The sequence below is a fragment of the Streptomyces europaeiscabiei genome (genome assembly GCF_036346855.1).
GTDB classification, from domain to species: Bacteria; Actinomycetota; Actinomycetes; order Streptomycetales; family Streptomycetaceae; genus Streptomyces; species Streptomyces europaeiscabiei.
Map to the genome: position 1 here is coordinate 10,280,162 of NZ_CP107841.1, position 115,343 is coordinate 10,395,504.

Genomic DNA, 115,343 nt, shown 5'->3' on the forward strand with positions numbered 1-115,343 from the left:
GTGCTGAAGTCAGGAGCGGACCCACAGGAGGCGGCCGTACTCGTCGAGGCGGCGGGCGGCAGGGCGGCGGCGCTGGCCGAGGCACGCAATCACATCGCGGCGGCGGAGGCCGCGCTGGCGGACGTCTCGCTGCAGGGCACGGCAGGCGACGAGCTGCGGGCGCTGGCGGCGTTCCTCGTGCGTCGCGACCTCTGAGGGAGTTGTCGGCCGCGTTCCGGGGCCTTCCACCGGGCCTCGGGACAGCCGGGCGCATCCTCTCCCGACGGGCGCACCGATCCCCGAGTCGGCCTTCGTCGCCTCCGCGGGGCAGGGCGCGTACGGTGCCCGCCCGTCTCCGGGGGAGGCTTTCGGCGATGGCGATGGCGATGGCGATGGCGATGGCGGCGACGATCAGGTCGGCGATGCGGCCCGCGCTGACGACGGCAGCGCTGACGACGGCAGCGCAGACCTGGCCGTAGATGCGGGAGGCTTCCGCATCGAAGGGGATGGTGGGGCCTGCGGAGAGTTCCGCCACGGTGATGGCGGTGACGGCCATCTCGGCGGGCAGTTGCTCCGGGTTGATCCACGTGCGACGGATCATGATGTCGGTGTCGAGGTGTCCCTGCTGGTGCTCGCCGGGTACAGGGGGCGTCCGGCTCCTGGGTCGGCGGGGGCGTCCTGGTCGGCGCGGAAGGCGTTCGGGGAAACGGCCGGGGCGGTGCGGGACATGGCGGCGAACTCGCCGCGCGGGACGAAGCGCCGGCGTCGGCGCAGAGGGATCAGCTCGCCGATGCGGTGGCCGTCGCGGGTGACGGTGAAGGACTGGCCGCTCTGGGGGGCGTCCATGATCTCTTTGGACTGGTGCGCAGATCACGTTGGGTGATCCCGGGTTGCGCGGTCGTGGGTCCAGGACGGCCACCGGGTGCTACCAGGTGCCACGCGTCTCGTGCCCGCGGGCCTCGTCCGGGCTTCGGGCGTGACTTGTGGCAACGACCGTACGGCTTGTGCCAACGGTCGTACGGCATGGAGGCGACTCCTCGGCGCCGAGAACAGGCAGTGTGTTTCCGCGCGCCGAAGCGACGGCGGAGGAGGTCGCGGCGGACGGACGGCGATGGCACATACGTACATGGAATACGTACTCCTACTGATGTGTCCCTGACGCCTGTGCCGTTTCCTTGCGTTCATGACGACAGCGGGCGTGAAAGCGCAGATGCCGAAGAGTGTCAGGCTTGCGCTGGTGGGGGTATGGGTCCAGGCCGTGCTGAACCTGGCGGCCGGCGCCCTGTTGCTGGCCGTGGTGAACGACGCGGCGGACCACGGTCAGGACGAGGGGGCCGGGCTGCTCCGGTTCGTGGCGGTGTTGTCGCTGCTGATCGCGGGGGCGCTCCTGCTGTGCGGCGTTCTCGCGGGCAAGCGGTCGAACGGGATACGTGTCACGGTCATCGTCATCGAGGCGCTGAGCCTGCTGAGTGGTCTGCTGGGCCTGCTTCAGGGGGGCGGCGTCTCGGTTCTCCCGGGCATCGCCTTCGCCCTCGCCGTGCTGCGGGGCTTCAGTTCCGCGGAAGCCAGGAGCTGGTTCGACCGGTGAGGTGCGTATCGAAGCGCGTACCCGGGCCGAACCACTCCGTCGCGCATGTCGTCGGGGCCCTCGCCGTGGCCGTTCTGTTCACCGGGGGTGTTCGAGCACCCAGGGCGCCTCCCTTTCCGGGGATCCGCCCGAGAGCGCGACGGGGATGTCCGAGTCACCAAGTCCTTCGGAACTGCCCAAGGATGACGAGATCGTCGGCGGCGAGGACCTCTGGAGTCGCGCCACGGTGGACTTCCGGTCGCAGCGGGTCACCGACCACGAACTGTCCGAGCCCTCGGCACCGCAGGTCTTCCGCTCTCCCACGCCCTGAGCCTCTTCCGCGGGGTCCGGGCGTGCACCGATGTCTTCACCACCTGAACAGGCCCTGCCACAAGGACAGTCCGGCAGGGCCGCCCGACCTCATCATGGGGGAATCACATGCGTATACGCACTGCGGCCACCGTCCTTTCCGGCGCCGTCGTACTCTCGACGCTCGTTCTTCCGGGTGCCGCACAGGCAGCGGAGCACTCCGGGGCGGCGACGGATCTCAGAGCCTTCGCCTCGGAGCGCGTCCGGCCGCAGGACGCGCTCGGCGGCACCACCTTCAAGAACGGGGTCGTCAACAAGGGTAAGGACATCGTTCTCGGCGTAACGGGCAAGAAGGCCGTTCCCGTCACGTTCACCGCCTTCGACGAGGAGGGCGTAGCCATCACCCAGGCCTTCCTGTGGCAGGGCACCGACAGTTCGAACACGGACACCATCACCGGAGCCCTGGAGTCGGACGCCTACCCCACCTGCACGGAGACGCCGGTCCAGGGCGGTTACAGCTACAGCTGCAAAACGGTCTTCACCATCGACCCCGCGGTCGCCTTCAAGGACGGCAACGGCACCGCGGGGACCTGGAAAGTCTTCCTGGGCGCCTACGACCTCTACGCGAACGCCAGTTACGACGACGACGTCGCCAGGACCAAGATCAAGCGTGCCGCCGAGCTGACCGCCAACGCCTCCCCGGAGCCGGTGCGGGAGGGCAGGACCATCACGGTCACCGGCAAGCTGAGTCGCGCCAACTGGACCACGGGCAAGTACGCGGGATACGCGACCCAGCCGGTGCAGTTGCAGTTCCGCAAGAGGGGCAGCAGCACCTACACCACCCTCAAGACGGTCAAGACCAGCAGCACCGGCGCCTTGAGCACCACCACCAGGGCCGGCTCCGACGGCTACTACCGCTTCGTCTTCGCCGGCACCAGCACCACCGGCTCCGCGAAGGCGACCGGCGACTTCGTCGACGTCAGGTAGGCAGCTTCCCGGCCGAGACCGCGGTGGCCGGTTCGCAGAGGCTCGCTGATCACCGCCGAGGGCACCTGAGCCACGCTCAGTCCTGCTCCACGCGGGCGTCCCCGAAACGGCTCCCGGTGCGGCGGCGGGCCATCAGCGCGGCCAGGGCGGTACGCGAGGAGACCCCGGTCTTGCGGAAGATGCGGGAGACATGGGTCTCGACGGTGCGCCGGCTGACGTAGAGCCGGTCCGCGATGGCCTGGCTGGTGAGCCCCTGCGCCACCAGTTCGGCTATCTCCAGCTCCCTGGCGGTCAGGGTGGCCAGCCGTTCGGTGAGTTCGGTGCGGTCCGGGGAAACGTACGGAGCCTCGGAGCCGCCACCGGGCGGACGGGTGGCGTCGGCGAGGCCGACCAGCAATCCGCTGCCACCCGCCTCGGCGAGCCGGCGCCCCCTGAGCCAGGCGTGCGTGCCGCCCCGGCTGCGGCCCGCAGCCGCTTCCAGCGGGGCGCCGAGCAGCAGGGATTGGGCCTCCCAGAAGACCGCGCCGCAGCGGGCGCTCTCCGCCGCGGCCTCCGCGAACAGGTCCGCCGCCGCTGCCGTGTCCCCCTGCGCAAGCGGCAGATGGGCGGCGCTGCGCAGCGCGGAGGCCCGCTGCATCGGCAGCCCCAGTTGTTCCGCCTCCTTACGGGCCCGCTCGGCCCAGCCACGGGCCTCCTCCGACATACCCGTCACCAGTGCGGACGTGACCAGGATCTCCAGGTAGAGCGGTCGCATCGAGGGCTGGATCCGCTGCAGTTCGGGGCCGCCCGCCCGGAGCATCGCGTCCCGGGCCCGGACCGGATCGCCGGCCATGAGCGCGGCCCAGCCGAAGATGCACCAGGCCGTGGAGGCCCACCAGTCGACCCCGTTACCGGCCGCGGCCACCGCCTCCTCGGCTACGGCGAGGGGGCGCGGATCGCCCGGCGGGCAGCCGGCGACGAGCGCCGCGGCCTTGCTCGCCAACACGAACGCGAGCAACTGGTCGCTGCCGATCCCGCGGGCGATGTCCTCGGCCTGGTCGGCTAGTTCCAGCGCCGAGGAGATCCGGCAGGTCTGGACCCGGACATGGGACAGGCACAGCAGCAGATGGGGCACGACATAGAGCTGACCGCTGCGGCGGGCGATGTCGAGGCCGCGCTCGGCGTGCCGCTCCGCGTCCGGGTAGTGCTCCAGGAACGCCTCCGCCCAGCCGAGCCGGGCCAGGGGTTCGCACAGCGCGGTGAGGTCGTTGTCGGGCAAGGAGTCGACCAGGGCGGCGGCCTGCCGGGCGAGCCGGTGCGCCGCGGTCATGTTGCCCTCGTACGCCTCTCCCAGGGCGGCGACGGCGAGGACGCCCGCCTCCCCGACCTCGTCCCCCGTGGATCGGGCCGCCGCGAGGGCCGCCTCGACCTCGGTGCGCACCTGGGCGTACGAGGTGTCGCTGTCCAGGGGCGCGGCCGAGCCGAGCTCCAGGCCGAGCCGGACGACGTGGCCCGGTGCGGGGCCGCGGGACAGCTCGCGGCGCAACAGCGCGACGGCCTCGGTGGAGCGCCCCAGATGACGTTCCACCAGCGCGCACAGGACGACCGCGCGCACTCTGAGGCCTTGGTCCTCGCCGGTGGTCGGGCCACCGGGTGACCGCTGCGGGGTGGCGATCAGCTCCTGGAGCAGGTCGCGGCTCTCGCGCAGGCCACCGCACGCGGCCAGTGCGCGGGCCCGCCTCAGGACCAACTCGCGTCGCCGGGACGCATGTTCGGGAGTGGCCGGCAGGTGGCGGAGTGCCACATCGAGCCAGTGGGCGCAGCTCGCCGGGGCCGTTCGGGCGGTTCGCGCGGCGGCCTCGTCGAGCACGGCCACCGCTGCCGGGTCCCAGGCGGTCAGCGACTGTTCCACGTGGTGGGCTCGCTCGGCCGCCGAGGCGCCGACGCGGGCCAGTTCCTGCGCGGCAAGTCGGTGAATCTCGACGCGCCTCAAGAAGGGCGTGCTTTCGTGGACGAGGGTTCGCACGACCGGATGCCGCAGGGTCAACAGGCCTTGCGGGGCGGAGCGCAGCAGGTCGCGGCGGGTGAGAGCGTGGACGTCGTCGGCGAACGCAGTGCCGGAGCGGCCGGTCACCCGGCTCACCATCGCCGGGGTGGCGTGCTCGCCCAGTACCGCCACGGCCTCGACGATGCCGCGCCGCGAGGGGGCGAGCACGGCGAGCTCGTCCAGCAGCAGGGTGCCGAGCCCGGGCGGCGCCGAGGACTCCGGCGCCGTACCCTCGCGGTGGGCCTGAAGGAGGGTCAGGAAGTAGAACGGGTTGCCCTCGCTCGCGGCGTACAGCGCGGCGGTCTCGGCGGGCGGCAGTGAGGGGCCGGCCAGTTCGGCGCAGTCGCGTGCGCTCAGCGGTCTCAGGCCGAGTCTGACGACCGTGCCGGTGTCGAGGCCTCGGGTGAGCCTGGCGGCGAGGGACTCGGGACTCTGGCGGTCACGGCGTGTCACGGCCAGGACGACGGGGCCGTGCACAGGATGGCGTACGAGATGGTCCAGCAGCTCCAGTGACGCCGGGTCCGCCCAGTGCAGGTCGTCGAGGGCCAGCAGCAGCCCGGACGGGGCGGCGAGCCGGGCGAGCAGGACGGCCGTGGACCGGTGCAGTCCGAAACGGTCGACCGCGCCGCTCCGCTGAAGGAGGGGCGCCACCGCTTCGGTCTCCTGGAAACAGTCCAGGGCAAGCGGGTCGAGGTGGGCGAGCGCGTCGGTGAACACCTGGAACGGCACCCGCCGCTCGTACTCCGTGGCTCGGCCGCGCAGTACCGTCATTCCGCGTCGGCGTGCCCGTGCGCAGACCTCGCCGAGCAGCCGACTCTTGCCGATGCCGGCCTCACCGGTGACGTCGACGAGCCGGGAACGGCTGCTGTCACGGAACTCCTCGCCCCTCGCTGTGCCGCGTGCGTCGCCTGCCGCACGGTCGAGCAGCGCGTCGAACCGGGCCAGTTCGACGGAGCGGCCCAGCAACGGAGCTCCGTTCCCGCCGTCCCCAACTACCCCGTCCGCTCCCACAGTTGCCCCCCTTTTCTTTACACTCCCCCCACAAAATCATTCTCTCCTGCTGATCGTCGTAACCGCCGCGTCGGCGAACCGGAACGGACGGATCTCACAGGGCGAGCCGCCGGTACCGTCGGGGACGGGTGGCTCGCCCTTCAGAGGGCGCCTTCCGGTTGGCCGTCCTGGGCCATCAGCCGCACGACATGCCCCGTGGCTCGGGCAGCTTGGGTTCTAGAGGGGGTTGCGGCACCCGACCCTGCGGGGTGTTGCGACGGCCAAGCCGTGTCGAACATCGAAGAAGCGCGGACCTGCTCCGTTGGCGAACGCGGAGGCGGCGATGATCGGCCAGGTCCACAGGTCCACAGGTCCACAGGTCCACAGGTCCACAGGTCTACAGGTCGGCCGTGTGTGGGTCGCGGACCTCGGGGACGGTGCAGCCCAGGGGCTGCTTGACGAACCCAGAAGGTATGTTCGAGAGCGAATCTGTGGAGGATCGCCTGCAGGCGCAGGTCGATGTCCCACGCCGGGTCAACGAGGTCTTGGAGGACCACGGTCAGACCGGTGTCGCGTCGTGGCCGCCGGGCAGTTGGTCGACCCTCAACCGGATCAACGCGCCGTGAATCACGGAGAGTTCGCCGCAGTGCTCGGGTCAGAGACCGTGCGCCGTCAGGCGCGGGTGCATCCGGTGCTGGGACACGGCGTCCATGGACAGTCCCGTATCCGAGACCTATTCGTCCGTGACCACGACGATGTCGAGCGTTCGCGGTCCGTGCACGCCCTCCACACGGTCCAGTTCGATGTCGCTGGTCGCTGAGGGGCCGGAGATCAGGGTCAGCGGCCGGTACGGGTGGAGCAGGCTCAACGCCTCGGGCACATCAGCGGCGATCCGGCTCGTCCTGACCACGCAGACATGCTGGTCCGGCAGCAGGGTCAGCGCACGGCGTCCCTGTCCGGGCCCGCTGTCGAGGACGACCGTGCCGGTGAGGGCGATCGCTGCGGCGACGGTGGTGAGCACGGCGTCCGCCGCGTCGAGCTGTCGGACCGTCAGTGGCGGGACGTCCTCCAGCCGGGACCAGGGGCCTTCGGGTACCAGTTGTTCGGGGAAACCTGGCGGCACCACAAGGGATTTCGCTCCGGTGCGCGCCAGTGCACGGCCCACGGTGGCGACGGCGTCGGACGGCCGAACGCAGACGACGGTGGCGCGGTAGTCGGCGGCACGTTCGATGAACAGCTCGACGACGTCCAGCCCTGCCCGGTGGGAGCGCACTTCATGTGGGACGGAGTCGCCGTCGGCGGCCTCGGCACCTGGTACGTCGGCCAGCGCGCTCCGGATGTCGCGCAGTACGGTGTCGCGGCCGCTCATCGGCCCTTCCCTTCCGTCGTCATACGGTCTTCGCCTCTCGTCCGTCTCCACCAGGCGCTCAGGGACTCGCGGGCCGGCGCGGGGGTGTCCCGGGTGGCGGACCAGCGGGCGAACGGGCCGGGCAGGGCACCGATCAGGCCGTCGCGGGCCACCAGCCGGGCGCCGAGGGCGGCGAGTCGCTGCACCGCCGCCAGTTGCCTCGGGGAGGACAGCACCGCGCCCGCGGCCTTCATGGCGAGCGCCTCGGGGGTGGGCAGCAGCCGGTCCCGGCGTTTGGCCTCCACGGCCTTCGCCCGCAGGTGGACCAGCACCTCCGGAATGTCGATCTTGACCGGGCAGGCGTCATAGCACGCTCCGCACAGGGTGGAGGCGAAGGGCAGCGAGGCCGCGTTCTCGATGCCGACGAGCTGCGGGGTGAGCACGGCGCCGATGGGGCCGGGGTAGACCGACCCGTAGGCGTGGCCGCCGGTGCGCTCGTACACCGGGCACACGTTCAGGCACGCCGAGCAGCGGATGCAGGACAGCGCCTGGCGGCCCACCTCGTCGGCGAGAGTGGCGGTGCGGCCGTTGTCGAGGAGGACCAGATGGAAGTCCTGCGGCCCGTCGCCCTCGGTGACGCCGGTCCACAGAGAGGTGTACGGGTTCATCCGCTCGCCGGTCGACGAGCGGGGCAGGAGCTGGAGGAAGACGTCCAGGTCGGCGAAGGAGGGCAGGACCTTCTCGATGCCCATGACGGTGATCAGGGTCTCCGGCAGGGTCAGGCACATCCGGCCGTTGCCCTCGGACTCCACGACCACCACCGTTCCGGTGTCGGCGGCCGCGAAGTTGGCCCCGGAGACGGCCACCTTGGCCCGCAGGAACTTCTCCCGCAGATGGAGCCGGGCCGCTTCCGCCAGGTCGTGTGGGTCGTCGGTGAGCCCCTCGGGAGCGGGCCGGCCCCACTTCCTCATCTGGTGCCGGAAGATCTCCCGGATCTCGGAGCGGCCCCGGTGGATGGCCGGCACCAGGATGTGCGAGGGCCTGTCGCCGCCCAACTGCACGATGAGTTCGGCGAGATCGGTCTCGTAGGCGCGGATGCCCGCTTCGCCGAGCGCCTCGTTGAGGCCGATCTCCTGGGTCGCCATCGACTTGACCTTGACGACCTCGCTCTCGCCGGTCGCCCGCACCAGCCGTGTGACGATGGCGTTCGCCTCGGCCGCGTCCGACGCCCAGTGGACCGTGCCGCCGGCGGAGGTCACCGACTCCTCAAGGCGCAGGAGATGGCGGTCGAGGTGGCGCAGAGTGCGGCGCTTGAGGGCCGCCGCCGTCTCCCGCAGGTCCTCCCAGTCGTCGAGCTCGGCGGTGACCGCCAGCCGCCTGTCCCGGATGGTGCCGGTGGCCCGGCGCAGGTTCGCGCGCAGCCGGGTGTCGGCGAGCGCGGCGCGTGCCGCCTCGGGGAAGGCCGGGGAGCCCAGCCATACGACGTTGTCGGCACCACTCACCGCAGGTCCCCTTCCGTTGAGGCCAGGATCTCGGCCAGGTGCATCGTCCCGACGCCGGTGCGCAGCCGGGACAGGCCGCCGCCGATGTGTGTGAGGCAGGAGTTGTCGCCCGCGCACAGGATCTCGGCGCCGGTGTCCTGCACATGGCGCATCTTGTCGGCCAGCATCGCGTTGGAGACCTCCGCGTTCTTCAGGGCGAAGGTGCCGCCGAAGCCGCAGCACGACTCCGCGTCGGGCAGTTCGACGAGGTCGATGTCCTTCACCGCGCGCAGCAGCCTGAGCGGCCGGTCGCCGACGCGCAGCATGCGCAGCGAGTGGCACGTCGGGTGGTAGGTGACGCGGTGCGGGAAATACGCACCGACATCGGTGACGCCGAGAACGTCGACGAGGAGTTCCGACAGCTCGTACACCGTCGGCACCACCCGCTCGACCGCCTCGGCGAGGGCGGAGTCGCCGTACTGGTCCGCCACCACCCGGTGGTGGTCGCGCACCATGCCCGCACAGGAGCCGGAAGGGGTGACCACGGCGTCGTAGCCCGCGAAGACCTCCGCGAAGCGGCGCACCATGGGCAGGGTCTCCGGGCGGTAGCCGGTGTTGAAGTGCATCTGGCCGCAGCAGGTCTGGCCCTGCGGGAACTCCACGGTGTGGCCGAGGCGCTCCAGCAGTTCGGTCACCGCGCGGCCGGTGCGGGGGAACATCATGTCGTTGAAACAGGTGATGAAGAGGGCTATGCGCATGGTGCTTCCTGGGCGGCATGAGCGGCCTGGGAGCCGGTGGCGGTGCCGGTGACGGTCAGGCCGTAGGTCCGCAGAGCGGTTCCGGTGAAGACCTCGTGGCGTTCGGCGGGATGGAGGGCGGCCGTCAACTCCCTTGCTGTGGAAATGACGTCGGCGTAGGTGGCGCCCAGTCGGCAGACGGGCCAGTCGGAGCCGAACATCAGCCGCCGCGGGCCGAAAACGTCCAGCACGGTGTCCGCGTACGGCCGTAGATCCTCGACACTCCACGCGTCCCGGTCGGCCTCGGTCACCAGGCCGGAGAGCTTGCAGACGGTGTTGGGCAGCGAGGCCAGCAGATGCACTGCTTCCGCCCAAGGCCGCAACTCGCCCGAGGCGATGGGGGGCTTGCCCGCGTGATCGAGTACGAAGGTGAGACCGGGAAGCAGTTGGGCGGTCTCATGGGCCGCCGCGAGCTGGTGGGGCCTGACGACCAGGTCGTACACGAGCCCCGCCTCGGCCACCGCGGCGAGCCCACGCAGCACGTCCGGCCGCACCAGCCAGCGAGGATCGGATTCGCCCTGCACCTGATGGCGGATGCCCACCAGGTGCTCGCCACCCGGCCCCTCGCGCAGCGCCGCGAGCGAGCGGGTGACATCCGGGGAGGTCAGGTCGGTCCAGCCCACGACGCCGGCCACCAGGTCGCTGTCCTGGGCCAAGGCCAGGAACTCGGGCGTCTCCTCCGGAACGTCGATCGTCTGGACCAGGACCGTCGCGGTGACGCCGACCGCCCGGGCCTCGGGCTCCAGGTCGGCGAGCAGGAAGTCGCGGCGCAGCGGGGCGAGTTCCGGACCGGTGATCCATTCCTGGTCGCGGACGGAGAGGTCCCACACGTGGTGGTGTGCGTCGATGACGCCCTCAGCGGCGTTCCCCTCCACGGCGGTCACCCCCACGACTGCTCCTTCGGCCGATCGGCTTCTTCGACCGGTGTGGCGGCGGGGACGGGGACGTGAGGGGGCAGCAAGCCCTCGGCGCGCAGTCCGTCCCAGACCGCGGTCGGTACCGTTCGCCGCAGCTGGTCCACCGTGTCGCGGACCTCCTCGTCGGAACGCGCGCCGGACAGTACGCTCGCGACCGCCGGATGGCCGAGCGGGAAGCGCAGAGCGACCGCGCGCAGGGGTACGCCGTGGCGTTCGGTGACCGCCTTCATGCGCAGGGCCCGGTCGAGCACCCGCGGTGGGGTGGGCGCGTAGTCGTACATGGCCCCGGGCTTGGGGTCGGTGAGCAGACCCGAGTTGAACACCCCGCCGACGATGACACTCCTGCCGCGGGCGGCGGCCTCCGGCAGTACCTCCGCGAGCCCCTCCTGCTCCAGCAGGGTGTAGCGGCCGGCGAGGAGCACCACGTCGATGTCGGTCTCGCGCAGGAAGCGGGCGGGGAGCGCGCACTGGTTCACTCCGATGCCGATCGCCTTGACGACGCCTTCGGCGCGCAGCCGTTCCAGTGCCGGGTAGGCCTCGGTGAGGGCCTGCTCGGCGTGGTGGTCCGGGTCGTGCAGCAGGGCGATGTCCACATGGTCCAGGCCGAGGCGGTCCAGGCTGGCTTCCAGTGAGCGCAGGACGCCGTCCGAGCTGAAGTCCCAGACCCGGCGGTGGGTGCCGGGCACGGCGAAGCCGTGGGCGAGATCGTCGCCGCCGCCGCCCTCCGGGTGGGGTTCGAGCAGTCGCCCGACCTTGGTGGAGACGGTGTACGTGTCACGGGCGCGGTCGCGCAGTGCGGCGCCCAGGCGGTGCTCGGACAGCCCGAGCCCGTAGTGCGGAGCGGTGTCGAAGGTGCGTACGCCCGCGTCCCAGGCCGCCTCCACCGCGGCGGACGCGGCCTCGTCGGTGACCGGGCGGAAGAGGTTGCCGATGGCGGCGGCCCCGAACGACAGCTCGGTGACCCTGACACCGGTGGCGCCCAGCGCGGTCGCTCTCATGCGCCGACCGCCGGGCGCAGCCGGAGCCCCTGCATGCCACCGTCGACGGCGAGGGCGATGCCGGTGACGGAGGCAGCGGCGGGGCTCGCCAGGTAGACCACGGCCGCCGCCACCTCGTCCGCGGTGACCAGGCGGCCCAGGGGCTGGCGTGCGTCGAGGGCGGCGCTCTCCGCCTCCGGGTCGTCCGCGGCGTCCAGGAGCCGGGTCACCCAGGGGGTATCGGCGGTGCCGGGGTTGACGCAGTTGACGCGAATGCCCTCACGGACGTGGTCCGCGGCCATGGCCAGGGTCAGCGACAGCACCGCACCCTTGCTGGCGGAGTACAGGGCGCGCTGGGGGAGGCCCGCGGTGGCCGCGATCGAGCACGTATTGACGATCGCTGCGTGCGACGAGTGCCGCAGATACGGCAGGGCGGCGCGGGTGGCGCGTACCGTCCCGAGGACGTTGACGTCGAGGACGCGGTGCCACTCCTCGTCCGGGTTGTCCTCGACGCTGCCGACGGCGCCGACGCCCGCGTTGTTGACCAGGATGTCCAGGCCACCGAGCTGTCCGGCAGCGGCCTCCACGGCGACACCTACCGAGGCGTCGTCGCCGAGATCCGCCTTGATGGCGATCAGCGGCTCGGGGACGCCGGAGGGGGCGAGGTCGAGGACGGCCACCGTGGCGCCGTGCTCGGCCAGCATCCGGGACGTGGCCAGCCCGATGCCGGACGCGCCGCCGGTGACGAGGGCCCTCAGCCCTGACAGGCCGCTCAAGCTGCTCAACCGACTCGACTTGCTCAAGGGGGCGCCTTTCACGCTTGGCCGAAGGTCTGGCGCTGGGCGCCGAGCCCGTCGACGGACAGCTCGACGGTGTCGCCGGGACGGAGGTAGGGGGAGCCGGGAAGGCCGAGGGCCACACCCGCCGGAGTACCGGTGTTGATCACGTCGCCCGGCTCCAGGACCATGTACTGACTCAGGTACGACACGATGTGGCCGACCGGGAAGATCATGTCGCCGGTGTGGCCGTCCTGCCGCTTCACGCCGTTGACGCTCAGGTGCAGCCCGAGGTCCTGCGGATCGCCGACCTCGTCGGCGGTCACCAGCCACGGTCCGAGCGGGTTGAACGTCTCGCAGGACTTGCCCAGGTCCCACTGCGAGGAGTACTCCAGCTGGAACTCGCGCTCGGAGACGTCGTGGCTGATCGCGTACCCCGCGATCACGGCCCGCGCGGCGTCCGGCCCGTCGAGGTAGCGGGCCCGCCGTCCGATGACGACCGCCAGCTCGACCTCCCAGTCGGTCTTCACGGAGCCGCGGGGGATCAGCACCTCGTCGTACGGGCCGACGACCGTACCCGGGTCCTTCATGAAGACCACCGGCCGCGCCGGGATCGCCGCGCCGGTCTCGGCGGCGTGGTCACGGTAGTTCAGACCGACGCAGACGATCTTGCTGGGACGGGCCACGGGTGCTCCGATCCGTACACCGTCCGCGTCCAGTTCGGGCAGTGCTCCCGCCGCAACCGCCGCCCGGGCCCGGTCGACGCCGTTCGCCCAGAGGAATGCGCCGTCGATGTCGGAGGTCACGGAGGACAGATCGAGCAGTCGGCCCTCCTCGGTGCGGACGGCGGGCCGCTCCTCGCCGGGCGCGCCGACTCGTAGAAGTCTCACTGGGGGTTTCCTTGCCATGAGTGGTTGTCGGGTGGCTCGGGCGGGGGACGGCGGATGACCGTCACGGTGTGCCGGGATCGCTCAGATGCCAGATCTCGGTCAGGTCCGACCAGCTGCCCCCGGTGCCGGTATCGGCCCAGGGCTCCTGGCAGGGGTCGGTGAGCTTCCACCATGCCTGGGTGGCCGCGTCGGCGCCGATCGCGGCCATGTCGGCCTCGAAGTCGTCGCCGTGGTACTCGAAGTAGCCGAACAGCGTGTCCTCGCGCAGAAAGATGCTGTAGTTGCGGATGTTCGCGGCCCGCAGCGCGGCCTCGACGCCCGGCCAGACCGCGGAGTGCAGGCGCAGATACAGCTCACGGTGCTCGGGCCGCAGGCGGACCGTCTGGGCAACGCGTTTCATCGGGGGTCCTTCCGCTGGGTGTGGGCGGCGTTGTCGGCAAGCCCGCCTCGGGCGTGCCTGGTAACGGACTGGCGTGGCCGTCCGCAGGGCGTGGGGCTCGGCACGGCACCGACGTCAGGGGGAGCGCCGGTTGGATACGGCGGCGCCAGGGGTGTGGCTGCCGCCTCACCTCACTCCTTGGTCGCACCGGCGAGCATGCCGGCCACGAGGGCGCGTTGGGAGAAGAGGAACACGATCAGGACGGGGACGATGGTCACCAGGGTGGCCAGGGCCAGTTCGGGCCGCATGATCTGGTTTCCGGTGCCGCTGGAGGTGTTGAACAGCGGTGAGGCGGCGAGCAGGTTGTTCAGCCCCACCTGCGCCGGATACTGGGAGCTGTCGGGCAGCATCACGAACGGCAGGAAGAAGTTGTTCCAGTTGCCGACGAAGTTGAAGAAGCCGACCAGCGCGATCACGGGCTTGGCCAGCGGCATCGCGATGAGCCGGAAGACCTGCCACTCCGAACACCCGTCTATCCGCGCGGCGGACAGCAGGTCGGAGGGGACGTTGGAGGAGAAATAGATGTAGGTGAGGTAGACCCCGAACGGGAAGAACGAGAAGGGCAGGATCACCGACCAGATCGTGCCGTCCAGGTGCACGGCGTTCATCCCCAGGTACAGGGGCAGCACCATCGCGGCCGTCGGCATGAGCATCACGAGCATGGTGATGGTCAGCAGCATCCGTCGCCCGATGAACTGGGTGAGAGCCAGCGCGTACCCGGCGGGGATCGACGTCACGAGGGTCACGACCAGGGCGCCGAAGGTGTAGAGCGCCGAGTTCAGCAACCAGGTGAGGATGGCGCCGTCCTGGAACGCGTAGAGGTGGTGCCAGGCGTCCGCGACCGCGCCGAGAGAGCCGAAGGAGAACGGGGCGTCCCGCACGATCTGGCTGTCGGTCTTGGTCGGGGCCAGCAGGAGCCACACCACCGGCACACAGAAGAACAGCGCGGACAGGCCCATGACGATGAGCCAGGCCAGCCGGGCGGCCAGTGAGCTTGGGCGGCGCTTGCGGCGCATGGGCTTCCTCGGGCTGGTGCGAGCGCCGGCCTTACGGGGCGGCGGAGTTCGGCGGGCTGTGGTCGTGGGCCCTGTGGTCGTGGGAGCTGCGGTCATCCTTCGTCCCTGTCGAACAGGCCGGTACGGAAGACGACGAGCGCCGCGCAGGCGAGGCCCAGGACGAGGAGGTCGATGGAGAGCGCCGCCGCGCCGTTGAAGTCGCCTGCCTGGAAGGCGTACTGGTAGGAGAGCTGGTTCGGTGACCAGCTGTCGGGGATCATGCCCCAGCTGGCGAGGGAGACCAGCTGTGGCTCGACGAAGAGCTGGGTGCCGGCCGCGAAGGCCAGGATCAGCATGTACGCGATCCACTTGGTGATCATCGGGATCTGGATACGAAGGGCGATCTGGAGCGTACTGGCGCCGTCGATGCGGGCGGCCTCCAGGATCTCGTCCGGGATGCTGTTGAGCGCGCCGTACATGACCACGATCCAGCCGCCGGCCCCGGTCCAGAAGGCGATGACGGTGAACAGCACCGGCAGGTGGCCGGGGGCGTTGACCTGGGCGAGGGTGTTCCAGCCGAAGCCCTTCAGTAGCCAGCCGACGGGGCTGGCGGCCGGGTCGAGGAGGATCAGGAAGAGCAGGACGCTCGCCACCCCGGCGAGGGCACCCGGCAGGTAGAACAGGAACCGCAGGCTGGTGGAGGTCCTGCGCATGCGGCCGTGCAGCATCAGGGAGAGCAGCACCACCAGGATCATCAGGCTGGCCATCCAGATCAGCAGGTACAGGCCGATGTGGAGGAAGGCCGGTCCGAAGCGGTAGTCGGTGAACGTCCGGGTGAAGTTGCCGAGCCCGACGAGCTGGTTGCGGGAGTTGGACAGCGCCAGCCACACCGCGTAACCGGTGGGCAGGACGCCGAAGGCGAGCAGGAGGAGGACGTAGCCGGAGACGAAGACGTAACCGGCGCGTCCGACCGGGTTGCGGGCCGAGCGGCCGCCGAGGCGGCCGCTCCGCTCCGTTGCGAGGTGGGTGGTCATCGTTCCGCTTCGCTAGTTGACGGTGTATCCGAGGGACTTGGCCTTGTCGGTGATGGCCGTCTGCCAGGTGCCCAGGGTGTCGGTGAGGGTCTTGCCCGAGTTCAGGGCCGGGATCACGGTGGAGGAGTAGATCGCTTCCTGGCTGTACTGGGTGGCGGACCAGCCGGGCCAGACGAGTTCCGCCGCCTCCTGGAAGGCCGGGCTGACGTCCTCGGCGAAGTAACCGGTCTTCTGCTGGCCGCCGAGCCAGGCGACGGCTGCCTGCTTGTACGCGGGGTACGTGCCCGCGGTGGCCTGGTAGGCGTCGGAGGTCGCCATCCAGGTCACCAGGTCGGAGGACGCCTTGAGGTTCTTGCTGTGGGAGGAGACGAACCACAGACCACCGCCGACGTTGCCGGTGTAGTTCTTGGCGTCGCCCTCGAACTTCAGCGGTGAGGCGGCGGCGATCTGCCCCTCGGGGATCTTGAAGGTGGAGTTGAAGAGCACCTGGCCGTACCAGGAGGGGCCGGGGAGCATGAGGACCTTGCTCGCCTTGTTCTTGATGAAGCCGGCGCTGAAGACGGTGTCCTTGGAGACCGAACCCTTGGCGATCAGGCTGTCGAGCAGCTTGGCCATCCGGGTGCACTTGGCATCCTGCAGGTCGACCTTGACCTTCTTGGCGTCGGTCACCGTGCTGGCAGGGCACTGGCTCGCCCAGAAGTACACCTCGGGGCTCCAGGCGTCCCCGGCGGTTCCGACCAGGTAGCCGGGGTGCTCCTTGGCGACCTTCTTGCCGAGTGCCTCGTACTCCTCCCAGGTGGTCGGGACGGAGTACCCGAACCTGTCCATGAGTTTCTTGTTGTACCAGAGCACGTTCTGCGCCAGGTCGTTGCGCAGGCAGTAGGTGTTGCCGTCGAACGTGCAGGGGCCCAGCGCGCCGTCGGCGAAGCCCTTGAGTTTGGACTGGGGGATCAGGTCCTGGTTGAGAGGCGCGGCATAGGGGGTCTTTCCCTGGGATGCCCAGCTGGCGTCGTTGACATTGGCGCTGAAGGCGACGTCGGGCCACCCGCTGCCGGTGCGGTCGAACAGCTGGACCTTGGTCTGCAGGTCGTTGGCGCCGTTGGCATCCCCGCTGTACGTGACGATCTTGATCTTCACGTTCGGGTGCGACTTCTGGTACGCCTGCACGCCGGGCACACGGGTGGCGTCCGCCCAGACCGTGATCTCGCTGCCTTCCTTCTGCGCGACAGGCTTGAAGGCGCCGGGGGAGGAGGTCGTCGTGGGTGTGGGGTCGGCGCTGCCGCAGGCGGCGAGCCCGAGCAGGGATACGGCGCTCAGGACGGCGACAGCGGCGTGTCTGAGCTGACGGCGGGAGGAAACCGGAACGTCGTCGTGCATGACTGACCTCAGATCTTGGTGAATGGCGCACAGCAGTGAATGGCGCTGGGTTCGGGGTGTTCGGGACAGGCGGTCGGGCCTGGGGCTCCGGTCATCAGGCCCGGGGCGGGGTGACGGTCTCCTTGTCGACAAATGCCTGAAGGGCGGGAGGGTAGTCCAGGCCCGCCGGGAGGGCGACACCCGGTCCGGTGGGGGCGTGGACGAGGCCGTGGGCGTCGATGCCACTCTCGCGGCTGATGGGGTTGCCCATGACCAGGGACTCGTAGTAGGTGGTGTTCGAGATGGCCATGCACAGATGCCGGTTGGGGATCTCCGGCCCGTGCACCTCCGCGCGCAGCCGGTAGGCGTCGGCGAGGTGGGCGGTGCGCATCGCGCCGGTGAAGCCGCCGCGCAGTTGGGTGGAGGCGCGGACGCCGAAGGTGGCGGCGCCGGCCTGGATGAAGTCGGCCGAGTTCATGTGTGCCCCGTCGGAGGTCTCGGCCACGAGGAGGGGAACGGCCACCGCGTCGGCGAGACGTTTGTACGCGGTGACGCTGAACTCCCTCATCGGCTCCTCGTACCAGAGGTAGTCGGCGTCCGAGAGGGCGCGCCCGAGGTAGATCGCGTCGGGGAGGTCGAAGCCCGCCGACCCGTCGAACATCAGTGGGATGTCGTCCCCCACATGTTCGCGCAGAGCCACCGACAGGCGGGCGTCGCGGCGGGCGTCGCCCCAGGCGTGGAGCTTGATGGCGGGGTAGCCGAGCTCCAGTGCCTGGTCGGCGATATCCAGGTACTCCTCGATGGAGGAGTAGGTGACGGTGGAGGCGTACGCGGGTATTGAGGTGCGGTAACCGCCGAGCATCTGCCAGGTGGGCCGGTCGGCGAGTCGTCCGGCCAGGTCCCACAGCGCGGTGTCGACCAGACCCAGCAGATAGAGCGGCAGTTCCTCGGTGCGGTCCAGCTCCCACATGCGGTGCCAGAGCCATTCCCGCTGCAGGGGGTCCTGCCCCACCAGCTCCGTGCGCAGTACGCGGTCGAGCAGGTCCGCCAGGATGACCCCGCTGCCCCGCCGGGGGGCCATCGCCACCCCTTCGACTCCTTCGTCGGTGCGGATGCGCAGTACCGAGGCCTCGCCCTCGGACGGGCTGCCCAGGAGTCCGTCCCGCCAGACGAAGGGCGGACTGGCTCCCGGCACCCGGACCGGATGGCACTCGACTTCGGTAATGCGCACGGCTTGCACCCCTTGTGGCGGGAAGTACTGCTGCGAAATTTTCGTGTAACGTAAGTCGTCATACGAATGCTGTCAAGAAGTCCCACGCAGTAGACTCGCCGCAATCCGCATCAGCAAGGGGGGCCCACATGGCCAAGGACAGCAACGGTCGAGCAGGAGAGTCTCCCGTTCTCAAGCCCTGGCCCAAACGTCCGGCCAGACTGGCACAGGCCGTCATGGAGAGCCTGACCGACTCGATCGTGTCGGGCGCCATCCCCTCGGGAGCGACCCTGCCGGTGGAACCCGAGCTCTGCGAGACCTTCGGCGTCAGCCGCATCACCATCCGTGAGGCGGTCAAGTCCCTGGAGGCCAAGGGGCTGGTCCTCGCCCGGCAGGGCTACGGCACCACCGTCACCGCGCCCGAGGAGTGGAACCTCCTCGACCCCGTCGTGCTCGCCGCGACCGTCCAGCATGACGACCAGCTCATCGTCCTCGACCAGCTGGTCGAGATCCGCTCGACGCTGGAAGCCAAGATGACGGCCCAGGCGGCGGAGCTGGCCACCGACGACGACCTGCGGGCCATCGAGCGGCTGCTCGCCCGGCTCGACGAGGAGACCGCCGTACCGGCACGCTTCCTCGAGACCGATGTGGCCTTCCATGATCGGATCCTGCAGGCGTCCCACAACAGGCTCGGCCGTTCCATCATCCGGATCCTCCACGCCCAGGCGCGCACGACCTATCTGTACAACGGCACACCGGACGCGATCGCGTGCGAGCGGGCCAACGAGGAGCACCGCGCGGTTGCCGAGCGACTGCTGGCCCGGGATGCAGACGGGGCCGCGCAGGCCATGGCGGCACACATCCAGACCGCCTGGAGCCGCCGTCGCCTGCCGAACGTCGGCTCGCCCGCCTCCTGAGAGCAGCCGCACCGACCCGCCCCCGACCCGCCCCCGAGCCGAACAGGCCGGGGGCGTTCGCATGTCCGGGTCCGGTCGAACCGGCGGCGCACAACCTATTGACGAAATTCATATGACGTCTAATGTTACATCGCTATTACCCCTTCCCCTCTTGCCGCTGGGCTCCCCCCTGCCCGCCAAGAGCACCACGGGCCCTCTGAACCTCCCGGAAGGTGTCACATGCGAACAACCCGCATCCGCCCCGCGGCTCCCGACCGTCTCAGATCATGGCTGGCCACAGCCGCCGTCCTCACCGCGTCGAGCGCGGCGGTCCTCACCCAGGCCGGCCCCGCCTTCGCGGCCGGCACGACGCTCTACGCCGCACCGAACGGCTCCGGCACCGCCTGCTCCACGAGCCAGCCGTGCTCCCTCACCCAGGCCAAGACCCAGGTGCGGGCGAGCAACGACGCCATGACGGGTGACATCACCGTCGAACTCGCCGACGGCACCTACCGGCTCTCCTCGCCCCTCGCCTTCACCTCGGCGGACTCCGGCACAGGCGGCTACACGGTGAACTGGAAGGCCGCGCTGGGCGCCCGTCCCGTCATCACCGGAGCGCAGAAGGCCACCGGCTGGACCGTGCAGGACTCGGCCAAGAACATCTGGAAGGCCGACGTCGGCACCGGCTTCGACACGCGCCACCTGTCCGTCGACGGCGTCCTGGCCACCAGGGCCCGCTCCTCGATCACGCGCTCCCAGCTGACCGAGACCACCAGCGGCTACACGTTCACCAACAGCTCGCTGAGCTACCTCAACAGCCTCGCGCAGCCCGGCCGGACCGAGATCCACGGCATCGGATCCTTCACCGACCGCTACGCCCCGGTGACCAACATCAGCAGCGGCACCATCACCATGGCCCAGCCCTCGTGGAACAACAACACGTTCGGCTACGACACCCTGACGAGCCCCTTCCACGACGGCCCCCTCTACATCGAGAACGCCTACGAGTTCCTCGACGCGGCCGGCGAGTGGTACCTCGACACCGCCACCGGCACCCTGTACTACAAGCCGCTCACCGGGCAGGACATGAGCGAGGCCGACGTCGAGGTGCCGAAGCTGGAGTCGCTCATCGGCGTCGGAGGGACGTACGCCTCCCCCGCCACCCACATCGCCTTCTCAGGGCTTCAGTTCTCGGGCACCAGCTGGCTGGACCCCACCACCCACGGCTACGCCAGCCAGCAGACCGGCGCGTACCTCACCGGCACCTGGGACCGCCCGTCGGACGCGCTGACCTCCTGCCAGAGCGGCTGCCAGCTCTTCGAGGCGACACGCCCCCACTGGGACCAGATGCCCTCCGCCGTCCAGGTCTCGGCCGCCGACCACATCACGTTCACCGGCAACCGGTTCACCCAGCTCGGACAGAACGGCCTCGGCATCGGCAACGACGCCAACGCCCACACCACCGGCGTGGGACTGGGCGCCGACACCATCACCGCGACCGGCAACGTCTTCACCCAGGACGCGGGCGGCGGCATCCTCGTCGGCGGCCTCCAGGAGGACGCGCACCACCCCAGTGACAGCCGGATGACCAACCAGAACATCACACTGAGCAACAACCTCATCCACGACGTGGCGCTGGAGTACCGCGACATGTCGGCCATCCTCGTCACCTACGTGAACGGCGCGACCGTCTCGCACAACGAGGTGTACAACCTGCCCTACTCCGGCATCACCATCGGCTACGGCTGGGGCGTCAACGACATCGGCGGCAGCCAGGACTACGTCAACCGGGGCCTGTACAACTACCAGCCCACCTACACGACCGCGACCACCGCCGCGAACAACCACGTCACCGACAACTACATCCACGACCTCATGCAGCAGATGACCGACGGCGGCTGCATGTACACCCTGTCGGCGTCACCGGGCAGCACCTTCGAACGCAACTACTGCCACGACAACAACGGTTGGTTCGGCTTCTACCACGACGAGGGCTCCCGGAACTTCACGGACACCAACAACGTCTTCCGCAACACCGGCCGCTGGGCCCAACAGAACAGCACTTCGGTCAACAACACCGGCGCCCTGACCCTGACCAGCAACTGGACGAGCAACAGTTCCTCGATCATCAGCAACACCGACGGCCGCGGTAACACGGTGAGCGGCACCGTCGTCGTCAGCAACGGCAACTGGCCGTCAGGCGCCAAGACGGTCATGAACAACGCCGGCATCCAGCCCCTGTACCGTCCGCTGACCACCGACCCCGTCAGCTCCCCCTACAGCACCCACTCCTCCACCCCCGCCAACACAGGCCAGAGCGGCGGCCACTTCACCATCACCGACGCGGGCGAGGACATCTGGGGCGCCGGCGGACAGCACGAAGACGAGTACGGCACCGTCTTCCGCAACGGAGCGGCCGTCGACGGTACCTCGGTGACCGCCCGGGTCGACAACCTGGACAACACCAGCGGCTGGGCCAAGGCCGGCGTCGTCCTGCGCAACGACCTCACGGACGACGGCTCCTCCCCCGGATACGCGGCCGTGGTGGTGACCCCGAGCAACGGTGTCAGCTTCCAGCGGGACTCCAACGCCGACGGCTACCTCGACCAGCTCACGAACACCGCCTCCACCGTCAAGGCACCGGTCTGGGTGCGGCTCACCCGCACCGCCACCCAGGTGTCCGCCTACTACTCCACCGACGGATCCACCTTCACCCAGGTCGGCTCGACGGTGACCCTGCCGTCCATGGCTGCGACCCAGGACGCCGGTGTCATCCACACCGCCCACGCCACCACCGCCGGCAGCGCGACCTTCAGCAACCTGCGTATCGTCACCTCTCCCTACAAGGCATACAGTTCGATCCCGGCCGCCGTCAGCCAGAGCGGCGGAGCAACCTCCCTGACCAACGCGGGCATCGACGTATGGCGCTCCGGCACGATGTACGACGACGACTATTCCGCCGCCTACCAGACGGGGGTCGCGGGAACCTCCTCGACCGTCACCGTCCGCGTCACCAGTCAGGACAAGACCAGCAGCTGGGCCAAGGCCGGCCTGATGCTGCGCAACAACATCGCCTCCGCCGGCTCGTCCAACGGGTACCTCGTCCTCGCCACCACCCCCGGCAACGGTGTCGCGCTGTCGTACGACTCCAACAGTGACGGCTTCCTCGACACCAATATCCTCAAGACCGGAAGCGCCACCGTCGCCCCGGTCTGGCTCCGCCTGGTCCGAAGCGGCACGTCGGTCACCGGCTCCTACTCCGCCGACGGCACCACCTGGACCACGGTCGGCACCGCGACACTGACCGGGGCGAACAGCACCCTGGACGCGGGCATGTTCTCCACGGCCCACGCCGGAAGTATCGGCACCGCGAGCTTCAGCCAGTTCTCCGTCAGCTGACGCGGCGGTTCGGGCACGATCTGCGACATCAGCTCCGCGTGGTGGTGCGGTCTCTCCCCGCCACCACGCGGAGCGCCGTCATGTCCGTGCCGAACTCCGCGCGGTGTATCGGCGCTGGTCCACAGTCACACCAACCATCCGCCGAACGCGGCGAGCAGAACGGCCACGACCGTGCCAAGCGTGACCAGAACCCGCGTGAGAGTATGGCGCCCATTCTTCTTCCCGGCCTTCTTCCTGGCCGCATTCCCCCGCCGCTCCCGCCCACCGTCCCTGCCGCTTCTGTCGTCCTCGTCCCCGATTTCGTCATGTCTCGATGATCTCGGTCCGAGGACGCCCCGGACCTCCGGGCACCGCCCTGATCCGACCCCGACCTTCCCCCTACGGGCCACCCGGACTCACAACCCGCACATGACGAGGGGCGGCGGACGGAGACCCCGTCCGCCGCCTCGCTCACCGGGTCAACTCACCCCGTCAGCGCCCCCTGAAGACAGGCGCCCTCTTCTCCATGAACGCGCTCATCCCCTCCCTCTGGTCCTCCGTCGCGAACAGTGCATGGAACACGCGCCGTTCGAAAAGTAGCCCGTCGCGCAGACCGGTCTCCAGGGCCCGGTCGACCGACTCGCGGGCGGCCGTGACGGCCGGGCGGCCGTAAGAGGCGATCGTCGCGGCGGCTTCCGTGCCCTCGGCGAGGACGCGGTCGTCCGGGACCACCCGCGACACCAGGCCCGAGGCCTCCGCCTCGCGGGCGTTCATCGTGCGGCCCGTGAGGATCAGGTCCATGGCCTTGGCACGGCCGACCAGGCGGGTGAGCCGCTGGGTGCCGCCGATGCCGGGGATCACGCCGAGCTTGATCTCCGGCTGACCGAAGACCGCCGACTCGCCCGCGATGACCAGGTCACACATCATCGCGAGTTCGCAACCGCCGCCCAGTGCATAGCCGTTGACCGCCGCGATCTTCGGCGTTCGGAATCCGGCGAACTCCTCCCAGCCCGCGAAGTAGTCCTCCGCGGCCATGTCCACGGCCGACTTCCCGGCCATCTCCTTGATGTCGGCACCGGCCGCGAAGACCTTCTCCGAACCGGTGATGACGAAGCAGCCGACGTCCGGGTCGCGGTCCAACGGACGCAGTACGTCCAGGAGTTCGGCCAGCAGCTCGCTGCTCAGTGCGTTCAGGACGTGCGGTCGGTGGAGTCGTACCGTGACGACGCGGTCATGACGTTCGATCTTGAGGGTGTTCATCGACTCTCCCTCTCTCCTTTCTCCTGACAGTCTGTTACGAGTCCCAGATCGCGCCGTACGCGGGAATGCCGCGCCGCTCCAGACCGTGAACGACCTGCCAGGTCAGCTTCTTGTTGGAGATGCAGATGACAGCTTCGGCACCGAAGTCGCGGTACGCGGTGTACGCGAGCCGCACCATGTCAGGTTTGCCGTGCTGCGAGGTGTCCCAGACCAGCGCGTTCGGCTGGACGGCGAGGATCTCGTCGACCAGGCCGTCGCCGTAGGTCCTGCGGGGATCACGCGTCGCCCACACGAGCCGTGAGGGCACCTCGGAGGCCAGCAGATGCGGCAGGCAGGGACCGATTCCGCTGCCGGTGGCGACGTAGATCACCTTGCTGAACAGGGTCTCGATATTGGCGACCCCGGCCGTGGTGATGCCCTTGACCCAGACCTTCCGGGGCGCGTCGTCGATGAACGAGCCCGTCCAGTCGCCCGCACGGGAGATGGTCAGCCGGAAGCCGGGTTCGCCGGGTGAGGGCACGTTGGCGAAGGAGTGCCACTCGGTGAGCGGGCTGCGGCTGATGGCGGTGGAGGACCCCGCGAAGGGGGTCACGCCATGGTCGAAACGGGCCAACGCGACGTGTGTGGAGGGTCGTTCGATCCGTACGTCCACTTTGCGCAGCCGCAGCCAGGGCAGGGCGACGCTGAAGGTGACCACGGCCAGCACCCCGAGGGCGACCGGCCCCTGCGCGCCCAGCAGCGAATGCGTCCAGAACAGTGCGAGGGCGCCCCAGCCGCCGACGCGGTGGATCTTCTCGAAGTGGTCGTGGAAGCGGGACCGGAAGGGAGGCAGGGCGGTGACGACGATGACGACGAGCAGGGCGACGAGTATCCAATTCACCGTGATGAGCGACAGGTTGGCGCCGTCGGCGGTCACCACGACCGCTCCTGCGAGGAACCACACCGCTCCGGCCAGTGCCCCGCCCACGTGCAGTCCGCCGAAGTGGTACACCTTCCCGAGCGTCCACCGCGCCTTCAGCGGCCAGCTCGTCGGAGCCCAAGTCGCCAGCCGGAAGAAGAGGTTGATGACGTACTGCTGCCGTACGACCACTGCGAGCGCGAGGTTCACGAGGGACGCGTAGCCGATGGTTCGTGCGTTCGGCTCCCAACTAATGGCCAGGAAGCCGATGTTGGCGAGTAACACCAGGGCCGCAAGGCGGTTGTAGTGCATCAGGCGGGGGTGCTTGAGGAGACGACGGGGCGCGGACGTGAGCGGAGGGAGTTCGGCGAGAGGCGTGGGAGGGGCGGAAGGCGCTGCGTGCGTGGCGCCTCCCCCCTCGGCGGACGGGTTCTCGACGGACGAGGCCTCAGCCGACGGGGTCCCAACGGACGGGGTCTCAACGGACGACGTCATCAGGCCGCCCCCTCTCGCAGCGCCGACACCGGCAGCAGGGGTGCTCCCTCGCCATGAACCGTCACCGCCCGCGCGGAGTGCCGCGCGGCCTCCTCCCGCTCCACCGCCAGCCGCAGCAGTGCCGCCCGGTCGACCTTGCCCCGGTCCGTCTCCGGCAGCGCGGCCACCGGGAGGACCGTGGCCGGCACGCAGTAGTACGGCAGTACGGCGGCCACAGCGCGCCGGGCCGTGTCCGGGTCGACGTCGGCCGGGCAGACGAAGGAGATCAGGCTGCGGGCGTCCCGCTTGAGGGTGACGGCGCGGGAGCAGCCCGCCACCGACTCCAGCACCGAGGAGACGGAGTCGAGTTCCACACGGAAGCCGCGGACCTTGACCTGGTCGTCGGTACGGCCCAGATGCTCGAGTTCGCCGTCCGGCGTCCAGCGGCCGAGGTCGCGGGTACGGAACATGCGGTGTCCGCCGCCGAGGAAGGGGTCGGGGGCGTACCGCTCGGCGTTCAGCGCCTCGTTGTTCAAGTAGCCCGCCGATACGCAGTCGCCCCCGGCCCACATCTCGCCGACCTCCCCGATGGGCAGCGCACGCCGGTGCTCATCGAGGACGTACACCGTGTTGTTGGGGGTGGGGCGGCCGATCGTGAGCAGTGCGTCGTCCACGCGGTGATGGCGCATCGTGTTGACGATCGTCGTCTCCGTGGGCCCGCAGGAGTTGTGGAAGGCGGACCGTCGGGCCCAGGTGTCCGCGAGAGGGCGCGGGCACGGCTCGCCCGCGACCGCCACCGTCCGCACTCGGGGGCAGTCCGCCGGGTCGATCCCGGACAGCACCGTCGGCGTCGCGATCAGCACGTCCGCCGTACGGGCCGCCGCCGCGACGTCCTTGCCGCGGATGACGAGCGTGCCGCCGTGGGCGAGACAGCCGAGGATCTCCCAGGCGGCCATGTCGAAGGCGATGTTGAGGAGCTGGGCGACCCGGTCACCGGGGCGGATGCCCAGGTCACCGGGCTCGGTGAGAAGGAGGTTCGCGACGTTGTGGTGGGTGACCTTCACCCCGTTGGGCTTGCCGGTCGTGCCGGAGGTGAACAGGACGTAGCACCCGTCGTCGGGGCGTACGGGCCGCTCGAGACGGACCGGCCCTTCCGTGGAGAGGCCGGTGAGATCGTCGTCGTCGAGCGTGATCAGCCGGTGTCCGGTGTCAGCCGGAGGCACCCGCAGTGTGTGCTCCGACTGGGTGAGGACGACCCGGGTTCCGGCGGTGCGGATGACGTGCCGCAGCTGGGCGGCGGGGGTGAGGCCGATGTCCTGCGGGACGTAAGCGGCGCCGGCCTTCAGCGTGCCGAGCAGTCCGACGAGCATCGGGATGGAGCGGCGTACGAAGAGGCCGACGTGATCGCCGGGCCGTACGCCCTCCCGTACGAGTCCGGCCGCGAGCCGGTCGGCACGACGGTTCAGCTCGCCGTACGTGATCGTCGTGCCCTGGTGCTCGGCGGCGACCGTGTGCGGCGCGGCGTTGGCCCGCCGTTCGACGGCGTGGTGGACGAGGGGGTCGGGGACGGGGACTTCAGGACCTTGGCCGAACTGCCAGAACAGGGCCCTGTCTTGGAGGGACAGATGGCTCAGGGGCATGCTTCACAGACCTCCTGGCTGTGTGGGGAGAAGATGCCTCGGGCGACTGAACGCTGACGTGCGTCGATATGTCGAGCATCGTGCGGAGGTGCAGGGCGACAACACCGGAGTGCGGTGGCGGCTCCCATAGCTTCAACGTTCAATGTGGTCTGCGTCACTGTGAAAACAAGTCACATGACTGGACTGGCAGCACATCGACAGCTTCCGTACGGGCAGACGACAGAATCCTCACGCGCAGCGCGTGTAACGGGACGCGTTGATCGAGTGGGATGCTGCCCACTCGATTCCTGATGTTCGTCGCCACTGGGTGGTGAGCGGATTGCCCGCGTCGCGCGGGAGTTGGGGGAGGACGCCGAACTGCCCCGACCGCTTCTCGCCGTCACCGACTGCGAGTGGGATCTCGGGCTCGCTGAGTGACGGAATCGGCGCACTGGTATCCACCCAGGCCTGCGTTCTGATCCGCTGTCATGGCCGGAAGCGCAGCGACGGTCTGGGGAACTCTCATCGGTGCCCTGGGAGGTCTGAGCGGCGGGTGACTCACAGTGCTGGGGCAAGGCCGCCGGCAACGCGCCGAGCACGCACGTTGGTGGGAGGAGGTCCGGCGCAACGCCTACACCACCTGCATCAGCGCATCCAACCGGCTCCCGGCGGCATGGTGGAAGATGGCCGACCTTCACGCTGACGACAGCAGCACCTCGGGACAGCGGCAGGCTGGGTTCGTCCGAGCGCATGATGCCTGGACCAGGTTCAGCGGTGCTGTGGCTGCGGTGGCAGTTGTTGAGCCCCGGTCTGTTGCCGACGCTGCGGACTCGTTCCGGCGAGCCCTCTACGAGACGGACATGATCGGCCCTCGCTCGGTGCGAGGCCGCCCGTTCGCGTGCGAGCGGTTGACGGCCTGCTGACCAGCGGACAGCGTCTCCCACTGTTCCCAGCAGGGAACTCGCACGGTGCCGTCGGCACCTCGGTAGGCCTTGTCAGCCCCGCACTCCATCCCGACCCCTCCAGGGCGTCGATGGTGCCGTGGGTTCGCGCGGCCTCGATGTCGTGGATTGCTTCGAGGCCAGGACGTCGACGGCCTCGGCGACGTACCGGTGGGCGGTGGAGGTGCCTACGCCGAACTCGGCAGTGAGGGGCGTAGGTGTGACCGCAGTGCAGATGGGCCCGGCACCGGCGGTGCCTGTCGTCCGGCGGGCAGGCGGCGCCGACGCGTGCCTTGTTCACGGCGACGTGCCGCCAGTGCAGTGGCGACGAAGCACAGGGCTGAGGTGGACAGATCGGCGCCGGCTGGGTGGACGAGCGCGCGGAAGCTCCTGGCAGGACGGCTTGGGTCGGCTGGATGGCACCGCGCGGCATCGTCGCGGCCGCAATGGCTTCGACGTTCTCGGCCGGCCTGGTGGGCCAAAGGATCGGTGGCGCCTCGAAGATCCTTCCGGCGACATTCGTGGTGATCGTCGCGACCGTGACGCTCTACGGACTGACCGCCTCGCCCATGGCCCGGGGCCTGGGCGTCGTGCGCCCCTCCCGCTCGCGTCCGCTGCTGGTCGGCGGCGACCCCTGGGTGGTCGACCCGGGGGTGGCCCTGAAGTCGGCCGGGCTGGAGGTGCTGATGTGGGCAGGGGAGGAGGAGCAGCGCGAACGCATCCGACAGGCCGGGGTCGAGCTCGCGCCCGGTGAGCTGCTGGCCGCAGCCGCCGCTGGGGCCGCCGAACTGGAGGGCATCACGGCGGTGTACTTCCTCACCGACGAGGACGACTTCAACGCCCTGGCAGTGGTGATGCTGCGCGGCAGAGTGGAGGAGGCGGTGCACCGCCTCAACGCACCGGTCGACACAGCCACGGCGTGGTGGCGCCGTTCATCGGCGGCGAAGTCCTGTTCGGCGCGGATCTGACCTGGCAGACGTTCTCCCGCAAGTACGAGGACGGGGCAGCCGTCCTGGCGCAGCCCTCCGGCGATGCCCTGCCCTCCGGCTGCGCTCTGCTGTTCCTGGTACGGCCGGACGGCCGCCTCGATGTACGGCCGGACGGCCGCCTCGATCCGGTCACGCAAGGCAGCGGACAGCTCCCCGGGCCCGGGGACACGGTCGTCCTGCCGGTCCCGGGCGGACCGGGTGCCGAGGGTCCACCGGAGTAGACCGGCCCTCGGCTGTCGGCCGCCCGAAGCCCGGCCGTTCCCAGCGGGCCGCACCCGGGACCCCGAATCACCCGGCCTTACTCGCCCGACTCACTGGTGGTCCGCGCACGTCACCCGCATGGACAGTCCCAGTGGCACATCGACGTACGGCGGTGCTTGCTGGTCTTGGTCGCCACCCGGGCCTTCGCGCGAGGTCGCAGCGCACCCTCCGACCCGCGACGCGTCGGGCGGAACTCGCGCCCTCGGATGCTGTCCACCGACACCGCCACCGGACGGGGGAAACCGCTGTCACCGCACGGGGAGCAGAACCGGCCGGGAGAGGGAGCGAAAGACCGCCCATGGAGACGAAGCTTCAGGCGCTGCGCACTCCACGAGCCGCGGGACTGGTGGGGATCATCTTCGCCCTGCTGCTCGCCGCGGCCATCATCATGGTCCGCGTGGCGATACCGGACGAGCCCGACTACGTGGGCAACAGCTGGGTCACCGACCCCTCGCGTCGGCGTACGGTACATACGGCGCTCAACCTCATTCCCTTCGCGGGCATCTTCTTCCTGTGGTTCATGGGCGCTGTGCGCGCCCGCATCGGAGCGGCCGAGGACCAGTTCTTCGCCATGGTCTTCCTGGGCAGCGGTCTGCTGTTCGTGGCGACTCTCTTCGGGGCCGCGGCGGCGGCCGGCGGCCTACTGGTCACGGCCGATGCATCCGGGGCCGGCTCCAAGCCGCCAGGGTGGTCATTCGGCAGTCATGTCACCTACAGCCTCCTGACCACCTACGCGATGCGCATGGCCGCGGTATTCACCTTCACGACCTCCACCATCGGGCATCGGCTCGGAGTCCTTCCGCGCTGGCTTGCCCTCCTCGGCTATCTCGTAGCTCTGACGCTGCTCGTCGTCTCGCGCAGCATCGCCTGGGCCGAGCTGGTCTTCCCCGTGTGGGCTCTTGTCGTCAGCCTGCACATTCTTGTGGCGAGTTTCCGCCCGAGGCCCGCACCTGTCGTGACGTCCTGATCGGTCCTTCCCCCGACGGTTCGAGCGAATCACCGTCCACAGGAGCTCTGCCCCGAGTTCCGGGGCGGTGCCTCTGCGCGTGGGGCGCCCTTCCGATCGCCGAGGGCCTCGGCATGCTTGCCTGTGCCCTCACCGTGCGTCGACGCTCCAGCAGCCGACACGGTCGACGACAGACGTGAGCTCCTGGCATCACGGGCGGTGGACGTGGTGCCGTTCTCGCCGCCCGTGGTCGACCGCCCGCGCACGCCGGCACGATCCGCGCGCGCAGGGCCAGCGCCTGAGCCGACGACGGCCGACGCGTCCACCGTTCCAACACCGCCCGCTCGTCATCGGACAGCAGCAACGGTTCCAGCTTCGGGCCCCGACGAGGAACTGACGCACCAGCAGCAGAAGTCACACAACTACTAACGATCAACTACTGGCGCAGGACGCTAGCGGGGTGCGGACCTCCAGCCAGCGGCTGACCTTGTCGTCCGCGGTGGTCACGGTCATGCCGACCTCCGCCCGGGGCAGCCTGGTGAGCAGATCGATGTCACGGGTGACGACGGGCGACTTGGTCAGGATGCGGACCAGACCCGGGTACTCGACCGCCTCCAGCTCGCGCAGGATGCCCCGGGTGAGCCGGTAGCGCGTTTCGTGCCCCTGGTAGGGGTCGGTGACCGAGCTGAGCAGCATCGTGCCGTGGCGTTTGTGCTCGGGCATCCTGGCCAGCTCCTTGCGGGCCGGGTCGACGGCGTTCTTCTTCACGTACAGGTACTCGCCCCACTCCTTCGCCGACCGGCCGAACTGCCGTCCGGCGAAAGAGGCGAAGCAGTACGCGCAGCCCAGAACGCAGCCGGTGTACGGGTTGATCACGTAGTCGTTCGACGGGGTCCTCGACTGCTGGATCAGGGTCTTCGCCTCGATCTCGACCGGTTCCACGAGGGTTCCTCTCTGCCGGGCCGCCCGTGCCACGGTCGTGCCCGCGTTCCTGGGCCGCCCGCGGGGCGACGCGACCGGACGTCCAAACTTGCATCACAAGAAACAATAATCCCTGGAAGTTGATTCCATGGAATCTAAATGGTTTGCTGGGCGGGCGGCCGATCCGGCGCCTTGGTTGCCCGCCCCAGCAGGTGTGCGCCGTGAGGCCGTTCCGGCGGAGTGTGGTCGTCACCCTCCGGATCGAGCCCGCCCTGGAGGGTTACCTTTGTCCCTAAATGGGGCTGTGAGGAGTGAATGTCATGACCGTTCCCGCCTTCAACTCGGTCGCCTGGTTCGAGTTCGGCACCGACCAGCCGGAGAAGGTCAAGGAGTTCTACGGAGAGCTCTTCGGCTGGAACTACGTCCTCAACACCAACACCCCGGGCGTCACCTATCACTCGGTGATGACGCCCGGTGCACAGCAGCCGGCGGGCGGCGTGTGGCAGTCGGAAGGCGAGTTCCCCAACTACGCGATCTTCTACGTACTCGTCCAGGACGTCGCCGCGACCGTCGAGCGCGCCGGCGCACTGGGCGCCGAGGTGCTCATGAAACCGGTCTCCGACTCCGCGGGCTTCACCTTCGCCCGGCTGGGGGACACGGCCGGCAACCATTTCGGCGTCTTCTCCGCACCCGCAAACTGACCGACCGCACAGGCCACCGCACGGCACTCGCACGATGGCCCGTCCCGCAGCATCACGGCTGACGGCCTTCTCGTTCCGCCCCTGCCGGAGCCAACCGCAGGGCCCGCGTCCTCACCGTCCCCGACCGGAAGGTCCCCGTTGTCCGGCGCCAGCACCAGCGAAAAGATCCCCGTCCACGTCTACGGCGGCCCGACCACCCTGATCGAGTACGGCGGGCTCAGGTTAGTCACCGACCCCACCTTCGACCCGCCCGGCGAGTACCCCATGCCTCTCCCCGGCGACCACAGGCTCGTCAAGACCGACCCGTCGCCCGTCATCGCCGCCGAACTGGGCGGCATCGACGCCGTCCTGCTCTCCCACGACACGCACGACGACAACCTGGACAACGCCGGCCGCGCCTTCCTGCCCGGCGTTCCGGTCGTGTTCACAACTGTCGGCGGCGCGGGTCGTCTGGGCGGCAACGCACGGGGGCTGGCCTTCTGGGAGACCGCCGAACTCTCGCGGCCCGACGGCGGCACCGTGACCGTCACGGGTGTGCCCGCCCGGCACGGCCCCGTCGGCTGTGAACCGGTCACCGGCGACGTCGTCGGCTTCATCCTCACCTCCGACGACCTGCCCCCGGTCTACGTCAGCGGCGACAACGCCGCTCTGGAGCACGTCAAGGAGATCGCCGAGAAGTTCGCTCCCGTCGACACCGCGGTCCTCTTCCTCGGCGGCGCCCGCATGACCTTCGCCTTCGACAACGCCCTGCTCACCCTGGACAGCGCGCAGGGCGCCCAGGCCGCGCAGATACTCGGCGCCCGCCGGGTCGTCCCCGCCCACTTCGACAGCTGGGCCCACTTCAAGGAAGGCCGAAACGAGATCGAGGCCGCGTTCACCGAGGTCGGCCTCGCCGACCGCCTCGACTTCGCCCGATAACCACCCCCCCGCACAAGAACCCAGGAGCAAACGACATGACCAGCGCGAACATCGACACCGCCCGCACCTACTTCCAGGCCGTCCAGACCGGAGACATGGCCGCTCTCGGAGAACTTCTCGACGCCGACATCGTCTGGCACCAGCCCGGCGCCAATCAGTTCTCCGGCGAACACAAGGGCCAGGCCGCCGTCTTCCAGATGCTCGGCAGCATGATGGAGACCAGCCAGGGCACCTTCGCCATCGACAAGCTCCACACCCTCATGGGCAACGGCGACCTGGTCGCCGCCACCATCCACTTCACCGGCCGCCACGGCGACACGTCGATGAGCATGGACGGCGTCGACGTCCTGCGCATCGAGAACGGCAAGATCACCGAGATGTGGCTCTTCTCCGCCGACCCGGCCGCCGAAGACGCCTTCTGGGGCTAGAACCCGCGGTGCCCGAGGCCGAACTCGGCCTCGGGCACCCACCAGTTGATCCATACGCACACGGAAGGCACCCGCATGCGGAAGATGACCGAGCGGCAGTGGCGGGCGTTCGTCACGCACGGCACCCGTACCGGCAAGCTGTCCACCGTCCGCGCCGACGGCAGCCCCCACGTGACACCGGTCTGGTTCCTCCTCGACGGCGACGACATCGTGCTCACCACCGAGAAGAACGGGGTCAAGGGCCGCAACCTCGCCCGCGACGGACGGTTCGCCCTCTGCGTCGACGAGGACCGGCCCCCGTACGCGTTCGTCCTCCTCCAGGGCCGCGCGACGATCTCCGAGGACCCGGAGGACATGGTGCGCTGGGGCGGCCTCCTCGGTGCCCGATACATGGGCGACGATCGCACGGAGGAGTACGGCGCACGCAACGGCGGTCCCGGGAACCTCCTCGTCCAGGGCCGCATCGACAAAGTCATCGCCTTCGGCGGCATCGCCGACTGAAGCGTCGGGCTGATGGGCCGGGGGCTGCGTTCCTCCGGCCCGGTCCATCAGCCCATGGGCGCTGCGGAGGCGTCGCCGCTCACGATCTCGGTCGGCCGGGCTGCTTCGGAGTCCGCACAGTCGGCATCGGCGTCCGAGCGGCGGCCTTCCGCTCCGCGTCCAGGGCGCGTCCGGCGGTCCGCAGCGTGCTGAGGACCGCCGTCACCTCGCGTACGGACTGCTCGGGAATCACCGACCCGATCCGCAGTTCCAGCTCTTCCTCGAAGATCTTCAGCGCCCCGTCCACCAGCTTCCGCCCTTCAGCCGTCAGCTCGACGATCGAGGAGCGGCGGTCGTTCGGATTGGCCCGCCGTCCACACAGGCCCGCCGACTCCAGACGGTCGACGACTTTGCTCGTGCCGCCCACCGTGATCGAGAACTCCTCGGCGATGTCCTGGATCCGCCGCTCGGGCCGGCGCAGCAGCAGGTGCAGCACCTCGAACGAGGTCAGCGCCAAGTCGTACTCGGCCCGCAACCGCCCCTCGATGCCGTCCCACAACTCGATCTCCAGCGAGACCAGCTCCCGGTACAACAGCTTCAGGTCAGCGTCAGCCATCACTCATCTTCCGAAATATTGTCTTCCGCAGCTGGAAACTGTACCTGTCGCTGCTCCGGGCAATCCGCGCTTGCGCACGAGCACGCCCGGTGGGAGGGCGCACGCGAGGCAGGCGACTTGTCCATCCGGTTGTCCATCCGGGACGTGGGCCCGGATCGCCGAGTGCACAGCGAGCCCGGCAGCCGACCGACCCGCTGACAGGTCCGTCCGGCCGGGGTTGGTGATGACGACGCCGATCACGCAGGCCCCGTACGACGGGGGCTCGTTCCCGGCCTTCACCGGGGCGGAGTTGCGGGTGATGGCGTAGCCGCCGCTGCACGGCGGTCAGCCGCGGTGAACTCCCCGTCATGGTCGGCCGGGGAACTCGCCATGACCTCATCCGGCCGGGTCTGACCCCCGCATGCGTGTGCGTCGTCGCCGTAGCGTCATGCCCAGGAGCGAAGGACGTCCTTCGTGCAGGTCCGGTGCGTCACGTTGGGAGGAGGCCGCCGATGCTGTTGCCCAACTCCTTCTGGATACACCCCGATTGCGGGATGTTTCCGGGACGCGTCTCAAGCCGGCCTCTCTCGTCGGACAGCTGCGTGCTCAGGAGTTCGGGGTCCGGTGGTCCCGGCGCACAGCCCCCGGCGGCTCGCTCGAGTCCTCCGCTCGGCGAGCCGCTGAGGAGCCCCTCGAAGGCGGTGCCGGCAGACATGGCGTCTCCCTGCTCCGCTCAGTCGGCGCCCGCGGCCTGTGCGGCGACCAGTGCCCCGACCCGGCTGCGGTACGCCTCGACCAGGTTTCCGCCGTTCGAACTGGGAAGTCCCTCCGCGCCGGCTCCGATCGACTGCAGGACCGTGTCCGCCCGGGCCTGAAGCTCCGCCACCTCTTCCGCGGTGTGCGGGTACAGCAGGTTGAGCCCGCGCCTGTCGCCGTCCGACAGGTTCTGCCCGTTGCCGGTCGGCGCGCAGCTGCTCGGGGCGGACTTGTAGAAGAACGACGGGAACCGGTACAGCATCACGGACTGTGGGTCGAAAGGCCCGGCGACCACATCCGGGTCGTCCTCGGTGCGAAGGTTGTGATCCACCTTCGCGCGCGGCCATCGGTTCGGCTCTCCCGCGAGGTACGTGTAGATGCCGGGGCGCCGACCTTGGGCGTCCGCCACGAAGACGCCGTCCGCATCTTGTATGGGAACATACCCGGCGTCGTCATCCCAACGGAACTCGACCTCGCAGGTACCGCGCATGTTCTGGTGGGAGTGGTGGAACGCCAGTGCGTGCAGGAACTCGTGACGCACGGTGCCCTCCCACTGAGCGGGCCTGTTCACCGCGTAGCGCCCGAGGTTCAGGCTGCGCTGGCCGGGATTGCCCCCGACCTGGCCGCCGCCCGCGCCGATGGTGCGATCCGTGCTGTCGGTGCCGACCAGGGAGAAGTAGCCCTGCAGGTCGAAGCTGACCCGGATCTCGGCGGCGAAGGCGGTGTCGGCCGTGCTCCATCGTCGGAACGTTCCGGTCGCCTCGTCGTGGCCGAAGTCGAGTTTCAGGTTGCAGGCGTCGGTGATCTGCGCAGTCGCTCCTGCGATGTCCGCGTGCAGTTGTTCGTCCCCGTCGAGGAACGCGACCCGCACGGTCGAACCGGGTGTCCACCGTGCGATGTCGGTGACAAGGAACTCCAGGCCACCGCCGGCCGATGCGCGCCTCCAACGATCCCGCACTTCGATCGCCGCGACGACGTCATCCGGGAGAGATTCGAGTTCCATGACGCATCCTTTCGGATCACATTCGAAACGGTTCCCCCGACCGCTCTGACAATGGATGGGCTGCTCGGCTCGACGCGCGAGAGTCGCACTCATGGCCGGCCGGCCGCCGTATGGAGACAGCGGCCCCCGGGCGGCCACCAGGTGTGTGACGGCTACCTGACCCGGCTGACCGGTCCAGGGGCGGAGAGGCGGAGGGTGGTCACGAGCGCTGGACCACCGCTCCATCGCTGACCGACCGTCAAGCCCGGCGGTCGTCCCAGCCGAATGAGGGGCAACGTGATCATGTTCCGTCACCGGTCGGGACCGGTGACGGAACGTCAGACTCAGCCGCCGAGGTGGCTCCCGATCGACCGGGCGACGTCGGGGTGGGCGAGGTACTCGACGATGTTGTGCGCACGGTCGCGGGCGTTGACGACGGCGAGGTCGGACAGCCCGTCCGCCCAGTCGTCGCCCAGAGGGCATCCAATGGCCACGGCGTCGGTCGGGCACCAGACGTTGAGCCAGTCCGCCACGACGTCCGGACGCTTCGGCCCGCCGACGAGCAGCTTGCTGTACACGCTGTCCAAGCCGAGGGGACTGCCCGCCGTGGTGAGATGGACGAGGTCCACCCCGGGGGACAGTCGTGTGGCGAGATCCAGGCCGACGACCGTGCCGAGGCTGTGACTGACGAGCACCACTTCCCCCGCGTCCGGCATCGTCTCCAGTACGCAGCCCAGGACCTCGTCCCGGATGCGCTGGTCGTCGAGGTACGCGGCCACGTCACGGAAGACCAGGGCGATCGCCCACGCATCGAGGTCGCTCCTGGCGGCCAGCCAGCTCAGCCGCTTCTGCAGGGCCCCGACCACATCACCCATGCCGATCCGTTCGGTGGCCAGCCGGCTCTCGTGCGGCATGTCCCACTTCGTGGCCGCCTCGCCGATGATCTCCTCGTACACCGCGCGGGCGGTGGGGGCGGTCGGTGCGACCGCCTCCGCCGCCCTGGCGGTCGGCGCCTCGACGAGGTGGGGGACGGCCTCATGCGCGGTCAGGGCCTGCACCAGCCTGTCGCCGTAGTACGGGAACCAGACGTCCGCCGGGTCGACCGGAGGCAGACCGGCGCGGACGAGCCCCTGGTTGAGTCCGGCCGTCCAGTCGCGGCGCAGATCCCCGGGCACCAGGCCTTCCTGGGAGCGACCGTGCAGGAAGACCAGATGCCGTCTGCCGCCGAACGCGCCCTCCCGGGCGCGCAGGCCCGCCCGCGCGGTGACCTTCTCGACGGCCGGGGGCGACGCCGCGACGGCGGGAGCCGGAGCCGCCACCGGGCCCTCGGCGGCCTCCGTGACGCCCAGCCCCGACTCCGGGCCCATCTCGGCCAGCAGCGCCTGCTGCCGGGAGGAGAGGGGCAGGGTGGCGAGGTGCTTCAGAATGGAGCTGATGCGTACGCCCTCGTTGGACACCCAGTCGATCGCGTCGTCGCCGTCACCGGGCTCCCAGACCTGTCCGTCACGGCGCAGGACGCGTCCCTGTCCGTCGGTCCTGGGGACACCGCTGTGGTGGAGCGCGACGACCTCCCACTGGTCGTTGAAGACGGGAGAGCCGGAATTGCCGGGCTCGGTGTCCGTCTTGTAGTGGAGGAAGTCGTCGAGGCGAACCTGGAGCGTGTTGTCGCGTACCGCGATCTCCTTCAACCGCCCCATCGGATGGCCGATGACGTTGACCGGCTCACCGACGACCAGTTTTCCCTTCTGGGCGCTGAGCCGGTTCCAGCCGAACGTCTCCCCCGCGGGCCGCAGGTCCGGGCCGGGGGCGACCCGCACCAGGGCGAAGTCGAGGCGTTGGTCCGCCGCGAAGAACCCGTCCGGGTCGAGCTCCAGCCGCGTCGCGGACTGGGGTGTGTTGTCGACGGTGACCTGGGCGTCGAACTCCACGAAGCTCTGCCGGGCGGCCTCCGCGTCGGGGAGCACGTGATGGTTGGTCAGCAGCAGGTTCGGCGACACCAGGAAGCCGGTGCCGACGGGCAGCTCACGGCCGTTCTCCCGCGCCGAGATCCGGGCGACGGTGCGGGCCGCCCGGGTGCCGCGCGGCAGGAAGCTCCAGGCCTGCAGGTCCCTGGACACCCCGAGGATGCGCTCGTAGGCGGCGGTCGCCTCCAGCGGTTCCGCCCGGACGGCCTCCACCGCCATGGAGGCGGGCACCGCCTGCCGGTCGAGCAGCCGGGCCGCGCGCGCCGCGAGTGCCTCTTCCGAGTCCGGGAAGGCGACCCCGGCGTCCTGCTGCCGCTCGGCGGTCCGCCGCTCGTCGCCGGTCTCTCCGTACCGTGCGGCGGCCGCCGCGACCTGGCGCTCCCGTTCGTCGTGGGACCTGTCCGTCGTTGCCATGTCAAGTCACCGTCCTTCCGGCTGTGTTCCACGGCACGAAGGCGTTCGTCAGCCCCGCCAGAGCCGTACGCAGCTCCGGGTGGTGGCGCAGCAGCACCGTGATCATGGAGTTGTCGTCGATCCAGGCCATACCGGCCTTGGAGTACACCTCGGGGGTGTAGTACTCGGTGAAGAAGCGGTCGCTGTTCAGCCGGCGTGAGGCCATCAGGATGAAGATGCGGAACGCCGTGTCGCTGAAGGCGAATCCGGTGGGCAGTTTCTCCGCGTACAGCCCGACCATCAGGTCGACCTTCTCGATGTCGCCGTCGTAGAGCCACTGGATCTGCTCGGCCCACGCCCGGTTCTCGGTCAGTTCCAGGAAGTCGGCGGCGGGCTTCAGCCGCAGCAGTCGGCGGAACTCGTTGTAGCGGGGGACGCCCAGCTCCCGGGAGCGCAGGATGTCGGTGGCGGCGAGGTCCTGCAGCTGTCCGTCGGGGCGCTCGAACTCCTGAAGGAACTTGGGGAAGTTGTGCAGGGTGACCAGTCCGGGGTGGAGCGTGCCGAAGCTGTAGAGCAGGTCGGGCATCCCGGTGGTCTCCAGGACCTTCAGCGCCCCGGGGCCCGAGATGTCGCGGAGGGTGCAGTGGCGCAGGCTCGCGTCGTCGGCGGCGGAGCGCAGATGCCACTCGTCGCGGATGAGCGGGTGCATGCGGTAGACAGCCACGAACTCCTCGGTGAGGGAGTACGGGACGCCGTAGTGGTCCGTTTCGGCGCCGGGGATGCCGCTGACGACCTCGCTGTCGCTGATCCGGCCGAAGAGGTTGTGGACACGCTCGCCCGCGACGCCCCACCAGTTGGCGCGCAGTGCCTTGACGGTGGTGGGGTGGCTGATCACGGCCGGTGTCCACTCCACGGTGTGGATCTTGGCGAGGAGCGCGGCGTTGACGAGCCGGGCCCGCTGGAAGAGTTCCTCGTCGTTCCAGGACGGGTACGCGCCGTGCAGGTGGTCGCAGATCGCGTTGTGCTCACGGGCGAACAGGTCGTGCATCATGGCCAGGCCCAGCCAGAAGCCGGGGATGTGCGAGGGGTCCCGGGAGGGGTCCGAGGGGATCGGGGACTGCTCGTCGTCCCACAGATGCAGCTTGCCCAGCTCACCGGTGCGCATCAGACGCTGCTCGGTCTCGTTCGTCCCGTAGATCTGCGAGGCGTCCCACCAGTGGGAGGACACGTTGACGCGGGTGTCGGGCGTTCCGGGGGGTGCCTGCGGGTCGCGGGTCGGGTCGTCCGGTGTCCGCATGATCCGCATGGGGTGTTCCGGCCATGGGTCGTCGTCCATGAGGGGGACTTCCCAGGGCCGTTCCGTGGGGCTGGTCCCGTGGCTGAACCAGTCGCGGACCATGAACTGAAGCCAGGCGGCGACCAGGGAGTTGACCGATTCGGCGGGGGTGAGCTCGTCGCGGCCGAGCAGGGCGCGGCTGACCTCGCGCGGGCTCGGCGCGGACAGGACGTCCTCGGGTGTGGTCGGGGCGATCCGGTCCAGCGGGATGTTCCGGCCGAAGCGGGTGCCCGCCATGCCCATGCGCGGCTCGTCGAGGTCGTTGTGGCTGCCGTCGGCGGTCCGGTTGACCTTGTGGGTCTCGGAGGGGGGCGCGGGATCGGGCAGGTCGACCGAGGGCAGTTGGCCGGTGTCATGGAGGTTCTTCTGTCGGAGTTTGACGCGCAGTCCGAGGAGCGTCAGCAGGCCCGGTATGACGGGCAGTCTGTCCCAGCCGATGCGCCGGTCCACGTATTCGGCGCCGGCGGTGATGACCCGCCAGGGCAGTGACGTACGGTATCCGGCCGCGGAACGTCGTGTGTCGCGTGGTTGCTTGCTCATCGCGGTACTCCTTGAACGGTTGCGAGGATGACGTCGCTCGCCTTCTCGCTGATCATGTAGATGGGGGTGGCGACGAAGAATCCGGGAATGCGGGGGAAGACCGAGGCGTCGACGATCCGCAGGCGGTCCACTCCGCGCACCCGGAACTCGCTGTCGACGACGGCCGAGGGGTCGTCCGCTCGTCCCATCCGGCAGGTGCAGGACGCGTGGTGGCCCCACGCCTCGTCCTGGACGAATCGGCGGATGTCGTCGCGGCCGACGATCTCCTTGCCGGGCCACAGCTCCTCGCGGATCACGGAGCCGGCCCTGCGGTTCATCCCGCGTACGAACTCGACGGCACCGGCCATGGCTTCGAGATCCACGGCGTCCTTGTCCGTGCCCTCGCCGAAGTAGTGGAAGTTCACCAGTGGGGTGTCACGGGGGTCGGTGGAGCGCAGCCGTACCCGACCTCCGGTGTTGTGGGTGCGGCTCTTGAGGATCGCCCAGGTGAAGCGGTCCCGATGGCGTGTCAGGTCCAGCGAGTAGCCGGGGCGGTAGCCCCGGAAGTCGAAGGGGCCGCCGAAGATGAACAGGTCGGGTGCCTCCAGATCCGGACGGGACTTGCGGGTGACACCGACGACGGCGCCGTTGGTCGTGTACAGACCCTCGCCGCGCAGCCAGGCCCGGTAACAGCGGTCCGGTTCGGTCCCGGACCGCGGAGCGTGGAAGTCGCAGTCCTTGAGCACCGGGAACTCGCGGTCCATCCGGCTGACCACGCCGACCTCGTACCGGTCCTGCAGATTCGCGCCCACGCCCTGGAGGTCGACCCGTACGGGGATGCCGTGGCGCCGCAGTTCCTCACGCGGTCCGATGCCCGAAAGCATCAGCAGTTGGGGCGTGTTGAAGGCACCAGCGGCCAGGATCACCTCACGGGAGGCGAGGACCCTGCGCAGGACCGGTGGCCCGGTGTCCGGCCGGCTCGCGGGGTCGGCCCGGTAGGCGTGCTCCCCGTCCAGATAGTCGACGCCGGCCGCGGTGCCGTTCGCGTCCAGCACGACTTGGGCCGCCAGGGCGTTCGTACGGACCACCAGGTTGCCCGGATGGCTTCGCTGTACGGCCTGGACCCGCTCGCGTACGGCGCTGCGCCGTCCGTTCGCCGTGGAGAGGGGGATCTGCCACAACCCCTGCAGGGCACGCGTCTGCGCCCGCCAGTCGTTGGGGTCGACGAAGGAGCCGAACCCCTCCAGTGGGGACAGCGGCCGGTCGAGGAGGTCGGCCAGCGAGTCCTCCGCGGCCGAGAGGATGACTTTCAGCAACTGCTTGTCCTCGACCACCAGTTCGGGGTCGGCGAGGGCGGTCGGCAGCCAGCCGTCGAATCCGTGGCGTGCGGCGTTGCGATACCGGGCGCCCGCGAAGGGCAGCACCTTCAGCAGCGTGGCGAGCAGCGTGGCCAGCAGCGGGTTGGTGGGCGGCTCCTTGGGCCTCGGCCGGTAGGTGCAGCGTTCCAGCCGCTGGAAGTACCGGCGCATGGCCGTGCTGTGCCACGTCGCGTCGCCGGTCTCCTCCGCGATAGCGTCCCAGTCGCGGTTGTACGGATAGACGGTGATCAGCGCATGGTGCGCGGTGCAGCCGCCGACCGTCCCGGCACGCGGGTAGAGGATGCCCCGGTCCGGGACGAGTTTGCTGTCACGCTGTTGCTGCCGCTCGTCGGCGTAGTGCTCCACGAAGTAGTTCCAGCACTGGACGGGGTCCTCGGAGGCGTCCGCGTGGAAGGCGGGCACCACGTAGTTGTCGTTCTCCGGGGCACCACCTGCGTCGAGCAGCAGGGTACGCATGCCCGCGGCGGCGAGGTTGGCCGCCAACGGTCCGCCTCCCGCCCCGGCGCCGACGACGACGTAGTCGAAGCCCGTCTCGGCCGGGGCAACGGCACCGGGCCCTCCGGTCACTTCCGCTTCCCCTTCACCGAGTTGGCGAGCGAGGCGGCGGCCAGGACCGTGTTGGCGGCCGAGATGAGCGTGGTCAGCGTCGCGGTACGCGGTGGAAGCCGACCGCTCAGGCCCAGCGTGGCCGCTGTCGCGGTGTCACTGCCGTGGATCAGGACGCCGTCGCGCAGGTACTCCCGCAACCGCTCGTCGCGGGGGGTCAGCAGATCGAGGCCGAGCAGGATCGTACGGATCCCGAAGAGCCGGAAGGCGTACACGGCCGCCGCACTGGGCGGCTCACGATCGGGGTCGAGGCGCCGGATGAGCAGTTCGGGTGCGAGCAGTCCGGCGGCCCCGTTGAAGAGCCGGATTCCGGCGAGTGCGTAGACCGAGACAGCGCGAGGAGCGGCTTTCCGGGTGGCCATCATGTCTCCTGACGGTGCGGTGACGGGAACTACCGCCGAACCCCCGACGAGGGAGAAGAACTCTAGGGAGGGGAACTCTAGGGAGGGGAACTATCTGAAAACACTCCAATCAGCAGATTATGGGATCCGCTGCTCCCCTGCACCTTGGGCCCGGGGGCTCACCGGTGTCTCCGACGCGCATGCGCGCGCCCCTGACGGCTTCGGAGGTGGGGCTTCGGCCGTGAAGGTTGCGCCGCTCACCATGTTGTGCAGGGCCGGCCGTCCCGGCTCCGGACGGCGAGACAGTGCGTCCGCTGCCCTGGGCCGCAACGGTGGACTCGGGCATCGTGGTCGCGGGAGCAGGTCGGCCATGCGTCGCGGCCGCCGGACCTCTCCCCGAGCCCGGTCACGACCGTCGAGGCGGGCGGGGCGATGCGGTGCGGTTGAGCCCTCGGTAGGTGGGGCGAGGTTGCTTCGACCGACCGGCTGCGTGACGAGGCCGTCGGGGCATGGTGACCCCGGCAGCGGCGGGAAATGAGGAGCCCGGCCGGTCCGCAGCGCCAGCGGCGCCGTACGGTCATCGGTCGGCCGGCCCTCGCCCGCGCCGGCGGCCCGGGAATGATCGACGGGTGTGTCCTGCCCCGGTCAGCGCTGAGCAGGGCGGCACCAACCGCTCACCAGCCCGTCAGCAGCAGATGGTTGAGGAGCAGGCTCAGGGCCGCCTGAGCCGTCAGCCAGACGCGGGGGCGGTCGAGGAAGGCGCCTGCCGCGAGCAGCCACATCGCGAACGGCAGCCAGATTCGTTCCGTCTCCGCCTTGCTCATCCCGGACAGGTCGGCGATGAGCAGCATGAGCAGGGCCGCGCACAGCAACACCCCCATGCGGCGCTCGGCGACGGGGGACGCGCGCCACTGGACGAGGCGGGTGCCCGTGCGGCGAAGGCCCGCCACCGTGGCGGGGCCCACGACGAGGACCGTGCAGGCGAGGTTGGCCCACACCCAGTAGCCGTACGGGCGGAAGCCGCCGGCACCCTGGTAGTAGCGCTCGACCAGCAGGTGGTACGCCTCCCACCAGTTGAAGCCCGCCATGGTGAACGCCAGCGGGACGACGGCGAGTCCGGCGATCACGTAGGGGAGGACCGGCAGCCGCCGGGAGCCGAGCAGCAGGACGATGGCGGCCATCACGGCGAAGAGGGTGAGGCCGTACGACAGGTAGACGGTCAGGCCGAAGAGGAGCCCGGCCGCGAAGGCGGTCACCCGTGGTCGGTGGTCCGTCACCGCCAGGGCGAGGAAGGCCACGGCCCAGGCGGCGACCGCCGCGAAGTATCCGTCCGCCGACGTGCCCGCCCATACCGCCGCGGGGGCCAGGACGAGGAACGGGGCGGCGCGGCGTGCGAGGGCCTCGCTGTTGAGCGTTCGGACGGTGACGAGGACCGCGGCCGCTGTGCTCGCCCCGATGGCGATGACGAAGGCGCCCGCCCATGCTCCGCCGCCCAGTCCGATCCGGTCGAGGAGGACGAAGGTGAGGGTGGCCCCCGGCGGGTGGCCGGCGACGTGCGGGGGCCATTGGTCGGGGGAGCCGAGCAGGATATGGCGGGTGAAGTCCCGCAGGGTGTGAGGGATGTCGTCGAAGCGGTCGATGACCTGGAGGTACTCGTAACTGGTCGTCAGCCGTCGGGCGATCCCGCGGTGCCAGCCGTCGACGAGGGCGAGGGAGAAGGTCCAGGCCGTGGCGGTGGCCCACGCGGTCCACAGCAGAGTCCGCCAGGGCAGCCGGGCGGCCAGTGCGGGGCCGTACGCCACGACGGCCACGGCGACGGCGATCGCGGCGGGGGTGCCGGGGCCGGCGTGGGGCAGCCAGTTGGCGTACAGGGGTGGCCAGCCGACGTGCAGGACGTCCTTGGCGCGCTTGACGGCGATGCCGACCAGCGCGGCCGTCACGACGAGCAGCGTGGCGGCGGCGACGGCGTACAGGTCGCGGCGGAGATCGCGGTTCACGCTCGGAGACGTTAGGCCGGAGGAGGGCCGGTGGACTCTCGACAGGCGCGGACGTCAGCCTTTCGTCATGAGTCGCGCACCCTCTCACCGGGTGTTCCGGGCCTAGCGTCGGGGCATGGCACGGACTCCTTCCTCACCCGCCTTCTGGCGCAGCCCGCTGCGCGGCCCCTGGTTCACCTCCGTCCTCGGCGTGGCGCTGCTCGCCGGGATCACGGCGCTGTTCGTGACGGGGCTGCTGTCGTACGCCGCCTACAACCCGGGTCTGTCCCCGGTGAACGACAAGACCCCGGACAAGGGGATCCTCGGCTTCTATCTGTTCCCCTGGCCGACGAATCCGCACTGGCTGTACCGGTTCACGCAGGGCCTTCACGTCACGCTCGGGATCGCGCTGGTCCCCGTCCTGCTGGCCAAGCTGTGGTCGGTGGTGCCGAGGCTGTTCCAGCTGCCTCCGGTGCGGTCCCTCGCCCACGCCCTGGAGCGGATCTCGCTGCTCCTGCTGGTCGGCGGCGTGCTGTTCGAGTTCGTGACCGGCGTGCTCAACATCCAGCTCGACTACGTCTTCCCGGGCTCCTTCTACCCGCTGCACTTCTACGGGGCGTGGGTGTTCTTCGCGGCGTTCGTGGTCCATGTGGTGCTGAGGGCGCCGACGGCCGTGCGCAACCTGCGTGAGCTGCGGGGGAGCGAGAGGGAAGGCGCTTCGCCGCCGGTTTCGTCGGAGGAGCCCTCGTTGGTGTCCCCGGACCCGGCCGAGCCCACCGTGTCGCGGCGCGGTGCCGTGTGGCTGGTCGGGGGCGGCTCGCTGCTGCTGTTCGGGACGACCGTGGGCCAGAACTTCGACGGCCCGCTGCGGCGGACGGCCCTCCTCGCCCCGCACGGTGGTGCCGAGCCGGGCAGCGGGCCGGGCGGCTTCCAGATCAACAAGACGGCCGTGTCGAGGGGGATCAGCGCGGTGGAGACGAGCGAGGAGGCATGGCGGCTGGTCGTCACCGGGCCTTCGGGGACCGTCCGGCTGAGCCGCGCCGAGCTGCTGGAACTGCCCCCGCACAGCGCGGAGCTGCCCATCGCCTGTGTCGAGGGCTGGTCCACCTCCGACCAGTGGTGGCGCGGCGTGAGGCTGCGGGACCTGGCCGGCCTCGTCGGGTACGAGCCCGAGGCGGCCCCCGACGTCCTGGTGGAGTCCCTCCAACGACGCGGCGCCTTCCGCCGGGCAGCCCTGCGCGCCAACCAGGTCCGCGATGCGCGCTCCCTGCTCGCCCTGGAGGTCAACGGCGAGCAACTGTCCCCCGACCACGGCTACCCGGCGCGGATCATCGTGCCCGCCGCGCCCGGTGTGCTCAACACCAAATGGGTGGCCCGGATGACGTTCGGAGAGCTGTGATGGCAACGTCCCGGCTGCCGTTGGGCAGCCCGTTCCAACTGCTGCTCCTGGCATGCTCGTTCGCGCTCGCCGGATACGCGGGGGTGCGGCTGCTCGCGGACGACTGGTTCGAGGTCGCGCTGTGGTTCGTGGGCGCGGCGATGGTGCACGATCTCGTGCTGCTGCCGCTGTACGCGACGGTGGACCGTGCGCTGGTCCGGGCGGCGGGTGCGGCCGGTCACCGGGAGGGGGCACCGCCCACGCCCTCAAGACGGTGGGGGAGGGCCATGTACGTGCGGGTGCCCGCCGCCTTGTCCGGGTTGCTCCTGCTGGTGTGGTTCCCGCTGATCAGCGGTCGGGTGGCGGACCGCTACGAGTCCGCCACCGCGCTGTCGGCGAGTGGCTTCCTCGCCCGGTGGCTGCTGATCACGGCTTTGTTGTTCGGCGGTTCGGCACTCCTGCTGGTGGTGCGGCTGCGCAGGGAGACGAAGGACCGGCCGCCCGTCGTCCACTGATCGGCGTCGCGCCAGCCGAGCGGGCCGGCGTGGCGCAGCAGGGCCGGGGTACCGAGCCGGGCCCAGGGGAACGCGACCTCGGCTCCGTCGTCGGCCTCGGCCCCGCTCACGAGGCGGACCTCGACATGCTCGTCCACATCCACGGGGACCGTCTCGGCGATCAACAGGCCTCCAGGGCGCAGCAGTTCCGCCAGCCGACGCAGGAGCGCGGACGGGGCGCCGCCGATGCCGACGTTGCCGTCGAGGAGCAGGGCTGTGTCCCACCGGCCCTCACCGGGCAGTGGGTCGAACACCGAGCGGGTGAGGGCTTGACCGCCGAGCCGGAGGGTGTGGGCGACGGCGGCCTGGCTGACGTCGATACCGAGCACGGGCCGGCCCGAGGTGGCGAGTTCGGCGACCAGCCGTCCCGGTCCGCACCCCACGTCGAGGACGGCTCCCTCGCAACGCCCCAGGACCTGAAGGTCCACCGCGTCGGCGCGGGCGCACCATCGCTCCACCTCCAGGGGCAGCAACCAGCCGTCACGACGGCGCAGGAAGAGCGGTCCCCGGCCGGTGCGCAGGGCGTCGGCGTACGGGTCCGTGGACCAGGGCTGTCCGACGGCCTCTTGGCGTGTGGTCTGCCGTCCGACGGTTTCCCCGTACGGGTCCGTGGCCCAAGGCTGTCCGACGGCCTCCTGACGTGTGGTCTGCCGTCCGACGGTTTCCCGCCGAGCGGTTTCCTGCTCGACGGTTCTCCGCCGCGCGGCCTCACGCTCGACGGTTTCCCGCCCCACCGCCCCAGGCCCCACCGCCCCAGGCTCCACGGCCTCCCGCCCCACGGTCTCCTGCCGCGCGTCGCTCATCGGGTGCCGACCGCCCGCAGCCGGGCCAGTTCCGCCGCGAACCGGCTGCGCGGCGCGATCGCTGCGACGGCTTCGGCGTCGGCGGCCGTGTCGACGTCCCTGAGGGGCGGCAGGTCGCGGACCCGTAGCCCGGCGGCGACGAGCCGGTCGCGTTGCACGGCTCCGGTGGCGGGCGTCGACATGGGCACCCCGCGCAGGAGTGCCGGGTCCGGTTCGGCCAGGCCCAGGGCCCAGAAGCCGCCGTCCTCGGCCGCACCGAAGTACGCGTCGTACTCGGTGAAGTCCACGGCCAGCAGGTCCGGGGTGACTTGTGGGGTGTCCATGCCGATGAGCAGCGCCGGGCCGTCGCAGCCGGCGAAGGCCGCGGCGAGCCGTTCGTCCAGTCCGCCCGCGCACTGCGGTACGACGTCGAAGCCGGGCGGCAGCCAGGGGCCGGGCTCCCCGGCGAGCACCAGGACGCGGCGGCGCGCGGGCGTCGCGGCCACCGCGCGCAGGGTGTCCACGAGGGCGGCCTCGGCGAGAACCGCCGCCGACTCGGGGTCGAAGGGCGGTGTGAGCCGGGTCTTCACCCGCCCCGGCCTGGGCTCTTTGGCGATGACGAGGAGAGTGGTCATCGGCGTACTCCGTCCGGCGCCGTGGGTGTGGCCGGTTCGCGCAGGACGCGGCTCATGTCCCGTACCGCCTGCCAGGTGCCCCGCCAGGTGCCGGTCACCTTGGAGACGCCGCTGCGCGGCAGATACGGCACGTCGTGCTCGGTGACGCGCCAGCCCGAGTCCGCGGCGCGCACCACCATCTGCAGCGGGTAGCCGCTGCGCCGGTCGGTGAGATCGAGGGCGAGCAGCGGCTCCCGGCGGGCGGCGCGCAGCGGGCCGAGGTCGCGCAGGCGCAGTCCGGTGCGGCGGCGCAGCATCCGGGCGAGCGCGAGGTTGCCGGCCCGGGCGTGCGCCGGCCAGACGCCCCGGCTCTGCGGTCGGCGTCTGCCGAGTACCAAGTCGGCGCGCCCCTGCGCCACTTCGCGTACGAAGGGAGCGAGGAGCGACGGGTCGAGAGAGGCGTCGCAGTCGCAGAAGCACACGATGTCGGCCGTGGCGGCGGTCAGCCCGGCATGGCAGGCGGCGCCGAAGCCGCGGCGCGGCTCGTGGATCACGGTCGCCCCGAGCTCGCGGGCGAGATCCGCCGAACCGTCGGTCGAGCCGTTGTCCACGACGAGTGCACGCCAGCCGGGTGGGATCCGGGCCAGCACCCAGGGCAGGGCCTCGGCCTCGTCCAGGCAGGGGAGCACGACGTCGACGTCCGGAGGTGTGGGAGAGGTCGTCACGGCTTTCACCCTACGAGGACGAACTTCATATACCGGACTTCGTGTCCTTACGAAACGAGGACGTCAGGGGTTCCCCACGCAGTGCGGACGGCCGGGCCGCCGGATGTGGTGCGAGGCTGACGGCATGCAACAGCAATCGAGTGGACCGGCAGCGGCGCGCGTCCTGGTGGTGGACGACGATCCCACGGTCGCCGAGGTCGTCGCGGGATACCTCGACCGGGCCGGATACACCGTGGACCGCGCCGGAGACGGACCGACCGCGCTGGTCCGCGCCGCCGAGCGCCGGCCCGACCTGGTCGTGCTGGACCTGATGCTGCCCGGCATGGACGGCCTGGAAGTGTGCCGCCTGCTGCGGACGCGCGGCCCGGTGCCGGTCATCATGCTCACCGCGCGAGGCGACGAGGACGACCGGGTCCTGGGGCTGGAAGTGGGCGCCGACGACTATGTGACCAAGCCGTTCAGCCCGCGCGAACTGGTTCTGCGCGTCGAGTCCGTGCTGCGCCGCTCGCGCCCCGCCTCGGACACCCGCCTGTTGAGCTCGGCCGGCCTCAGCCTGGACCCGGCCGCCCGCCGCGCCACCCGATACGGCGTCGAACTCGCCCTGACCCTGCGCGAGTTCGATCTCCTCGCCTTCTTCCTGCGCAACCCTGGCCGCGCCCACAGCCGTGAGGACCTGATGCGCGAGGTGTGGGGCTGGGACTTCGGCGACCTGTCCACGGTCACCGTCCACGTGCGCCGACTGCGCGGCAAGGTCGAGGACGATCCGGCGAGGCCGCAGCTGATCCAGACGGTGTGGGGCGTCGGCTACCGCTTCGATCCCACGCGCACCCCGGCCGACGGCGACGAACGGCCCGCCGGGTCCGAAGGCAGGAAGGACTGACGATGCGAGACACCCTGCTCATCGCTCTGTACGCGTTCCTCGGCGCCGGCGCGGCCGGGTTGCTGGGCGCGGTCGCGCTGTGGCCGCTGCGCCGCCGCTCGCTCACCGCGTCGCTCACCGTGGTGGCGGCCGTGGCGGTGACCGCGATGCTCGCCGGCACCCTCGCCGTGGCCTGGGCGATGTTCCTCTCCCCGCACGACCTGAGCGTCGTCACCACGGTCGTCGCTATGGCCGCCGTCGTCTCGCTGGCCACCGCGCTGCTGCTCGGCCGCTGGGTCGTCGCCCGCAGCCACGCCCTCCGGCTTGCCGCACGTTCCTTCGGGGACGGCGGCTCCTTCACGGCCCCCGACGGCCCGGCCACCGCCGAACTCGCGGCACTCAGCACGGAGTTGGCCATCACGAGCACCAAGCTCGCCGCATCCAGGGAACGCGAACGCGCCCTGGAGACCTCCCGGCGCGAACTCGTCGCCTGGATCTCCCACGACCTGCGCACCCCACTGGCCGGCCTGCGTGCGATGGCCGAGGCGCTGGAGGACGGGGTCGCCGCGGACCCAGACCGCTACCTGAGGCAGATCCGCACCGAGGTCGAAGGCCTCGACGCCATGGTCGGTGACCTCTTCGAGCTCTCCCGCATCCACGCGGGCAGCCTGACCCTCTCCTTCTCGCGGATGTCCCTGTACGACCTCGTCGGCGACGCCCTGGCGGGCGCCGACCCGCTCGCCCGCGAACACGGGGTGCGGCTCGTCGGCGCCCGCGTCGAACCCGTGCCGGTCGAGGTCGACGGCAAGGAGATGAGCCGTGTCCTCGGCAACCTGCTGGTCAACGCGATCCGTCGGACCCCGGCCGACGGCACGGTGGCGGTGGCCGCCGAGCGGTCCCCGGACGGCGTGCTGCTGTCCGTGACGGACGGCTGCGGCGGCATCCCCGAGGAGGATCTGCCGCGTGTCTTCGACACCGGCTGGCGCGGCACCCACGCCCGCACTCCACCGGCCGGCGCGGGCCTGGGCCTCGCCATCGTCCGGGGGATCGTGGAGGCCCACCGGGGGCAGGCCACCGTACGCAACATCCCCGGAGGCTGCCGTTTCGAGGTGGTGCTGCCCGCGGCCGCTTCATGAACGCGGGCAACACCACCGGTCCATGGGTCCTATGAGCCCCGCATTCCGGAACGCGCGAACTCCCCCATCCCTTCCGCGAAGCCGACCTCCGTCTTCCAGCCCAGCTCCGCCCGCAGCCGGGACGAGTCTGCGGTGATGTGCCGGACGTCCCCCAGCCGGTACTGCCCGGTCACGACCGGATCGGGCCCGCCGTACGCGGCGGCCAGTGCGCGGGCCATCTCCCCGACGGTGTGCGGCTCACCGCTGCCGGTGTTGTACGCGGTCAGCGCGCCCTGCGCCGAACCCGCCTCCAGTACCGCCACATTGGCCGCCGCCACATCGCGGACATGCACGAAGTCCCGCCGCTGCCGACCGTCCTCGAACACCCGAGGCGCCTGCCCGCGCGCGAGCGCCGAACGGAAGAAGGAGGCCACCCCGGCGTAGGGGGTGTCCTGCGGCATCCGGGGCCCGTACACGTTGTGGTAGCGCAGCGACACCGCCGTCCCGTCCGTCGCCCGCGCCCACGCCGCCGCCAGATGCTCCTGGGCGAGCTTGGTCGTCGCGTACACATTGCGCGGGTCGGTCGGCGCGTCCTCGCCCACGAGCCCCGGCGACAAGTCGGCCCCGCACCGCGGGCACAGTGGCTCGAAGCGCCCGGCCGCGAGATCGGCCACGTCCCTCGGACCCGGCCGCACCACCCCGTGCCTCCCGCACTCGTACCGCCCCTCCCCGTACACCACCATCGACCCCGCCAGCACCAGCCGCCGCACACCCGCCTCCGCCATCGCCGCGAGCAGTACGGCCGTCCCCAGGTCGTTGCGGGAGACGTACTCCGGGGCGTCGGCGAACCCCGTGCCGAGACCGACCATGGCCGCCTGATGGCACACGGCGTCCACGCCGTCCAGCGCGCGGGCGACCGCCTCCCGGTCCCTCACGTCCGCGCCGACGTCCGCCGCCACGTCGAACACGACGGGCTCGTGCCCGTGCTCCGCCAGCACGTCGACAACATGGGACCCGATGAACCCGGCACCGCCGGTGACCAGTACACGCATACGGCTCACGCTAGGACCGCACCACCGCGGAGCCCCAGGGCCACGCCCGGCACGTCACGCTTCCGTAAGACGACGGCCCGGCAGCCGACCCATCGGACCGCTTCTTCGCCCGGGCGGGTACGCCGGCGCCGGGACGTAAGCATTTCGTCATCACCCAACCCGGGCCGGGGAGACCGTCCTTTGCGTTGAATGGGAGGTGGCGACACGTACCGACGGAGCGAGAAGAGGGACGGAATGGGGCGCACACGGAGGGGACAGCTGACCGTCGCCCTGCTGGTGTCGCTGGTCGTGGGAGTGGGGGCCGGGCTGTACTGGTTCCAGCCGTGGAAGCTCTGGCAGGACGAGACGGTGACGGAATCCCTGCCCGGCGCCGTCGTGGAAGCCTCCCGGCCCCCGGGAACGAACCCCGGGACGCCTTCCTCGCCGTCGGCGCCGACCGGACCCGTGACCCTGGCCACCGGTGAGCTGATCAGCCACGAACACACGACGTCGGGCACGGTGACACTCGTACGGCTCGCCGACGGCACCCACGTGATCCGGCTGGAGCGGCTCGACACCAGCAACGGCCCGGACCTGCGCGTGTGGCTGACCGATGCCCCGGTGAAGGAGGGCCGGGCCGGCTGGCACGTCTTCGACGACGGCGAGTACGTCAGCCTCGGCAGGCTCAAGGGCAACAGGGGAAGCCAGAACTACCCCCTGCCCGAGGACATCGACCCCTACCGGTACACGAGCGTCACCATCTGGTGCGACCGCTTCGACGTCTCCTTCGGGGCCGCCGAACTTCTTGTGCATGGAGGTCAGCGGAGGTTCCGTCCCCCGGGAAGGTAGCGGGACGCTCGGGCCGGCCACTTTGAGCACCATGTCCGGCCGCAGGAGCGCCGTATGCCAGGCGACCGGCGCGCCCCTCATGCCCGACGACGAACGCCTGCTCCTCGCCCAGCGCCCGGATCAGACCGACGACACGGAAACCCGCGTCGACCAGAGGACCCAAGTGCCTGCTTGTGAGCCTGGCATGTCAGACCGAGGGGACGTTTGGCTGATCAGTCACCAGGAAACGTGGCAGCCCCGTCACCTGCACCGCCAGCCGGACAGCACGCAGATGCTGCGGCTGTGCAAGGTATCCCCATCTCAGCGTGCTGCCGGGCCGCGAATAGAGCCCTGATAGAGCTAATATGATCGCTTTATCACCCTTTCGGGTGGTTTCTAGTTGTGTCGCGATCCCTGTGCGTGTTCACCCGTCCGGGTGGACACGCTCCGGAGTGAAGCGGATACATAGAGTATCCGTCGATGGGAGGAGCGTACATGGCCGTCTCAACCACTCCGGGCACCAACTGGGGCACCTGGATCAATCTCGAAGGCAGCATCTTCGCCGAGCCCGCCCCCGTCCTCACCGCCGACAACCGGGTGCGGGTCTTCGTCCAGGGCGGCGGCAACACCCTCTACAGCAGGGGCGAGAACCGCGACCGCACCTGGGCGGCCTGGCTCCACCACGAGGGATCGAGTATCGCCGGCGTCCCCAGCGCCGTCCGGGGCAAGGACGGCAAGATCCGGGTGTTCTACCGCACCCCGGACAACCACCTCGACGTCATCACCCAGACCGCCATCAACAGCTCCTACAGCGCACCCGCGCGCATCGTGACCAACATCGGAGGGGACCCCGCAGCGGCGCTGAACGCCGACGGCCGCATCCAGGTGTTCTTCCGGGGAACGGACGGCGCCCTGTGGCACGTCCGTAACCAGGGCCTGCTCTACGAGGCGTACACGGGCCCCGTCTCCCTGGGCGGCGGCATCTACGCGACCCCCTCCCCGGTCCTCGACGGCTCCGGCCGCATCGTGGTGGCCGTCAGGGGAGGCGGCGACACCCTCTACACCATCCAGCAGGTGGCCGCGAACTCCCCGGACTCCTGGGAGTCCTTCCGGCAGGAGACCACCGGGGTGACCAGCCGGCCCACGGCCGTCCTGGATGCCGCCGCCCGGGTCCAGATCCTCTACCGGGGCTCGGACGGCTCCGCCTGGCGCGTGGGGCAGACCGACAACTACGACTCCTTCCACACCTCCGCGTCCCTGGGCGGCGGCATCATCGACCGGCCCACCGCCGCCCTCGGCCAGGACGGCCGTCTCAACGTCCTGGCCAAAGGCACCGACAACGCTCTGTGGGTCGCCGTCCAGAACGCGGAGAACGACACCGCCTACAGTGCCTGGCAATCCCTGGCCGGCGTCATCGGCGACGCCCACGTCAGCCCCGTCATCGCCAACCACGAACACCTCCTCTACGGTTTCACCCAGGGCTCCGGCACGGCCAGGCAACTCTGGCTCCAGCGCCAGACCTGGGCCTGACATCTGAGGTGACGGCTCCGATGCCGGCCGGATGTTGGCTCCTCTTGAGGACAGGCTGAGCTGGATGTATGCCAGATCGGTCATGGGTGCGCGGGTACACGATCGCCCATTGAGTTGTCGCAGGCCGGGCGCCCACAGGCCCGCCGAAGAGGCGGGCGGACCAAACGGTGGCCGCGAAGCCGTGTGTCCGCGCACCGAGCTGCTGAGTGACCAGGATGTCGACCGTGCCATGGAGGAGGCCGGGACGGGCCTGACCTTGGTGGCCATCAATTCGATCCATGGCATGTCGGCCGGCGTCGCCCGGCCTGCGGCCCGCCTCGCCCTGGAGGACGGCTCCAGACGACCCGACCGGCTGGTCACCGTCTTCGCCGAGCAGGACCTGGAAGCCATCGCCCGGATGCGCTCCTACTTTGGGGACACCCCGGCCTCCGAGCCGTCGTTCGCTCTGTTCAAGGACGGCGAACTCGTCCACTTCGTTCCGCGCCACCGCATCGAAGGACGCGATGCCGGGAGTGTGGCCGCCGACCTCAAGGCCGCTTTCGACGAGTTCGGCTCGCCGTGAGGCAAGAGTGCGGGGAGCCCCCGGTGGGGGCTCCCCGCAGCCAGTTCTGCTTTCTGCGGTGGCCGCATGGGAAAGAACGGTGTGCCCCGGCTGCGGCTGGTCGTGGTCGAGGAGAGCCGGCGGGTGGCAGTTCGACGCCGATGCGGCCGTCGTGCGCGGACGTGATGGCGGTGACGACATCGTGCGCCCCTACGGCGACGGCGAGGGCACGGACGCGACCGGCTCCGTGCCGTCCCCGCCGTGGCTCTGGCGGGCAGGGTGCCGTTCACATCCGCGGCCGGGGTGGCGAGGGCGGAGTCCCGCGTTCGGGGGTGCTGTCGGCGCGGCCGATGGGAGCGGGCCACCAGGTTGCTACAGGGGCCTGGAGGCCAGGCTCCCCTGCCGCACAGCCAGGGAGCTGTGCGGCAGGGGAGCGACGCCGGTGACAGCGACTCCTGTTCCGGCCGGCAATCGCGACCGGGTCGTGAGTCGGCGGCCATTCATCGGCGGGAAGTCGCGGTCGTGGAGTGGCGTTCACGGCGTGGTGGCCACCAGAGCACGCAAGACATGCCGTCGGCGTGTCCGGAGCGTTGAGGCTGCCATCAGGTCATGTCACGGGGTTACCCGGTGGCCTCCTTGGCGTCGCCGAGGCCGGTGCGGACGCCGAAGCGGTAGGAGCCCGACCCGACCTCGAACACGGCAGCCCCGCCCTCCATCCGGAGGAACCGGACGCCCTTGGCGGCCTTGGCCGGTCGGCCTCCCTCGGTGACCGCCCCAAGGGTCTTCGCCGGCACGTGAACTTCGGCGACGGTGTTGACCGGCACGGTCACCTTCAGGTCGAGCGCCCGGTTGTTCGTGCTCCACTTCGAGGAGAGAAGGCCGTAGACGGTCTTGAGGCTTCCGGAGCCCTTGGTCAGGTTCCCGCCGGGCACCGGCGCGATCCGGGAGCGCTTGTAGCCGGGTTCGATCGAGGAGATGCCGCCTATGTTCTGGAACATCCAGTCACCCACGGCCCCATAGGCGTAGTGGTTGAAGGAGTTCATGTCGACCGGGCCGAAGTCGCCGTTGGGCATGATCGAGTTCCAGCGTTCCCACATGGTGGTGGCGCCGTTGGCGACCTCGTAGCCCCAGGACGGGTAGTCCTTGTGCAGCAGCATCTTGTAGGCGAGGTCGTCCCTGCCTATCTTGCTCAGCGCGGGCAGCAGCAGCGGTGTGCCGATGAAGCCGGTCCGCAGGTGGTTGTCGGTGAGCGCCAGTTTGGCCACGAACTTCTCGCCGACCTTCTCGACCAGCGCGGGGTCGGAGACGAGGTTCATGCCGAGGGCCATCGCGTACCCGGTCTGCGAGTTGCGCTTGACGGTGCCGTCGGTTGCGACGTACGCCTTGGTGAAGGCGTCGCGGATGTCGGCGGAGAGCTTGCTGTAGTCGGACGCCGCCGCGTCATCACCCAGGGCCTTGGCCACCTCCGCCATCATGCGGGCGTTCTCGGCGTAGTAGGCCGTGCCCAGGATGCCCTGCTCGGTCGGGTCGTCCAGGTGCAGCCAGTCGTTGGTGAAGAAGGTGGTGCGGCCGGGTTCGAGAAGGTCCGGTCCGGCGCTGTCGCGCACGAACTGGAAGAACTTCTGCATGGCGGGGTAGTTCTCCCGCAGGATGCGGGTGTCGTCGTAGGAGCGCCACACGGAGTACGGGACGGTGATCATCACGTCGGACCAGCCGACACCGCTGTCGCCGAACTGGCCCTGTGGGGTCGGTACGACCGCGGGCAGGTCACCGTTGGCGTACTGGGAGTTGCGGACGTCCGCCATCCAGTGGGACAGGAACGCGCGGGTGTCGACCAGGTAGTTGGCCGTGGGCGCGAACAGGCTGATGTCTCCCGTCCATCCCAGGCGTTCGTCGCGGGCGGGGGTGTCGGTGGGGATGGAGAGGAAGTTGCCCCGCTGGCTCCAGGAGATGTTGCTCACCAGCTGGTTCAGCATATTGTCCGAGGTCTTCAGCTTGCCGGTGGACGGGAGGTCGGACCCCCACACGACGCCCTTGACGGCGGAGAGCGCGGGAGGCTCGCTCACCCCGGTGATCTCGATGTAGCGGAACCCGTGCTGGGTGAAGGTGGGCTCGTAGGTCACCGTCCCGGTCTTGGCGAAGACGTAGCGGTCGGTGACCCGCGCGCTGCGGAAGTTGTCGGTGTAGAGGGTGCCGTTCTTGTTGAGCACCTCCGCGTAGCGGATCTTGACCGTCTGTCCGGCGGAGCCGGTGAGGGTCAGCCGGGACACGCCGACCATGTTCTGCCCGAGGTCGTAGACATAGGCGCCGGAGGTGGGCTCGGTCATCTTCCGGGACTTGAGCACCTGGGTCCGGCGCACCGGCTCGTCGCTCTGCGGGACCAGGAGGGCGGTCCGGGACTTCAGGCTCGTGGCGGGTTCCCACTTCGCGTCGTCGAATCCGGGCCGGCTCCAGCCCGAGGGCTTCAGGCCGGCGTCGTAGGTCTCGCCGTCCTGCAGGTCGGCCTTGATGTAGGGGCCGTCCGCCGCCTTCCACGATCCGTCCGTGGCGATCCACTGGACCGAACCGTCGGTGTAGGTGATGCGGACCTTCGCCACAAGAGCGGGGGCGTCCCCGTACTGACCGCTCCAGCCGAGTCCGACCTTGCCGGCCCACCAGCCGTTCGCCAGGGATGCGCCGATCGCGTTGTGTCCGCGGGTGAGCAGCTTCGTCACGTCGTAGGTCTGGGACTGGATGCGCTTGTGGTAGTTCGTCCAGCCCGGGGCGAGCACCTGGTCGCCGACCGCCTTGCCGTTGATCTCCAGCTCGTAGACGCCGAGCGCCGACGCGTAGACCCGCGCGGAGGCGACCTTCTTGCCGGCCTTGGTCGCGAAGCCCTTGCGCAGCAGCGGCAGCGGCCGGACCGCGGGCTCCTTGAGGGCGTCAGTGGTGCCGGACACCACGAGGGCGGAGCCGACGATCTCACCGCCGGTGAACGGGTTCCGGTCGGAAGCGAAGTCGGTGTCGAGCAGCGTGCCGCCGTCGGCGCCGGTCACGACGGCGTCGTAGACGGTTCCCCGTTCGCCGCAGCATCCGTGGGTGCGGAATCCGATGTAGCCCTTGCTGAACGTGGCGTCGGTGAAGGTGTCGACCGGCTTGCCGTCCAAGGTCGTCCTGATGGTGGTACCCACCAGGTCGTAGCGGACGGTGTGGCGGTCGGCGAGGAGACTGGCGTTGGTGAAGCCGTAGGGCGCGAGGTCCACCTCCTTCACCACGCTGTAGTTTCCCTTGACCTGCTTGTGCAGTCTCAGCATCGGGGTCGGGCCCGTGACGTTGAACTGCCACATGTAGCCGTTGCTCGCGTCGGAGGCACGCAGGAACATGCCGAAGGCATTGCTGTCGATCTTGAAGTCGACCGTGGCGGTGTAGTCGGTCCACATGTCGAGTTCACTCGCGGCCTCAGGACGAGTGATCCACTGGGCGCCGTCCCAGTCGCCGGAGTCCAGCAGGCCCGTCTCGAAGTGCGCGTGCGCGCTCCACGGGCTCGCGGCCTTCCTGTCGTCCCAGGCCCGCACCCGCCAGTAGTAGCGGGTGGCCGCCTTCAGGGCGGGGCCGCCGTACCGGACGCCGACCTGGCGGCCGGATGCCACCTTGCCGGAGGACCACACATCTGCGGACCCCGGCGTGCGTCCGACCTGGATCTGATACGCCTTCTGCGAGGTCGCCCGCCGGGACGACGTGGACTGCCAGCCGAAGACCGGGTCCTCACCACCGATGCCCAGGGGGTTCGCCCTGCCGTTGGTGGTCAGTGCCTTCACGGAGAAGGGCGCGCCCGAGGCCGACCCGGCAAGAGACGCGGAGGCGGGCACGACCGCCGTGCCTCCGACCACGGCGAACACGAGAAGGCCTCTGAGGAGTACGAACAGGAGTGAGCGTCTACGGTGCATGGCATCCTCGTATGAATCGTTTCAGATCGTATGTGTCAGCGGCTGATTGCGCCGCGAACACGGTGTGCGTGGGGGAGGTCAGTCCGCCGTGCTGCTCAGCAGGGTCTCCAGAGCGGCGGCGGCGTCGGCGCCGCCGTCCTCGAAAAGGACCCTGTTGAGCAGCGTGGGCAGTCGGCCCGCCGGCAGGTCCAGGAAGGGCCCCAGCTGCCGGGCCAGTTGTGCCGAGTCCCCGTTCAGCCCCTGCCGGGTCAGGGCACCGACCGTGTGTGCCCACAGGCCGGGCTCGTCCATCAGGTCCCGCACGGTGACCACCTCGGACGGTGCCGGGGCGGGGCAGGGGTCGTCGACGCTCCACGTGTGCGTGCCGTGCGCCACGGTCACCGGAGGCTGCCCGGAACCGGGGAGGTGGACGGTGGCCCGTGTTCCCGCGGGCACGACCACCTTCAGGTCGAAGCGGCCGTCCTCGCGCTGCCAGCCCACGGACGCCTCGCCGTACGGGGTGAGGTGCACGGCCGTGGCGTGGGCGAGTGACCGGTGCGGCAGCGGGCGTACGAGGATTTCGCGGTAGCCGGGTGCGGCCGGGGCGAGTCCGGCGACGGTGCGGTGCATCCAGTCGGCGACGGCTCCGAGGGCGTAGTGGTTGAAGGAGGTCATCTGACCGGGGTTGACCGTGCCGTCGGGCAGCAGGCTGTCCCAGCGTTCCCAGACCGTGGTGGCGCCCATCGTCACGGGATACAGCCAGGACGGGCACCCCTTCTCCAGCAGCAGCCGGTGGGCGAGTTCCGGGTGCCCGGCCAAGGTGAGGGCGTCGGTCATCAGCGGGGTGCCGACGAATCCGGTGGCGATGCGGAAGCCGTTGGTGCGGACGAGGTCGGCGAGCCGGTCCCCGGCCACCGCGCGATGGCGCGGGGAGGCCAGCAGGTTCCACTGCAGGGCCATGGCGTACGCGGTCGGCGAGTCGCCCAGCACCCGGCCCGCCGGGGTGACGTAGGCGCGGGCGAACGCCTGGCGGGTCCGGTCGGCGAGTGCGGAGTAGTGGGCGGCGTCCGCGGAGCGGCCCAGTACCTCCGCGGTGTGGGCGACGACGTCGGCGCACCGGACCAGACAGGCGGTGGCGACGACATCGGTGGGAGTGCGGGCGGCGAACGGGTCGTCCGGCGGCGCGGTGGGGTCGAGCCAGTCGCCGAACTGGAAGCCGCCCGCCCACACTCCGTCGGTCGTGAGGGAGGCGGCCTTGTCGACCCATGCGCGGGCGCTGGTGAACTGCCGCCGGAGGACACCGAGGTCGCCGTAGCGTTCGTACAGCACCCAGGGCACCACCGGGGCGGCGTCACCCCAGGCCGCCGCGGTCGGGGCCGCGTCGTCCAGGACGTCGGGGATCACCCAGGGGACGGCGCCGTCGGGGTGCTGGTCGGCGGCGAGGTCGGCGAGCCAGGAGGACAGGAAGCCCGCCGCGTCGAAGAGGAAGGTGGCGGTGGGGGAGAAGACCTGGATGTCGCCGGTCCAGCCGAGCCGTTCGTCGCGCTGCGGGCAGTCCGTGGGTATGTCGAGGAAGTTGCCGCGTGTGCCCCGGACGACGTTCTCGTGGAACTGCTCCAGGTCCGGGTCGGAGCAGGAGAACCAGCCCGTGCGGCGCAGGTCGCTGCTGACGACGACGGCGTGCACATCATCGGCCGCCAGGTCCGGTACGCCGGTGACCTCGGCGTACCGGAAACCGTGGAACGTGAGCGAGGGTTCGAGGACGGTCTCCTCGGCGTCGGCCAGGAGGTAGCTGTCGATGGCGTCGGCCGTCCTCAGTGGCCTGGTGCACAGCTCCTCGTCCTCCAGGACCTCGGAGTGCCGGACGACGACCTCGGCGCCGGCCGTGGTGTCACGCACGCGCAGCCGGACCCAGCCGACGATGTTCTGGCCGAAGTCGACGAGCGTACGGCCGGACGGCGACTGCCAGACCTTCGACGCGGGCAGCACCTCGGTGACGCGTACTGGTGGCCCCTCCGGGGCGACCAGTCGCGCCAGGTCCGCCTCCTGCCCGGACAGCACCTCCACCGGACCGTCGGCCTCGCCCGGGGTGAACCGCAGATCGGTGCGCTGCCCCTTGTAGAGGTCGTCCGCGAGGATCCCGGAATCGCGGGCCCGCCACTGCTCGTCGGTGCCGAAGACCTCCACCGAACCGTCGGCGTAGCGGACCTCCAGCTGGGCCAGCAGGGCCAGCCGGTCGCCGTACAGGGCACGGGCGCCCCACCAGCCGAGGCGGCCGCGGTACCAGCCGTTGCCGAGCACGGCCGAGAGGGTGTTCTCGCCCTTCTTCAGCAGGGTGGTGACGTCATGGGTCTGGTACCGGAGTCGGTGGCGGTAGCTGGTCCAGCCGGGGGCGAGGATCTCGTCACCGACCCGGGTGCCGTTGAGGGACGCGGTGTAGACACCGTGAGCGGTGGCGTAGAGGCGGGCCGAGACCACGTCCTCCCGCAACACGACCGTCCGTACGAGCTCGGGGGCGGGCGCGTCCAGGGCGCCGTGGCGGTGGGGGGTGATGAAGCGGGCGGTCCAGTCGTCGGGGCGCAGCAGTCCTGTCTCCACGGTGACCGGCGCGCTCCAGTCGCTCCAGCGCGTTCCGCAGGCCACCCGGATCCGCACGCTCGCCCCGCTGCGCGAGGCCAGGGGTGCGAAGGGCCACGGCACCAGCACCTGCTCGGCGCAATCGACATGTGCCGTCGTACCGCCGTCCAGTTCTACCTCGTACGCCGTCTGCCGCCAGGCGGGGTCGTCGGTGCGGACCTGCCACGACAGGCGGGGTTCGGACGTGCCGACGCCGAGCGCGTCCTGTCGATGCTCGAACCGGACGGAGACCAGTGTGGTGTCGGGTTCGGGACGCTCAAGGCCCATGCCGGCCGCCTCGCTTCTCTGTCGTGTGCAACGTTCCACGCCTAAAACGACTCAACCCTGAGGCGGAGATGTCCGGCGCGTCAAGAGGAGAAGCTGAGGAAGTTTGCGGCGTCCCTCGCACGGGTTCGACGCTCGCCCGCTCAGGACACGGGTCGAACGCTCTGCGGCGAGGGAGCCGGTCGATCAGGCGCCGGGCGGCGGTGCGGTGGTGCCGCGTGCCACGAGGTGGGGCGTCGAGGCCATGACGACGGCGCGGTCGCGCCGCTTCTCGATCCGCTCCAGCAGCAGTCGGGCCGCGGTCTCGCCCATCATGGCGCCCGCCTGGTCGACGCTGGTCAGGTTCACCGGCGCGAGGGCCGCGACCGAGGTGTTGTTGTAGCCGGCGAGCGAGAGGTCGTCGGGGATGCGCAGGCCGAGCTCGGCGGCGGCCCGGAAGACGCCGGTCGCGGCGACGTCCGCGCCCGCGAAGATCGCGGTGGGCGGGCGGGTGGAGGTGAGCAGCTCCATGGCGCCCCGGTAGCCGCCCTCGTCCGAATACCCGGAGTGCACGACCCGGGCCAGGTCGGCCAGGTCGTGCCGGGCCATCGCCGCACGGTAGGCGGCCCGGACGTGGTGCTCGGGCCGCTGTTCCCACTGGGTGCCGCGCACCGTCGGATGCGACAGATGGGCTATGTCCCGGTGCCCGAGGGCGATCAGGTGGTCGACGACCAGGTCGACGCCGGCCCCGTCCTGGTTGACCACGCAGTCGTACGCCGGGGAGGGATCGTGGTGGCCGATCACCACCGTCGGCACCTCGGCCGCGAGGCGGACCACTTCCGTGCGGGGGACGGTGGGCGCGATCAGGATCAGACCGTCCATCTGGCGGTCCGCCATGGCGTGGATCAGCTTGGTCTGCTCCTCCATCTCGGAGGAGCCGCTGGAGCCGAGGAACAGTGCGTACTCGGTGCCTCGCAGGGCTGTGTTCACGCCGTCCAGGAGGTCTGCGTAGAAGGCGTTGCGGATGCTCGCGAGGAGAACGCCGATCGTGTAGGTGCGGCCCCTCATGCCGCGGGCGGCGGCGTGCGGACGGTAGCCCAGCTCGGCCATGGCCGCCTGCACCCGCTCACGCATCGCCGGACTCACCCCGTAGGCGTTGCGCAGCACCTTCGACACCGCCGAGGTGGACACCCCCGCGCTGCGCGCGACGTCGGTGATGGTGGCTCTCTTCGAACTGCTTGCCGGTCGCACTGGTGCGTACCTCCGTTGTCATGCACCGCCTCGCCCCGCCCGTCGGTGTTTCCGGAACGTTACTCGCGGATGACTTGACGGCTCCGGCCTGTTCGCTTCAACCTTTGGGGCACCCCTTCGTGGAACGTTACACGAAGGCAGTTCGTAAGACAGGGCCCACGACGGGCGGCTGCACCACGGCCGGGCCGCTCAGGGTGTCAGAAGTGGCAGATGGAGACCAGAGGGCCCAGAAGCCCTCTGTCGCATCGTTACCGGCCCACTTCCTTGCCTCGAAAAGTCGTCCGCCGGAGGGTTGGTCCGTCCAGTGCTCGCGTCCGCCGCAGGGTACGCAGTCTCTCGCGCCGCTGCCTTGAGGCGTCACCCCCAAGCCATTGAAACGATCCATCCCCGTTTGAACGAAGGAACATCCATGAGGTCAACCACTCGCGCCAAGAGAAGGACGGCCGTCGCCGCAGCCGCCGTTCTGCCGCTCCTGCTCAGCGCGTGCAGCGCGGGCTCTCTCGGCTCGTCCGGCGGGGACGACAGCGCGACGACGATCAAGCTGCTCGTCGACAACGCGCCCGACAACCTTGCGGCCGCCAAGCAACTGGCCAAGGACTTCCAGGCCAAGAACCCGAAGATCAGGGTCAGTGTGGAGACGCGCCCCGGCGGAGCCGACGGCGACAACCTCATCAAGACGCGGCTGCAGACCGACAGCATGGCCGAAGTCTTCTCGTACAACACCGGTTCGCTGTTCCAGCAGATCGACCCGGCGAAGACCCTCACGCCGATCACCCAGGACTCGTACGTCAAGAGCCTCGACAAGTCCTTCGTCCCCCAGGTCACGGTCGGTGACGAGACCTACGGCGTGCCCTTCGGTTCGGCTCTGGGCGGCGGTGTCCTCTACAACAAGAAGGTCTACGCCAAGCTCGGTCTGACGGTGCCGAAGACCTGGGCCGACTTCATCGCCAACAGCAAGAAGATCAAGGCCGCCGGCATCGCCCCGGTCATCCAGACCTACCAGGACACCTGGACCTCCCAGCTCCTCGTCCTGGGCGACTTCCACAACGTGTCCGCCGAGGAACCGGACTTCGCGCAGGAGTTCACCGGCAACAAGGCGAAGTTCGCCACGGACGAGAACGCCGTCAAGGGCTTCGAGCACCTGCAGCAGATCCACGACCTGAAGCTGCAGAACTCCGACTACGCGTCGGCCACGCTCGTCAAGGGCCTGGAGATGCTGGCCACCGGCAAGGGCGCCCAGTACCCGATGCTCTCCACCGTCATCGGCGCGATCAGGACGAGCAACCCCGATGAGCTCGACGACGTCGGCTTCTTCGCCCTGCCCGGGGACGAGGCCTCCGCCAACGGCATGACGGCGTGGTTCCCGAACGCCTTCTACGTCCCGAAGAGCACCACCGGTGACAAGCTCGCCGCGGTCAAGAAGTTCCTCGCGTTCACCGCGAGCCCGGCCGGTTGCACCTCCCAGGCGGAGGCGTCGACGCCCACCGGCCCGTACCTGGTCGAGGGCTGCACCCTGCCGTCGGACGTTCCCAACATCACCAAGGACGTCGCGGCGTACTTCACCGACGACGCACAGAGCCCGGCGCTGGAGTTCCTGTCCCCGGTGAAGGGCCCGAGCCTCGAACAGATCTGTGTCCAGGTCGGCTCCGGCATCACCGGGGCCAAGGCCGGCGCGGCCCTGTACGACAAGGACGTCAAGAAGCAGGCTCAGCAGCTCGGCCTGTCGGGCTGGTAGGAACGCACGTCAGTGTCTCCCCGCCTCCGAAAAGGGGTGCGGGGAGGCGCCCGAGAGAGGTCGACCGATGACCACAGTTGTACCGACCGGGCCACCGACGGCCGAGAAGCCGAAAGTGGCGGCCAGAACGCGTCGGTCCGCCAAGACGCACAGCGCCTATCCCACCTGGTTCTACCTGCCGGCCGCAGTGATCTACGGGGTGCTGTTCCTCGTCCCGACGTTCGCGTCGTTCTACTTCAGCCTGACCCGGTGGACCATCTTCAAGTCGACCTTCATCGGCCTGGACAACTTCACCGAGTTCTTCCAGGAACCCGCCCTCGTCAAGGGCTTCGTCAACACGTTCCTCTACGCGGTCGTCACCTCTGGCCTCAAGGTGGTCCTCGGCCTCCTCCTGGGAATCCTGCTGACCAGCCAGATCCGCGCCCGTGGCTATCTGCGCTCGGTGGTGTTCTTCCCCGTCCTGGTCAGCACCGTCGGCATCGGCATCACCTTCACCGCTTTCATGGACCCCTCCACCGGAGCGATCAACAGGGCGCTGGCGGTCGTCGGCATCGACGGTCCTGGCTGGCTGACGGACCCGTCGCTGGCGTTGTTCTCGGTGGCCCTCGTCGACGTCTGGAAGGGCGTCGGGCTGGCGACCGTCATCTACATCGCCGGCATCGTGTCCATCCCTCAGGACTACTACGAGGCGGCGAGGATCGACGGCGCGGGCCCGTGGCAACAGTTCCGCAACGTCATCCTGCCGCTGAGCTGGCCGGCGACCTCGACCGTCATCATCCTGTCGCTCATCGGCGGCCTGCGGTCCTTCGACCTCATCTGGGCGATGACACGCGGAGGACCGGGCTTCAGCTCCGACGTGGTGGCCTCCGTCATCTACAAGCAGTACCAGGCGGGTTTCTACGGCCTGTCGACCGCCGGAAACGTCATCCTCTTCCTGGTCGTGACGGCGGTCATCGTCCCGTTGTCCCGCTTCCTGGCGAGCAAGGAGGTGGAGCGGTGAGGAATCCCGCCCGTACCTGGCTCGGCGTCGTGTCGGTCGCCGTCAGCGTCGTCGTCTTCGTCGTCCCGTTCGCGTTCATCGTGCTGACGGCCGTGAAGGACCCGCAGCAGGCCTCCCAGCTCGACTTCTCCTGGCCGCACCACTTCCAGCTGGTGGACAACTTCGTCGAGGTCGTCCAGGCGCGGGACTACATCCTCGTCATCGCGTTCATCAACAGCGTGATCCTGACCGTCGCCAGCGTGACGGCGATGGTCGTCCTCGGGGCGATGGTCGCGTTCGTACTGCAGCGGCGGGTCACCCGCTGGACGGGACTCATCAACTTCCTCGTCCTGTCCGGGCTGATCATCCCCCCGGCCGTGGTGCCGACGATCTGGGTCCTGCAGAAGGCCGGCCTGTTCGGCACCCTCCCCGGACTGATCCTCGTGGAGATCGCGTTCGGTCTGTCCTTCTCCATCCTGCTCTTCCGCGCCTTCATCGCCACCATCCCGCGCGAACTCGACGAGGCCGCCATCATCGACGGCGCGTCACCGCTGCGGCTGTTCTTCCAGGTCATCCTCCCGGTGCTGCGGTCGGTGATCGTGACGGTCATCGTCGTGCAGTCGGTCGCCGTCTTCAACGACTTCACCAACCCGCTGTACTTCCTGCCCGGCGAACAGAACGCCACCGTCCAGCTGACCCTGTTCAACTTCCAGAGCCAGTACAGCACCAGCTACAACCTGCTCTTCATGGACATCCTGCTCATCACGATCCCGCCGCTGATCATGTTCCTGTTCTTCAACCGGCAGATCGTGGCAGGCATGACCGCCGGAGCGGTCAAGGGTTAGACGACCCCGCCCCCGACCGCCATCGCCGTTCGGCAGCGGCCTCAAGCCGCGCCGAGGCGGACCGAAAGCCCGCACCCCACACGTCCTCCCGGCGCCGCGATCCAGCAGAACCGCTGGTCCGGCCCGTGTCCGCGCCCCATCACCTCCCCGATGGGGCGCGGACACGGAGAACTCGGCGCAGCCCGGAACGGCCGACGCCCACTCGGGGGGTGAACTCCCGCCCCTCAACTGCGACACGAAGGAGTCTCGTATGCGCGTCCACAACCACCCGGGGCCGCGTCCCGGGATACGTGTGAGAAGCGGCCGGTCCGCACTCGGGGCGGTCCTGGTGGCCTTCCTGACCGTCCTCGGCATGGTCACCGCATCTCCCGCGCAGGCACTCAGCGGTGACGTCCGTATGCACGACCCGAGCCTCATCAAGGTGGGCAGCTGCTACTACGGCTTCTCCACCGGGTTCGAGAACGACTCGGCGAACCCCAGCGGATCCGTCACCATCCGCAGGACGTGCGGCGGAACCGCGGCGTCCGGATGGACGAAGGTGGGGAACGTCTGGGAGTCGACCCCGTCCTGGATCACCGAGAAGCTCGGTGCGACCCCGCCGAACATCTGGGCCCCGGAGATCAAGCAGTTCAACGGCAAGTACCACCTGTACTACGCCGGTTCCCGCTGGGGCACCTCGTACGCCGTGATGGGCGTGGCCACCGCCACGAACATCGAGGGCCCCTGGACCGACCAGGGCATGGTCACGGACGTCAACTACCCGATCGACCCCAACGTCGACTGGGGACCGGACGGCCGCCTGTACATCTCCTGGGGTTCCTTCACCGGCCCCGGCACCTACATGCACGTCCTGGACCAGTCCACCGGCAAGCTGTCCACCACCGACCACAACCTCTGGCACCTCGCCGTCGGCATCGAGAACCCGACGATCGTCCTCAACGGCGGCTACTACTACCTCTTCGGCTCCAAGGGGCTGTGCTGCAGCGGGACGAACAGCAACTACTACACCGTGGTCGGCCGGTCCACCAGCATCACGGGACCGTATCTCGACCAGAGCGGCACCAACATGCTCTCGAACGGCGGCACCACCGTCCTCAACGGCGCTCGCCCCAGGGTGGCCGCCGGCGGTGCCGACGCCTACGACGACGGCACGTCCAAGTACCTCGCCTACCACTACTACGACGCCGACCAGGCCGGGCGGGAGGCCCTCGACATCCGTCAGATGACCTTCTCGGGCGGCTGGCCCGTCCTCTCCGGTCCGCTCGGGGCCCCGAACAACCACCTGTGGAACCGGAACGCCGACAAGTGCGCGGACGTCTGGTCCGCGAGTACGGCTGACGGAGCGTCGGTGAACTCCGGGAACTGCAACTCCGGGACGAACCAGCAGTGGGTGCCCACCGCCGTGGGCTCCAACTACCAGCTGGTCAACGTCAACAGCGGCAAGTGCCTCCAGGTCGCCGGGGCGTCGACAGCCAACGGGGCGGCCGCCGTCCAGTCGACGTGCACCGGGGCCTCGCACCAGCTGTGGAAGAGGACAGCGGTGATCGGCGCCTACCTCACCTTCACCAACGTCAACAGCGGCAAGTGCCTCCAGGTCGCCGGGGCGTCCACCGCCAACGGGGCGGCCCTGGACCAGTCGACCTGCACCTCCGGCGCGAACCAGCAGTGGATGATCGTCTGAGGCGGCGGGGGAGCGTCACCGCACCGGACAGGTGAAGTGCCCGGGCCGGCCGAGATGTGACTCGGCCGCCCGGGCTCTTGGACCGTCGGGACCTCATATCAGCGAAGGCGGGCACGTCGTCGGTCTGTCCGGTGGTGAGGGCGGACAGGAACGTCCGGGCCTCCGTCGGCTCTGCATGCCGCGGAGGTGAACCCGCCGGGGCGGCCGGATCCGCCGTGTGAGGCACTTCTCTACGTCCGATCAGGCGAAAACGTCGTGTACGCCGCTCAAGCCGCGGCCGACTGCCTGACGTTGGGAGCCCCTGACCTCAACCCTTGAGGGACACCATGACGGACTCGGCCGACCACAGAACACCCTCGTTCATCCAGCAGGCCGCGGAACCGGTCCGCGCCCACCTGGCCACCTCGACCCCCTTGAGCAGCTTCCTCGAAGGTGCCGGCACTCTGACACTGGAGGAGCGCCGCCTCATCGTCGACCAGGCACTCGTCCTGCTGGAGCAGAACTACGTCCACCTGCCGCTCAAGGCCGCGATGCACGCCGTGAACCCGGTCCAGCGCCTGCGGGTGCTGCGGCGGCGTCTGGAGCGGCAGACGCAGCAGACCATGCCTCGGGAATGGCTCTTCCACGCCGAGGTGTCGGAGATCTTCCACTCCGTCAGAGACCTGCACACGAACTACCTGCTCCCTGACCCCTTCAACGGCAAGATCGCCTTCCTGCCGTTCCTCATCGAGCAGTACACGGACGACCAGGGCACCCACTTCATGGTCACTCACGTGGCCGAGGGCTTCTCCGCACCCGGCTTCAAGCCCGGCGTCGAGATCACCCACTGGAGCGGCATCCCCATCTCGTCGGCCGTCGACCTGAACGCGGCCCGGTTCGCCGGCAGCAACGCCCCTGCCCGGCGCAGCCGAGGCGTCCAGTCGCTGACCGTGCGGCCGCTGCGCATCCACCTGCCTCCCTTCGAGGAGTGGGTGACCGTCAGCTACCTCGACGAGAGCGGCACGCAGCGTGAGCTGCGCGAGAACTGGCGCATCGTGGAGAATCTGCCTCCCATGGTGGACGCGGACGCGATCAGCGCCGCGGCCCTGGCTCAGGGGCTGGACCTCGACGCGGACGAGGTGGGCCGGGCCAAGGTGCTGTTGTTCGCCCCTCGGGTCGTCGCCCAGGAACAAGCCGTCCAGGCCGACGAACCCGCGCCCGAGCTGCGCCAGGGTGAGATCGCCACGACGATGCCCAAGGTGTTCAAGGCCCAGCAGGTGGAGACGCCGTCCGGGACGTTCGGCCACATCCGGATCTTCACCTTCAGCGTGAACGACCCGATGGCTTTCGTGAAGGAGTTCGTCAGCCTCATCGGCCAGCTGCCGCAGAACGGGCTCATCGTGGACGTCCGGGACAATGGCGGCGGCCACATCCACGCCGCCGAGTTCGCCCTGCAGGTCCTCACCCCCCGCCGGATCGCGCCCGAGCCGGTGCAGTTCATCAACACCCCGCTCAATCTGCGCATCTGCCGCGAGCACCAGGACGGCTCCTCGGGCATCGACCTGGGTGCCTGGGTCCCCTCCATGGAGCAGGCGCTGGAGATCGGCGCCACCTTCTCCAGCGCCTTCCCCCTCACCCCCGAGGACGGTGCCAACGCGATCGGGCAGCAGTACTTCGGGCCGGTGGTTCTCATCACCAACGCCCGTTGCTACTCGGCCACCGACATCTTCGCCGCCGGTTTCCAGGACCACGGGATCGGCCCTGTGCTCGGCACCGACGAGAACACCGGCGCCGGCGGGGCCAACGTCTGGACCCACAAGCTTCTCTCCGACCTCCTGCAAGGCGACCGGGCCACGCCGTACGTACCGCTGCCGAAGGGAAGCGGCATGCGCGTGTCCATCCGCCGGACCCTCCGGGTCGGCGCCCTGTCCGGCACCCCGGTGGAGGACCTGGGCGTCATCCCCGACCAGCCGCACCGGATGACCCGCCGGGATCTCCTGGAGGACAACGCCGATCTCTTCAACCGGGCGGGCCGGCTCCTCAAGGACCGGGAGCCGCACGCCGTGTCCATCACGGACGCGATCTCCGTCAACGGCTCTCTGAAACTCAAGGTGAAGGCGACGAACGTCGATCGCGTGGACGTCTACGTCGACCAGCGACCGCGCGCATCAGTGGACCTCACCGATGGACAGGCGGACGTGACGGTCCCCGTCGCGGCAGCCGCTCACTCGGCTCGCATCGAAGGCTTCGAGGCCGGCCACCTCGTCGCCAGCAAGACGGAACAGCTCAACTAGCCACCCGGCTGAGCGGAGAGCCCTCGCATCGAGTGATGCGAGGGCTCCGGCTGTACACATGCTGAGCCTGCCGGAAGATCGCGTTCGCTCAGGGCGAGGTGGCACCGACCGCGAGGTCTCCTCGGTGAGGACCTGAGGATGTCCCGGCTGCTGAGTTGGTCACCACTGGGCGCTGCCCACCAGGTACTGCCTGCCTGCCGGCCGGCCCGGAGCGTCGGCCGTCACCACGGCCGCCGCTGACCGATGGCCTGGGTCAGGCGTTCGGCCTGCGGAACGGCCGCGGAGGCTCCGCCCGCGCACCGCGGGCGGAGCTGTGCGTCGGAAACGTAATCCGCTGCGCACCAGTTCCGAGACTCCTCTCCGAGCTGGTGCGATGGGTTCCCACTACCGGGGCCATGCGCTCTGCGAGGGCGCCGGGATCCATCCGCAGGCGACGCTCACCGCAGGGTCGTGCCGGTTCGTCCTACAGGCCGTACGCTGCGAGCGCCGCGTCCAGCACCGCCAACTGCCGCTCCCGTGGCCACGCGTGATGGTGCTCCACGGCCGACAGGACCAGCCCGTTGGCCAGCACCCGCAGCAGGTCGACGGTCGCATCGACCTGCTCGGCGGGCACCAGGGGTTCGACATGGCTGCGCAGCAGTCCCCGTATGCGTGCGTCCATGGTCGTGAAGAACTCCCCGATGCTCGGCTCCTGGTCGCGTTGGGCGATGAGGACGATGCGGCCCTTCTCCGCGCCCCACTCGTCCTCGGCCAGCGGGAGCATCCAGCGCATCAGGATCCGCAGCCGCGTGGGCGCGTCAGCGCCCTCCTCGAGGGCCGCGAGTTCGGTGTCGTAGCTGTCGATCATCTCTGCCACGACGGCGCGCATCAGCTCCGGGCGGGTCGGGAAGAAGTGGGTGACGAGGGTGATGGAGCCACCCAGCTCCTTGGCCACGGCTCGAATGGTGAGGGCCGAGGGGCCACCGCCGACGAGGATCCGACGTGAGGCGTCGATGATGTCGCGACGGCGCTGCTCATGGTCAACATGACGGGGCACGGCTCTCCTTCTGGGGCTCCAGCCTGCCATTCTCCGGCCCGCTTCGCTGCGGTGGGCCGGTATGGCGGATCGCCCATCAAGTAAACGTCTCGTGACGGCACAACTGATCAGGGCCGACCTATTGTCGAAGTGTATCCATGGATATACATTCACCGATACGCAACGCGGGAAGCCGTCGGCCTCCCGAAAGAACCCGGTCCTGTGCCACCCCGCCGACCGGCCCACCAACCGGCACCCTCCGCGGTCACTCACCGCTGAGCCGGACCACATCTGCTCCCTCGTCGCTTGCGTCCAACCCCCTGCGAGCCGTCGAAGCACCCCCTGAATCCGAGTCTGGAGTCACCGGATGACAGAGCCACCACGTCACGCTCGCGGCCTGAGCGCACTGCTGAGGCCGACCTCCGTCGCTGTCCTCGGGGCCTCGGCCAGGAAGCTGAGCGCGGGCAACCACGTGCTGCGGAACCTTCGGCGGCGGGCCTACGCCGGTGAGATCCACGTCGTCCACCCGTCGGCCGCGAGCATCGACGGCTTCGCGGCCGTTCAGGAGGTCGCTCAGCTGCCCGGCGGCATCGACACGGCCGTCGTCTCCCTGCCCGCTCCCGCCGTCATGGACGCCCTGCACCGGCTGGAGTCGGCCGGATGCCGGTCGGCGCTCGTGCCGACCGTGGGCCTGGACGCCCCGACCACCCGCGCGTTCATCGACTTCGCCCGCACCAGCGAGATGGCTGTGCACGGGCCGAACTGCATGGGGTTCATCAACCACACCGACGGCATCCCACTGTGGATCGACACCGCCAACGTCACCGGCGCCGAACCCGGCAACGTGGCCCTCATCGCCCAGTCCGGATCCGCCGCGATCTTCGTGGCCCGGTCCAGCGGACGGGTCCGGTTCTCCAAGATCGTCTCATCGGGGGGCGAGTACGGCCTGACGACCGCCGACTACCTGTCCTGGCTGGCCGACGATCCGGCGACGGCCGCGGCTGGAGTGGTCCTCGAATCGATCAGGGACCTGCCCTCCTTCGTCGCCGGGGTGACGAGGATGCGCCAGGCCGGAAAGGCCGTCGTGGTCCTCAAGGTGGGCCGCAGCGCCGTCGGCTCCGCCGCCACGATCGCCCACACCGGGGCGCTGGTGGGCAGCGACGCCGCGTACCAGGCGCTCTTCGAGCGGCTCGACGTACCCCTGGTCGCGGACTACGACGAACTGGCGTCCGTCCTGCAGTGCCTCACGGTGCCGGACCTGCCCCCGGCGGCCGGTACACGGGTCGGCGTGATCACCATCTCCGGGGGACAGGCCGCCCTGGCCGCCGATCTCGCCGAAGCCCGCTCGGTCACCACCCCCGCGTTCACCGATGCGACCACCCGCGCGCTGGAAGAGGCCATGCCGGGCGCGACGGTGAACAACCCCTACGACTCCGGGGCAAGTGTCCTCTTCACCGAGGAAGGCTACGAGCGGTCGATCCGGCTGGTGCTCGACGACCCGGCGGTCGACTCCGTCCTGGTCGTACTGGACGGCCAGGCCACGCTCACCGACGCCGAGGTGGAGTACGAGTCCGACGAATTCCGTTCGGTTCGTGCCGTCGCGGACCGGCGCCCGGCCAAGCCTCTGGTCGTCGCCTCCAGCAGCTCGGTGAGCGTCCATCCGGCCTGCGAAGCGTTCCTCGGGCCCTCGGTCCCGTTGCTGCGGGGCATCGGTAACGGGCTCGTCGCGCTGCGCTCACTGGCCGCGAACCAGCGGCCCGTGCCCGGCGCCCGGAAGGACGACGGGACCGACGGTCCGGACCGAGAGGCGGTGCGCGAGCTGCGGACGCGGGTCGCCCGGCACGACGGCCCCCTGACCGCGGCGCTCTCGCGGGAGCTGCTCTCCCTGTACGGGCTGCCGTGCGTGGAGTCGGCGGTCGTGCCGGACGCCGACGGCGCGGGGCGGTGGGCCTCGGCCCACGGGTACCCCGTGGTCGTGAAGGTCGCGTCGGCCGACGTCGCGCACCGTTCCGACGTCGGCGGTGTGGTCCTCGATGTCAAGGACGAGGCCGCGCTGCGGCTCGCGGTCGACGGTATCCGGGCCCGGGTCGGTGCGGCCCGCCCCGATGCCGTCATCGAGGGCTTCGAGATACAGCGGCAGGTCGGCGACAGCACGGAGGCCATGATCGGGTTCGTGTCCGACCCGGTCTTCGGCGCCGTCACCACAGTGGGCACCGGCGGTACGCTCGTGGAACTGCACAGGGACACGGCATCCGTGCTGGCCCCCGTCGACCCCCTCGAAGCCGCGCAGGTCATCGGCCGTACGCGTCTGGGCACAGTGCTGGACGGCTACCGCAACCTCCAGCCCAAGACCGATACGGGCCCTCTAGCGGACGCCGTGCACCGGCTCTCCCTGCTGGCCGCCGGCTTCGCCGACCTGCTCTCCGAGGGAGACCTCAATCCCGTCTTCGTGGAGCACGGCACCGGCCGCGTCCTGATCGTCGACTCCCTCCTGGTGGCCCACCATGCCTGACGCCAACGCCCCCACCGCCGTCCCGTCCCAGGACGGCGTGACGGTCATGTTCACCGACATCCCGGCCCTCGTGGGCCGCTCGTTCACCGGGGACTGGTTCGCCGTCGACGGCGACAAGCTGCCGCTGTTCGACGAAGCCAGTTACGTCGACCAGAACCCCGACGGATACGACCTGGCCATCTATCCCGAGCAACTGGTCGAGGGCTTCCACCTGCTCAGCCTCCTCGACCATCTGATGAGCAGGGTCCTGCGGCCCGCTCCCGGCGAGATCTCCGGCTGGAACTACGGGCTGGACCGCGTGCGCTTCGTCTCCCCGGTACAGGCCGGGGAACGCATGCGGCTGACGTTCGAGGTCCTTCAGGCCGAGCCGCGCGGCGACGGCCATCTGCTGCTGTTCGACTGCGTGATCGAGGTCGAGAACAGGACGCGGCCCGGGTTCACCGCCCAGTGGCGGGTGCTCTGGCTGCCTGCCGTAGACGGAGACGGCGAAGACGAGGAGTGCCGCAATGACTGACGACCTGCTGTGCGACATGCCGGCCACCGAACTGGCCCGGGCCATCCGAGAACGTGCGGTGTCACCGGTGGAAGCGGTCCAGGCCGTGCTGGCCCGGATCGAGCGGGTCGATCCACTGGTCAACGCCTTCGTGACGGTGACCGCCGAGCAGGCGCTCACCGCCGCGCGGGAGGCCGAACGACAGGTGACGGCCACGTCGGCCGAGCAGCTCGCTCCGCTGCACGGTGTGCCGATCACGGTCAAGGACCTGACGGACACCGCGGGGGTGCGCACCACGTACGGATCCGTGGCCTTCAAGGACCACGTGCCCCAGCGCGACACCCTGGCGTGGTCCCGTCTCAAGGCGGCCGGGGCCATCCTTGTCGGCAAGACCTGCACGCCCGAGTTCGGGGCGCTGGGCGTCACGGAGAGCCCGCTGACCGGGATCACCAACAACCCCTGGGACACCAGCAGGACCGCGGGCGGTTCCAGCGGAGGTGCCGCCGCCGCAGTGGCGTCCGGCCTGGCCCCGCTCGCCTGGGGCAGCGACGGAGGCGGCTCCATCCGCATCCCCGCCTCGTGCTGCGGGGTGGTCGGCCTCAAGGCGTCAACCGGCCGGATCCCCGTGTACGGGGAGGGCGACGTCTACGGCCTGGTCTCCACCTCCGGCCCGCTGACCCGCACCGTCGCGGACGCCGCCCTGATGCTGCACGTCACCGCCGGCCCCGATCCGCACGAGCCGATGGCCCTCCCGGCGCCACCGGTCCCCTTCAGTGAAGCCCTCCGCGGCGCGAGCGTCCACGGGCTGCGCGTCGCCTACAGCCCAGACTTCGGCCAGGGCCCGGTCGACCCCGACGTACGCGACCGGTTCGAACGGGCCCTGCGGGTGTTCGCCGAGGACCTGGGAGCCCACGTCGAGCCGGTGGACGTCGACCTGCCGGACGCCGTCCAGTACTTCATGGACTTCTGGACGCCCGCGTTCACCCTCGCTCTGGACGAGCTGACGGAGCGCGGCTGGGACCCGGTAGGCTCGGCCCCGGTCTTCAACCGCCTCGCGGAAAAGGGACGCACCCTCACCGCCGCCGACCACCTGCGGACCTCGGCGTCCGCCCGCGCCAGGATCGCGGAGGGCTTCGCGGCCGTCTTCTCGCGCTACGACCTCCTGCTCACCCCGACGATGCCTGCCGCCGTGTTCCCGCACCCGGGCCCCGCCGCAGGCCCCACCCACATCGACGGCCAGGCGGTGACCGAACCGGGCATCGCCTTCCACCGTCTGACCGAACCGCCGAGCCACGCCGGCCTGCCCGCCGTCTCCGTGCCGTGCGGATTCGACTCCCACGGCCTGCCCGTCGGTCTGCAGATCATCGGCCCCTACCACGGTGACGCGGACATCCTGCGCGCCGCCGCCTGCTACGAGGCCGCCACCGAGTGGTCCACCCGCCGCCCCCCGCTCGCCACGACCCGTCCCAGGAGCACGAGATGAACACCCACCCGTCCCCCGCTCCGGCGGCCCGCAGAGCGGTGGCATGCCGCCGGGCCGGCACCGCCGCCGCGGTGGCCGTGCTCGTTCTCGCCGCCGGCACCGCCTGTTCGTCCGACACGTCCGACACGTCCGGCCCCTCGGCCGACCCGGCCGCCGGCCCATCCCTGACCAATGCCCTGCCCAAGGCCGCCGCAGGCGACATCGACCACCTCGACTGGGGCCTGCCGCGCGGCGAGCCGGGATCCCTCGACCCGCTGAACGCGTACGACTACAGCGTCGACCTGGTGCTGTCCAACCTGTGCGACCCCCTGTTCCGGACGAACCCGGACTTCACCACCAGCCCGAACCTCGCCACCTCCACCTCCCGGCCCGACAAACTGACCGTGGTCTACACGATCCGAGAAGGCGTGAAGTTCTGGAACGGCCACCCCCTCACCGCCGAGGACGTCGCCTACAGCCTGGGCCGCAACCTCGACCCGCAGGCGCCCTCCCACTTCCTCTTCGACAAGGTGAAGTCCATCAAAGCGACCGGTACCCACCAGGTCACCGTCCGCTTCAAGACCTACGACGAACTGTTCACCAAGGAGCTGGCCAGCCCGATCGGCGGCATCGTCGAGAAGGCGTACGCCGTCAAGGCCGGCAAGAACCTGGGCACGGCCAAGGGCGGCCTCATGTGCAGTGGCCCCTTCAGGCTGAAGCAGTGGAACGCGGGCTCCGGCATCGAACTGGAACGCAACGACGCCTACTGGAACCCCGCCTACAAGGCCCACGCCAGGACGGCCACGCTCAAGTTCCTGACGGACTCCACCGCTCTGGCGCAGGCCCTGGTGTCGGGCGAGGTCGACGGCGCCTACGAAGTGCCCCCGGCCGTGATCCCGCGCCTGAAGTCCAGTGCCGACGGCACGCTGCACTTCGGCCCGTCGATCCAGTACGTCAACCTGGCGCTGGCCCGCTCGGGCGGCCCGCTCGCCGACAGCGTCATCCGCAAGGCCCTGTTCACCTCGATCGACCGCGCGGCGCTGGCCAAGGTCGTCTTCAACGGCGCGGGCGAGGCGAACTACACCAACCTTCCCACGAGCGGCTGGGACCCGGAGGCGCGCGACATCTACCAGGACGCCTACGGGGCGTACGAGAAGTCCAACGCCTACGACGTCGACGCGGCCAAGAAGCTCGTCGACTCCGTCGGCGCCCCGAAACAGCCGGTCAAGCTCGTGACCCTCGCGGGAGACGCCACCCAGTCCCAGCTCGCCCAGCTCATCCAGCAGCAGGCCAAGGCCATCGGGCTGACCGTGCGGATCCAGGCCCTGCAGCCACTCCAGTACGGCAGCACCTTCGTCGATCCGTCGGCGCGCAAGGACATCGACCTGCTGCTCAGCGTCGGCTACAACCAGGTCGCCGACCCGCTGGAACAGCTTGGTCTTTCGTTCCGGCCGGGCGCCACGTACAACTACACCGGTTACGACGACCCGAGCGTCAACAGTGCTCTCGCCAAGGCCCAGCAGAGCGACGACGCCACCGAACGGGCGAAGCTGATCGTGGCGGCACAGAAGGTCTACGAAGCGGAGAACCTGACCACCTCGCTGGTCGGACTCAACGAGGTGTCCTACCTGAGCAACAAGCTCTCGGGCGCCACGACCTCGTTCGCCTACATGTTCCAGCCGTCTCTCGCCCTGATTGGGCCAGTGAAGTAGCAGATCACCGCGTGGCTGCCCGGTACGACCGGGCGGCCACGGTCCCCGCCATCCATCGCCAGGTACGGACGGAGGAGATGCAGCCGGCACCCGGCCGTATCGCACGACATCATGACCCTCGCTCCCCCCGCCACCACCCCGAGCCGGCCCAGGTTCCCGGTACACCGGTTCGCCGTCGTGGCGAAGCGGCTGGCCGGCCCGCTCGCCACCCTTCTGATCTCGTCCTTCGCGGTGTACGCGGCCCTTTCCGCGGCCCCTGGTGACCCTGCGATCCAACTCGCCGGCAGCCACGCCACCCCCGCACAGCTCGCCGCGGCACGCCACGAACTCGGCCTGGACGACCCACTCCCGGTCCGCTACTGGCACTGGCTGACGGGCCTGCCGCAAGGACGGCTGGGCACCTCCATCACCTACCGTACGGACGTGGCCGACCTGATCGGACCACGGCTGGGCACCACCCTGCTGCTGATCGCGTACGCCGCCGTCCTCATCGCGGTGCTGGGCGTGACCCTCGGCATCGTCGGCGGCGCCTTCCGACGGCTCAGCCCGTTCGTGGTCACCCTGACCGCGGTCGGAGTGGCCATCCCCGGCTTCGTCGCCGCGTCCCTGCTGGTGAGCCTCTTCGCCCTGAAGCTGGGGTGGTTCCCCACGACAGGAGCCGGCTCCGGCGGATTCGGCGACCGGATGTGGCACCTCACGCTCCCCGCCGTCGCCCTGGCCCTGGGCTGGAGCGCCTGGGTCGCCCAGATCACCCGTACCTCGATCCGCACCGAACGCTCGCGTGAACACGTCGAAACCGCCCGCGGCAGGGGTATCGCTCCGGTCCTGGTCTTCCGCCGGCACGTCCTGCGCAACGCGTCCATCCCCATCACGACCGTGCTGGGCCTGACCGTGGCCGGACTTCTGGCCGGCGCGGTCGTCGTCGAGCGGGCATTCGGTCTCGACGGACTCGGTTCCCTGCTCATCACCAGCGTGTCCGCCAAGGACTACGACGTCGTGCTCGCGATCAGCCTGCTGCTGATCACCTCATTCGTGGTCGTCACCGGCCTCGTCGACGTCCTCCATGCCCTCCTCGACCCGCGCCTGCGCACGAAAGGCGGCAAGGCATGACCGCGCTCACCGGGTTGCCCGCCCCCGCACCCCTGGTCCGGGTCACCCGCCGTCTGCGCTCGGCGGACATGGTGCTCGTCGTGGCCATGGCCGTCTGTGTCCTGCTGGTCTGCGTCGCGGCGGCGGCGCCCCTGCTCGCGCCGTACGACCCGGCGCAGACCGATGTGCTCGCGGCGGGTCGGAGCGCCTCGGCCCAGCACTGGCTCGGTACCGACTCGCTCGGCCGCGACATCCTCTCCCGGCTGCTGTACGGAGCGCGGCTCAGCCTGCTCGGGCCCGCCCTCGTGGTCACCGTCGCCACGGTCGCCGGTACCACGCTGGCCATCGCGTCGGTCTGGTACGGAGGCTGGTTCGACCGGGCGATCACCCGCCTGTCCGACGTGCTGTTCGCCTTCCCCGGCCTGCTGTTCGCGGTCCTCGCCGTGGCCCTGTTCGGCTCCGGCCTCACCGCGCCCGTCACCGCACTGGCCATCGCGTACACCCCGTACCTGACCCGCATCGTCCGCTCCGTCGCGTACCGGGAACGCAACCTTCCCTACATCGAGGCGTGCGAGCTGGCCGGCCTGTCCGGGTGGCGGATCTGCACCCGGCACCTCCTGCCGAACCTGCTGCCGGTGATCCGCGCCCAGGCCGTCATCAGCTTCGGGACCGCGCTCGTGGAACTCGGCGCCATCTCCTACGTCGGTCTGGGCGTCCAACCACCCACTACTGACTGGGGCTTGATGATCGCCGACGGTCAGACGGCCCTGCTCAACGGCCGGCCCCAGGCGGCACTCGCCGCCGGCCTCGCGATCGTCGTCACCGTCGTCGCCTTCAACCTGCTCGGAGAGCGACTCGCCGACCGCGCGGAGGCCAACGCATGAACAACCCACGCATGGACAACCCACGCATGGACAACCTCCTCGTGGAGGTGGCGCACCTCCGCCTCGACATCCCCGTGCGCGGACACCTGCGACGCGTCCTGCACAACGTCAACCTGACCCTGAAGCCGGGAGAAGCCATCGGACTCGTCGGCGAGTCCGGGTCCGGCAAGTCGATGACGGCACGCACCCTGATGCGCCTACTCCCCGAAGGCTCCGTGGTGGAGGGCGAAGTGCGCTTCGGCGAAGTGTCCCTGACCGGGATGGACCGTCGTGCACTGCGCCGGTACCGGGCCTCCGAAGTGGCAATGATCCACCAGGACCCGCGCACCCACATCAACCCGGTGCGCACCATCGGCGACTTCCTCACCGAGGGCCTGCGCGATACCACCTCCGTGCCCCGCACCGAGGCCGCCGAGCGCGCCGTCGCCCTGTTGCGGGAGGTGGGCATCGCCGACGCCCCGCGCCGTATGCGGCAGTACCCGCACCAGCTCTCCGGCGGCCTCCTGCAACGCGTCATGATCGCTTCCGCGCTGTTGGCCCGGCCCCGGCTCATCATCGCCGACGAGCCGACCACCGCTCTGGACGTCACCACCCAGGAGGAGGTCATGGCCATCCTCGACGAGCAGCGTGTGGAGCGCGGCCTCGCCATGGTCTTCATCACCCACGACCTGGACCTGGCCGCCGCGGTCACGGACCGGATCGCCGTGATGTACGCGGGAACCGTCGTCGAGAGCGCGAGCGCGAGGGACCTCCACGACACGGCCCGGCACCCCTACACCGTGGGACTGCTCGCCTCACGCCCCAGCACCGTGGACGTCCAACGCCTGTGGGCGATCCCGGGACGCCCGGTCTCGGCCTTCGAAGCGGGACCGGGGTGCGTCTTCGCCGACCGTTGCCCCTTCGCGCAGGACCGGTGCCGCACGGAACGCCCGGAACTGCGTGCACTGGACGACCACCAAGTGGCGTGCCACCGGGCCGAGGAACTGCGCGGACGGATCACGTTCGACGCCCCGGAACGATCGGAGACGGTATGACCCCGCTGCTGCGCGTGGAGAACCTGCGCAAGGTCTTCCCGTCGCCCCGGTCCGGGAACGGAGAGGGCTTCGTGGCCGTGAACGACGTGTCGTTCGCCCTGCCCGCCGGCGGCTCCCTGGCCGTGGTCGGGGAGTCCGGATCCGGCAAGACGACCGTCGCCCGCATGATCGCCGGCATGGAGACACCCACCTCCGGTCTCGTCGAGTACGCCGGCACGGCCCGCGCCGGCGGCCGGGTCCGGCAACGGGACCGCAAGGCACGAGCCCGCGAAGTGCAGATGGTCTTCCAGGACCCGTACACCTCCCTCGACCCGCACCAGACCGTCGCCGCGGCCATCGAGGAGATTCTGCGCGTCCACTTCCCGGACGACACCGCGCACCACGGCGAACGCGTCCAGGAACTCCTGCGGCAGGTCGGTCTCGACGAGCGCCAGGGCTCCGCCCGCCCTCGGGCCCTGTCCGGCGGTCAGCGCCAGCGCGCCGCCATCGCCCGCGCCCTGGCACTACGGCCCCGGCTGCTGATCCTCGACGAGGCGGTGGCCGCGCTCGACGTCAGCGTCCAGGCCCAGATCATCAACCTCCTCTCCGACCTGCGTGCCGAGACCCAGGTGGCCTACCTGTTCATCTCCCACGACCTGGGCGTCGTCCGCCAGGTCAGCGACGAGTGCGTCGTCATGCACCGCGGCAGCGTCGTCGAAGCGGGCCCGACCGCCCGCATCCTCGATCACCCGCAGGACCCCTACACGCAGCGCCTGCTGTCCGCCGTCCCCCGGCCCGGATGGGTCCCGCGCCGCCGCGCCGCCACCGTGCCGGGCCACTGACCGCCGGGCCACTGACACAGGCCCGGCCGTACGCCCTGACAAGAGGCAGGCCCATGTGGTCGGCCGGCGACGGTTCTTCGGCCTGCCGTCGCCCTGCCGCACCGAATCGCTCGGACACTCCGGGAAGCCGCGGAAATCGGCCCCACCCGAGTCGGACACGGAACGCGTCACCGCGCACACGTCATGAACCTGACAGGGACTCTCCCATGCCCATAGCCACCGAACACATCGGCCCCGCCCCTCTGAGCGCGTCGGCCGAACAGCACATGGTGCCCATGCGGGACGGCGTCGAACTCGCCACCGACGTCTATCTCCCCGCCTCTCCGGGCCGCTGCCCCACGGTGCTGATCCGCCTGCCGTACGACAAGAACGGCCGCTACTGCTTCATGGAGCAGACGGCCGCGGAGTTCACCGCGCGCGGATACGCCACGGTCGTCCAGGACGTCCGCGGCAAGTTCCGCTCCCAGGGAGAGACCGTGCCCTTCGTCCACGAAGCCGAGGACGGCTACGACACCATCGAGGGGATCAACCGGCAGCAGTGGTCCGACGCCGTCGTGGGCATGTGCGGCGACTCCTACTTCGGATTCACCCAGTGGGCCGCCGTCACCACCGCTCATCCGGCCCTGAAGGCGATCGTGCCCCGGGTGACCTCCATGGAACTGGCCGTGGCGGTGCCGCACCGGGAGCCGGAGCGGATCGTCACTCTCTACGCGGCGGAATACCTCGCCGACTACTGGGCGTCCCGTGACATCGTCCACACCCCGATCGACCACGACCGCCGACCGCTCCTGGAAGCATTCGAAGAGGCGTTCACCGCCTCGAGAAGCAGGTCCGCGGCCTTCGACAGCTACGTACCGCACCCGCAGCCCGCCGAACCGCTTCCCCACGGCCACCCGTCCCAGGCGGCGCCGGTGCCGACGCTGCACGGAGTCGGCTGGTTCGACAACCTGCTGGGGGAGTCCATGGACGACTACACGGCCATGGCGACACACCCCGCCTGGGGCCCGGTGACCTATCTGTACGCCGACTCCATCGACCACGAGAACCACCGCCTCGCCCGCTCACCCGTACAACCGGAGAACGACCACAGCACCGACGACAAGGCACTGCGCCGGACCATCGCCCACGACGTCGCACCGGTGCTGGAGTTCTTCGACGTGTTCCTCAAGGGCGAGCGGCCCGAGGAGTCGCTTCCCCGGGTGCGCTGGCACCTGGGTCACGTGGGCTTCCGTACCTCCACGAACTGGCCGCCGCCGGAAGCCGGTGAGTTCGTGCTGCACCTCGCCGAACCCGACATGGCAGTACGGGACACGGACGGCGGCTCGCTGCACGAGAGCCCGAAGACCCCTGCCGATCCACCGCACACGGTGCGATGGACACACGACCCGCACGACATGGTGCCCAGCATCACCGGGGATCCCTTTTCGGCGCTGCGCGAATGGGTCGACGAGAGTGGGCTCCATCCCCGTCCCGACCTGCTGACCTTCACCGCGGCTCCGGCATCCGCGCCGCTGGACCTGGCGGGCCCGGTAAGGGCGGAACTCACTGTCGAGTCCACCGCGCCCGGAATGCATCTGTTCGCCAAGCTCTTCGACGTCTTTCCTGACGGTTCGGCCCACATGCTCGTCCGTGGACAGACGGTGCTTCCGCCCCGGCGCGGCGAGACCGTCGAGATCGACCTCGGCCACACGGGATACCGGCTCCGCCCGGGTCACCGCCTGCGACTCCAGCCGGCGTGCAGCGACTTCCCGTACCACCTCTGGCATTCCGGCACCGAGGAGAACCCGTGGCTGGCGACGCGGGTAGTCACCAGCACACAAACGCTGTCGGTCGGCGGCGGTCTGGCCGGCCAGGTGCGGTTGACCGTGCTCGGAGCGGAAGAATGAAGGCCATGCGGCCTCCGCTGTTGGCCGACATCGGGCGCTACCCGGTCAAGGGCCTGGGCGGTGAATCACTAGACGAGGCCTTCCTCGGTCCGGACGGCCTGCGTTTCGACCGCCTGCTCGGCCTGGCCAACGATGCGATCCCACTGGAGAGTTTCGGGAGTTGGACGAGTCACGAGGCCTTCCACGCCCTGGACACCAGACCGGACCTCGGCGGCTACTCGGCTCGCATCTCGCGCAAGGCCGGGGGAGTACCCGGGCCTACAGGGGGCGCCGAGCTAGTGCTCACGGCCCGGGACGGCGAAGAACTGCGAGTCCGGCTTCGGGAAGACTGCCGACTCGACGACGATCATTGCGTCACCTCCCGGATCCAGCACTGGTTCGGCTCCCCGGGCAGGACCGCGCGCCTGGTCTCCTCGGGCAGCCACCTGTGGGACTTCGCCGACGTCCCGATATCGATCATCAACCTCGCCACCGTCCGCGACATCGCACGGGTCGCGAAGACCCCACTCGATCCACGACGGTTCAGAGCCAACCTGTATATCGACGGCCTGGCCCCGTGGGCGGAGTTCGGTTTCCCCGGCGGGCGGCTGCGCATCGGCGAGGTCGACCTCGATGTGCTGCGCCCCGTGGAGCGGTGCAGGGCCACGGCCGTGGACCCCGTCACCGGCGACACCGAGGTCAATGTCCCAGGCATCCTCGTCGGCCACTTCGGACACCTCTACTGCGGGGTCTACGCCCAGGTCAGGACTCCGGGCAGCCTGAGGATCGGCCAGCACGTGCACGTCGGCCCGCGCCGCACGCTCACCTACGCGAGCCAAGGATTGAGCGAGGCGGAGATGGCGTCGGCCCCACGGATGGCCAGGGTGACGTCGGTCAGCCGGCCGGCCATCACTGCCACGAGCGTCGAGTTGGACGACCCGAGTCCCGCTCTCGCGGCGGCGCGTCCCGGCCAGTACCTGCGAGTGCACCGAACCGACCTGGACGCTCCGGGATGGCGCAACTACACCATCAGCCGCTCCGGTGACGGACTCGCACGCATCACCGCCGAGTACCGCGAGGGCGGCGTCGTGTCACCGTGGCTGTCCGGCCTGCGCGAGGACGAACGGGTCCTGGTCACCGGCCCGTTCGGGGATGCCGTCATGGACGCTGAGGAGGACCGCCGGCTCCTGGTCCTGACCGCCGGCATCGGCGTCACGCAGGCGCTCGCCATGGCCCACGCCCTGGTGGCAGCCCACAGCGAACGTCCGGTGGACTTCGTGCACGTCGTCCGCGACATCGAGAGCCTGCCGCACTGGGATGAACTCCAGCGAGCCGCGGCCCGGTTGCGCCGGGCCCGCCTGCACCTGTACGTGACGAGACCACGGCAGGAGGACGCTGCGGTAGAACACAACCCCGGACGTCCGGACGGCACTCTCATCGCCGGCATCCTGACCGATCCGGCCTCCACCGAGGTCCACATGTGCGGGTCCATCTCGTTCGTGACCGACATGAGGGCGGCCGCACAGGCGGCGGGCGTGCCGACGAGCTCGATCCGGTACGACGCCTTCTACTCCCCGAGGACCGTGGACCTCACCCCCCGGCCGGCACCGCACGCGGGACCGTTCCAGGTGACCTACCGGGCATCGGGAGTGACCGCCAAGTGGAGTGCCGAGTCGGGAACACTGCTTGAACTGGCTCAGTCCCAGGGACTGACGCTGCCCGCCGGTTGCCGCGCCGGAGTGTGCGGGACGTGCGCGGCGACGGTCCATGGCCGAACGGCGTACCTCACCGACCCGCTCGTCGAACCCCGGGGCGGACAGGTCCTGCTCTGCTGCTCGGTTCCGACGGCGGATCTCGTGGTCGACGAGAACTGACGGATCTTCTACCCAAGGATGGTGTCGTGATGGACCGTTGCGTCAACGCACACGAGGTCGAACTCGACCCGCTGCCACTGGAGGAGCACCACATCCTCGCGGGATGTCCGGTGGCAGCCACGAAGAATCTGGGCGACTTCCGGGGCACAGAACTCGGACTGTGGGCACTGACGGTCGGCGCGGTCCGCGACGTCGAGGTCGACGAGGTCTTCGTCGTACTTGCCGGAGAGGCGACCGTGCGATTCGAGACCGGGGAGAGCATCGAGCTGGCACCCGGCGTCGTCGTACGCCTGCACGCGGGGGAGCGGACCGAGTGGGAGGTCCGTTCCCCCTTGCGCAAGGTCTACGTGGCTGCCGGCTGAGACGCCGTCGGGGCACCGGTGGCCATGGGAAGCTCCGTCCCGCCACCGGGGGACTGCGTGCGTGGGAAGGGATCCGCTGGGCCATGGTCCGACCGCGGCCGGTCGAGGACCTCCCGGTGGACGTCCTCAAGGACCCCATTCGGGAGCGGACCGGCCACAACGACCGTGGCCGCGACGGTTGCCGCGCCCCGATCCCTTCGGCGGCGCCGGTCCCCCGACCGGAGCCAGGCGCCGCTCGTCGTACTCGTCCGGCAGCCTTGCCGTCAGTACCCGCGAGGATCCCGGTGGGGGTCGAACTGCTGAACCTTCCCGGCGAGATTGGAACCGTCGATGGCAACGTCGTACCGTTTGCGGACGTACCGCATCACGGCGGCGATGCATGCCACGGGATCGTAGACGTTCACAGAGGTACCGGGCGCGTGGCGCTGGGCGAACGTCTGCGGGATGCACTGCACGATGCCCCGGGAACACTGGAAATGTGTGAGCGCTCGCGCTGACCGCCCCTCTGGCCCTCGCGTCCACCGCCGCCTTCACCCAGGCTGCACCCGCGGCCGCCGCGCACCCGTCGGTTGCCGACTCCGACCAGCACACCGCCGCCCACAACCTGAGGACGATGTTCGCCACCGGGGTCACGGTGTGGAACGGCGATACCGCCAAGCAATCAAGCACCATCTCGCCCGACTTCCCGGTCCGTGCCGCCCTGCTCGACGGCACCGACGGCAGCTCCATCCGCGGCGTCGAGGGCCTGGTCGACCAGATCAGGTGTCGGTGTTCACCGACCTGCGGTTCGGCCTGGAGGTCGGCCCACTGGTCGACGGCCGCTACGTGTCCGCTCGCTGGGTGGCCACCGGGACCTACGCGGGGGGCTTCCCCGGAGCCAAGGCGGCGCCCGGCACCGTGATCACCTACGCCGGAACCGACACTTTGCGCGTGGAGCACGGCAAGTTCGTCGAGTACTGGTTCAACGCCGACACCCTGAGCCTGCTGCAGCCACTCCAGGCCATCTGAGCCACGGCCGGACCCGCTCACGCCCGTCGGACGATGCCCCGACCGTGGCCACGCTCGACCCGACGGCCGTGGCCACCACAGCGCCGCTGATATCCCCGCATCCCGACCGGACTTGGGGACCCTCTCGACCAGCAGTACCGCCCCGCCTGCGAAACCACTCCGCGACGGCCGCCCTCGACGTGGCCGCACGCATAGGAAGAAAGCGCGAGGCTAGGGGACAAAGGGCAATCCGCCCACGCTGGAGCCCCCTCTCAGCAGCTGCGAACGTACGGCGTCGTCGTGCTCAGCCGCTCGAAACCGAGCCGCTGAAGGATCGGGCGGCTCGTTGGCATCGCATCGACCTGGAGGTGGCGTACTCCCTGGGCGGCAGCGAGGCCGGCGCGATGGGCCACCAAGGCCCGGTAGAGACCGCGGCCGCGGAACTCCGAGACGATTCCGCCTCCCCAGAGGCTCGCGAAGTCGGCGCCCGGAGTGAACTCGATCCGGGCTGCCCCGACGGGCCGGTCACCGACCAGAGCCAGGGTCAGCACGAAGCTGCTGGGGTTGTGCGTGAGCCGGTCGAGCAACTGGCCGCGCAGCCGCTCGCCGCTGGCGCCGAACGCAGCCTCGTGCACCTCGACCGCGAGCCTGATGCCCGCCTCGTCGGTGGCGTCCACGAGCCTTACATCCTCGGCGGGTTCGACGACGGTGGACAGTTCGGAGACCTCGGCGATCATCAGGCTCTCGGGATCTTCGGCCGTGAACCCTGCGCGCAGCAGCCGCTCGCCGAGGTCGGCGGGCGTGTCGTGCGCATACGTCTTCCACTCGAACTCGACCCCGAGCGCGCTGTAGTGCCGCACCTGCTCGGCGATCGCGGCGTCCGCGTTCGACGCGTCGAGGTCCGACCACACGATGCCGTTCCAGTCTTCCGGCCCGCCGCTCTGGCGGACCACTTTCGCCACGCGCTCGACGCGCACCCCAGCGTGGTCCGGCGGGACGTCACGGCGCATCTGGCGATCGAACAGGCGTAGCACTTGGGCATGGTCCATGCGTGCATTGCAGCACCGGACACAAAAGCCGCACAAACGAATTTCCGCAGGGTGGGCGCGGTTCCGGAGTGTTGGTCCATCGAACCTGGACAGATGACGCGACCTCAACGGCTGATGTGGTCGGCGGTCAGCGGCAAACACTACCCACAACACCCCCCATCCCGGTCGGCGGCCCCGCGTCAGTCACTGTTCGCCGCCGGCGAAGACGGCCGTAAGATCACGGCGGCTCCTGCGACGGTGTGTCCATGAATACGACACAGGATGGACGACACATCCCGCCTGTACATGCTGACGAGCGCGCCATGCTGGAGGCGTGGCTGGACTTTCACCGTGCGACTCTCGCCCTGAAGTGTTCGGGCCTGAAAGATGATCAGTTACGACTGCCCGCAGCGGTACCGTCGTCGATGACGCTGCTGGGCCTCGTTCAGCACCTGGCTGAGGTGGAGCGCAACTGGTTCCAGCGTGTATTCGCAGGCCAGGACCTGCCGCCGGTCTTCGGGCAGAGCAATGGCGACGGCTTTGCCCTTCAGCCGGGCCGGGGACTGGACGAGGCGATGGCTGCCTGGCAAGGGGAGGTCGCCAAGGGCCGTGAGCTGATCGCTGACGCGTCGCTGGACGACTCCGGCCGCTTGTCTGAAGAGGAAGCGGGTCACGTCGGTGATCAGGGGGCCTCGCTGCGCTGGATCATGGTGCACATGATCGAGGAATACGCTCGTCACAACGGTCATGCCGACCTGATCCGTGAGGGGATCGACGGAGTTGCCGGCGTATGAGGCGTGCTTGCGCGGTCCCGAGGACCGCGCAAGAGGCCGCCTTCGCAGCACCACCTGCGAAGGATCACAAAACGGTACGAAGGTCCACTACCGGCAGCTTCTCGGTGGGGTCGGGAGTCAGGTAGGCGCGGTAGTGACCTTCAGCGAACAGGTCTCGCAGATACATTCCAGGGAAGTCCAGCACCTCACGTCGGCAGGCCAGAGCGATCCGGGCTCGGTAGGCGCTGTCACCGTCGAGGACGAGCAGGTCGCACCAGGCCGGCTCCGGTGCTTCAAGGCCGACCAAGGCGATGTGATCGTCGGCCATTTGCCGGACCCACGTGGCGAGGTCTTCCAGGAGGCAGGCCAGGTTCATCCACGACGGCGCGGCGGTCGCGGGCTGCCAGTCGTACTTTCGGCGGCCCTCGCGCCCCGGCTGTGGGGGCTCGCCCTCGGCGTAGATGGGCGGTTGTGCAGGACCATCGGTCTCGGTGAATGTGATCTGCCGGGACCTGAACCCTCTTGAACACCGCCACTTGAACACCGCCCCTTGAACACCGCCTGTTCACCAGCTGTCCGGGAACTCGCCCCCGACTGCGCGTTCATCGACAACGGCCCGGACGGCCCTATCCGCCACAACCCGTGCGGCAGGGTCCTCAAGGGCCGCCGGCTCATCGGCGACGAAGCCGAAGGGGTCGTGCTCGACGTCGTCCACCAGGCCGTCGCTCTGCTCACAGCCGTCAACGACGGCCGACCCACCTGTTCGGCCACAAGGGCATGACCAGCAACAGCCTTGTCCTGTTCGGCTCGGTCAACAGATACCCGAACGACTTCCGTGACCACCTCAGCGAGCTGCTCAGCGCCCCGGACGCCCGTTCGGAGTCGTGCTCACGTGGCTGGGAAATGAGTGGACGGGGTGATGCTCGGGCTTGTAGCTTGCCGTTGACCGTGACACCGCCCGAGGAGGTGAGACCCATGAACGCTGTAGCGATGTGGGTGCTCCCCCTTTCCGTAACGGTCGGGCGATTGACGTAGGTGTCGCCGGGAGTGCCTCGCCAACAAGGCACTCCCGAAAGGCAACACCTATGCACTCTTCTCGGTTCACCGCCGAGCCGTCGTCGAACGGCACGGTCGAGCGCGACTTCACCATGGACGACGTACCCGGACCCCGGTCGCCGGGCTCCGGCGCCGATCGCGCGCCCCTCATGTTCGACGTGATCATTACCGGGTGCGGGCCGACCGGCGCGATGCTGGCCGCCGAACTGCGGCTGCACGATGTGCGGGTACTCGTTCTGGAGAAGGAAACCGAGCCCGTCTCGTTCGTCCGCATCGTCGGTCTGCACATTCGCAGTCTCGAGCTGATGGCAATGCGCGGACTCCTGGATCGTATTCGGGAACACGGCAGACAGCGTCCGGCCGGCGGATTCTTCGCCGCCATCAACAAACCCGCGCCCCAGGGCCTGGATTCAGCGCACGCCTATCTGCTGGGCATCCCGCAGCCGGTCATCGTTCACCTGCTCGAAGAACATGCGACCCAACTCGGTGCGCAGGTCCGGCGCGGTTGTGCGGTGGACGATTTCGAGCAGGACGACGAGGGTGTGACCGTCGAGCTGGCCGACGGCGAACAGCTGCGTTCGCGCTACCTCGTCGGCTGTGACGGCGGGCGCAGCACGGTGCGCAAACTGCTCGGCGTCGGCTTCCCCGGTGAGCCCTCGCGGACCGAGACGCTGATGGGCGAGATGGAAGTGGGTGTACCGCAGGAGGAGATCACCGCCAAGGTGACCGAAATCAGCGAGACCAACAAGCGGTTCTGGCTCAGGCCTTTCGGCGAAGGGGCATATAGCGTCGTAGTGCCCGCCGCAGGAGTCAGCGATCGCTTGGAACCACCCACCCTCGAGGATTTCAGACAACAGCTGCGCACCATCGCCGGAACCGATTTCGGCGTGCACTCCCCGCGCTGGTTGTCCCGCTTCGGGGACGCCACCCGGCTGGCCGAACGCTATCGGGTCGGGCGGGTGCTGCTGGCCGGCGATGCGGCACACATCCATCCACCCACCGGCGGACAGGGCCTCAACCTGGGCGTTCAGGACGCATTCAACCTCGGCTGGAAACTGGCCGCACAAATCCGCGGCTGGGCGCCAAGAACACTGCTGGACACCTATCAGGCAGAACGCCGTCCGGTCGCCGAGGAGGTGCTGGACAACACCCGAGCCCAGATGGAACTGCACTCCACCGAACCGGGGCCGCAGGCCGTGCGCAGGCTGCTCACCGAGCTGATGGACATCGACGAGGTGAACCGCTATCTCATCGAGAAGATCACCGCGATCCACATCCGCTACGACTTCGGCGAAGGCCCCGACCTGCTCGGCCGCCGCCTGCCCGACATGGACATGAAACACGGCCACCTCTACGGTCTGCTGCATCGCGGCCGGGGCCTGCTCTTGGACCGCACCGAACGCCTGAACGTCGGCGGCTGGGCAGACCGGGTCGACTACCTCGCGGACCCCACTGCGGCACTGGATGTTCCCTGCGTCCTGGTACGCCCCGACGGCCATGTCGCCTGGATCGGCGACGATCAGCAGAACCTGGACGACCACCTCTCCCGCTGGTTCGGCAGGCCCGCCAACTGATTTCGCCCGAGCAACCGGAAAGAGGCCCGCGAGGAGGATCGAACGGTCAGTAGCGACTGACCGTCGGAAGGCTGGAGGCAGCATCAGCCGCGGTGCTCGGGCGCCAGGGTCGGCCTGCGAGGAGGGGCTGGCCTGCGAGGGGCGACCGGAATTCGGCGCAAGAGCACCGCGGAGTGGATCGGCGCAGGTGGCCGTACGTTCGTCCAACGGCCGACTGCCGAGCAGGACCCGGTTCAGCCTCCGAGGCGGTGTGCAAGGTGGAGCAGGTCCACCAGGTGCAGCACCCGTCCATCGAATCCTGGGAGGGGGACATGGAGTGGCTGGGTCCAGTGGGCGGGGATTGCCTCCAGCCCGTAGTACGCCCCAGCGAGGCCTCCGGTCACCGCGGCGACGGTGTCCGTGTCACCGCCGAGGTCGAGCGCCGCGCGTATGGCGTCTTCGAAACCGGTGGTGGTGCGCAGGGCCCAGACGGCGGAGCCCAGGCAGGGCCAGACGGCACCGTTGAACTCGGTCGCCTGATCGGGGTGCCAGGCGGGATCGAGGACGGTGGCATAGCGGCCGCGGTGGTCGGGGTGGACAAGAGCCAGGATGTCCGGGAGCGCGGTGAGGGGGTCGGTGTCCTCGAACGCGACGCGGATGAGTTCGTGGAAGATCGCGGTGCCTTCCCAGGCCGCGCGGTCACCGTGGGTGAGGGCAGCGATGCGCCGGGCCGCGTCCATGGTGGCTTCTTGGCCGACGGCCGCGAAGTGGACCGCGGAGGTCGAGGCCCGCATCAAGGAGCCGTTTCCCGCTGCTCGTTGGTTGACCTGGAAATGGGTCGCGGCGGCGAGGTCCCAGGGCAAGCCGTTGGTCAGGACGTCTTCGGTCTGCAAGCCGATGTCCTTCGGTTCTGACGCTGCCCAGCGCTGGAAGCGGGCGAAGATGTCCGGAAGATCCAGCTCTCCCCGCTCCATCAGCGACTCCGCGACCAGGACGGCCATCTGCGTGTCGTCAGTGGCCTCGCCGGGGTCCCAGCCACCGCCTCCGCACATCTCGCCACCGGCACCAGGAGTGGGAAATCGCGCGGTGAACGCTCCCTGGGGGCCGAACTCGAAGGGGCCACCCAGGGCGTCACCCACCGCTGAGCCGACGACCGCGCCGGCGGCCCGCTGAATCCGCTTCATTCGCGCAGGCTATCTGCGCCGTGCCGACGGCCGTGCGGCCCATTTCCTTCTTCGGCTCCCCGAATCATCGGCGGCGAACGCGTCTCGGCCACGGAGGTGCACCGCCTGAGACACCCTGGGTCTGAGACATCCGTACTGGTGACATCACCCCGTCCGGCGCCGTCGCGTCCGGCAGTTGCACGGCCCCGGCCACGACCTCCGGAGGGCCGGCGCCATGTGAGCGCCGTGCCTCGAACGCAGCGGCAGCCGCCCCGCGTCGACGGAGACCAGGGCCCGGAACCCGTCGTTCTCCAGACCTCGCCTTTCTCATGGGACCAGGGCGCTGTGAGGATCTCGGGTTCGTGTCCAGCCGCCGATCCCGGGTTCGAGTCCCGTCGTCTCGACGCTCTGCGGCGGGCGACCACAGAGGTTTACGGGCCTTGGCCCCGGGGGCCAAGGGCGCGCGCGACGGTCGCCGGGGAGGTGAGGCCCAGAGCGTGGTTGTCCTTGCCGTCCCGCACGTGGTCCAGTCGGCGTTCGTGCCAGGAAGGTGAGTTCTAGGAGAAGAAGACGTACCCGGGGTGGTGTGACAGCGCCCATGATTGGTCCATGGGAACTGTGACGGCATTACGCCGGTACCCGGTGAAGTCCATGCTGGGTGAGGCTCTGACCAGTGTGACGGTCGCCGAACGCGGGCTGCGCGGAGACCGAGTGTTCGCCGTTCTCGACGATACGGGCACGGTCGGCAGCGCCAAGCACCCCCGCAAGTGGGGTTCGTTGCTCCGCTGCCGCTCCAGGCTGAACAGCACCGGCACGGTCGTGGTCGAACTGCCGGACGGAGTCGTCCTGTCGGCCGGAGACCCTGACCTGGACACGAGGCTGTCCAAGCTGCTGGGCCGCCATGTCTGGCTGTCGGACACCCCAGGGGAGCACGGCGGCGTGCTCGAGCGGGCGGTGCCCGACTATGCGGGTGGTGTCCCAGACGACCTGCGGAGCACGGCGACCACCGACGCCACTGGTGCGGCCATCACCTCCGGCCGGGTCGCACCGGGGGCGTTCTTCGACTACGGCACAGTCCACCTCGTCACCACAGCTGCCCTGGCACGGCTGCGGTCCACGTACCCCACCGGAGACTTCGACCCGCGCCGCTTCCGGCCCAACCTGGTCGTGGACACGCCCGACGGGCCGGACTTCCCCGAGGACGCCTGGATCCATTCCCACCTGCGCATCGGCGAGGCCCTCTTCCGTGTCGTGGTGCCCACACCCCGATGCGTGATCCCCACGCTCGCTCAGGAGGAATTGCCACCCGACCCCGGCATCATGCGCGCGGTCGCCCGCGAGCACCGCATACCGGTCTTCGACCTGGGCCGGCTGTCGTGTGTCGGGGTATACCTGGACGTCCTGGAACCCGGCACAGTACGGATCGGCGACTCGGTCACAAGACTGGGAAGCTCGTGATCAGTAGCGTGATGGTTCGCTCAAGGTGGCGAGAAGCAGACTACGGTCGCCACACGGCCATGTGATGGTTGGCCGATCGATTTGTTCACGACGGTCGTCGAAGATCACTAATCGTGGCCACATGACTGGTTCCGCTGGGCCCATTCGACACGTTCGAGGCCAAGTGGAGGGAGACCCCGGTCAGGGGACCGCCAGAGCGACGTCGGTGAAGGGTTCGGTCCTCTGCTGCGGTGACAGCCGGCCCCAGCAGTACGCCCTCGCCTGGCGCTCGTCCTCCTCTGCCCGGGCCCGACGGGCCTACTCCCAGTGGACGCGGGACTCCCAGTGGTGTCGTGCGCGCGCATCCACGTTGTGCGGACCTGTCATCCGCGACCTGCCCGGCATCGCGCCGTACCGGGCGATGGCCGGATCTCTCATCAGTGTCTTTCACGACACCTCCGGGCCCGGTGACACCAGCCCCCAGGCCATCAGTTCGACGCGGGGGCAACAGTCCTGCCGGGCCCGGAGGCCGGCGGCCCTCTTGCAGGAGCGGAGCGGACAACGGGGACCGGCGTCCTCGTAACCGCCACGCGACCGAGCAGGGTCACCCTGCCCATCCAGGGCCGCCGGAGCGGAACCCACGTGAAGGAGCCTCCGGGTGTGCGAGCACACCCGATCGAGCCGCACGGACCATGAGCTCTCTGACCCCCGGTGGGTGGGCGGATCAGCGCAGTCCGGCGAAGAGGTCGTTCTCGGGCACGGCCGCGCCGGTGGTGTCCTGGACACGTACGAAGGTCTCGATGCCCATCAACTCGGTGAACCTTTCCCGGCCCATCCTGAGGAAGAAGATGTTCTCGCCCTGGCTGGCGTGCGCGGCCAGGGCATCGAACTTCTGGCCGCCGAAGGCGGTGGTGTCCACCCAGGTGGTGATCTCTTCGTCAGGGAGTCCGATCTCGGCCATCGCGGCGGCCTCAGCGGGATCCGGCTCCTGTCCGTCCCCACCGAACTCGCGCATGACCTCCCCGAACCGCTGCATCATCGAGCGCGGCGCCGTCGTCCAGTACACCTTCGGTGTCAGCGTGGTCATCGCCAGCGCCGCTGTCGTGATGCGGTTGGCCTGGATGTGGTCGGGGTGGCCGTAGAAGCCGTTCTCGTCGTAGGTGACGACCACATCGGGCTGGTAGCGCCGCAAGAGTTCCGCCAGTCGGGCAGCGCCCTCCTCCACGGGCGTCTGCCAGAAGGAGCCGGGGGCGTCGTTGGTCGGCCAGCCCATCATCCCGGAGTCGGAGTAGTCCAGGATCTCCAGATCACTGATCTTGAGGACTTCGCAGCTTGCCTCGAGTTCTTGACGCCGCATCAAGGCGACAGCCGCTGGATCGTGCCCGGGATCGCCCGGCTTGACACCCCCCGGTCCGTCACCGCAACCGCCGTCGGTACACGTCACGAGGACCGTGCGAATGCCCTCCGCCGCGTACCGCGCGAGGACACCGCCTGTTCCGGTGGCCTCATCGTCGGGGTGGGCGTGCACTGCCATGAGCGTCAACGGCCTGTCATTCATGAAACGGTTCTCCTGTGTGAAAAGTCTGATGCCGATGACCGGACGCACCGCGGACCTGGAGACCCCGGATCACATCGGGACGGCCTGTTGATCTCTGCGTTCCCTGCCCGCGCGGCGCCGGTCCTCTTGGCCAGTGCAACAGTGTGGGCAGGGCCGACTGTTCCCGCCGCACACGAGCGGCGGGCCACGTTGACGAAGGCGAGCTGTCCGGATGCGAGCTTTGCCATGATCCGCTGGAGGTCGTCACGGTTCTTCGGGCCACGGTCGGCGACCAGGAGCGCGCAACGGCCGATCGCGTCGGCCCAGGTCGTCGGCAGCGTCCACTTCTTCGCGACGTCGTGGGCGGCGACAAGACTGAGCGAGGTCAACGCGGAGTTTGAGCGTTGGCCAGTCGACGTGGTTGGACCGGTCGACGAGGCATGCGTCACGCAGCTCTGTCTCAGCTGCGGTCGACCCCGATCGTCTGAAGAACCCGACGCGCGCTGTCCGTAGATCCAGAGTCAGACGGCCAAGAGCCCGACAGCGAACAACACGGCGTACTCCCACCCACGCCTCCTCGAAGGCGTGCGAGACTGCGCCTGGCTGACGGCAACCATGAGGAGGACCGCCGAGGCCATCACCACCGGGTCGGCTGCGGCAACCCCCAGCCGCGGCCGTGAACGCGCCAATCCTCTGCCCGGTTCAGCCACCGCCCCGTCATCCCCAGCCGGCCCAGGTCGCAGGGCCCACGTCGCCTGGCATTCCCTGCGAGACCACACGGGCTCCAGCTCGGCCCGGCGCTGACAGTAGGACCAACTGGTGGTGTCGGTCTTCGTACAGTCGCAGGACATCGAACGCGACGAAGCGGGACGGCCGCTCACCCACGGTCCGGGCCGCACCAGCGCTGCGCTGCTGAAGCCGTTCGAAGGCGAGACGGCCCTCCCGTACGACCAGCTCGCCATCCGGCGTGGTCGCAATCCGGTGGCTGCGCAGCACTGGCGGTGCTCAGCAACACGCACTCCCACGCCGCGTCCGCGGCCGCCGACTCTGTTGCCGGTCGGGTCCCGGAATGACAAGCCTTCCGGGACCCGACGCCGGCTTTCAGGAAGTCAGAGCATCAGCAACAGCCGCGTGTTCGGTACGAGCTTGCGGTTCACGCTGGTGCTCTGTACGAAGATCGTGAAGTCGTCGTTGTGGTCCGGCTTGACGCGGACTTCCGTGTTCGGCAGCCCGAGCAGGGCTCGGGCCTCGGGCCCCGTGTACACCCGGTCCGTCTTCTTCTCCAGCACCGCGATCTGCTTCCTTGCCTGGACCTTCTCCGACTTGCTCAGCTGGTAGAACGCACCACCGGTACGGTAGGTGTGCCCGCATTCGATGACCCAGTCCCGGATCGCCGCGTCACGTGCCACCGGGATCAGCTGGTACTCCGACGGGCTCACCGGGGTGAGGCCGGCCGCCTCGATGGTGTCCTTGTTGACCGCCTCCGCACCGGTGGAGAACACCGCCCGCGATCCCCGGATGCCCTGGGTGCGGCCCACCATGAAATTCTCGGTTGCCTGCCGGATGACCTGCCCGGCCTCCTCCAGACCCTGCGTGCTCGTGGCGTCCCAGATGGCGATGTTGTCCTTCGGGAAACCGCACTGCATGGCCTCGCGCTTGCCCATCTGGTCCGGCACAAGGACGGCCAGCGTCCAGTTGTCCTCCTGAGTCGCCATCATCTCGGCCACGGCCTTGACCAGTTCACGCGGATCCCTGGAAGGGGCATCCAGGCAGCGATGACTCGCGTTCTCCTGTCCGTCGGTCAGTACGAACGTCAGGAAGCTGTGGTCGCCGTACAGTTGAGCTGTCTGCGCCAGCTCCCGCTGCGACTTCAGTGCGGCCGCCAGCAGAGCAGTCATTCCACCGGCCCGGTACAGCTGCTTCAGCGACGGCATCCGCAGCACGTCCTTGTCATAGATAACGCACTCCACCTTGTCCGCGAAGACGTACACCGTGACGCGGGTTTCCTGGTCCAGTTCCCCCGACCGGCGGGCAAGGTAGGCAATCTGCTGGTCGGCGACTTCGACGACCTTGCTGCTCAGATGCGACATGGACGAACTGGCATCCAGCACAAGAGCAACGTGATTGATGTAGTTCTGGGTTCCGGACATGGCAGCTCCCCCTCGTTCCGACTTGATGCTCCTACCGTCTCACCCACCACTGACAATCGATCATGACTCCCGGACCGGCCGAAGCGTCGCATCAGCCCTTTCGGCCCCTGGAGTTGGCAGCGGCCCGGCCCGAAGACGGCTTCCGCATCAACAGCGGGAAGATGTCGATCGCGTGGCCACCACGCTGGAACTGCCGCGCGAGAGCACGGCCCGACCGGACCCGCGTTCGGGCGCTTGGGCCGCGAGGACCGACAGAGCCTCCGGGACGCGATCGGAACCCCTCGCCCGGATGCCGGTCTCGCCCGCCGCGCCGAAGACGTGCGACGCCGCCAGGCGCAGGAAGCGGCCGAACGCGAGGCCCGGCGTCCGGTGTGCGGGGACTGTGGGACCGAGTTCACCGACGACCGGTGGAAGGCCGGCACCAAGGTCGACTGGGGCCACGGGGGACAGGTCACCCGCACCTGTGCGACGACTGCGAGACGCGGGCGGTGCTCGAAACGGAGCGGAACGCGGGGCAAGCCGAAGGCGAGCGCCGGGAGGCGGAGGAGGCTCAGGCCTCGAAGGCCGGCGGCTGGCTCGGACGCCGGCGCGGCTGGCCCGGGCAGCCCTCCCGGCAGCGCGGGCTTGCCCAGGCGACTGTGGGCAAGCTTGCGTTGTCGGCGGCGGCTGCAAGGCTGGACGACATGAACAGCGACGATGAGCAGCTGCTGCGCGGCCGTTCTACGGTCAAGACCCGAAGACTCCCACCCTCGCCCACGGCCCGGCCCTTACACCGGGGACCCGCCGGTCGTCATGGAAAGACCAGGCGGGTCCCGGTGCATGGAGAGACCAGGCGGGTCCCCGGTGGGTGAGCATGTGTCACCCGGTGCTGCAGGCCGTGCCGTTCAGGCTGAAGTCGGAGGGCTTGGCGAAGGTGCCGCTGGAGGTGCCCTGGAACCCGAAGGTCGCTTGGCCGCCGGCCGTCACCTCTCCGTTGTGGGCCACGTTGCTCGCTGTGACGGCTCCTGACGACCCGGACAGGTTCGCGTTCCAGGCATTGGTGATCCGCTGTCCGGCGGGGAGAGTGAACGCGAGTTTCCAACCGCTGACGGGGGAGGAACCGGTGTTGGTGATGGTGACGTCGGCGGTGAAGCCGCCCTGCCAGACGTTCGTCCCGTACGCCACCTTGCAGGCCGAAGGGACCGGGCCTCCGGGGCCCCCCGGGTCACCGGAGGAGCCCGTGTTGACGGTGGAGGAGAACGAGTTCACGGCGAGACCCGAGCCGTTCTGCCAGGGTTCGAACCCTGCCTGAACACTCGTCATGTACCAGTTGTTCTGTGCGAGTCCCCGGGAGACGGCCTGCCGGGCGAAGTCCATGACGTCGAAGGTCCAGCTGGTGATCGCCGACGGTGCGACGAACGACAGCACATCGTTCGAGCCGTTGCTGCCGGTCCACACCTGCCACTCGCGCCCTGCCACGGTTGCGCTGCCCACCGGGGAGCCGATGGGCTGGATGGAACCGACCCTGTTGAACCAGATCATGATCTCGGTCCGGTTCACGCCGTCGGTGCGGGGTGTGGGGTCGAGCCAGATGTCGTACGAGGCGTTGTACGCAGCGTCGTTCACGTAGCCGTAGGAGATGCTCGAGGGCGCGGAGGAGATGGTGCTGAGCTGCGCGGGGAGTCTGGTGCCGGGCGAGCAGTTGGTGTAGTGGCAGCCGTTGTAGACGGACGGGTAGGACTTCGGAGCGCCGTTCGTGGGGACGGATCCGTCTGCCTGGGTGATCCGGAACCCCGAGTCGGTGACGGCGATGCACTGGGTGGCGCTGGTGCCCCAGCGGTTGTTCTGAACCACGTAGCGGCCCTGGATGGTCGTTGAGCCGAAGGGTTGGCAGATCGTGGTGTCGGCGTGCGCCACTGACGCTGTGGTCAGTAGCGCGGCGAGGGAGACGAGAGAGGTGAGCAGCGCGCCGAGCAGGCCACGCGCGCTGTGGGCATGGTGCGGTGAAGGACGCATGCGGATCCTCTTCAGAGGGAGGGGGGGCAAAAGAAACGTTTCCATCACCTTGTGGATGGGAGCGCTCCCAGTCCTGGGTTCGGCAGGGACTGTAGGGATGGTTCGGGTCGCTGACAAGACGGCAGGCATGAACATGTCTAGATGTCTTCGGAGGCGCAGTTCAGACAGGAGTGTCGTGGCGCAGCGCGCCCACCCGGGAGCGTTCCCATGACGATTTTTTCGCCTGCGACGCCTGCGACGCCTGCGATAGTCAGGTCGACTCGCGTACGACCAGCTCCGTACGGAGGATGACGTGACGCCAGGCCACGGCACCCTCTTCCATCTCCTCCAGGAGCAGTCGGATCATGGCCCGCCCGATCTCCTCGATCGGCTGCCGCACCATGGTCAGCCTTGGTTCGGTCCGCTGAGCCAGTGAGAAGTCGTCGAAGTCGATCACGGCGACATCCTCGGGCACCTGACGTCCGGCCGTTCGCAGGGCCTCCACCCACGTCGTCGGTGTAGTCGGTGACGGTGACGGGAAGTCCGCTGTTGGCACCGGGACTCGACTTGTTCCAGGTGTCGGGCTGGCCCGACCACTTGAGGGTGGAGGGAACCTGGTAGCTGCCGTCCGGGTTGATCGTGGTCTTGGGCAGCGCCCACGTGACCCACTTGTCGGGTCGTGGTAGACCGGCTGTTCGTCGTAGTACATGCCGTAGAACGCCGACTTCCCGGACGGCGAGGTCGCGTAGCGGCCCGCCCAGCTGTTGGTCGAGCCGCCGGCGATCGCGCCCTCGTCCGACTGCAGCCAGCGGTAGAACTCCATTTGCCGCTGGGGCGACTTGCTCCAGTCGGCCGCGCCGGTCGACGACTTGGGCTTGAGGTCGGCGTGCGTCTGCGCGGCTGGAATGCCGACGGCCAGGTGCGCGGACGGACCGCACGACAGCGTGCGGGCCCGCCATGTGATCGCCGCCGACGGCAGCCGCAGCGGAATCCGTGAACTGCTCGGCGTGGAGCGCCAGGATTTCGGCTTCAACGAGCAGTGGGTCAACGTGGACACCGAGTGGCTGCGCCCCCAGCCCCCGGAAAATACCTGATCGGGCCTTTACGGAAACCTGTTCGAGCTCACGGGACGTCGCACTGCCGGGGAGGCGACCGGAGTTACAGGACGGGGACAACTCGGTGCAACCGTGTACCACCTGCCCGCGTCTCCGACCGTGCCCAGCGGGATGCGGGGCCACAGAGCACGCGGGAGTGACGAGTGAACCGATTGAGCAGATGCGCGAGACGGATGCCCCAGATGGTTGCCGCAGGGCTGATCGCGGGGCTGGTCGTGGCCTGCGGGCCGAAGGACCTGGCTCCGGGAGAGGCAGCCGCGAGCGGGAAGCCGGGCAAGGCATCCGAGCCCGCCACCGCCACGCCGGCGAAGACGCCCGCCAGTCCGGCGAAGACGCCAGGCGCTCCCACCAAGACCCCGGTCCCGAAGCCCAGTGACACGGCGGCCGAGGGTGTCGAGGCCCTGACCTGCGAGCAGTTGCAGAACGCGTCCCTGGAAGGCGGAGGGCTGGAGGGGTACGGCGTTTCGGAAGCCGCTCTCAGCGGAGGGCGCTGGGAGGGAGCCGACGGTGTCGTGATCGAGCTGCAGCCGCAGTGCGCCATCGGTGACGTCACCGGGGACAACGCGCCCGACGCCGTGGGCGCGCTGAAAATCACGACCGGGGGCACCGGGAGGTTCTACTCGCTGGTGACGTGGCGCAACGACGACGGCACAGCCGTTCCCGCGGCCGCCGCCGAGCTCGGCGACCGCACACCCGTGGTCTCCATCGACATCCCGTCCGCCGGGGGACTGCGGCAGGTGACCGCTGTCTACCTCACACGCGGAGAGGACGACCCGGCAGCCGTCGTCACCCTCACCCGTACCGCGGTGTACGAGGTCAGTGAGCCCGCCATGGTCGAACTGCACCACAGCGACGCCCCGTACTCGCCATAGGAAGACGCGCGAGAGGAACGATGCCTACACGGACGACGCTCCGCAGCCGGACCGTGAGGATGTGGACGGCTGGACGCTCCGCCGACTCCGCCACGGCGCCCTCACTCACGACGCCTCGGACGGCACCCCCTCCCCGATGCTGCTGGCCCGCCCCGGCATGGTTCCGTCCGGCCCCTGAAGCGGGCATGCACGGTCCCGGTGCCGAGGCGGTCGCCCGGGCACGTGCCCAGCGCGCCTCGTCCGTCCGTCGGCGGGGCTGAGCTGGGGCTTGATGTCCCGGCCGGTCTTATCCGGGGGCCTTGGCCGCTTGTCGAAGAAGGCAGACCTGCTCCGCGATCGACGGATCCTCCTCGGCGAAGCACGGGCGTGAACTCCCTGTTCAGCACCGGAATGGAGCCGTTCCCGTTCGTGTGAGGCATGGAACTGCCAGACTCCTGGAAGTCCCTGTTGTCGATCACTGCGCGGCGCACGAGGACGGCTTCGGAGCCCTCGATGCTTCATCCGGAGCCGGTGATGTCGAATCGGCTGGCGATGATCAGGCTACCGTCCCGCCCGCATTGCGGATCAGCTGCTGGAGCACCTTCACCGTGGTGACGTAGTCCGCGTCGCCGATGCCATCGTGGAGGGCGGCGCGGATCGCGGGGGCGTTGCGCGCGAGGTGGACGCGGGCTTGCTCCCCCTCGTTGGTGAGCCACAGCCGGTCCTCGGCGTCCCGGGTCAGCCAGCGGCGCTTCAGGAGTACCTCGGCCTCCGCCGCCAGGTCGTCCTCGGGTCGGATATAGGAGGTCATGGCCTCTCGCAGCTCGGGGAGCGTCATCCCCTCGCCGTCGGGCGAGATGTCGTTCGCCGACAGGTTGCGGAGCAGCCAGAACTGAGGCTGGGTGTAGCCCTTTGCGGCCTGCTGGGCCCGGGTGTACGCGATGAGCGCCTCGTAGGCGACACCGGTCCAATATGCGGCGGGCTGTCCGGCGAGTTCGGCGTCGGAGATCTGCTGGATCGTCATGGAGTGCCCCTTTGAGCTTCGGTTCGGCGCTTGTACGCCATGTACGCCATGCAGGTCATGCAGGGACCGTAGGACCTCAAGTGCGGTTGAGGACAAGCGCGTGATCTCCGGGCGCTGGCAGATCGATGGGGTCTGGGCGCACATTCTGAAGAAACCGCAGGTCAAGGAGGATGAAGTCGGGCATGTTGTGCGGGAGGTGTAGGTCTACTCCGCGATCTTCCGGGCCCACCGGCATGGGGTCGGGGCCTGGAAAGGGTGGGGTCACGATCAGGGCCGGCCACACCTGGGCGGCGCTCCACATCTCAAACACGCCTTGCTGGTGAACCGTGGGCCCGAAGAGGTGGGAAGTCGCGAACATCCCTGGGGCCCGGACCGGGTGGCACGCGGGTCAATGAGGCCGAGGCATCCTCGTCACGCGTGCGCCGACCGGTCTCCGGTCGTTCCTCGGCCTCCTGGCAATGCCATTCAGCGCGTCTCGCCGCTTGGGACCACACCTCACCGCCCGCACACGAAAATCTATCTTGGCCGGAGTAGACATTGGGTGGTGCTGTGGTTATGGTTTCTCTCGTAGCCCAGAGAGACAGCAGGGCCCGGCAGACACGAACTGCCGGGCAGCGGTACGCAGTTGCAGTTCGCAGGACGGTGCGGTGGTGGAGTTCCGAAGCCAGGGTTGTCGCAGGACGGCGACGGGGCTGACGACCGGACCGGGTGGCCCGCGGTGATCAGGGGCCGCCGTGAGCAGGGCCGCGGTCGACGCGGTGGCAGTACCCGTAGGTGCGGTACCGGTAGGTGCAGTGCGTAGTACCCGGCAGCGAAGTCAGTGGGCAGTACCTCGGTGAAGGCGCCGGCTGCGGGCGCGCGCACCGGGAGGTTCGGCAGTGGGGTTCCAAGCCAGAGCGGACGCAGGACGGGCGACGGGGCTGGCTGCCGAAGAGTGGCGCTGTCACAGGCCACCGAGCAGTACGCATCACCAGCAGTACGCATCACCAGCGGTGAGTCGTGCCGGCAGTAGGCAGCACCGCGCTTGACATGCAGTTGATCACCGAGGGAAGAACGGAGGGGCCGAGCGCCATCAGGATCGCCCGGGCGGACGTGTTGAGTCCGGGTACCGCAGGACATCGATAGTGAGGTGGTCTCCGGTCGAGCAACCGCGATCCCGGCGTCCCCGACAGAGTCTCGGTCGGGCGTGCGGAAACACAGGGTCGGCGCCGTTCCAGGGTCGGCAGATGGTGTAGCAGTTCCTTCGGGGCTCTGGTGCCGTACGGCACCAGAGCCCCTCCACGCGTTGGCAGAGAGGTGCGATGACAGCAGACGACTCGTACGGCCGTCTCGACGACAACTGCCCCACCTGCATCATGGGCCGGGCCGCGGACAGGCCCGGCACCGCCCCTGCCCGTCTGATCTGCGGTCCGCCGGGACGCTCTCTTCCGCCTCTTCCGCCAACATCTCAGAATATGAGCGCATGATCGCCGACGATGCTCAGCCGCCAGCACACGGACGACAGTCCCAGGACCACCCCGGTACCACGCCCGACGCCCTGCGCACCCCCGCGGTTGACGCCCCTCCGGGCACAACCGGCCAGCTGACTGCCACCGCGGGCCTGGAAGACGGGATGGAGCGGACGGCGGCTGTGCTGAAGCCGAGAATGCGCGGCTGGCTGCACGCCGGCGTGTTCCCGCTCTCGCTGGCCGGCGGCATCGTCCTGATCGCCGTTTCGCGCTCGGCGGTGGCAGTGGCGGCCTGCTCGTTGTACGCAGTCTCGGCCTGCCTGCTGTTCGGTACCAGCGCGGTCTACCACCGCGGAACGTGGGGTCCGCGCGGGGAGGCGGTCCTGCGGCGGATGGACCACGCGAACATCTTCCTGATCATCGCCGGCACCTACTCCCCGCTGGCGGTACTGCTGCTGCCCGCAGGTGAGCAACTGGTGCTGCTGGCTCTGGTGTGGACAGGAGCCCTGGCCGGTATCGCCTTCCGCGTGGTGTGGATCGGGGCTCCTCGGTGGCTGTACACCCCGTGCTACATCGTCCTGGGCTGGGTGGCCGTCTTCTACCTTCCCGACTTCGCACGCACCGGCGGCACCGCCATCGTCGTCCTCGTCATCGCCGGCGGTCTGCTCTACACCGCGGGCGCCGTCGTCTACGGACTCAAACGACCCGACCCCGCACCGGCCTGGTTCGGCTTCCACGAGGTCTTCCACGCCCTGACCATCGCCGCCTTCACCGCGCACTACACAGCCATCCTCCTGGCAGCCACATGACGGCGTGCGCGGCATGCCGGCACGCAGAACTCGGGGGCGGGCCCTGGCCGCGCTTGGCCCGAGAGCGACCGATGGGCCTGGAGGGCCCCGCATCCCGTGGTGCAATGTGACCTGTCCGGTCCGGGGCTCCCGCTCTATCGGGTATCCCGGGCGGAGTCCTGAGCGTCATCGAGCAGTAAGGAGCCGATGTGACCGCAAGAGGGCCGGACGGTGGGCGGGCCGCTCGTCTTCCCCGGGACGGGAGCGGCCGGGGCAGGGCGATGACCTTGGCGGGGACGTTGGAGGCTGCGGAGGCCGCAGCGCCCGTGGAGTCGCTCGACGTGGTCGCGCGCCTGCTCAAGGAGCACCTCGGGGCCGTGTCGGTGTCCTTCCTGATCACCGACTTCACGGGCAGTTCGGTCGTACGGCTGGGGGCGGCGGGCAGCGTCGATACCGATGAACCCGCCCGGCGCATCATGCTGCGGGGCACCCTGTACGACGACGTGATCCGCACCCAGCGGCCGAGCGTGGAGGACAAGGGCGAGGGCGCGCTGGTGCGCATCGTCGCCCCGGTGACCAACCGGGGAGACGCCATCGGGCTCCTCGAACTGTTTCTGCCCACGGGGCCGGACGCGGAGGCGATGAGGGAGATCGGCGAAACCGCGCACGCGCTGGCGTACCTCGTCATCGCGAACCGGTCCTACACCGACGTGTACCAGTGGGGACGCCGCACCGCCCCGCTGAGCCTGGCCGCGGAGATCCAGCACCGGCTGCTCCCGGCGTCGCTGGCGTGCGAGGCGGCACAGTTCGCGGTGGCCGGGGCGCTGGAACCGGCCGACCACGTCGGAGGTGACACCTTCGACTACGTGATCGACCGGGACACCGTCCAGCTCTCCGTCACCGATGCCATGGGTCACGATGTCGACGCCGCGTTGCTGGCCACCCTTGCGGTGGGTGCCCTGCGCCGCGCACGGCGGGCAGGCGGCGATCTCGCCGAACAGGCCCACCAGGCCGACCAGGCCATGCGGGAGCATGGCCACCAGGGTTACGTAACCGGCCAGCTCCTGCGCATCAGTCTGATAGACGGCAAGACCGAGTTCATCAACGCCGGGCACCCCTGGCCGCTGCGCATGCGGAACGGACAGGTGCAGGAGATCATGCCGAAGGTCGATACGCCGTTCGGCTTCCCTGCCCCCCACACCTACCGAGTCCAGTCGCTGGACCTGCGGCCGGGTGACCGGTTGGTGATGCTGACCGACGGCATGCTGGAGCGCAACGCCATCAGCGTCGATCTTTCCGACCTGATCGTATGCACCCGCGATCTGCATCCCCGCGAGGCCGCCCGCACCCTCATCGCGGCGATCGTCGACGCCAACAACGGCCATCTCCAGGACGACGCGACCGTCATGTGCCTGGACTGGCACGGCACCAGCCACTCCGAGCGTGACGCCGCCACCGGCGCCGACCTCACCGACGCCTCCGCACGGTCAGGGACGGGACCCACCACTTATGGCGCGGTGCACGACTGAGGTTGCCATGTACAGCCTGGCGGTTCGGCTATTGGGTGATGACCGCATGGCTGTGCGGTCAGAGACCAGGCCGACGATCGTCAGATCGGTGTCGTCGTAGCACTCGCGACGTCCGATGTACCGCTGAAAGGTCCGCCACTTGTTTGTGCTCGGTGTCGGCGTGCTCGACGCGGATCCGCTCTGAGGACTGCATCTCGACGGTCTGCTCCCATGCCGTGACGTCCGTGGCCGGGGCGTCCTTGCCCCCGGCCTTTTCGGCGGTGCCCGGAGCTGATCGGAAAACTGTTCGGCCAGGTCCCGTATCCGGAGTCGACTTTCGCCTTGACCGTGGGAAACCGTTCGAACAGGGCGCCGATTCCCTCGGTGCTCACCGTACTCTGAGCGTGCGTACGGCCCGGACGGGCGCCGGCGCCGGGTCGGTGCCGCGTTCGTCTGCAGCCGGCCGCCGGCTCGGGGAAGATGTGCGTACCGGTCGGCAGTCAGGCCGGGAGGGTCCCGCGATGGCAGGTTGCGGCGCTCCGCTCTCGCGACTGAATGCCGCCGGTCCCGGTAAGAATCACTCTCTACGCCTGATCGCACGCTTCCGGCACTGTCCTGCCGCCAAGACCTGGCCCGCTGGGATCCGGTCCGTCCCACCCTGCGGCGATCACCGCACGGCAGCCACCGCGTGCCCCGACTCGGTCGCGGATCCCTCCCACCACGTCGAAAGCCTGGGCCGCCCGCTCAGCCACCACCGATTGTGAGCGGATGGCATCGATCGCCTCGATCAGCCGCTCACGCAGCAGCTGGCGGCCAGACCCTGTCACCGGAGCCCAGCCTTTTCCCTCGAAACCGTTCATGACCACCTCGATCGCGCGCCCGGCACCAGTCCGCCCTGGACACGGACGCCGGTGCCGGAGCGGAGACGACCGTCACCTGAACGGACGGCCATCCGGCACAACGCACGGTCCCATCCGTGACAACGGCAGGGCCCGCCGCATCACACGATCGGCCCAGTCCGTGCCCATGAGCGCCCTCCAGGCACAGGGGCGTTGGCCGTGTTCGTGTGCCTTTGTGCCCCCTCACGTCGGACGGCGGAGCCATGGATGCGTGCTGGAATGTCATCCACCGTCAAGACGGTGGTCCAGGACTGCGGAGGTGACGTCGTCGGCCTTGGCCGCGTCGGCGACGGCCTTGGCCGCGGCTTCAGCGGCCTGCACGGCGTCGGTGGCGGCCTTGGAGGCCGTATCGTCCGAGGGCTGCTCGCGGGTGGCCGGTGACTGGGGAAGGGACTGGGTGAAGGCGCGGGAAACGCCCTGGAGCGCGGAGGTGACCTCGCTGGGGATCACCCAGAAGGTGCTGCCCTGGCCTTGTGCGAGTTGGGGCAGCATCTGGAGATACTGATAGGCCAGCAGTTTGGGATCGGGGTCGTTGCGGTGCACGGCCTGGAACACCTCGTCGATGGCTCGGGATTGGCCCTCGGCCTGGAGAATCGCAGCGCTGCGGTTGCCCTCGGCGCGGAGAACGGCAGCCTGCTTGTCGCCTTCAGCCGTGAGAATCTGCGATTGACGTTGGCCTTCCGCCCCGAGAATCGCGGCCCGCTTGTCCCGCTCGGCTCGCATCTGCTTCTGCATCGCGTCCTTGATGGACTGCGGAGGGTCGATGGCCTTGATCTCCACCCGGTTCACCCTTAGCCCCCACTTGCCGGTGGCCTCGTCCAGCACACCGCGGAGCTGGCTGTTGATGGTGTCACGTGAGGTGAGTGTCTTCTCCAGATCCATGGATCCCACAACGTTGCGCAACGTCGTGACGGTGAGCTGCTCGACCGCCTGAAGGAAGTTCGCGATCTCGTAGAACGCCGCTCGTGGGTCGGTGACCTGGAAGTACAGGACCGTGTCGATCTCGACAACCAGGTTGTCCTCAGTGATGACCGGTTGCGGCTTGAACGAGACGACCTGTTCCCGCAGATCGATCACCGGATGGACGCGGTCGATGTAAGGGATGACCAGATTCAGGCCCGGATTCAGCGTCCGGTGGTAGCGGCCGAGCCGTTCGACGTTGCGAGCACGGGCTTGGGGCACGATACGGACCGCCCGCACCACGGTGAATACCGCGATGAGCGCGATGATCAGGCCGGCGATGAGGAACGCGTCCATGGTTTCAGTCCCGGGGGTAGACGAGTGCGGTGGTGCCACTGATCTCGATGACGTCGACGGCCGTTCCGGGAGGAATCACCAGCGTCTCGTCGTAGGCGCGCGCCGTCCATTCCTCGCCGTCGATGCGGACCCTGCCACCCAGGCCCGTCACCTCCGAGACGGCATAGGCAACCCTGCCGACCAGCGCATCGATACCGAACCGCACCGCTGGGGGACGCTGGAGGTGTCGCAGTGCAATGGGACGCAGGAACACCACGCCGGCTACGGCGACGACGGTGAACACCAGGAACTGGAGAGGTGGTGGAAGCCCGACCGCCGCGAATCCCGCCGTGACCAACGCGGCCGCACTCAGCATTCCGAGAGCGGCAGTGAGGGTGAAGATCTCCGCCACCGCCAGCACAGCCGCGATGATCAACCAGATCAGCCATTGATCCATTGCGTGCCTCTTTGCCCGTGCGGTCGCGTGAACAGCCGGATAACCACCCCATGAGTGGCGATGCGAAGCAGTCGCGCATCTCGTTGAACGAGTTCGCTCTGCTGGCACACCGCACACCGAGGTGGGCTTATTGTCCCTTTGGAGTGATTTTACCCGTCTGAGGGATCGGGTGGACGTGTCACGCGGGGGCGTGCACATTCCCTGTTCCGGCAGGAGACCGTCGAGGTACGGTCACGATTTTCCAGCAGTGGGCGGGTCTGGTGGCGAGCCCTCCAGCCGGGCCGGAAGCGGTCGCGACGACCGATGTGGGCCGCTGTGGAGGCTGGTTCCCGGTGACGGGATGCGGCGCCACTTCTCGCTCGGGCCGAGAGCACTTCGGTTGCCTGTAGTCGATGTCTGCGTCTCTGGCACCTGAGGACTTGCGATAGGAGCACCGAGGTGGGCGCGGGACGTGCAGGCGTCGTACGAGGCGTGCGGAGGTGTCAGCCGGCCAGCCGGGCTTTCCTCTCCCTCAGTCGATCATGCTCCCGGCCAGCGGGAGTGCCCCACTTCCGGCCCACACCAGCCCCGTGACTGCGCAATCACGACGGCATTCCGTCACTGACCGGCTGAGCGGGCCTGGAGCTGCTCGACCAGCTTCAGAATGAGGGGTCGGGCAACCTCTTGGAGATCCCATTTCCCGTCCTGGGCAGCCTGGTTACTTATCCAGAACACCATCAGCTCACCGTGCACGGCGTGCACGTTCACGCCGTAGGACCAGTCGTTGCCGCCGGAGTGGGTCGCGAGGCTCCCATCGGGCATGATGATCCACCCGTAGCCGGTGGCGTAACCGTCATAGCCCGGCAGGTCGGTGGGGGCGTGGGCTTTGAACATCAAGGCCTGCGCGTCGCGGTCCAGGAGGGTGTCGCCGGTCAAGGCGCGGTGGAAGCGGTACATATCGCGGGCAGTTGACAGCAGACCGCCGTTGCCGCGCAGGTTCCAGTACGGGCCGTCAGCGGCCCATCCGTGGTCCAGCGGACGCCGTTGGGAGACGCCCTGCTCGTCGTACTCCACCGCGATCCGCTCCGTGTCCCAGCGCGGCAGGACGTAGCCGGTGTGCTTCATTCCGGCGGGAGCAAAGATCTGCTCCGCCAGGAAGCGCTCGTAGTCCATGCCGGAGGCCTTCTCGATGACGGCGGCCAGCAAGCTGTAGCCCAGGTTGGAGTAGGTGAACTTCGTACCGGGTGGGGTGATCAGCTTGGACTTGGCGACTCCGTCGATCATCTCCTGGCGGGAGATCGGATCGTAGTCGTCTCCCAGCGCCTCCGGCAGCCCGGAGGTGTGGGTGAGCAACTGGTGAATCGTGATGTTGCGCTTGTCCGACGTCACAGGCCCGACGAACTTGCTGATCGTGTCGCTGACCCGCAGCTTGCCCGCCATCTGCAGCTTTACGATCGCCACGGCCGTGAACGACTTGGTCATCGACATGATGTCGTACACCGTGTCGCAGCTCGCGGAGATGCCGTGGGCCCGATCGGCCATCCCGTAACCGGCACAGTGCGTGACCTTACCGCCGCGAGCGGCGATCATCGTGCCGCTCCCGCCGCGGGGCAGGGCCTTGTCGAGGATCGCCTGGATCGCATCATCCGTGAGATCAGACGTCGGTGAAGTGGAACCAGCGCCCGCCGAGCGGCCGGCTTCAGGAGTGCCGCTGCTGTTACTGCAGGCGGCCAGTGCCAGCGCGGAAACCAATGTGAGGACGACAGGAGCACGGAATGCGGACAGCCACATGAGTAGTCCTTGCGTAGCTGCCGACAGCGGGCCCGCGAGTTCGCCACGGGACGTCCATGAGGCCGACGTGTCGATCGTACAGCGCGACGGGCGGGTTTAGGTCGGCTCGTCCCAATCCTCGGAGGTCGCTACCGACCGCCACAACAAGATCTCCCAGAAGCTGCGTGTGGCCGGCCTCGGCCTGCCCTCAGCTGCCAGTTCCGTCAGAGCCTGGCCGAAGCCATCCCCGGCCTGTGCGCGAATGACGTGTCGCCCGCCACGAGAACCCACGCACCGGCCCCCGGCCACATGCTCTGTTTGGGCCTGCCGCTGCTGTGCCGTCACACGCACCTGCTCGCCACTCCTCGCCCGGGTCGGGGCCTCCGCCACGACAACGTCTGCATCCGGCACAAGGTCTGGGTCCATCGAAGCCCTCTCGAACCCTTGATCTTGCTCCGGAGATCGTTCTGTTGGAAGCTGAGCCATGCAGAATCTGCCGACATTTGTCCTTGTCCATGGGGCGTTCGCGAATTCGTTCTCGTTCGCGCCGTTGCAGGCCGAGCTCGCCTTACTCGGGCACCGCTCGGTCGCGGTCGACCTTCCGGGGCACGGATTCGAGGCGACCTTCCCCGCGGCCTACCAGGCTCCTCAGGATCTCGATGCACTCGCCACGGAACCGGGGAGCATCACCGGAGTCACGCTTGCCGACAACGCCGCCCGCGTGATCGAAATCCTCGAACGGGCCAAGCGGAACGGACCCACCATCCTCGTCGCCCACAGCAGGGGCGGCATCACGACCACCGCTGTCGCCAACGCCCGGCCCGAGCTGATCGACAGGATCGCCTACGTCTCGGCCTGGTGCCCCGTCGATCTGGACGTGAGCGACTACTACGCCCAGCCGGAGATGGCGGACGTCGACGCGGGAGCCTTCGCTGCCACGTTCGTCGGGAACCCGGCCGAACTCGGTCTGCTCCGGAGCAACTTCCGCACCGCCGACCCGGCGGCGCTCGCCGCGTTCAAGCAAGCGTTCGCCGCGGACCTCACCGATGACGAGTTCCGGATCTTCCTGAACACCTTCCAGCCCGATGAGAACCTGGATGTCGGTACGGCCGCCGACCGGGCACAGGCCACGACCTGGGGCCGGATTCCCAAGACCTATGTGCGCCTGGCCAACGATGCCAGCATTCCGCTCGCCATGCAGGACCGCATGATTCGCGAAGCCGACGCGCTCACACCCGACAACCCCTTCGACATCCGGACACTCGAGGGCAGCCACCTGCGCTGGCTCGTCCACCCGAAGTCTTCCGCCGAGCTGCTCGCAAACCTCGCAGAGCGCTGACCTTCCACCAGGCAATCGGCGGTGCCGCGCGGGCAGTTCCGCGAGTCTTCGCGGCATCGCATGAGCCGGCACAGGTCAGCGCACCGGCACGCCCGGGCCCAGTGGGAATGGGCTACCACGCCCGTGTGCCTGACTGCGACGGTCGAGCTCGGGATCCATGGGGCCGGAGGACCACTCCTCGATGGCCTCGACGATCTCCGCCAGTCCAGCCTCGAAGGCTGCCGCATCGATCCCGCCGTACCCATACGCCTGCCACAGCTCAACAAGCTGATCTTCCAGTTCACCGCGTCTGATCAGCTTGTCAGCCAGTGTGAAGCCGTCCAGGTGTGGTTTCCCTACCTCCAGAACCCAACGCGTCCCAGCCGCATCTGCGGTGATACCGCGTCCAGCCCATTCGATGACGCTTGGCGGCACCCTGGAGGAAGCGGCCACTGCGAGGAACACCCCGAGTGACACCGAGTTCCGAACCGCTATCGCTCGCGCGCCGCCGGACAGGTCCTTCTCCGCCACGCGTCAGCCCTCATCTCTCACGAGCTACAGCCTGCACATCCAGGGCAGTGATCACGGCTACGCCGTAGCCTACGGGTTACCACTGTGCTCGGATCCGCCTCTCGGCGACATCTCCTACGTAGACCCTTGTGTCTTCTGCTGCGGATTGCCGTGCGCGAGCCTCGCCGACGTGGCTGCGTCTGCGCAGGTCACTGCCACATCGGGCAGGGGGGATGCCCTGCGCCGCTCCGAGCACCCGCACCGCACGATCCGGGGCCTGGACGACGCGGCGCCCGCGAATGGACCGGTGGGACGGGCTGGACTTCGTTGTGGACGGCGAGGGAGGCCCGTGGGCCCGTCCCACCAGTGACGCTCCGCGCAACGGTGAGTGGCAGCTGTGTGACTGAAAGCCGCGGCTTCCCTCGACCTGGCGGGACGATCTCGGCCGGCGGCGTGGGTGCTGACGCCCGTGACGCAGCGGGCGTACGGCCGCGAACAGCCGACGGACCCCCGCCTCTCGTCGGGGGCCCGTCCAAGGTTCGGTGTTCGTCAGTGCCGGAAGACGTCCTTCGTCTTCTCCTTCGCCTGGCGTGCATCACCCTTCGCCTGGCCGCCGCGGCCTTCGGCCTCCATCTTCTCGTTGCCCATGGCGCGGCCTGCCACCTCCTTGGCCTTGCCCTTGACCTCTTCCTTCTTCGCCTTGGCCTTCTGCGCGCGTGCCACCGTTCATCACTCCCTAACGGTCTGACCTCGGTGTCACTTCGCCAAGTAGCCCTCAGCGTGGCGCCCAAACACCGCTCGGGCACCAAGGTCGCGGCGTTGGCCGAGGGCGTGGTGTCCGCTGATTCCCAGCGCGAAGGCGAAGGCGACGATGCGCGGACATCGATGCGGAGAGGTGCATCAGCGGCCAGCCGCACCTCGTCGTTGATCAGGTGGCTGTGTAACAGAGGTGGGGAGTCGTTGCGCTGACACCGGCCTCGTTGAACCGCACGGTAGCTGTGTGCGGCTTCACCTTTCGGGTCAGTCGAGTTTCTAGGATTTTCCTGTCGGCCGATCGCTGATTCCTCAGGGGCTGTCGGCCGCAGAGAGGGCCCAGATCCACGCTTACGATCCGTACGTCGCCAGGCGAGCGGCCGACGCCCAATTGATGGACTTCACGTCATGGTGAACGCTCTCCGCGCCGCTCTGGATGCCGGTTCGCGGCCCATCGACGCTATGTGCGCGCTTCGTGGAACGTCCGGAGTACGGCACGCCCGCCGAGCGTCGGGACGCGCGAACAGCGGTAGGAACCCTGGTGGACGGGGCCCCAACCGCTATTCGTGCCGTTGGCCCGGGTGCGGAAGGCGAAGTCGACGGGGAGGCCGGTCGTGCCGACGAGCGGTCAGGGCCGCACGATGATCTTGCGGCCCCGGCCGGCGGCGAACTGGTCCAATGCCTGCGGGTACTCCGCCAGCGGCATCCGGTGGCTGATGAAGACCTGAGGATCGAGCACCCCGGTGGCGAACAGTTCCGTCGCGCGCTCGAAGCTGTGCAGCACCGCCATGGAGCCGGTGATGGTGATCTCCTGGTTGTAGATGCGGTACGGGGAGATGGTGGCCGTCGTGGCGTAGTCGGAGACCCCGAACTGCAGGAACGTGCCGGCCTTGGCGACTCGATCCAGGCCGTCCTGGATGGCGGCGGCGTTGCCGGTCGCGTCGATCACCACGTCCCAGCCACCCGGCCGCCCCAACTCGTCCGCCGAGAGCGCCGACTGGGAACAACCCAGCTTCTCGGCCGTCGCCAGTCGTTCCAGGTTGATGTCCACGACGTCGACCGAGGAGGCGCCGGTGCGCTTGGCCGGCTCCAGCATCATCAGGCCCATCGTCCCGCTGCCGTAGACGAGCACGCGGGAGGCGAGACGGCTGCGCAGGACGTCGTAGCCGCGCACGGCGCAGGACAGCGGCTCGATCAGGGCCGCGTCCTGGACGTCCATGTGGTCGGGCAGCCGTACGCAGTTGGCGACGGGCGCCACGGCGTACTCGGCGGCGCCACCGGCCCGGGTCACACCGATCGCTTGCCACCGGTCGCAGAGGTTGTTGCGTCCGACTCGGCAGTAGCGGCACTCGTTGCAGTACAGCGAGGGGTCCACGGCGACCCGGTCGCCGATCTTGAGTTCGGTGACCTCGCTGCCGAGACCCACGACCTCTCCTGCGAACTCGTGGCCCGGCACGACCGGCAGGGTCGGTGCGAACTCGCCCTGCAGGATGTGCAGATCGGTCCCGCACAGTCCGCAGGCCGCCACACCGACCACGACCTCGCGGGGCCCGGGCGTGGGGTCGGGCACCGTGGTGACGGTGACCTTTCCGGGGGCTTCGACGACAGCGGCTTTCACTTGACTGCTCCTAGAGACAGGCCGCGGACGAGTTTGTCCTGGGCGGCGAATCCGGCGATGAGGACGGGCAGGGAGACCAGCGTTGCGGCGGCGCAGAGCCGGGCCAGGAAGAGGCCCTCGTTGGTGATGAAGCCGACGAGGAAGACCGGCGCGGTGGCGGCTTCGCTGTCCTGTTTGTGATCCGGTCACGCCTGGAATTGACATGCGTCGCGCACGGGTGGCTCGGCGGTGCCGGGGACGTTCCCGCGCGAGCCGCTCGGTGAGCACGCGGTGCTCTCGCGGGACCGGTCGGCCGCTTGGGCATCGGGCGAGTGCAGTCTCCCGGCCGCAACGTCCCTTTGGTGTGAGGGAGTTCGGCCGGGGGTGGGACGTGACGGGCCCGCGTGATCGGTCAGCGGGTCGGTGCTTCGACGCCCGTCTGTGCGAGGACCGGAGGCATGAGCCGCGCGCCGCTGATGGTGCTCCGCGCGACGGCGGCGTTCAGCTCCTCGAATTCGTCGCGGCTGAACCGGACTTCTTCCGCGCCGATGTTCTCCGGGAGGTGGGACAGCCTGGAGGTGCTGGGAATCGGCACGATCCACGGCTTCTGGGCCGGCAGCCGGGCGAGGCCGATCTGGGCGGGCGTGGCGCCCTTGCGTACGGCCCAGTCCTGGAGCAGCTGCACCAGTGCCATGTTGGCGGGCATGTCGTCCTGGCTGTCGCGTGGCACCGAGGCCCGGAAGTCGCCCTGCGTGAACCGGGTGTACGGATTGATCATGCCGGTCGCGATGCCCATGCCCAGAGGCGCCCAGCACACGAAGCCGATGCCGAGTTCCTCACAGAGCGGCAGGACCTGCTCCTCCGGTCCACGGCACAGCGTGGAGTACTTGTTCTGGATCGCGGTGAGCGGCCGGACCGCGTGGTGCGCACCCGCCGTGTGCAGGAAGGGTTGATTTCGCGCCCATTGTGACGTGCACCTGTCGAATTTTAGGGTGGGCTGGCACTCTGCGTTGCGCGAATTCGTCCTCGCCCCCCACCGCAGAAGGAGTACGCGTGAGAGACATACGCTGCGTGTCCCGCCCCCTCCGCAAGTCCCGCTCCGTCCTCGCCGCCCTGCTCGGCGCCGCCGCGTTGCTCGGCACCGGCGTGTTCGCCTCGCCTGCCGGGGCGGCCACGGCCGCGCCGGACCCGGCCTCGTTCTGGACCGCGGAGCGGATGCGTCGGGCCGCTCCGTTGGATCTGCTGCCAGTAGACCGCACCCAGGTGAAGGCCCCCTCGCTCGCCAAGGGCAAGGAGCGGACCATCGCCCCGACCCTCCCGGGCGCCCTGAACGATGTCGGGGCGCTGGCCTTCCCCAACAGCGGTGGGCCCTGGACCGGTGGCGGGGCTGTGGTGTCCACGGCAGGACGGGTGTTCTTCACCTATCAGGGACGTACGGCCTCGTGTTCCGGCAATGCGGTCACCAGCGCCAACAAAAGCACCGTCGTCACCGCCGGACACTGCGTGAAGCTGGAGGGCGCCTGGCACACCAACTGGGTCTTCGTACCTGGCTACCACGACGGACAGGCCCCGTACGGCAGGTGGAGCGCCACGAAGACGCTGTCCACGCCGCAGTGGACCGCGAGCGAGGACATCAACTACGACGTCGGCGCGGCCGTCGTCGCCCCGTTGGACGGGAGGCTGCTGACGGACGTCGTCGGCGGGCAGGGTCTGGCCTTCAACACCGGCTACAACCAGGCGATGTACGCCTTCGGGTTCCCCGCGGCCT

General features: G+C 69.3%; 95 protein-coding genes and 5 pseudogenes (2 of these 100 running past the window's edge). 47 read left to right on the plus strand and 53 right to left on the minus strand.

Features of this window, described 5'->3' with window-relative positions:
• A protein-coding gene (locus tag OG858_RS44640) for a polyprenyl synthetase family protein (RefSeq protein WP_328543802.1) crosses the window boundary here: on the plus strand, positions 1 to 195 show its end. 849 nt of this gene lie to the left of the window's left edge; the window shows 195 of its 1,044 coding nt (coding positions 850-1,044); its start codon lies off the left edge, out of view; its stop codon occupies positions 193 to 195.
• Between the two features lie 381 nt (positions 196 to 576).
• On the opposite strand, the gene OG858_RS44650 is transcribed toward OG858_RS44640, so the two are convergent.
• Complete coding sequence (locus tag OG858_RS44650; protein ID WP_319267016.1) at positions 577 to 825, minus strand: prevent-host-death protein; 249 nt, start codon at positions 823 to 825, stop codon at positions 577 to 579.
• 337 nt (positions 826 to 1,162) lie between these two features.
• Between OG858_RS44650 and OG858_RS44655 the strand changes: the two genes are divergently transcribed.
• From OG858_RS44655 to OG858_RS44665, 3 genes are all read left to right on the plus strand, one after another.
• Positions 1,163 to 1,567 (plus strand): hypothetical protein, encoded by a 405-nt coding sequence (locus OG858_RS44655; protein ID WP_256960932.1) that lies wholly within the window; start codon positions 1,163 to 1,165, stop codon positions 1,565 to 1,567.
• Positions 1,568 to 1,712: 145 nt separating this feature from the next.
• Positions 1,713 to 1,877 (plus strand): hypothetical protein, encoded by a 165-nt coding sequence (locus OG858_RS44660; RefSeq protein ID WP_179201376.1) that lies wholly within the window; start codon positions 1,713 to 1,715, stop codon positions 1,875 to 1,877.
• 107 nt (positions 1,878 to 1,984) lie between these two features.
• On the plus strand, positions 1,985 to 2,842 hold the full coding sequence (locus OG858_RS44665) for a hypothetical protein (protein WP_319267014.1): 858 nt from the start codon (positions 1,985 to 1,987) through the stop codon (positions 2,840 to 2,842).
• Between the two features lie 76 nt (positions 2,843 to 2,918).
• Here the strand turns inward: OG858_RS44665 and OG858_RS44670 are convergent, their stop codons facing one another.
• On the minus strand, positions 2,919 to 5,834 hold the full coding sequence (locus OG858_RS44670) for a helix-turn-helix transcriptional regulator (RefSeq protein ID WP_328543801.1): 2,916 nt from the start codon (positions 5,832 to 5,834) through the stop codon (positions 2,919 to 2,921).
• Positions 5,835 to 6,331: 497 nt separating this feature from the next.
• Here OG858_RS44670 and OG858_RS44675 point away from each other — a divergent pair, with 497 nt between their 5' ends.
• Positions 6,332 to 6,484, plus strand: a complete 153-nt coding sequence (locus tag OG858_RS44675) for a hypothetical protein (protein WP_327747722.1) — start codon at positions 6,332 to 6,334, stop codon at positions 6,482 to 6,484.
• A gap of 107 nt (positions 6,485 to 6,591) precedes the next feature.
• Here OG858_RS44675 and OG858_RS44680 read toward each other — a convergent pair whose 3' ends face one another.
• From OG858_RS44680 to OG858_RS44735, 12 genes are all read right to left on the minus strand, one after another.
• On the minus strand, positions 6,592 to 7,227 hold the full coding sequence (locus OG858_RS44680; RefSeq protein ID WP_328543800.1) for a LutC/YkgG family protein: 636 nt from the start codon (positions 7,225 to 7,227) through the stop codon (positions 6,592 to 6,594).
• Positions 7,224 to 8,708 carry a LutB/LldF family L-lactate oxidation iron-sulfur protein gene (locus OG858_RS44685; protein WP_327747721.1) on the minus strand — a complete coding sequence of 495 codons (1,485 nt, stop codon included), beginning with the start codon at positions 8,706 to 8,708 and terminating at the stop codon, positions 7,224 to 7,226. Before OG858_RS44685 ends, OG858_RS44680 begins: the two co-directional genes overlap by 4 nt.
• A complete protein-coding gene (locus OG858_RS44690) occupies positions 8,705 to 9,445 on the minus strand; it encodes a (Fe-S)-binding protein (RefSeq protein WP_327747720.1) in 741 nt (246 codons plus the stop codon). The genes OG858_RS44685 and OG858_RS44690 overlap by 4 nt, the downstream gene beginning before the upstream one ends.
• Entirely contained in the window at positions 9,436 to 10,368 is a 933-nt protein-coding gene (locus OG858_RS44695; protein WP_319267004.1) for an amidohydrolase family protein, read from the minus strand. The genes OG858_RS44690 and OG858_RS44695 overlap by 10 nt, the downstream gene beginning before the upstream one ends.
• Complete coding sequence (locus tag OG858_RS44700) at positions 10,365 to 11,399, minus strand: aldo/keto reductase (protein ID WP_327747719.1); 1,035 nt, start codon at positions 11,397 to 11,399, stop codon at positions 10,365 to 10,367. The genes OG858_RS44695 and OG858_RS44700 overlap by 4 nt, the downstream gene beginning before the upstream one ends.
• The gene (locus tag OG858_RS44705; protein WP_319065884.1) at positions 11,396 to 12,154 is read right to left on the minus strand and encodes an SDR family NAD(P)-dependent oxidoreductase; all 759 of its coding nucleotides are present in this window, start codon (positions 12,152 to 12,154) and stop codon (positions 11,396 to 11,398) included. Before OG858_RS44705 ends, OG858_RS44700 begins: the two co-directional genes overlap by 4 nt.
• A 38-nt stretch (positions 12,155 to 12,192) precedes the next feature.
• On the minus strand, positions 12,193 to 13,044 hold the full coding sequence (locus tag OG858_RS44710; protein WP_327747718.1) for a fumarylacetoacetate hydrolase family protein: 852 nt from the start codon (positions 13,042 to 13,044) through the stop codon (positions 12,193 to 12,195).
• A 61-nt stretch (positions 13,045 to 13,105) separates the two neighbouring features.
• Complete coding sequence (locus OG858_RS44715) at positions 13,106 to 13,444, minus strand: L-rhamnose mutarotase (protein WP_319065887.1); 339 nt, start codon at positions 13,442 to 13,444, stop codon at positions 13,106 to 13,108.
• A 170-nt stretch (positions 13,445 to 13,614) separates the two neighbouring features.
• Positions 13,615 to 14,499 carry a carbohydrate ABC transporter permease gene (locus tag OG858_RS44720; protein WP_319266999.1) on the minus strand — a complete coding sequence of 295 codons (885 nt, stop codon included), beginning with the start codon at positions 14,497 to 14,499 and terminating at the stop codon, positions 13,615 to 13,617.
• 92 nt (positions 14,500 to 14,591) lie between these two features.
• A complete protein-coding gene (locus tag OG858_RS44725; RefSeq protein ID WP_327747717.1) occupies positions 14,592 to 15,512 on the minus strand; it encodes a carbohydrate ABC transporter permease in 921 nt (306 codons plus the stop codon).
• 12 nt (positions 15,513 to 15,524) lie between these two features.
• Positions 15,525 to 16,889 carry an ABC transporter substrate-binding protein gene (locus tag OG858_RS44730; protein WP_327747716.1) on the minus strand — a complete coding sequence of 455 codons (1,365 nt, stop codon included), beginning with the start codon at positions 16,887 to 16,889 and terminating at the stop codon, positions 15,525 to 15,527.
• 94 nt (positions 16,890 to 16,983) lie between these two features.
• Complete coding sequence (locus OG858_RS44735) at positions 16,984 to 18,099, minus strand: enolase C-terminal domain-like protein (RefSeq protein ID WP_327747715.1); 1,116 nt, start codon at positions 18,097 to 18,099, stop codon at positions 16,984 to 16,986.
• A gap of 128 nt (positions 18,100 to 18,227) precedes the next feature.
• Between OG858_RS44735 and OG858_RS44740 the strand changes: the two genes are divergently transcribed.
• Positions 18,228 to 18,995 (plus strand): FadR/GntR family transcriptional regulator, encoded by a 768-nt coding sequence (locus OG858_RS44740; RefSeq protein ID WP_086748906.1) that lies wholly within the window; start codon positions 18,228 to 18,230, stop codon positions 18,993 to 18,995.
• A 219-nt stretch (positions 18,996 to 19,214) separates the two neighbouring features.
• Positions 19,215 to 22,373: a DUF1349 domain-containing protein gene (locus OG858_RS44745; protein ID WP_328543799.1), complete on the plus strand. Its 3,159-nt coding sequence runs from the start codon at positions 19,215 to 19,217 to the stop codon at positions 22,371 to 22,373.
• A 471-nt stretch (positions 22,374 to 22,844) separates the two neighbouring features.
• Here the strand turns inward: OG858_RS44745 and OG858_RS44750 are convergent, their stop codons facing one another.
• The 4 genes and pseudogenes from OG858_RS44750 to OG858_RS44765 all read right to left on the minus strand — a co-directional run.
• The gene (locus OG858_RS44750) at positions 22,845 to 23,612 is read right to left on the minus strand and encodes an enoyl-CoA hydratase-related protein (RefSeq protein ID WP_319266994.1); all 768 of its coding nucleotides are present in this window, start codon (positions 23,610 to 23,612) and stop codon (positions 22,845 to 22,847) included.
• 34 nt (positions 23,613 to 23,646) lie between these two features.
• The gene (locus OG858_RS44755) at positions 23,647 to 25,005 is read right to left on the minus strand and encodes a ferredoxin reductase domain-containing protein (RefSeq protein WP_328543798.1); all 1,359 of its coding nucleotides are present in this window, start codon (positions 25,003 to 25,005) and stop codon (positions 23,647 to 23,649) included.
• Positions 25,005 to 26,624, minus strand: coding sequence for an amino acid adenylation domain-containing protein (locus tag OG858_RS44760; protein ID WP_327725878.1), 1,620 nt, complete (start codon positions 26,622 to 26,624; stop codon positions 25,005 to 25,007). Before OG858_RS44760 ends, OG858_RS44755 begins: the two co-directional genes overlap by 1 nt.
• A gap of 850 nt (positions 26,625 to 27,474) precedes the next feature.
• A pseudogene (locus OG858_RS44765) lies at positions 27,475 to 27,897 on the minus strand (transposase family protein); the annotation flags it as partial.
• 93 nt (positions 27,898 to 27,990) lie between these two features.
• On the opposite strand from OG858_RS44765, the gene OG858_RS44770 reads away from it, so the two are divergent.
• From OG858_RS44770 to OG858_RS44780, 3 genes are all read left to right on the plus strand, one after another.
• On the plus strand, positions 27,991 to 28,512 hold the full coding sequence (locus OG858_RS44770) for a cation:proton antiporter (RefSeq protein ID WP_327726173.1): 522 nt from the start codon (positions 27,991 to 27,993) through the stop codon (positions 28,510 to 28,512).
• Positions 28,464 to 28,754: a hypothetical protein gene (locus OG858_RS44775; protein WP_327725879.1), complete on the plus strand. Its 291-nt coding sequence runs from the start codon at positions 28,464 to 28,466 to the stop codon at positions 28,752 to 28,754. Before OG858_RS44770 ends, OG858_RS44775 begins: the two co-directional genes overlap by 49 nt.
• 338 nt (positions 28,755 to 29,092) lie before the next feature.
• Positions 29,093 to 29,761, plus strand: coding sequence for a hypothetical protein (locus OG858_RS44780; RefSeq protein ID WP_327725880.1), 669 nt, complete (start codon positions 29,093 to 29,095; stop codon positions 29,759 to 29,761).
• Positions 29,762 to 30,172: 411 nt separating this feature from the next.
• Here the strand turns inward: OG858_RS44780 and OG858_RS44790 are convergent, their stop codons facing one another.
• Entirely contained in the window at positions 30,173 to 30,682 is a 510-nt protein-coding gene (locus OG858_RS44790) for an SPL family radical SAM protein (protein ID WP_319266989.1), read from the minus strand.
• Positions 30,683 to 30,981: 299 nt separating this feature from the next.
• Between OG858_RS44790 and OG858_RS44795 the strand changes: the two genes are divergently transcribed.
• The 4 genes from OG858_RS44795 to OG858_RS44810 all read left to right on the plus strand — a co-directional run bounded on the left by OG858_RS44795 (position 30,982) and on the right by OG858_RS44810 (position 33,209).
• On the plus strand, positions 30,982 to 31,362 hold the full coding sequence (locus OG858_RS44795) for a VOC family protein (protein ID WP_086748899.1): 381 nt from the start codon (positions 30,982 to 30,984) through the stop codon (positions 31,360 to 31,362).
• Between the two features lie 138 nt (positions 31,363 to 31,500).
• On the plus strand, positions 31,501 to 32,280 hold the full coding sequence (locus tag OG858_RS44800) for an MBL fold metallo-hydrolase (RefSeq protein ID WP_327725881.1): 780 nt from the start codon (positions 31,501 to 31,503) through the stop codon (positions 32,278 to 32,280).
• Positions 32,281 to 32,315: 35 nt separating this feature from the next.
• The gene (locus OG858_RS44805; RefSeq protein ID WP_327725882.1) at positions 32,316 to 32,708 is read left to right on the plus strand and encodes a nuclear transport factor 2 family protein; all 393 of its coding nucleotides are present in this window, start codon (positions 32,316 to 32,318) and stop codon (positions 32,706 to 32,708) included.
• A gap of 75 nt (positions 32,709 to 32,783) precedes the next feature.
• Positions 32,784 to 33,209 (plus strand): PPOX class F420-dependent oxidoreductase, encoded by a 426-nt coding sequence (locus OG858_RS44810; RefSeq protein WP_319065902.1) that lies wholly within the window; start codon positions 32,784 to 32,786, stop codon positions 33,207 to 33,209.
• A gap of 79 nt (positions 33,210 to 33,288) precedes the next feature.
• Here the strand turns inward: OG858_RS44810 and OG858_RS44815 are convergent, their stop codons facing one another.
• The 7 genes from OG858_RS44815 to OG858_RS44845 form a co-directional block, all read right to left on the minus strand.
• Complete coding sequence (locus tag OG858_RS44815) at positions 33,289 to 33,804, minus strand: MarR family winged helix-turn-helix transcriptional regulator (RefSeq protein WP_319065903.1); 516 nt, start codon at positions 33,802 to 33,804, stop codon at positions 33,289 to 33,291.
• 712 nt (positions 33,805 to 34,516) lie between these two features.
• On the minus strand, positions 34,517 to 35,542 hold the full coding sequence (locus OG858_RS44820) for a zinc metalloprotease (RefSeq protein ID WP_328543797.1): 1,026 nt from the start codon (positions 35,540 to 35,542) through the stop codon (positions 34,517 to 34,519).
• Between the two features lie 323 nt (positions 35,543 to 35,865).
• A complete protein-coding gene (locus OG858_RS44825; RefSeq protein WP_328543796.1) occupies positions 35,866 to 37,899 on the minus strand; it encodes a trypsin-like serine peptidase in 2,034 nt (677 codons plus the stop codon).
• A gap of 1 nt (position 37,900) precedes the next feature.
• A complete protein-coding gene (locus tag OG858_RS44830) occupies positions 37,901 to 39,754 on the minus strand; it encodes a peroxidase family protein (RefSeq protein WP_319065907.1) in 1,854 nt (617 codons plus the stop codon).
• Positions 39,751 to 41,679 carry a GMC family oxidoreductase gene (locus OG858_RS44835; RefSeq protein WP_319065908.1) on the minus strand — a complete coding sequence of 643 codons (1,929 nt, stop codon included), beginning with the start codon at positions 41,677 to 41,679 and terminating at the stop codon, positions 39,751 to 39,753. Before OG858_RS44835 ends, OG858_RS44830 begins: the two co-directional genes overlap by 4 nt.
• A complete protein-coding gene (locus OG858_RS44840; protein ID WP_143677424.1) occupies positions 41,676 to 42,080 on the minus strand; it encodes a hypothetical protein in 405 nt (134 codons plus the stop codon). Before OG858_RS44840 ends, OG858_RS44835 begins: the two co-directional genes overlap by 4 nt.
• A 653-nt stretch (positions 42,081 to 42,733) precedes the next feature.
• A complete protein-coding gene (locus tag OG858_RS44845; RefSeq protein WP_086751475.1) occupies positions 42,734 to 44,056 on the minus strand; it encodes a hypothetical protein in 1,323 nt (440 codons plus the stop codon).
• Positions 44,057 to 44,171: 115 nt separating this feature from the next.
• Here OG858_RS44845 and OG858_RS44850 point away from each other — a divergent pair, with 115 nt between their 5' ends.
• Positions 44,172 to 45,434, plus strand: a complete 1,263-nt coding sequence (locus OG858_RS44850) for a molybdopterin-dependent oxidoreductase (protein ID WP_328543795.1) — start codon at positions 44,172 to 44,174, stop codon at positions 45,432 to 45,434.
• 349 nt (positions 45,435 to 45,783) lie between these two features.
• Here OG858_RS44850 and OG858_RS44855 read toward each other — a convergent pair whose 3' ends face one another.
• From OG858_RS44855 to OG858_RS44865, 3 genes are all read right to left on the minus strand, one after another.
• Positions 45,784 to 46,488 carry a class I SAM-dependent methyltransferase gene (locus OG858_RS44855; protein ID WP_256960834.1) on the minus strand — a complete coding sequence of 235 codons (705 nt, stop codon included), beginning with the start codon at positions 46,486 to 46,488 and terminating at the stop codon, positions 45,784 to 45,786.
• Positions 46,489 to 46,766: 278 nt separating this feature from the next.
• Positions 46,767 to 47,384 (minus strand): TIGR04282 family arsenosugar biosynthesis glycosyltransferase, encoded by a 618-nt coding sequence (locus tag OG858_RS44860; RefSeq protein ID WP_319315151.1) that lies wholly within the window; start codon positions 47,382 to 47,384, stop codon positions 46,767 to 46,769.
• The gene (locus tag OG858_RS44865) at positions 47,381 to 48,097 is read right to left on the minus strand and encodes a glycosyltransferase family 2 protein (RefSeq protein ID WP_319315154.1); all 717 of its coding nucleotides are present in this window, start codon (positions 48,095 to 48,097) and stop codon (positions 47,381 to 47,383) included. The genes OG858_RS44860 and OG858_RS44865 overlap by 4 nt, the downstream gene beginning before the upstream one ends.
• Before the next feature lie 115 nt (positions 48,098 to 48,212).
• Here OG858_RS44865 and OG858_RS44870 point away from each other — a divergent pair, with 115 nt between their 5' ends.
• Together OG858_RS44870 and OG858_RS44875 are read left to right on the plus strand one after the other, a co-directional pair.
• Positions 48,213 to 48,968, plus strand: a complete 756-nt coding sequence (locus OG858_RS44870) for a response regulator transcription factor (RefSeq protein ID WP_319266977.1) — start codon at positions 48,213 to 48,215, stop codon at positions 48,966 to 48,968.
• Between the two features lie 2 nt (positions 48,969 to 48,970).
• Positions 48,971 to 50,083 (plus strand): sensor histidine kinase, encoded by a 1,113-nt coding sequence (locus OG858_RS44875; protein WP_319065912.1) that lies wholly within the window; start codon positions 48,971 to 48,973, stop codon positions 50,081 to 50,083.
• A gap of 29 nt (positions 50,084 to 50,112) precedes the next feature.
• Here OG858_RS44875 and OG858_RS44880 read toward each other — a convergent pair whose 3' ends face one another.
• Positions 50,113 to 51,114: an NAD-dependent epimerase/dehydratase family protein gene (locus OG858_RS44880; protein WP_319266975.1), complete on the minus strand. Its 1,002-nt coding sequence runs from the start codon at positions 51,112 to 51,114 to the stop codon at positions 50,113 to 50,115.
• Positions 51,115 to 51,348: 234 nt separating this feature from the next.
• Between OG858_RS44880 and OG858_RS44885 the strand changes: the two genes are divergently transcribed.
• Entirely contained in the window at positions 51,349 to 51,942 is a 594-nt protein-coding gene (locus tag OG858_RS44885; RefSeq protein WP_319266973.1) for a DM13 domain-containing protein, read from the plus strand.
• On the opposite strand, the pseudogene OG858_RS44890 reads toward OG858_RS44885, so the two are convergent.
• Positions 51,886 to 52,075 (minus strand): annotated as a pseudogene (locus OG858_RS44890) (alpha/beta fold hydrolase); the annotation flags it as partial. The gene OG858_RS44885 and the pseudogene OG858_RS44890 sit on opposite strands and share 57 nt — an antisense overlap.
• Positions 52,076 to 52,416: 341 nt before the next feature.
• On the opposite strand from OG858_RS44890, the gene OG858_RS44895 reads away from it, so the two are divergent.
• Entirely contained in the window at positions 52,417 to 53,451 is a 1,035-nt protein-coding gene (locus OG858_RS44895) for a hypothetical protein (RefSeq protein WP_086753166.1), read from the plus strand.
• A 181-nt stretch (positions 53,452 to 53,632) separates the two neighbouring features.
• On the plus strand, positions 53,633 to 54,013 hold the full coding sequence (locus tag OG858_RS44900) for a BrxA/BrxB family bacilliredoxin (RefSeq protein ID WP_327745648.1): 381 nt from the start codon (positions 53,633 to 53,635) through the stop codon (positions 54,011 to 54,013).
• A 599-nt stretch (positions 54,014 to 54,612) separates the two neighbouring features.
• On the opposite strand, the gene OG858_RS44905 is transcribed toward OG858_RS44900, so the two are convergent.
• The 3 genes from OG858_RS44905 to OG858_RS44915 all read right to left on the minus strand — a co-directional run bounded on the left by OG858_RS44905 (position 54,613) and on the right by OG858_RS44915 (position 62,028).
• Positions 54,613 to 57,918, minus strand: a complete 3,306-nt coding sequence (locus OG858_RS44905; protein ID WP_319315166.1) for a family 78 glycoside hydrolase catalytic domain — start codon at positions 57,916 to 57,918, stop codon at positions 54,613 to 54,615.
• 78 nt (positions 57,919 to 57,996) lie between these two features.
• On the minus strand, positions 57,997 to 60,801 hold the full coding sequence (locus OG858_RS44910; protein ID WP_319315169.1) for a glycoside hydrolase family 78 protein: 2,805 nt from the start codon (positions 60,799 to 60,801) through the stop codon (positions 57,997 to 57,999).
• Between the two features lie 183 nt (positions 60,802 to 60,984).
• A complete protein-coding gene (locus OG858_RS44915; protein ID WP_319065918.1) occupies positions 60,985 to 62,028 on the minus strand; it encodes a LacI family DNA-binding transcriptional regulator in 1,044 nt (347 codons plus the stop codon).
• A 409-nt stretch (positions 62,029 to 62,437) separates the two neighbouring features.
• Here OG858_RS44915 and OG858_RS44920 point away from each other — a divergent pair, with 409 nt between their 5' ends.
• From OG858_RS44920 to OG858_RS44940, 5 genes are all read left to right on the plus strand, one after another.
• The gene (locus OG858_RS44920; protein ID WP_086746511.1) at positions 62,438 to 63,763 is read left to right on the plus strand and encodes an ABC transporter substrate-binding protein; all 1,326 of its coding nucleotides are present in this window, start codon (positions 62,438 to 62,440) and stop codon (positions 63,761 to 63,763) included.
• 67 nt (positions 63,764 to 63,830) lie between these two features.
• A complete protein-coding gene (locus OG858_RS44925) occupies positions 63,831 to 64,763 on the plus strand; it encodes a carbohydrate ABC transporter permease (protein WP_086746512.1) in 933 nt (310 codons plus the stop codon).
• Entirely contained in the window at positions 64,760 to 65,587 is an 828-nt protein-coding gene (locus OG858_RS44930; RefSeq protein ID WP_086746513.1) for a carbohydrate ABC transporter permease, read from the plus strand. The genes OG858_RS44925 and OG858_RS44930 overlap by 4 nt, the downstream gene beginning before the upstream one ends.
• Positions 65,588 to 65,837: 250 nt before the next feature.
• The gene (locus tag OG858_RS44935) at positions 65,838 to 67,268 is read left to right on the plus strand and encodes a family 43 glycosylhydrolase (protein WP_086746514.1); all 1,431 of its coding nucleotides are present in this window, start codon (positions 65,838 to 65,840) and stop codon (positions 67,266 to 67,268) included.
• 326 nt (positions 67,269 to 67,594) lie between these two features.
• Positions 67,595 to 69,541, plus strand: coding sequence for a S41 family peptidase (locus OG858_RS44940; protein ID WP_086746515.1), 1,947 nt, complete (start codon positions 67,595 to 67,597; stop codon positions 69,539 to 69,541).
• Positions 69,542 to 70,004: 463 nt separating this feature from the next.
• On the opposite strand, the gene OG858_RS44945 is transcribed toward OG858_RS44940, so the two are convergent.
• Positions 70,005 to 70,577 carry a TetR/AcrR family transcriptional regulator gene (locus OG858_RS44945; RefSeq protein ID WP_179200780.1) on the minus strand — a complete coding sequence of 191 codons (573 nt, stop codon included), beginning with the start codon at positions 70,575 to 70,577 and terminating at the stop codon, positions 70,005 to 70,007.
• 346 nt (positions 70,578 to 70,923) lie between these two features.
• On the opposite strand from OG858_RS44945, the gene OG858_RS44950 reads away from it, so the two are divergent.
• From OG858_RS44950 to OG858_RS45005, 12 genes are all read left to right on the plus strand, one after another.
• Complete coding sequence (locus OG858_RS44950) at positions 70,924 to 73,068, plus strand: acetate--CoA ligase family protein (protein WP_086746517.1); 2,145 nt, start codon at positions 70,924 to 70,926, stop codon at positions 73,066 to 73,068.
• Positions 73,061 to 73,582, plus strand: a complete 522-nt coding sequence (locus OG858_RS44955) for a hotdog family protein (RefSeq protein ID WP_086746518.1) — start codon at positions 73,061 to 73,063, stop codon at positions 73,580 to 73,582. Before OG858_RS44950 ends, OG858_RS44955 begins: the two co-directional genes overlap by 8 nt.
• Complete coding sequence (locus OG858_RS44960) at positions 73,575 to 75,044, plus strand: amidase (RefSeq protein ID WP_319065922.1); 1,470 nt, start codon at positions 73,575 to 73,577, stop codon at positions 75,042 to 75,044. Before OG858_RS44955 ends, OG858_RS44960 begins: the two co-directional genes overlap by 8 nt.
• Entirely contained in the window at positions 75,041 to 76,735 is a 1,695-nt protein-coding gene (locus OG858_RS44965; protein ID WP_143677436.1) for an ABC transporter substrate-binding protein, read from the plus strand. The genes OG858_RS44960 and OG858_RS44965 overlap by 4 nt, the downstream gene beginning before the upstream one ends.
• A gap of 111 nt (positions 76,736 to 76,846) precedes the next feature.
• Positions 76,847 to 77,845, plus strand: a complete 999-nt coding sequence (locus tag OG858_RS44970; protein ID WP_086751724.1) for an ABC transporter permease — start codon at positions 76,847 to 76,849, stop codon at positions 77,843 to 77,845.
• Positions 77,842 to 78,708: an ABC transporter permease gene (locus tag OG858_RS44975; RefSeq protein ID WP_086751726.1), complete on the plus strand. Its 867-nt coding sequence runs from the start codon at positions 77,842 to 77,844 to the stop codon at positions 78,706 to 78,708. The genes OG858_RS44970 and OG858_RS44975 overlap by 4 nt, the downstream gene beginning before the upstream one ends.
• A complete protein-coding gene (locus OG858_RS44980; protein ID WP_328543794.1) occupies positions 78,705 to 79,742 on the plus strand; it encodes an ABC transporter ATP-binding protein in 1,038 nt (345 codons plus the stop codon). Before OG858_RS44975 ends, OG858_RS44980 begins: the two co-directional genes overlap by 4 nt.
• Positions 79,739 to 80,563, plus strand: coding sequence for an ABC transporter ATP-binding protein (locus OG858_RS44985; protein ID WP_086751728.1), 825 nt, complete (start codon positions 79,739 to 79,741; stop codon positions 80,561 to 80,563). Before OG858_RS44980 ends, OG858_RS44985 begins: the two co-directional genes overlap by 4 nt.
• 206 nt (positions 80,564 to 80,769) lie before the next feature.
• Positions 80,770 to 82,449 carry a CocE/NonD family hydrolase gene (locus tag OG858_RS44990; protein ID WP_328543793.1) on the plus strand — a complete coding sequence of 560 codons (1,680 nt, stop codon included), beginning with the start codon at positions 80,770 to 80,772 and terminating at the stop codon, positions 82,447 to 82,449.
• A 5-nt stretch (positions 82,450 to 82,454) separates the two neighbouring features.
• On the plus strand, positions 82,455 to 84,302 hold the full coding sequence (locus OG858_RS44995; protein ID WP_319065923.1) for an MOSC domain-containing protein: 1,848 nt from the start codon (positions 82,455 to 82,457) through the stop codon (positions 84,300 to 84,302).
• Between the two features lie 29 nt (positions 84,303 to 84,331).
• Positions 84,332 to 84,664, plus strand: a complete 333-nt coding sequence (locus OG858_RS45000) for a cupin domain-containing protein (protein WP_086751733.1) — start codon at positions 84,332 to 84,334, stop codon at positions 84,662 to 84,664.
• 768 nt (positions 84,665 to 85,432) lie between these two features.
• Positions 85,433 to 85,672 (plus strand): ester cyclase, encoded by a 240-nt coding sequence (locus tag OG858_RS45005; protein WP_319266950.1) that lies wholly within the window; start codon positions 85,433 to 85,435, stop codon positions 85,670 to 85,672.
• Positions 85,673 to 85,923: 251 nt separating this feature from the next.
• Here OG858_RS45005 and OG858_RS45010 read toward each other — a convergent pair whose 3' ends face one another.
• Positions 85,924 to 86,700: a GNAT family N-acetyltransferase gene (locus OG858_RS45010; protein ID WP_086751737.1), complete on the minus strand. Its 777-nt coding sequence runs from the start codon at positions 86,698 to 86,700 to the stop codon at positions 85,924 to 85,926.
• Positions 86,701 to 86,945: 245 nt separating this feature from the next.
• On the opposite strand from OG858_RS45010, the gene OG858_RS45015 reads away from it, so the two are divergent.
• A complete protein-coding gene (locus tag OG858_RS45015) occupies positions 86,946 to 87,473 on the plus strand; it encodes a DinB family protein (protein WP_328543792.1) in 528 nt (175 codons plus the stop codon).
• 64 nt (positions 87,474 to 87,537) lie between these two features.
• Here OG858_RS45015 and OG858_RS45020 read toward each other — a convergent pair whose 3' ends face one another.
• Positions 87,538 to 87,780, minus strand: coding sequence for a hypothetical protein (locus OG858_RS45020; RefSeq protein ID WP_327747696.1), 243 nt, complete (start codon positions 87,778 to 87,780; stop codon positions 87,538 to 87,540).
• A 222-nt stretch (positions 87,781 to 88,002) separates the two neighbouring features.
• Between OG858_RS45020 and OG858_RS45025 the strand changes: the two genes are divergently transcribed.
• Together OG858_RS45025 and rox are read left to right on the plus strand one after the other, a co-directional pair.
• Positions 88,003 to 88,233 carry a hypothetical protein gene (locus OG858_RS45025; protein ID WP_086751740.1) on the plus strand — a complete coding sequence of 77 codons (231 nt, stop codon included), beginning with the start codon at positions 88,003 to 88,005 and terminating at the stop codon, positions 88,231 to 88,233.
• A gap of 304 nt (positions 88,234 to 88,537) precedes the next feature.
• Complete coding sequence (gene rox / locus OG858_RS45030; RefSeq protein WP_328543790.1) at positions 88,538 to 90,082, plus strand: rifampin monooxygenase; 1,545 nt, start codon at positions 88,538 to 88,540, stop codon at positions 90,080 to 90,082.
• Between the two features lie 233 nt (positions 90,083 to 90,315).
• Here the strand turns inward: rox and OG858_RS45035 are convergent, their stop codons facing one another.
• A complete protein-coding gene (locus tag OG858_RS45035; RefSeq protein WP_328543789.1) occupies positions 90,316 to 91,245 on the minus strand; it encodes an ADP-ribosylglycohydrolase family protein in 930 nt (309 codons plus the stop codon).
• A 588-nt stretch (positions 91,246 to 91,833) separates the two neighbouring features.
• On the opposite strand from OG858_RS45035, the gene OG858_RS45040 reads away from it, so the two are divergent.
• Positions 91,834 to 92,682, plus strand: coding sequence for an MOSC domain-containing protein (locus OG858_RS45040; RefSeq protein WP_086753885.1), 849 nt, complete (start codon positions 91,834 to 91,836; stop codon positions 92,680 to 92,682).
• Between the two features lie 703 nt (positions 92,683 to 93,385).
• Here OG858_RS45040 and OG858_RS45045 read toward each other — a convergent pair.
• From OG858_RS45045 to OG858_RS45065, 5 genes and pseudogenes are all read right to left on the minus strand, one after another.
• Complete coding sequence (locus OG858_RS45045) at positions 93,386 to 94,219, minus strand: PIG-L family deacetylase (protein WP_328543788.1); 834 nt, start codon at positions 94,217 to 94,219, stop codon at positions 93,386 to 93,388.
• A 1,088-nt stretch (positions 94,220 to 95,307) separates the two neighbouring features.
• Positions 95,308 to 96,348, minus strand: a complete 1,041-nt coding sequence (locus OG858_RS45050; RefSeq protein WP_086753889.1) for a vWA domain-containing protein — start codon at positions 96,346 to 96,348, stop codon at positions 95,308 to 95,310.
• A gap of 858 nt (positions 96,349 to 97,206) precedes the next feature.
• On the minus strand, positions 97,207 to 98,343 hold the full coding sequence (locus OG858_RS45055) for a GH12 family glycosyl hydrolase domain-containing protein (RefSeq protein WP_086753704.1): 1,137 nt from the start codon (positions 98,341 to 98,343) through the stop codon (positions 97,207 to 97,209).
• A 250-nt stretch (positions 98,344 to 98,593) separates the two neighbouring features.
• Positions 98,594 to 98,824 (minus strand): annotated as a pseudogene (locus tag OG858_RS45060) (substrate-binding domain-containing protein); the annotation flags it as partial.
• Positions 98,802 to 99,295, minus strand: a pseudogene (locus OG858_RS45065) (glycoside hydrolase family 48 protein); the annotation flags it as partial. The pseudogenes OG858_RS45060 and OG858_RS45065, both read right to left, overlap by 23 nt.
• Between OG858_RS45065 and OG858_RS45070 the strand changes: the two are divergent.
• Complete coding sequence (locus OG858_RS45070) at positions 99,228 to 99,416, plus strand: FAD-dependent monooxygenase (RefSeq protein WP_256961096.1); 189 nt, start codon at positions 99,228 to 99,230, stop codon at positions 99,414 to 99,416. The pseudogene OG858_RS45065 and the gene OG858_RS45070 sit on opposite strands and share 68 nt — an antisense overlap.
• Positions 99,417 to 99,619: 203 nt before the next feature.
• A complete protein-coding gene (locus OG858_RS45075) occupies positions 99,620 to 100,309 on the plus strand; it encodes a hypothetical protein (protein WP_319065927.1) in 690 nt (229 codons plus the stop codon).
• A 535-nt stretch (positions 100,310 to 100,844) separates the two neighbouring features.
• On the opposite strand, the gene OG858_RS45080 is transcribed toward OG858_RS45075, so the two are convergent.
• The gene (locus OG858_RS45080) at positions 100,845 to 101,312 is read right to left on the minus strand and encodes a MarR family transcriptional regulator (protein WP_319266933.1); all 468 of its coding nucleotides are present in this window, start codon (positions 101,310 to 101,312) and stop codon (positions 100,845 to 100,847) included.
• A gap of 1,462 nt (positions 101,313 to 102,774) precedes the next feature.
• Between OG858_RS45080 and trhA the strand changes: the two genes are divergently transcribed.
• Together trhA and OG858_RS45090 are read left to right on the plus strand one after the other, a co-directional pair.
• Positions 102,775 to 103,569, plus strand: a complete 795-nt coding sequence (trhA, locus tag OG858_RS45085) for a PAQR family membrane homeostasis protein TrhA (protein WP_406201330.1) — start codon at positions 102,775 to 102,777, stop codon at positions 103,567 to 103,569.
• Between the two features lie 260 nt (positions 103,570 to 103,829).
• On the plus strand, positions 103,830 to 105,077 hold the full coding sequence (locus tag OG858_RS45090) for a PP2C family protein-serine/threonine phosphatase (protein ID WP_086752099.1): 1,248 nt from the start codon (positions 103,830 to 103,832) through the stop codon (positions 105,075 to 105,077).
• A 563-nt stretch (positions 105,078 to 105,640) separates the two neighbouring features.
• Here OG858_RS45090 and OG858_RS45095 read toward each other — a convergent pair.
• The 4 genes from OG858_RS45095 to OG858_RS45110 form a co-directional block, all read right to left on the minus strand.
• Positions 105,641 to 105,916 carry a hypothetical protein gene (locus OG858_RS45095; RefSeq protein ID WP_143677457.1) on the minus strand — a complete coding sequence of 92 codons (276 nt, stop codon included), beginning with the start codon at positions 105,914 to 105,916 and terminating at the stop codon, positions 105,641 to 105,643.
• Positions 105,917 to 106,177: 261 nt separating this feature from the next.
• The gene (locus tag OG858_RS45100; RefSeq protein ID WP_086752101.1) at positions 106,178 to 107,212 is read right to left on the minus strand and encodes an SPFH domain-containing protein; all 1,035 of its coding nucleotides are present in this window, start codon (positions 107,210 to 107,212) and stop codon (positions 106,178 to 106,180) included.
• Positions 107,213 to 107,216: 4 nt separating this feature from the next.
• Positions 107,217 to 107,648: an NfeD family protein gene (locus OG858_RS45105; protein WP_086752102.1), complete on the minus strand. Its 432-nt coding sequence runs from the start codon at positions 107,646 to 107,648 to the stop codon at positions 107,217 to 107,219.
• Positions 107,649 to 108,245: 597 nt separating this feature from the next.
• Positions 108,246 to 109,418, minus strand: a complete 1,173-nt coding sequence (locus OG858_RS45110) for a serine hydrolase domain-containing protein (RefSeq protein ID WP_086752104.1) — start codon at positions 109,416 to 109,418, stop codon at positions 108,246 to 108,248.
• Positions 109,419 to 109,881: 463 nt separating this feature from the next.
• Between OG858_RS45110 and OG858_RS45115 the strand changes: the two genes are divergently transcribed.
• Positions 109,882 to 110,736 (plus strand): alpha/beta fold hydrolase, encoded by an 855-nt coding sequence (locus OG858_RS45115; protein ID WP_086752109.1) that lies wholly within the window; start codon positions 109,882 to 109,884, stop codon positions 110,734 to 110,736.
• Positions 110,737 to 110,811: 75 nt separating this feature from the next.
• Here the strand turns inward: OG858_RS45115 and OG858_RS45120 are convergent, their stop codons facing one another.
• The 5 genes and pseudogenes from OG858_RS45120 to OG858_RS45140 all read right to left on the minus strand — a co-directional run bounded on the left by OG858_RS45120 (position 110,812) and on the right by OG858_RS45140 (position 114,617).
• Positions 110,812 to 111,246 (minus strand): hypothetical protein, encoded by a 435-nt coding sequence (locus OG858_RS45120; protein WP_086752111.1) that lies wholly within the window; start codon positions 111,244 to 111,246, stop codon positions 110,812 to 110,814.
• A 528-nt stretch (positions 111,247 to 111,774) separates the two neighbouring features.
• Positions 111,775 to 111,948, minus strand: coding sequence for a CsbD family protein (locus OG858_RS45125; protein WP_079087276.1), 174 nt, complete (start codon positions 111,946 to 111,948; stop codon positions 111,775 to 111,777).
• 658 nt (positions 111,949 to 112,606) lie between these two features.
• On the minus strand, positions 112,607 to 113,596 hold the full coding sequence (locus tag OG858_RS45130) for a zinc-dependent alcohol dehydrogenase family protein (protein WP_328543787.1): 990 nt from the start codon (positions 113,594 to 113,596) through the stop codon (positions 112,607 to 112,609).
• Positions 113,593 to 113,757 (minus strand): annotated as a pseudogene (locus tag OG858_RS45135) (carbohydrate ABC transporter permease); the annotation flags it as partial. The pseudogene OG858_RS45135 and the gene OG858_RS45130, both read right to left, overlap by 4 nt.
• A gap of 230 nt (positions 113,758 to 113,987) precedes the next feature.
• Positions 113,988 to 114,617, minus strand: a complete 630-nt coding sequence (locus OG858_RS45140) for an aldo/keto reductase (RefSeq protein ID WP_327726152.1) — start codon at positions 114,615 to 114,617, stop codon at positions 113,988 to 113,990.
• A gap of 11 nt (positions 114,618 to 114,628) precedes the next feature.
• Here OG858_RS45140 and OG858_RS45145 point away from each other — a divergent pair, with 11 nt between their 5' ends.
• Positions 114,629 to 115,343, plus strand: partial view of a trypsin-like serine peptidase gene (locus OG858_RS45145; protein WP_086752118.1) — the 5' portion only. 263 nt of this gene lie beyond the right edge of the window; the window shows 715 of its 978 coding nt (coding positions 1-715); it begins with the start codon at positions 114,629 to 114,631; its stop codon lies beyond the right edge, outside the window.

Coding starts and splice junctions, on each gene's coding strand:
- OG858_RS44740 (WP_086748906.1), top strand. CDS start 18,228: ATGGCCAAGGACAGCAACGGTCGAGCAGGAGAGTCTCCCGTTCTCAAG.
- OG858_RS44680 (WP_328543800.1), bottom strand. CDS start 7,227: ATGAGCGGCCGCGACACCGTACTGCGCGACATCCGGAGCGCGCTGGCC.
- trhA (WP_406201330.1), top strand. CDS start 102,775: ATGATCGCCGACGATGCTCAGCCGCCAGCACACGGACGACAGTCCCAG.
- OG858_RS44875 (WP_319065912.1), top strand. CDS start 48,971: ATGCGAGACACCCTGCTCATCGCTCTGTACGCGTTCCTCGGCGCCGGC.
- OG858_RS45110 (WP_086752104.1), bottom strand. CDS start 109,418: ATGTGGCTGTCCGCATTCCGTGCTCCTGTCGTCCTCACATTGGTTTCC.
- OG858_RS44955 (WP_086746518.1), top strand. CDS start 73,061: ATGCCTGACGCCAACGCCCCCACCGCCGTCCCGTCCCAGGACGGCGTG.
- rox (WP_328543790.1), top strand. CDS start 88,538: ATGCACTCTTCTCGGTTCACCGCCGAGCCGTCGTCGAACGGCACGGTC.
- OG858_RS45015 (WP_328543792.1), top strand. CDS start 86,946: ATGAATACGACACAGGATGGACGACACATCCCGCCTGTACATGCTGAC.
- OG858_RS44980 (WP_328543794.1), top strand. CDS start 78,705: ATGAACAACCCACGCATGGACAACCCACGCATGGACAACCTCCTCGTG.
- OG858_RS44770 (WP_327726173.1), top strand. CDS start 27,991: ATGGCTTCGACGTTCTCGGCCGGCCTGGTGGGCCAAAGGATCGGTGGC.
- OG858_RS44665 (WP_319267014.1), top strand. CDS start 1,985: ATGCGTATACGCACTGCGGCCACCGTCCTTTCCGGCGCCGTCGTACTC.
- OG858_RS45105 (WP_086752102.1), bottom strand. CDS start 107,648: ATGGATCAATGGCTGATCTGGTTGATCATCGCGGCTGTGCTGGCGGTG.
- OG858_RS44690 (WP_327747720.1), bottom strand. CDS start 9,445: ATGCGCATAGCCCTCTTCATCACCTGTTTCAACGACATGATGTTCCCC.
- OG858_RS45020 (WP_327747696.1), bottom strand. CDS start 87,780: ATGGCCGACGATCACATCGCCTTGGTCGGCCTTGAAGCACCGGAGCCG.
- OG858_RS45115 (WP_086752109.1), top strand. CDS start 109,882: ATGCAGAATCTGCCGACATTTGTCCTTGTCCATGGGGCGTTCGCGAAT.
- OG858_RS45040 (WP_086753885.1), top strand. CDS start 91,834: ATGGGAACTGTGACGGCATTACGCCGGTACCCGGTGAAGTCCATGCTG.
- OG858_RS44650 (WP_319267016.1), bottom strand. CDS start 825: ATGGACGCCCCCCAGAGCGGCCAGTCCTTCACCGTCACCCGCGACGGC.
- OG858_RS45055 (WP_086753704.1), bottom strand. CDS start 98,343: ATGCGTCCTTCACCGCACCATGCCCACAGCGCGCGTGGCCTGCTCGGC.
- OG858_RS44825 (WP_328543796.1), bottom strand. CDS start 37,899: ATGGCAACGACGGACAGGTCCCACGACGAACGGGAGCGCCAGGTCGCG.
- OG858_RS44850 (WP_328543795.1), top strand. CDS start 44,172: ATGGCACGGACTCCTTCCTCACCCGCCTTCTGGCGCAGCCCGCTGCGC.
- OG858_RS44870 (WP_319266977.1), top strand. CDS start 48,213: ATGCAACAGCAATCGAGTGGACCGGCAGCGGCGCGCGTCCTGGTGGTG.
- OG858_RS44880 (WP_319266975.1), bottom strand. CDS start 51,114: ATGCGTGTACTGGTCACCGGCGGTGCCGGGTTCATCGGGTCCCATGTT.
- OG858_RS44860 (WP_319315151.1), bottom strand. CDS start 47,384: ATGACCACTCTCCTCGTCATCGCCAAAGAGCCCAGGCCGGGGCGGGTG.
- OG858_RS45095 (WP_143677457.1), bottom strand. CDS start 105,916: ATGAACGGTTTCGAGGGAAAAGGCTGGGCTCCGGTGACAGGGTCTGGC.
- OG858_RS45090 (WP_086752099.1), top strand. CDS start 103,830: ATGACCTTGGCGGGGACGTTGGAGGCTGCGGAGGCCGCAGCGCCCGTG.
- OG858_RS44660 (WP_179201376.1), top strand. CDS start 1,713: ATGTCCGAGTCACCAAGTCCTTCGGAACTGCCCAAGGATGACGAGATC.
- OG858_RS44755 (WP_328543798.1), bottom strand. CDS start 25,005: ATGACGTCGTCCGTTGAGACCCCGTCCGTTGGGACCCCGTCGGCTGAG.
- OG858_RS44975 (WP_086751726.1), top strand. CDS start 77,842: ATGACCGCGCTCACCGGGTTGCCCGCCCCCGCACCCCTGGTCCGGGTC.
- OG858_RS44725 (WP_327747717.1), bottom strand. CDS start 15,512: ATGACCACCCACCTCGCAACGGAGCGGAGCGGCCGCCTCGGCGGCCGC.
- OG858_RS44795 (WP_086748899.1), top strand. CDS start 30,982: ATGACCGTTCCCGCCTTCAACTCGGTCGCCTGGTTCGAGTTCGGCACC.
- OG858_RS44840 (WP_143677424.1), bottom strand. CDS start 42,080: ATGGCCACCCGGAAAGCCGCTCCTCGCGCTGTCTCGGTCTACGCACTC.
- OG858_RS44940 (WP_086746515.1), top strand. CDS start 67,595: ATGACGGACTCGGCCGACCACAGAACACCCTCGTTCATCCAGCAGGCC.
- OG858_RS44950 (WP_086746517.1), top strand. CDS start 70,924: ATGACAGAGCCACCACGTCACGCTCGCGGCCTGAGCGCACTGCTGAGG.
- OG858_RS44920 (WP_086746511.1), top strand. CDS start 62,438: ATGAGGTCAACCACTCGCGCCAAGAGAAGGACGGCCGTCGCCGCAGCC.
- OG858_RS44970 (WP_086751724.1), top strand. CDS start 76,847: ATGACCCTCGCTCCCCCCGCCACCACCCCGAGCCGGCCCAGGTTCCCG.
- OG858_RS45100 (WP_086752101.1), bottom strand. CDS start 107,212: ATGGACGCGTTCCTCATCGCCGGCCTGATCATCGCGCTCATCGCGGTA.
- OG858_RS44910 (WP_319315169.1), bottom strand. CDS start 60,801: ATGGGCCTTGAGCGTCCCGAACCCGACACCACACTGGTCTCCGTCCGG.
- OG858_RS45080 (WP_319266933.1), bottom strand. CDS start 101,312: ATGACGATCCAGCAGATCTCCGACGCCGAACTCGCCGGACAGCCCGCC.
- OG858_RS44730 (WP_327747716.1), bottom strand. CDS start 16,889: ATGCACGACGACGTTCCGGTTTCCTCCCGCCGTCAGCTCAGACACGCC.
- OG858_RS44745 (WP_328543799.1), top strand. CDS start 19,215: ATGCGAACAACCCGCATCCGCCCCGCGGCTCCCGACCGTCTCAGATCA.
- OG858_RS44985 (WP_086751728.1), top strand. CDS start 79,739: ATGACCCCGCTGCTGCGCGTGGAGAACCTGCGCAAGGTCTTCCCGTCG.
- OG858_RS44700 (WP_327747719.1), bottom strand. CDS start 11,399: ATGAGAGCGACCGCGCTGGGCGCCACCGGTGTCAGGGTCACCGAGCTG.
- OG858_RS44885 (WP_319266973.1), top strand. CDS start 51,349: ATGGGGCGCACACGGAGGGGACAGCTGACCGTCGCCCTGCTGGTGTCG.
- OG858_RS45075 (WP_319065927.1), top strand. CDS start 99,620: ATGGTTGCCGCAGGGCTGATCGCGGGGCTGGTCGTGGCCTGCGGGCCG.
- OG858_RS44820 (WP_328543797.1), bottom strand. CDS start 35,542: ATGGAACTCGAATCTCTCCCGGATGACGTCGTCGCGGCGATCGAAGTG.
- OG858_RS45000 (WP_086751733.1), top strand. CDS start 84,332: ATGGACCGTTGCGTCAACGCACACGAGGTCGAACTCGACCCGCTGCCA.
- OG858_RS44965 (WP_143677436.1), top strand. CDS start 75,041: ATGAACACCCACCCGTCCCCCGCTCCGGCGGCCCGCAGAGCGGTGGCA.
- OG858_RS44895 (WP_086753166.1), top strand. CDS start 52,417: ATGGCCGTCTCAACCACTCCGGGCACCAACTGGGGCACCTGGATCAAT.
- OG858_RS44995 (WP_319065923.1), top strand. CDS start 82,455: ATGCGGCCTCCGCTGTTGGCCGACATCGGGCGCTACCCGGTCAAGGGC.
- OG858_RS44805 (WP_327725882.1), top strand. CDS start 32,316: ATGACCAGCGCGAACATCGACACCGCCCGCACCTACTTCCAGGCCGTC.
- OG858_RS45010 (WP_086751737.1), bottom strand. CDS start 86,700: ATGGACCATGCCCAAGTGCTACGCCTGTTCGATCGCCAGATGCGCCGT.
- OG858_RS44990 (WP_328543793.1), top strand. CDS start 80,770: ATGCCCATAGCCACCGAACACATCGGCCCCGCCCCTCTGAGCGCGTCG.
- OG858_RS44935 (WP_086746514.1), top strand. CDS start 65,838: ATGCGCGTCCACAACCACCCGGGGCCGCGTCCCGGGATACGTGTGAGA.
- OG858_RS44780 (WP_327725880.1), top strand. CDS start 29,093: ATGGAGACGAAGCTTCAGGCGCTGCGCACTCCACGAGCCGCGGGACTG.
- OG858_RS44960 (WP_319065922.1), top strand. CDS start 73,575: ATGACTGACGACCTGCTGTGCGACATGCCGGCCACCGAACTGGCCCGG.
- OG858_RS44830 (WP_319065907.1), bottom strand. CDS start 39,754: ATGAGCAAGCAACCACGCGACACACGACGTTCCGCGGCCGGATACCGT.
- OG858_RS44675 (WP_327747722.1), top strand. CDS start 6,332: ATGTTCGAGAGCGAATCTGTGGAGGATCGCCTGCAGGCGCAGGTCGAT.
- OG858_RS44655 (WP_256960932.1), top strand. CDS start 1,163: ATGACGACAGCGGGCGTGAAAGCGCAGATGCCGAAGAGTGTCAGGCTT.
- OG858_RS44720 (WP_319266999.1), bottom strand. CDS start 14,499: ATGCGCCGCAAGCGCCGCCCAAGCTCACTGGCCGCCCGGCTGGCCTGG.
- OG858_RS44715 (WP_319065887.1), bottom strand. CDS start 13,444: ATGAAACGCGTTGCCCAGACGGTCCGCCTGCGGCCCGAGCACCGTGAG.
- OG858_RS45035 (WP_328543789.1), bottom strand. CDS start 91,245: ATGAAGCGGATTCAGCGGGCCGCCGGCGCGGTCGTCGGCTCAGCGGTG.
- OG858_RS45070 (WP_256961096.1), top strand. CDS start 99,228: ATGCCGACGGCCAGGTGCGCGGACGGACCGCACGACAGCGTGCGGGCC.
- OG858_RS44815 (WP_319065903.1), bottom strand. CDS start 33,804: ATGGCTGACGCTGACCTGAAGCTGTTGTACCGGGAGCTGGTCTCGCTG.
- OG858_RS45050 (WP_086753889.1), bottom strand. CDS start 96,348: ATGTCCGGAACCCAGAACTACATCAATCACGTTGCTCTTGTGCTGGAT.
- OG858_RS44905 (WP_319315166.1), bottom strand. CDS start 57,918: ATGCACCGTAGACGCTCACTCCTGTTCGTACTCCTCAGAGGCCTTCTC.
- OG858_RS45045 (WP_328543788.1), bottom strand. CDS start 94,219: ATGAATGACAGGCCGTTGACGCTCATGGCAGTGCACGCCCACCCCGAC.
- OG858_RS44810 (WP_319065902.1), top strand. CDS start 32,784: ATGCGGAAGATGACCGAGCGGCAGTGGCGGGCGTTCGTCACGCACGGC.
- OG858_RS44760 (WP_327725878.1), bottom strand. CDS start 26,624: ATGCCCCTGAGCCATCTGTCCCTCCAAGACAGGGCCCTGTTCTGGCAG.
- OG858_RS44925 (WP_086746512.1), top strand. CDS start 63,831: ATGACCACAGTTGTACCGACCGGGCCACCGACGGCCGAGAAGCCGAAA.
- OG858_RS44750 (WP_319266994.1), bottom strand. CDS start 23,612: ATGAACACCCTCAAGATCGAACGTCATGACCGCGTCGTCACGGTACGA.